The following is a 115,343-nucleotide window of genomic DNA, read 5'->3' as shown; positions in this document are numbered from 1 at the left end:
AGCGACATCGACCTTGGCCGGCCCTTGCTTCGCCCCTCAGCCCGGACCATGTGATTGAGGCCGCAGAAGAGGAGTGGGGTTGTTGCGTAAAGCCGCGAAGTACAGCAACCCGGGCGCCTGTCAATGATTCATTCAAGAACAAAAGGATTTTCCCACTACGAGTGGCGGGCACTCCAGCCCCGAAGTTCCACAGGCCGGAACAATCTTCATCCTCTCCTTACTTCCTATTTCCCGTCATGAGAGTCTTCCGGCCAGTCATCACGAACCTTCTGAACGATATCTCGGCATTTCGTGATGTTTTTAAAGAGGCTCGTTACATAGCTGCTTGGATACACGTCATCGACATGTTTCACGAGAGAGGAGACGGCTCTTTCCGTGAGTGCTGGCACTTTTCTCAGCTCCGACGACCAGTCGAATTCGGCGTCATCGATTCGCTGCAAGTCGAGTTCTCGGAAAACCAAGTGAAGTACGAGTCGATTACCCTGGAGGCAGACTGACCGCGGGCGTCCATCGAGTTTATTCTTCAGGTCTGACAATGTGAGGTCCACATGGCGCATGACCTCTACACATCTCCAAACACGATACGGCCCCACGGTTGGATTGAAGAGCGTACGGTATGGGGGCTTTTCTGTTGACTCCCAAAGACTTCCAACCTTACTCTTTGCAAGGACTGCCAAACTTAGTTCTCGGTTCGCGCATGCCAAGGCAACGGTGGCATCGACCACTGTGCAGCCATTCTCAGGGCTGGGTACAGGTTCACCACGTTTGATCGCATACGTCTTCTTCAGTGAAAGGACCAATTCGGTTCGCAAGCGATCCTGTTGCGGGTCCAAGGCGACGAAATCTCGTGTCTCTACGCTGTTTTGCGTATTTGTTGCCCTCGTGACTGCCGTCGCAAAGCCCTCCGGGCAGGCCTCTAGATTAATGAATCGAACCCACACCATTGCACCGTCTAAAGAACTCCCACTTCTCTGCCACGCCTTATGGATGCTGGCCACGGTTTGAGCGCCGTTCACCACGCTAACTCCGGTCAGTGAAAAATCGCCGAAAGTCCGCGTTGCCGCGCCACGTGGCGTCTTCTTGATGCTCTCGCAGAGCGCCGTCACCCCATTATTGAAGTACCAAAAATGTTGAGGAGAGCCCAGAATGGTATTCGCTAACGCCTCGTTCACGCTGGTGTTGCCAAGAGCCTTGCGGATGTTCTGCGAGAATAGGCGGTCGCCAAAATGTTCATACCATTCAGCAACATTCGAAGCCGTTACAACACCGTAGTATGCTTCATACGGCTCGCTTACGGTTCCCCAATTCTCTAATTGTGCGTGAAAATCAATACGGGAGCCACCCAGCCTCTCGGCGACAAATGAATGAAACTCGGCCAAACCCAGCATCTCTACTGAAACTAGCTGCTGAGTTTCATTCATCTCATCGCGCACGTCCTGAAAAACCGCAGTAGAGGGTTTCGCCAACTCTGTTCGACCGGTCGTGGCCACGACAAGGACGAATGTCACATCAACATCGTCTAGCGCTGCTGTGATCTCCGCCTCGCGAATTCTCAATCGCGGGGTGAAACGATCAAACTTCGTGTCGAGAAGGTCCTTGAATCCTGCAATGAAGTTCCTTGAATCGCCCAGTCCAAGACTGCCATCTCCTGAGCCGTCCCACTTGGACTGTACAAGAATTACCCTGTGCTGCGTAGCATCAATCGCAATGGCATCAATTCCATTGTCATGACTTCCATCCACAACGGTAGCAGCCGCTTGCTCCGATGAAAGTTCGATAAATCTCTGAACCGCGAGGGCCGCGAGGGACCTACTGAGAAACGCCTTCTCGCGGATAGAGGGGCTAGCCTTCTCGTAATCACTCATGTCGATGTGATCCGCGAAACCTGTGTGCAGTGCGTCCTTGATGTGCCTGACCCATAGTTTCTTCATGCCGCCCCCGCACTCCAAGATCAGCAGGCTCGTACCTGGAAGGAGCACCGTATCGATAGCACACGGTGATAGGGAAGAGTCAGAATGTAATCGCCTGTCGATGGTGGCGTACCCGACCTGAGCTACTACAAGGTAGGTGTACTCGCCTGCGCCCTCTCGGCTCGGACGCGCGCGTGCGGCTGGCACCTGGACCACACAGGGCCTTACTCATCCGGTTCTACGCAACCTTGCTGTTGCGACGCGGGCCGGCAGCGCGATCTCGCGAGTGGCTGACGGCGTTAACTCCAGACGCACTTGGCCCGAGCCATCGGCCCCGGTACTGGCGCGGAGTTGGGCGCCCGTCGTATCGATGCCTGCTGATGGCAGCACGTCGGTCAGTTCTGCCAGGGCTTGGGATGCGTCCCGCCAGCCGGCCAGGTAGTTCACGCCGCGAACCCACAGCACCGCGTCAGGGTCCAGGTCGTCCGCGTCGACCCCGGTGCTGTTCATGCCCGCAAGTCCCTCTCCCTGCAGCCTGGCTGACTCCCAGCTCGCCGTACGTCGGCCTACGGTCGCTCTCCTCGATCAAGTGCCAGTACGTCACCGGGTGACCATTGACGACCACCGGTTGCTCCAGATCATCCAGAACCTGCGTCGCCGGAAAGCCCTCACGGGCCAGCCAGCGGGACACGGCGACCTCACCTCGGGCGGATTCCAGATACTCGGTCGACCGAGCGATCCGGACCACCACCGGATGCGCCTCCAGGCGAAACAGAGCGTTCTCACCGAGGCGGAATAAGACGGGCCCCATCACCATCGAGCCCCGCCTGCCGGCACGCCTCAGCCGCCACCCGCGTAGCGACAGCCGAGGTGAAGCCTTTTCCCGGGCTCCGGTCAGCACCAGACAGCATGCCCCGACCAACTCCCTCAGATCCTGCCGACCTGCCATGCGGACCACCGGCAACAGTGGTCGGCAGCAGCCACCAGGGCGACCGTACCCACCGGCGGCGAAGACAGGCGAGACCACGGTGTGACGTGCAGCCGTACACGGGGAATCGGTCGCCTGGACGTCGCCATGTCCACCCGTCCTGATCACGCTGAACAAACGGACCACGAATACGACTTGACGCACCTCTGCGCTAACTCCGTTGGGCAACCCTTGCCAAGTCTGAATCATAGAGCTGTGACGAAGTGGACGAACGAATCAGCTCCGGTCGAACGGTCAGCTCTTGAGCCAGAGCTCTCCGCGTACCAAAAGGCATTGCGGGAACGGCTCCTCATGGCTCCTGTGGTGCCTGCCCCGGAACCCTGGCGGCCCGTCTTCGAGTACGAGTACGGCGTCCCTGTGGGTGGGCTCCTCGGGATCGGTTTCGCGTCTCATCCCGAGGACGGCCGCGATCTGGTGATGGTCGTCTCCGGCGGCGGTCACGGCCTCTTCGACGCTGTCACCGGGGAGAAGATTGCCAGGGACCGCGACCCGGACCCAGACGACAGCACTCCCGACGCGGTCGCCGATCTGTCGTGCCCCGGACTGGGGCCGATCAGCGGTACCCGCGTGCGCATCGCAGGGCTTTTCGGCGGAGGGTTCCACACGACCACCGAGGACAGTTGGACTTTGGAGGTCGTTACCCCGGCCTGGCCGAATGACCGTGTCCTGCTCTCCCGCGACGGCGGCCTGCCCCACTCCGGTCCCCACGGAGAACGGTGGTGGCACGTTTTTCACTCCCACTACTCGGAACTTCGAGCCTTCGGCTTCTCTCCCTCAGGTGAGACCATCGCCGTCGCGACGAGCAGTGATGTATCTCTGTGGACCCGCCGCCCCGAGCAAAACAACGGCAGCGTCGTCCAATGCTGACCAACCTGCGACGCGGGTCGTAACCACACGAGACAAAGGACCATGAAAGCGACGTGGCATGGAGATCATCACGCCGGCCTTCACGAACTCCCGCGCGTCGGCCCGTCCTGTGTTGCGACATGCCACTGACGCCTGAGACGCAGCCGCGCGGGATGCCGGAGGCGAGGGGCCGTTCCGGAGGTCGCCGGTCAGCGCCTCTGCTGCACCTCGATGCTCGACAATAGCTACGTCGAGCCGGGCTGCCCGCGAGAGGTCTCCCTCTGGTCTTGGGAGCCGACCGCGGGGCCGGACCGTACGTCGTCATCTCGCATCCGACGAACTCCACCACCCGACCGTGATCAACCACTACGACCTCGACGCCTCACCGCTTACATGCACGAACTCATCAGGCGCGCCGTGGCGGGGCGTAATGCCGGTTACGATCACGCGGCGGAAGGTCCGGTTTCCATTTCCAGATGGACTGACCGAAGCGGCGGCAGAGATCACGATGGAGACGCAACCTCGTGATCCAACGCAGTCCTTTGCTGGAAGCGTCATGCACATACAGCGGGGTGGCTACCACCAGGCGTGGGTTGAACTCATCGCCGGTGAAGCTAAGGTCCACACGTGCCAACCCTTGTACGCGAGCACGTTGGACAGGTGCATGATGCCGCGCGATCATGCGAAATACCCACCGGGCCACCTGCTTCGGTCGGTTGACTCGGGGTACTGCCAGCGCCTGCTCCGTCAACTCTTCTGGGATCTCTGTGTGGGCACATGCGTCAAGATCGTTGATCTTGAGGATCAGACTGTAGAGCCACTCAGTTCCAGAACCTCATGGGTCGTACCCCAGCCCATGTTGAGATCGAAGTAGATCCATTCACCGGTACTCAATCCAGGCGCGTAGAAGTGGGATGCATTGCGCTCGATCTCTCGCCGTACCTGACGCAGCCTGTGCAGCTCCTCATCAGTCGGGCTTCGCGAAGCTGGAGAGCCAAGCTCCACTGATGCGACCTGAAGATCGACTCCCACGTTCATTGTTGGCACACGTCTTGGCGGGCGCTCCGGGAAGAACGCCTCCAGCCGCCGACGAGAAAAGTAGATCATGTTGTTGAGTCGCGTGCCTGCCCCTGCTTGAAGGTCGTCGACCATGATGCACGACCCTGCAAGTCGCATCTGGAAAGGACTACGACGCGACTTGACATGGATCTTCTCTCCACCAACTCGGAGGATCTGAAGGGCTGGTGAGTGAGGTTGGGGGGACGAGGTGGAGTCGTCTCCGGGAAGCGCTCAGCAATCCCAGCCATCGCTGCTGTCGACTCCTCCGTGCAGTCCCCACTCATCAAGGCCGGAGTAGATCAACGCAGTGCGGGCCCTGGGAAAGGAGAGAGACACTGCTTCCCCTGAGTAGACCGCCACCAATGAGTCAGTCCCCCGCCACCAAGCGTCAGCCAGCCCCATCACCTCTCGCACCGGCTCGTAGTCGTCCAACGCGATGCGATCGACGTCGTCACCGGTGACCTTGGTGATCTGCTTCGCCCACATGGATGCGTGGTGGGTCAGTGCGAGCGACTCCACCCATCCCTCGACGGACGCGTGGAGGGGCGTCCACCGCCCTGCATGGATGCCGAACTCCCCGCCCGGTCCGATCATGAATGAGAAGGGGACTGCGGTTCGCTGCATCCCTGCTTCGAACCACCAGCCCTCCGAGAATGACCCTTCGGGCGAGTCAGGATCAAGGAATTTGGGACCTCCGTCGTACTGCGATGCGGGCGGCAAGAGCAAGCCTCCCCATCGCTGTTGATACGCCGCCATTCGGTCGATTACTGCCGCCGGGATGTGCCGCTCAAGCCACCACTGCCTGTACTCCTCGACCGGTCGGATGTCGACTTTGATGCCGTGCGCGCTGACGAAGGACTGGGCTCTGCGAGTCAGCCCCTCGGGCACATCGTTGATGAGGTGAAGTTTCACCACAGAGAAGTTACTTGGCAGCAGTGCCGAGAGGCCGGCGGAGGAGGGCGCAGGCGCTCAGTTGTACGACCCTCAGTCGTAGTTGGTTGAGCTGTCCAGGGCGTTCCACCACAACTACTCGAGCGGGGGCGACGGGGCTGCGTTCCACGCAGTGTTCCCGGCGGGTGTGAGTCCGACGGGGATGCTGGCCAGACATGTCGAGGGGTTGGCCCACCACTCCAGGTGGGCCAGTACCGCGGCAGAGGTGATCATCGGGTTCCGCTCGTTGTCGCCCGGACGTAGCCTGGCCGAACGCTACAACGAGGCGTATGCCGTTAGCCACGCTGGATCACTTCGTCGGCCGACTCCCCTGGTGCGCACCAAGTAGTTGCCCCTCAGTGGGTGGAAAGGACTATGAGCGCGACTTGACGTGGATCAAGCCATCCTTCCTCTGGATGATGTATCGCTGCGGCTGGGGCCTGAAAGAGGGGCAGGAGACGGTTCTGGCCGTCGAGATCAGCCGTGCGGGCTTCGAGTGGGCGCTGCGGCACGCCTGTCTGTCGCACTACGACGCGGACGTGCACCCCGATCGGGCCTCGTGGCGGCGGGAGTTGAAGCGGAGTCCCGCGCGGGTCCAGTGGGATCCGGAGCGTGATGTGCGGCTGGAGGCGCTGCCGTACCGGTCGTTGCAGCTCGGGCTGGCGGGGGAGGCGGCGCGGCGGTACGCCGATGAGTGGATCGTCTCCGTCAGGGACGTCACGCCGTTGGCGCGTCGGGTGCATGGGCTCGTACGGGACGGTGAACTGGCCGTCGCGGAAGGGCTGCTGCCCGTCGAGACGCCCTATCCGGCCGAGGCCGGCGGGGAGTTGCTGGGGCACCTGTGTCCGTGAGCCGCCTCCGCCCCGAAGGGGTTCCCTTCGTGTACCGCGTGACCAAGTACGACCCCGCCGACCGCGACGAGCGAGGCCGGTACACCGGGACGGAAGACGTGGTCAGCGATCACGGGCCCGTCGAGGCGGCCTACTTGGAGGCGGTGTCCGCGTTCGCCGAGGAGACCGGCGTGCGGTCGCTGTCCGTTCGTGAGCCTCAGATCGGGCCCGGCTTCACGCACTTCGGGCCGGAGCCGCCGGTCGACGGAGACGGGCTGGCGGGACTCTTCCCGCGCGACCTGACCGGTTTCCACGATGGGGCGGAGGTGTCTGTTCCGCTCGCCCTGGAGCTGGTGCGGGTCATGCTCAGGGGTGACGGCGCGTGGTGCCGGCTGGAGGCCGAGGGGGCGTTCGCCGTGCATGTCGGGTGGGACCTGTACGTCTACGTGGGCAGCGAAGTGCCCTGCGAGGCGGCCGTGGCCCGTACCCGCGAACTGGGGCTGTTCGCGGAGCGGGTGGACGTCTCGCCGTACGACGTGGACCACGGCGCGGACTACGACGAGCCCGGGGAGCAGCGGCCCGCCGACGACCTCTTCTGGGAGCGGCTGTCCTGGTGCGTGGCGACGCGGTGGGCCGGGCTGCTGGAGGAGAATCACGTCGACAACGGCACCCGCTGGCACCAGCTCGGCGACGGCTCCACGATCGACGCGGTGCGCGCCCGGCTCGCCCCGCGCGCCCAACTGAGCGTCTGGCCGGGCCTCTCCACCGACATCGATGCCGTCCTCGCCGCCCTTCCGGAGGAAGGGCTGGTCGAACTCGTGTGGGAGGACGACGAGGGCCGGGTCGCCGGCGTTGTCGCCGACGAGAGCCGGTTCGCGGAACTCGCCGGGCTCGTCGCCGGCGCCCGCGCCGCGACCGTCCTGCCGATGTATGCCGACGAACGCCGTCCGCTGTTCACCGCCGTGCTGCCCGACAGCGACGGTGTCCTGCGCGCTCGCTGGCGGACCGAGCCGACGCGGAGCGACCACGACTGGACCTTTCTCAAGACGTTGCGCCGGGGGCAGGTCGTCACCGGCACCGTCAGCGTGATCGCCGACTTCGGTGTCACCTTCGTGGACATCGGCGGGTTCACCGCGATGATCAACATTCCCGAGGTGTCCTGGCGGCACATCGACTTCGCCTCCGACGTCCTCACCGTCGGGCAGGAGGTCACCGCCCGGATCCTGGACGTCGACCGGGTCCGCGAACGGGTGTCGCTGTCGCTCAAGGCACTTCAGGAGGATCCGCTGCCGGCGCTCGCCGACCGCGTGGGCGAGGTCGTCACCGGTCCGGTCACGCGGATCGAACCCTTCGGCGCCTTCGTCCGTGTCGAGGAACGGGATCACGGGTTCGAAGGAGTCCTGCCCGCATCCGAGTTGGCCCCGGACGCCGCCCGCGTCGGTGACCCGCTCACGGTGCGGATCGCCGAGGTCGACCCCACGTCACGCCGGATCCTGCTGGCTCGTGAACGTACCCGGGCGACCGACTGAGTGCCCCGCGACCCCGTCGCGAAACAGGCGCGCCGGACGCGTCGAGTTCTCGCCATGCTATGGGCGCAAGGCGGGAGGAGCGGCAGTATGGAAGGCATGACGGACATGGTGAATTCAGCCCAGGCCGAGGCGTGGAACGGCTACGAGGGCAGGCACTGGGCGGAACACCAGGATCGGTACGACCATCTGAACGACGCCGCCAATGCCCCGCTGCTCGAGGCGGCGGGCATAAAGGAGGGTGACCGGCTTCTCGACATCGGGTGTGGGAACGGACGGGTCACCCGGCTCGCCGCGCGTCGTGGGGCTCGGGCCGTCGGGATCGATCTGTCGGCCCCGATGCTGGCGCGGGCCCGGGAGTCCGCCGTGGCGGAGGAGGTCGAGAACGTCACGTTCGTACAGGGCGACGCACAGGTGCACGACTTCGAGGAAGGGGCCTTCGACATCGCCGTGAGCCGCTTCGGGGTGATGTTCTTCGCCGATCCCGCCGCCGCGTTCCGCAACATCGGACGGGCGTTACGGCCCGGCGGGCGACTCGCCTTCGTCTGCCCGCAGTCGTTCAGCCTCATGGACCAGGCGGTGATCTTCGCGGCGATCGGCACCCAGGTCACGCTCCCCGCCCTCAACGAGGACAGCAAGCACCAGCCCGCCTCCTTCGCGGACCCCGCACACACCGAGCGCGTGCTGAGCGAGGCGGGCTTCAAAGGAATCGGTCTGCGTGCCCTGGCGCTGGCCCAGCACTGGGGCAAGGACGCCTCCGACGCCTCCGCCTTCCTGATGGGATGGGGTCCCCTCCAACACTGGCTGGCCCTGGCCGACGCCGACGAGCGGACCCGTACACGCGCGCACGACGCGGCCACCGAAGCCTTCCACGCCTTTGAGACCCGGCAGGGCGTACGGCTGACCAGCCGCCTGTGGCTCGTCACCGCCGAACGCCCCTGAACAGGGGCACTCCGTACGGTCCAGGAGTCCGGTCCATGAGCCCGGTCCAGGCGTCCCGTCTAGGCGTTCGGGAACTCCCAGGTCCGCATGGCGAAGCGGCCCTCGTCACGCGCCCCGGCCGCACGGTACGTCGCCAGTGCCGGTTCGTTGTCGGTGTCCACGCCCACCCACATGTCGTAGCAGCCGCGCTCACGCGCGATCCCCGCGAGGGCCTCGGTCAGGGCCCGCCCGATGCCCCGCCGACGGTACGGCTCGTCCACGGACAGCTCGTACAGACACATCTCGACGCCTTTGTCCGGATGCAGCATCTCGATGCCGGAGACAAATCCGGCCGGGACGCCTTCGGCATAGGCGATCAGCAGCAGATGACCCGGCGCGGTGAGAAAGCGCTCCGCCCACTCCGGCCGGGCCGGTTTGTCGTACAGATGCTGGGCGGCGACGAGTTCGCCGACCGTCGTCGCTCGGCGGATCTCCATGCCGGTCATGTCGCTCGTCTCTCCTCGCGCGCCTTTGCCGGGGGCCCGTCGCCGTACCACGGCTGGTGTACGGCGACGCTACCCCGTAGTCCTCAAGGAGGCCCTTGAGTTCCGACCGGTGTCAGCGAGGGCGGCTCGCGGGGCCGTTTAGGGTTCAAGGATGGAGATCCCAACCCCCCGACGGCCACGGCTGCGCAAACGATGGCTCGCGGGCGTGGCCGCGGCCGCCGTGCTCGTCGGCGCCGGCACCTGGACCGCCGTCGCCTCGGACGGCACCCCCACCGTGCACCGAGCCGACCAGACGATGGAGATGCCCGGCGCCCGGATCGACACCTCGTACTTCACCGCCGGTGACGACGGCGACAAGCGCAGGCCCGCCGTCCTGCTCGGCCACGGCTTCGGCGGCAGCAAGAACGACGTACGGGCCCAGGCCGAGAAGCTCGCGCGCGACGGGTATGCCGTGCTGACCTGGTCGGCACGGGGGTTCGGCGAGTCCACCGGCAAGATCGGACTCAACGACCCCGCCTACGAGGTCAAAGACGTCTCCCGGATGATCGACTGGCTCGCCGGGCGCCCCGAGGTCCAGCTCGACGCCGACGGCGACCCACGCGTCGGCATGAGCGGAGCCTCCTACGGAGGAGCCATCTCGTTGCTCGGCGCGGGCTACGACCCGCGCGTCGACGCGATCGCGCCCGTGATCACCTACTGGAATCTCGCCGACTCGCTCTTCCCCGACGGCGTCTTCAAGAAGCTCTGGGCCGGGATCTTCTTCTCCACCGGCGGTGGCTGCGACACCTTCGAGAAGCAGCTCTGCGAGATGTACGACCGCGTCGCCGTCGCCGGGAAGCCCGACGCGGCGGCGGGTGAACTCCTCACGGAGCGTAGCCCGTCCGCGATCGGCGACCGCATCAAGGTGCCCTCGCTGATCATCCAGGGCCAGACCGACTCCCTCTTCCCGCTCGGCCAGTCGGACGTCATGGCGAAGACGATCAAGGCCAACGGCGCACCCGTCTCCGTCGACTGGATGGCCGGCGGCCACGACGGCGGGAACGCCGAGACCGGCCGTATCGAGAGCCGTATCTCCTCCTGGTTCGACCGCTACCTCAAGAAGGACACCGGCGCCGACACCGGGCCCGCTTTCCGCGTCAGCCGGACCGGCGGCGTGGACTCCTCCGACGGCCAGGCGCTGTTGAGGGGGGCGAGCAGCGACACCTATCCGGGTCTGCGGAGCGGCATAACGAACGTCCCGCTCTCCGGCCGCGCGCAGTCGTTCGACAATCCCGCCGGTGCCAGCCCGCCCGCCATCTCCACGGTGCCAGGTCTCGGCAGCGGACTGTCCCAACTGTCCTCGTTCGGCATGGGGCTCGCCCTCGACTTCCCCGGACAGTTCGCCCGCTTCGACTCCCGGCCGCTCGACAAGTCGCTCCAGGTGACCGGCTCACCGACCGTCCGGGTCACCGTGAAGGCCGACACCGACGACGCCGTGCTCTTCGGCAAGGTCTACGACGTCGGGCCCGACGGCGGCCAGCAAGTACTGCCCTCACAACTCGTCTCCCCGATCCGTGTCGAAGGCGTCAAGGCCGGCAACGGCAAGACCGTCGAACTGACACTGCCGGCCATCGACCACAAGGTGGAGGCCGGGCACCGGCTGCGCGTCGTCCTCGCCGCGACCGACCTCGCCTACGCCTCACCCGCCGCCCCCGCCACGTACACCGTCACGCTGGACGGCGACCTGTCCGTACCCACGGCACCCGCCCTCACCACCGCCGCGCCGACCCTCGCCTGGTGGGTCTGGGGCATGCCGTTGGCGGGCGTGCTCATCGCCGCCGCGCTGCTGCTCACCGCGCGCCGTCGCGTCAGCGCACCGGCTCCCGATCCGGAACTGGCCGACGTGCCCCTCCAGATCACGGACCTGTCGAAGCGCTATGCCAGGTCCGCCGACCGCTATGCCGTACGGGATCTCTCCTTCCGTGTCGAGAAGGGGCAGGTGCTCGGGCTCCTCGGGCCGAACGGCGCGGGCAAGACCACGACCCTGCGCATGCTGATGGGACTCATCACCCCCGACGCCGGAGACATCCGGGTCTTCGGGCACTCCATCAGGCCCGGCGCACCGGTCCTGTCCCACGTCGGATCCTTCGTCGAGGGTGCGGGCTTCCTGCCGCACCTGTCCGGGCGGGACAACCTGGAGCTGTACTGGCGGGCCACCGGCCGCCCCGTCGAGGACTCGCACATCGAAGAGGCCCTGAAGATCGCCGGACTCGGCGACGCCCTCGCCCGCGCCGTGCGCACCTACTCGCAGGGCATGCGGCAGCGGCTCGCGATCGCGCAGGCCATGCTCGGTCTGCCGGACCTCCTCATCCTGGACGAGCCGACCAACGGCCTCGACCCGCCGCAGATCCGCGAGATGCGCGACGTGATGATCCGCTACGCGGCCAACGGCCGGACCGTCATCGTCTCCAGCCATCTCCTCTCCGAGGTCGAACAGACCTGTACGCATCTGGTGGTCATGGACCGGGGCCGGCTCGTCCAGGCCGGTCCCGTCGCCGAGATCACCGGCTCCGGCGACACCGTGCTCGTCACCACGGCCGGACAGGTGCCCGAGCCGGTCGTCGACAAGATCGCCGCGCTGGCCGGGATCGCATCCGCGATCCGTACGGACGACGGGCTGCTCGTACGGCTCGACGGGGCCAGCACCAACACCCTGGTCACCGAACTCATCCGGATGGACGTGGCACTGACCGGCGTCGGACCGCACCGCCGCCTGGAGGACGCCTTCCTCACTCTCATCTCAGGAGCCTCCGCATGAGCGCGCTGACCGAATCGGCTCCGGGCTACCGGGCGGGCCGCACCCTCCCGCTCCGTGTCGAACTCGTACGACAGCTCAAGCGCAGGCGGACGATGGCGATGGGCGGGGTGCTCGCGATCCTGCCCTTCGTACTGATCGTGGCCTTCGCCATCGGTGGGACACCGGGAGCCGACGAGGACGGCGGCGGGGGTGGCAGCCGGCTGAACCTGATGGACACCGCGACCTCCTCCGGGGCCAACTTCGCCGCCGTCTGCCTCTTCGTCTCGGCGGGCTTCCTGCTGGTCGTGCCCGTCGCGCTGTTCTGCGGGGACACCGTGGCCTCCGAGGCGAGCTGGTCCTCCCTGCGCTATCTGCTCGCCGCGCCGGTGCCGCGCGCCCGGCTGCTGTGGAGCAAGCTGGCGGTGGCGCTCTCCATGAGCCTGGCGGCGATGGTGCTGCTGCCGGTCGTCGGACTGGCCGCGGGCACGGCCGCCTACGGTTGGGGGCCGCTGGAGCTGCCCACCGGAGGGTCCCTCGCGACCGCCGAGACCGTGCCGCGGCTGGCGCTCGTGATCGGCTTCATCTTCGTCTCCCAACTGGTCACGGCCGGGCTCGCGTTCTGGCTCTCCACGAAGACCGACGCCCCGCTGGGCGCGGTCGGCGGCGCGGTCGGGCTGACGATCATCGGCAATGTGCTGGACCAGGTCACGGCGCTCGGGAGCTGGCGGGACTTCTTGCCCGCGCACTGGCAGTTCGCCTGGGCGGACGCGCTCCAGCCCCAGTTGGAGTGGAGCGGCATGCTGAAGGGCTCGGCGATCTCGGTGACCTACGCCCTGGTGCTCTTCGCGCTCGCGTTCCGGAACTTCTCCCGCAAGGACATTGTGAGTTGAGCCCCTGACGGTGGTCACCGTCACCGTCACATTCGCGGTCACAGCCAGCCCCGACGAGCCGCTTCCGCCCCCGCGCGGAAGCGGCTCGTCGTGCCGAGGGCGGTGAGCAGCTCGCCGACCCGTCTGCTGTAGGTGCGGGGTGACATGCCGAGGCGCGCCGCCGCCGCCTCGTCGGTGAGTCCGCACAGCATGGCTTCGAGCACGGGACGTAAGTGATGGGGGAGGATGCCCGCCTCGGGACCGGCCGGGGCTCTGGTGCCGGTGCCGGTTTCCGTGTGGCCCGGTGCCGGGCCCGTCGCCGGGCCACACGGCGCACCACCCGATGGGTCCCCCTTGACGGGGAACTCCTCGCCGCTGTCCCACCAGTGCTGATGGATCCGGACCAGGGCCCCGACGACGACAGGATCCTGGATCAACAGCAGCCCGTTGAAGTGGAGATCCAGGTCAAGGGGGAGCGCGGCCGTCGTACGGTCCACGAGGACCATCTTGAACGGGATCGACTCCGTCTGCCGTGCCCCACGGGCGAGGGCCCGCAGCTCGTACGGCAGCGCCGCCAGGCCCCGGCGCGGCACGATCCGGCGGACCGTGAGCGCGCCCGCGGGCAGGGGAGCGGTCCCGGCGTCGGCCCCCGCGCCGGAGCCGGCTCCAGGGCCACCGCCTGAGCCACCGCCTGAGCCACCGCCTGAGCCGGTGCCCGCGCCCGTTCGCGTCCCCGGTCGCGCGTCGGGGGCTCCCCGTTCCGCGACCGCGCGTACGCACGCGGTCGCGAACTCCAGGAACGGCAACGGCAGGCCCTTCCCGAGGGAATTGCCCGGATCGTCGAACGTCAGCAGTTCGTGACGCGCGGAACGGACGAGCGCCGCCAGCGTGGCGGCCACCTGATGGGTGCCGCGGACCGGCCGACCCGCCGGTCGGAGAGTCTCCACCGCGTCCCCCCGCAGTGTGCTTCTCGGTAGCGCCGACCTGTTGAGTACGGAGCCCGGAACATGTGCCACGGCTGACCACCCCCGCCATCCCCTCGGAGCCGTACGCAACTCCATGTACTCATGAGACTGCACACCGTGACAAGTGCAGTTCAGGGAGTGGCGACTCCATGCCAATGGAGTCGACTCACGCATCAACGGCACCGGTTGGCGCACAACTTCACGCGACGACGGCGGAAGCCGGGTGCGGTGGCGGGCAACTCTCCTGGTCTCTTGGCCCGTTGCCGCATTGAGATTCATCCGCAACCTCCCGTGCAGGTCCCGCCGACCGTCTCGAACGTCACATTCGCAAGTGCCGAAAACGATTCCAGGGGGGACCGTGACGAAGCTCCACACGAAGATGAAGCTCCACGCGAGGACGTATCGAGGTGCGTTGGTCGCGTTGCTGGCGGGCGGCCTGCTGCTCACCGGCTGCTCGGCCGAGGGTACGAGCGACACGAGCCGGAAGGCCGACGGGCCAGGTCGCGGGAGCGCGTTCGGCGACGGGGCGGGCTCCGGGTCCGCGGGGTCGGGGGCCGCCGGTCCCGCCGACGGTGTCGAACAGGGCGAGGGGGAGCGGGACGGCGACCAGAAACGGCAGGACAAAGAACCGGAGGGTGAGTTCGCGCCGGAACCGGACTACCTGTCGACCTTCGCCCTGGATGTGGACACCGCCTCCTACGGATACGCGCTCCGCACCCTCGGCGACGGACGGCTGCCGGATCCCGGAACCGTACGGCCCGAGGAGTTCGTCAACAGCTTCCGCCAGGACTACGAACGCCCCGAGGGCGACGGCTTCTCCGTCACGGTGGACGGCGCCGCGGCGCCGGGTGCGGACGACGACTGGTCCCTCCTGCGTGTCGGCCTCGCCACCCGCCAGGCCGACCACGGAGGTGAACGCCCGCCGGCCGCGCTGACGTTCGTGATCGACATCTCGGGCTCCATGGCCGAGCGCGGCCGCCTCGACCTCGTCAAGGAATCACTCGGCATCCTTACGGACGAGCTGCGCGGGGACGACTCGATCGCCCTGGTCACCTTCAGCTCCGTGGCCGAGAGCAGGCTGCCGATGACCCGTGTCGGCGACAACCGCTCCCGGATCCACGACGTGATCGAGGAGCTGGAACCGGCCGCGTCGACCAACCTCGGGGCGGGCGTCGAGACCGGCTACGAAGAGGCCGTCGACGGCCTCAGGAGCGGCGCGACCAACCGGGTCGTCCTGCTGTCGGACGCGCTGGCCAACACCGGCGAGACACAGGCGGACGCGATCCTCGAACGCATCGCGGACGCGCGTACCGAACACGGCATCACCCTCTTCGGCGTCGGTGTCGGAAGCGACTACGGCGACGCCCTGATGGAACAGCTGGCCGACAAGGGCGACGGTCACACGACGTACGTCTCCGACCGGAAACAGGCGCGGAAGGTCTTCGTCGACCAGCTCCCCATGAATGTCGAACTGCGCGCCAGGGACGCCAAGGCGCAGGTCGCGTTCGACAGCGACGCGGTCGAGCGGTTCCGGCTGATCGGCTACGAGAACAGGGCCGTCGCGGACGAGGACTTCCGGGACGACCGGGTCGACGGCGGCGAGGTCGGGCCGGGGCACACCGTGACGGCGCTGTACGCCGTCAAGCTGCGGCCCGGCGCGAGCGGCGAGGTGGCGAAGGCGACGGTGCGCTGGCTGGACCCCGAGACCCGGGCGCCGCGCGAGCGGTCGGGTTCGGTCGGCGCGAGCGCGGTGGACTCCCGGCTCTGGGGCGACGCGAAGCCGCGGCTTCAGGTCACGGCCGTCGCCGCGTACTTCGCCGAGGCGCTGCGCGGCGAGTCGGCGGACGACGACGGCACGTCCTACGGAGTTCCGCCCGGCGCGCCCGACCTCGGTGAACTGGAGAAGCGGGCGCGGACGTTGGCCGACTCCACGGAGGACGGATCGGTGAAGGAGCTGGCGGAGGCGATCGGTCAGGCGAGCCGCGCGAGGGGCTGATCGCGCGGCCGGGTCCGGTCCGGGAGTGGTCCCGGGCCGGTCCGGCGGCGGTCCCCGAGCGGTCCCGGACCGGTCTCGGACCGGACCCGGGGAGGCCGTGGGGCGGTGTGGAGGGTCTTCGGAGGGCCACCGGTGAAAACGGTGCTGCGCCGCCCCGTCCCACGGGCCATGATGTGCGGCATGGCCACTGTCCTGCTCGCGCTCGCTGTCGTCTTCACCGGTCTGTACGCCGGCATCATGCTCATCTTCCTGACCGGGATCATGCCCGCGCTGGCCCGGCTCACGGACGGGCAGTTCGTGACGGCCATGCGCCGCCTCAACGAGCAAGTGCCGCGCGGGCTGTTCCTGCTCGTGTTCCTCGCCGAGGTGGCCTTCCCGGTCGCCGCGCTCGCCGTCTCCGTCGACGACCGTTCGGACACCCAGTGGTCGCTGTTGCTGGCGGGTCTGATCTGCGTGGTCGTCAACCACCTCGTCACCGTCGCGGGCAACATCCCGCTCAACAACGCCCTGGCGTCGTCGGAGGCCTCGCCCCAGGCGAACCCCGACAGCGCCGTCCGCGCGGCTTTCGAGAGCCGCTGGAACCGCTTCCACGCCGTCCGTACGTTCTTCGCCGTCGCGGGGTTCGCGCTGATCGTCAGCGCCTCGCTGTCGTGACGGTGAACAGCCCCACGGACTCCCGCCGGCTCGTGACCTCCGTGAACCCGGCCTGACCGGCCCACTGTTCAGCTTGCTCCACGGGACGGCACTTCATCTCCCACAGGATGCCGTCGCGGTTCGGCAGCACGTTCGCGATGAACTCCAACTGAGGGTGGTGGGTCTGGGTCGTGAAGACCAGCGCTCCGCCCGGTGCGAGCATTCCGCGCAGCCGGGCGACGGACGTGGCGATGACGGCGTCGTCCAGCAGCAGTTCGTAGAGCCCCGACACGACGATGATGTCGGGCGCGGGGGAGGAGCGCGCGGGCTCCAGGGCGTCTCCGTACGCGTACGAGATCCCCGTCAGCCCTCGCTCGGCCGCCTGGCGCTCGCCCTGCGCGAGACCTGCGCGGTCCAGGTCGCGGCACTCGACGTGGAGGGTGCCCGGCGCGTACTCCGCGAGCAGGTCCTGGAGATACCGTCCGGGCCCCGACGCCACGTCCAGGACGCGCACACCACCACGATCGCCGTCGGCGCCGCCCGCACCGCCGTGACGCGCGATCTCCTTACGGAGGACGTCTTTCAGCAGCTCGCGGCGGGCCCGGATGGCGCGCCATCCGACGGCGTTCAGATACACGCGGTCGATGACGTGCCCCACGACAGGGAAGCCGCCGGCCTTGTTGACGTACACGTAGTCCAGCATCGAGCCGCTGTCGAAGCCGTGCCGGTATCCGATGCGGATCCCCGCGCTCGCGCGGCCGACGGTGCCGAGGAGGGCGCGCATCGCCGCCCAGCGCGCGCGGTTCAGCGGACCGGTCCGGTTCGGGGTGTTCCGAGTCCGGGATCGTTGGGTCGTGCTCGTCTTCGTCATGCGCATCAGCGTCGGCCCGGAGCGCGGCCCTCGGTATCCGCGCGGCTACTCGGACGGCGGGTGAGTAGTTCTGCGTACGCGCTCCCGTGGGACGTGACGGGAGGGCGAAATCGTGGAGGGTACGGTGCGACGGTGGCCGCTCCCGTGACCGGCGGCGACACCGACCAGTTCCGGAGGACAGGGAAGCCATGCCTGAAGCGGACGACGCGCCCGTGATCGTGAGCAGCGCACCTGGTTCGTTCGCGCGGAGCGTGCTGGCCGAGCGCCATCCCGCCCTCATCCAGCAGGTACGGGACGCGTTCCCGTGGTCCCCGGAACGGCACCGGGCGCTTGACGCGCTGCTCCGCTCCTCTACAGAGGGCGTCGTCGAACCGTTGGATCCGGACGCGCACGACCGTGAGCAGTGGGACGCGTGGGGCGGGGAGTACTTCGGCCGGTCGTGGTTCGACGTGCCGTTCCTCTGGTCCGAGAGCTACTTCTACCGCCGACTCCTCCAAGCGGTCGGGTACTTCGGGCCCGGACCCTGGCAGGGCATCGACCCGTTCGCGCCCTTCAAGCGGGCCGAGTTGAGCGGCTCGCTCGTCGACGACGAACTCGCGGCGCTCGACGCGCTCGCCCAACGGCCGGTCGAGGAGCGGGCCGCCGCGTACCTCCAGGGCTCGCTCTGGGGCAACCGCGCGGACCTCGGCTTCTCGGTCGGTTCGCACGGCTCCGGGGGCCCGGCAGACGGCTCCGCCGGTGAGGAGCCGCCGGAGCCGCCGCCCCTCGTCGCGGACGACAGCGAGGTGCTGTGGTCGCTGCTGCCCGCCGGCCGGTCGCCCGGCGCCGCGCGGACCGTCCACGTCATCGCCGACAACTCCGGCCGTGAGCTGATCCCCGACCTGGTCCTCATCGACCACCTCCTTACTACGGGCCGGGCGGATGACGTGGTCCTGCACGTGAAGCCGTATCCGTATTACGTCTCCGACGCGACCATGGCCGACGTCGTCGACTGCGCGCGCCGTATCGCCCAGGCGTCCGGCAGCGCGGGCGAGGCCGGGAAGCGGCTCTGGGCCGCGATGGGCGACGGGCGGCTCGTCGTTCGGGCGCACGGTTTCTACTGCGCGCCGTTCCCGTACAGCGAGATGCCCACCGAGCTGCGGCAGGAATTCGCGGGTGCCGCCCTCACGATCGTGAAGGGCGACCTCAACTACCGCCGCCTCGTGGGTGATCGACTCTGGTCGCCGACCACGTCGTTCGCCGGGCGGACGGCGCACTTCCCGGGGCCGGTGGCCGCCTTGCGTACCCTGAAGTCCGATGTGATCGTCGGCCTCGACCCGCGCACCGTGGCGCGACTCGAAGACACGGGCGGCGACGGTACCGACCAGGCATGGCGTACGAGCGGGACCCACGGGCTCGTGCAGGTCAAGCTCTGAAAGAACGCGACACGCACACGGGCACACGGACGAACGCACGCACCAACGAACGTCGGAGGCAGGCGGCATGGCGCTCCAGATCAGCGCGACCAACCCGGAGCAGCCGGCCGTGCTCCTCGACCTGCCCTGGGGTGTTCCGCTCGAAGAGTGGCCGGACGACTGCCTGGTGGCGCTCCCGCGCGGTATCTCGCGCCATGTGGTGCGCTTTGCGGACGCCGGCTCCGAGGTGCTCGCGGTCAAGGAGATCGCCGAGCGTCCGGCGGTGCGCGAGTTCGGGCTGCTCAGGGACCTGCATAGGCTGGGCATACCGGCGGTCGACCCGGTCGCGGTGGTGACGGGGCGGGTCGACGCGGACGGCAGGCCGCTGGAGTCCGCGCTGATCACCCGGCACCTCAAAGGCTCGCTGCCCTACCGCTCGATGTTCGAGTCGACCATGCGCCCGAGCACGGTGAAGCGCCTCATGGACGCGCTCGCCGTCCTCCTGGTGAGGTTGCATCTGACCGGCTTCGCGTGGGGCGACTGCTCGTTGTCGAACGCCCTCTTCAGGCGCGACGCGGGCGCCTACGCCGCGTATCTGGTGGACGCCGAGACGGGCCAGATCCAGCCGACGCTCAGCCGTGGCCAGCGCGACTACGACATAGAGCTGGCGCGCGTGAACATCGCCGGGGAGCTGATGGACCTGGAGGCCTCCGGCTCCCTCCATCCGTCGGTGGACCCGGTGCCGTTCGGGGCGGCGATCGTACGGCGCTACGAAGACCTGTGGCACGAGCTGACGCGGGAGTCCGTCTACCCGGTCGACAAGCGGCACTACATCGACCGCCGGATCCGCCGGCTGAACGAACTGGGTTTCGATGTCGCGGAGATGCAGATAGAGCGGTCGCCGATGGGCGACACGGTCACCTTCCTGCCGAAGGTGGTGGACGCGGGCCACCACCAGCGCCAACTGCTGCGGCTCACCGGTCTGGACGCGGAGGAGAACCAGGCGCGACGCCTGCTCAACGACCTGGAGAGCTGGATGGCGGGCCAGGACGACTACGCGCCGGACGATCCGCTGGGCGCACGCCCGGAGGTCCTGGCACACCGCTGGGTGCGCGATGTGTTCCGGCCGACCGTAAGGGCCGTACCGCTGGAACTGCGGCGCAGGACGGACGCGGCGCAGATCTACCACGAGGTGCTGGAACACCGGTGGTACCTGTCCGAGAACGCCGGGAACGACGTGGGGCTGGACGCGACCATCGAGGACTACATCGCCAACATATTGCCGCGCACGCAGAACCCGTCCGTACCGATTCCCCTCGCGGAGGAGCCGCTGGAACCGAAAGAGCCGGTGGACCCGCTGGAACCGGAGGAGCCGGTGGACCTGCTGGAGCCGCTGGAGCCGGTGGACGGGACAGGAATCCACGAGACATGACCGAGCTCGTGACAGAGCGCCTGCTGCTCCATCCGCTGAGCCCTTCGGAGGCTGTCCGCCTGGTCACGGGCGACCGGACGAGTGGCTCCCACTGGGCGCCCGGATACCCGGACGAGGGCGACGTCTCCGGCGCCACGCGCTTCCTGACGACGTGCGAGGGCATCGGTGACCCCCGGCCGTTCGGCACGTACGAGATCCGTGTCAAGGAGACCGGCCAGGCGGTCGGCGGTGTGGACTTCCACGGCCCGCCGGACGAGACCGGCTCCGTGACCATCGGCTACGGCCTCGTCCCCGCGGCGCGGGGCAAGGGTTACGCCTCCGAGGCGCTGCGCGGCCTCCTGCTCTTCGCACGGGCCGTCGGTGTCACCTCCGTAAGAGGCGACACCGACCACGACAACGTCGGGTCCCAGCACGTCATGGCGGCGGCAGGTATGCGACTGATCGCCGACGACGGCCGGCTGAAGTTCTACGAGATCGCCTGGCCCGGCCCGGAGCCCGGCCGGGACACTGCTCGGAACACGTGAACGGCCCCGCCGCGACGGGGGAAACGCGGCGGGACCTGGAGAGCGAATGCCCTGCGCTCCGCCGGTTACACATAAGACTTCATGTGGCGTGGACCACCTGGCTTGACTCCCCTTCGATCACTCTCCGTGATCTCTGAGTGCCGAGTGTGCATGGCGCAATGAAACAGGGGAAAATGCCGGTCTATGAATGAAAGAGGCGATTCCTCAGATTCCGGTGCTTCTGTCCGTGCGGCGGGCGCGCCGAATCAGACGGTGGCCCTCGCGGCCATGCTGTTCGCCGTCTCGATGACGTTCATCGACCAGACGATCGTCTCCATCGCCGCGCCGGACATCATCGACGAGCTGGGGCTCTCGTCCTCCGGGATGCAGTGGGTGATCAACGCCTATCTGCTGACCCTGGCGGCGTTCTTCGCTCTCGGCGGGCGGCTGGCCGACATCGTGGGGCATCGCCGGATCATGGTGATCGGCACCCTCGTCTTCGTGATCTCCTCCGTGCTGTGCGGGTGTGTGCCGACCGGGAGCGTCGCGCAGACCTGGCTCATCACCTTCCGGGCCTTCCAGGGCCTCGGCGCCGCGCTGATGTTTCCGGCGGCGCTCGCCGTGGTCATCGCCGTGTTCCCCGTCGAGCGGCGTGGCCGGGCCCTGGCGCTGTTCTTCGGGCTCTCCGGTGCTCTCACCGCCGTGGGCCCGCTGCTCGGTGGCTGGCTCACCGGCTGGACCTGGCGGGCGATCTTCTGGGTCAACGTCCCTGTCGCCGTGATCGCCCTCGTACTGACGGCCATGGCGCACATCAAGAACACCTCGCGCCGCGACCGGCTCGACGTGCCCGGCGCCGTGCTGGTGGCCGTCGGGATGGGGCTGAGTGTGCTCGGCTTCCAGCAGGCGTCCACGTGGGGCTGGGACAGCGTGGCCACCTGGGCCTGCATCGTGGGCGGCGTGCTCGTCCTGGTCTTCTTCTGCCTCTTCGAACTCCGCGTCCGGGATCCGCTCGTCAAGCTCCAGGTCTTCAAGGACAGGGCCTTCGCCGTGGACTCCGCGGTGCTGTTCTTCGCCATGCTCGCGTTCGTCCCGGTGTTCTTCTTCGCGTCGGTCTACGCACAGGTCTCGTTGGGCTCGTCGCCGAACCAGGCCGCGCTCTTCCTGCTGTACTTCTTCGTGGGCTTCGCCATCGCGTCGCAGTGGGGCGGTCGCATCCTGGACAAGCGGGGCGCCAGACCGGCGCTCAGGCTCGGGACCGCGATCGGGGCGGTCGGATTCGCCTTGTGGGCGTCCAAGTTGACGGATCTCGCCATGCACGACCAGTGGCCGTACGTGGCGTTGGCCGGCGCGGGTATCGGTCTGCTGCTCTCCCCGGCCTCCACCGACGCGGTCAACCGCGCGATCGGCGCCTCCTACGGAGAGGTCACCGGTATCACCCAGACCATCCGTAACTTCGCGGCGAGCGTGGGACTGGCGGTGTTCGGCACCGTACTCACGCATGTCACCACCGACCGGGTCGTCGAGACCCTTCGCTCGAAGGGCGTGCCGGCCGGTGAGGCGCGGGACGCCGCCCGGAGCGTCGCGGAGGCCGTGTCCGGGCAGGCGGACACCCGGCAACCCTCCGGCGGCGGTGACATCGCGCGGACCATGCGGGACTCGATGGACGCGATCCGGATGGACTTCGCGGAGGCCAACCGGTGGGTGTTCTACGGGATGGCCATCGCGCTCGGGCTGGCGTTCATCTGCTCGCTGTTCCATCCGGGGACGCGGGTGACGGGCACGACGACGCCGTCCGCCGAGCCGGGAAAGCCTGGGGATCCGGGGAGACCGGGGGAGCCCGCGCCGTCCGCCGAGCCCGCCGAACCGAAGGGGTCGGCGGGCGGATCGAGGCCGTAGCCGCGCTACGGCCTCGGCCCGTTGTCGTACCCCTGTGGCAAGGTGTTTTCAGGTGCCGAACGACACGCACCGCTCTACCCGTTGACCCCTTGCCGCAGAAGGAGCACACCCATGTCCGGTCCCGGCCCCGGTCCCGCCGACGGCGGAGTCCTCTCGTCCCTGACAGCCGTCGCGTCACTGCTGGCGCCCGACCAGCCGACCGTCGCCGAACAGGTGCGGCACGCCTACGAGGACCCCGAGGGTTATGTGCGTACGTGGGCGATCCGGCTGGAGGACCGTGGCATATACGAGCCGTTTCCGGGACTGACCTGGATAGCCCTGGTCGACGCGCTCCACGAGCGGAAGCTCCTCGCGGAGCTCGACTGGAAGGAGGGCGCGGACGAGATCCGGTGGCGGCTGGGAGGGCTGGCCTCACGTCCGGCCGTCGATCCCTGGGTGCTGTTCGACGACGCCGAGATGGAGCTGACCACCCATGACTTCCTCCAGGCGTGCGGCCGGCACTACCGCGAGGTCGGCACCGCCCTGGTGATCCTCGACATCGAGTCGGACTGCTATCCGATGGCGTGCCTGAGCCCCCGGCGTGTGGACGAACTGATATCGCTCGCGAAGAGCGCGGGCTTCGCGGTCTGGCCGCTCGGCGTCTAAGGGCTGTCGTTCGTAGACCCGTCGTTCGTAGACCTGTCGTTCGTACGGAGGCCGGATCGGGGAGCGGCGTCCAGTGCGTGCCGCAGTCGGTCGAGTGACGGGCGCGCGCTGCCGCCGCCGTCCGTTTCTGGCCGCTGCCGGGCGGTCCTCAGGTCGACCAGGCGTGCCAGGGTGCCCATGACCACATGGAGCGGCGGCCCGCTGGTCGTCAGATCGGCCGCCTCGGACTCCTGCTCCTCCCCCTGCTCCTGCGGCGCGCGGGCGGCGGGAGCCTGGAGGAAGGGGACGACGAGCCGGTGGTGGTGGAAAGCCGACGCGGCGCCGTGCAGTCGGCAGACGGTGAGGAACAGCTCGGCGTTGTCGCGCAGTTGGGGCGTGAGCGGACCGGCCGCCGTCTCCCGGAGGAAGGCGTCGAGCAGCGGCTCGGCCGTCATGGTGGCCCGCAGCAGCGCCTGGTCCTCCGGCGGCACGTACGGGTACTTCTCCGTCAACAGGGCCTGGTAGAAGGGGTCGTACGGCGAACAGAGGCCGAGCAGCACGTCGATCGAGTTGATCGCGGCGAAGTCGCCCCCGTTCACGCCCCGGTACTCCACGCCGCCGACGCGATGCGCTTTGAAGTACGGCCTGATGTTCAGGAAGAACCGGTCGACGTCGAGTGTCTTGCTCAGCGTCCTGCCCAGGTCCAGTACGTCTTCGAGTCCCGACCGCGCCTCCCGCAGCAGATACGCCGTCAGCGGGCTGGAGACGCCGAGCGTCGGGACGCGGCGCAGCGCGGCGGCCGTGCGCTGGTACGCCAGCATCGAAAGGCCGTTGTAGAGGAGGAAGACGCGTTCGTCGTCGAGCGCCGTGAACGTACGGAAGGTGTCCCCGACCGCCCGGTTGTACAGAACCTGGTGGGCGAAGACGAACCGCGGTACGACGCCGAGCGACGACCCCAGCAGTTGGGCGAGTGGCCAGGCCGCGGACTGCGGCCCCTCGATCTCATGACGGCGGCAGGCACCGAGGTAGAACCCGACCGAGCCGAGGAGTTCGTACCGCTCGTCGTCACCCGTGGGCAGCGAGCGCGGCGCACCGCCTTCCGTGATCCGCCCGACCAGTTCGGCGCCTTCGCGGCCGATCCGTCGCTTGACCGTCTCAAGTTCCGCCCGGCCGTGCAGAATCTGCGCCTCGGCCGCGAAGTACGCCTCCTCCAGCCGCGTATTGAGAGCGACGAAGTCGTTCCTGATCCACCGGTCGAAGTCGTCGGAGGCGCTGGCGGTGGTCACGGCGTGGGTTCTCCAGAATCGGGTCGGGGAAGCGGGTGCGCTCTCCTCATCCGACCGTCCGGACGGCCCGGTCACCAGGACCAATGGTGACCTCTTATAGAGGTCCAATCGGCCTCACCGCGGTCTCACTGCCACCTCACCGCGCCTTACCGCGCCTCACCCGGCCTGGTCGAGGTGGTCGCACTGGTCCTGGGTGAGCCGCACGTCCAGCGCGTCCAGGGACTCGTCGAGTTGGGCGAGTCCGCTGGCGCCGATGACGGGGATGATCTGCGGATCTCCGCCGAGCAGCCAGGCCAGCACGACCTGTCCGGCGGTGGCGCCGGTCTCCCGCGCGACCTCGCGCAGCGCGGCGAGTTGCGCGGTGGCGCCCGGGTGGTCGAACTGCGCCGGGAGAGGCTTGGCCGGGTTCGTATAGGCACCGCTGAGGAGCGGGGTGTACGCGAGCAGGGTGAGGTCGGCCTTCTCGGTGCGCGCGTAGTCGAGGAGCTCCGGGGTGACGTGCTCGCCCGTACCGAAGGTGGCGCCGGGCCTGGGCCGTAGATAGGTGTACTGCTGCTGGACGCACGTGTACCCGGCCAGACCGCGTGCGCGGGCGAGGGAGCGGGCGCGCTCGATGCGCCAGGTCGCCTGGTTGCTGGCCCCCACGATGCCGACGGTGCCGTCGGCGACGAGTGCGCCGAACCCCTCGACGGTGTCGGTCTGCGGGGTCGCGCGGTCCTCGATGTGCCCGAAGAGGACGTCGACCCGGTCGGTGCCGAGTCGGCGCAGGCTGCCCTCGACGCCGGCGCGCAGGGCTTGGGCGGACAGCCCTTCGGCGTTCGCGGGCCAGACTCCCGGCCCCGCCGGGCGGGCGCCGGCCTTGGTGGCGAGCACGATCTCGTCCCGATTCCCGCGTGCCGCCAGCCAGCGCCCGATCACTTCTTCGCTGTCGCCGCCGTGGGCGCCTTCCTCCCAGAACGAGTAGCAGTTGGCGGTGTCGATGAACGTGCCTCCCCGCTCCACGAAACGGTCCAGGATCGCGAAGCAGGTGGCTTCGTCGACACGGGTTCCGAACGGCATGGTGCCCAGGCAGAGGGTGCTGACGCGGGGGCCGGGGGTGGCGTCGTGACGGCGGCCGAGAGTACGAAAACGCATGAGTGCTCCGCGAGTTGGAGAGGGGGTGGGGGGTGCGTCGCGAACTCTCTCGGTTGATGTGCACTTCAAGTCAAGGCTCGTCAACGGCTTCCCGCTGGACCGGCAAGCGACGGACGCGGCGAGAGCTCCCCGCGTTTAATGCCGAGTGCGGTGCGGGCCGTGCTGGTTAGGGTGGCCGATGTGATCGATGCGATGTTCCGGACTCTGCTGCGCGCCGGCCACGACGGCGGCGTATGGGAGCCCGTCACGGACGGCGAGTCCGAGGCCAGTGTCTTTCGGTCCGAGGACGGCTCGCGGTACGCCAAGTGTGTGCCCGCCGACTCCGCGACCTCCTTGGAAGAAGAACGTGATCGCGTCGACTGGCTCGGTGGGCAGGGCGTCCCGGGTCCGCGCGTACTCGACTGGCGTGTCACCCCCGATGCCGTCTGCCTGCTGACGAGCGCCGTCGCGGGAGTCCCCGCCGATCGGGTCGCCGCTCCGGAGCTGCGGGCGGCGTGGGAGCGGATCGCCGACGCCGTACGCCACTTGCACGACGTACCGGTGGCGAAGTGCCCGTTCAGTCGCGACCTCTCGCGGATGTTCGCGACCGCCCGCGACGTCGTCGCGCGAGGCGCGGTCAATCCGGAATTCCTCCCCGAGGACCAGCAACTGACGCCCGCCGACGAACTGCTCGCGCGCCTCGTCCCGCAGCTCGAACAGCGGCTCGCCCAGGAGGCCGTCGAGAGTGTCGTCTGTCACGGGGATCTGTGCCTGCCCAACATCGTCCTCGATCCGGAGACCATGGACGTGGCGGGCTTCATCGATCTCGGCCGCCTGGGTCGGGCCGACCCGTACGCCGACATCGCTCTCCTTCTCGCCAACTCCCGGGAGACATGGGCCGACGAACGGCAGGCGAACTCCGCCGACGAGGCGTTCGCCACGCGGTACGGCAGCGCGCTCGACCGTGACCGGGAGAGGTTCTATCTCCATCTCGATCCGCTCACCTGGGGGTAGCGCTTCCCCCGTCCCGGTTCGGTTCGATCCGTCAACTCGGCGCCCTGTCGGCCTCGGCGTGCGGTGCGGGGCCCGTGTGCGGTGCGTTGCCGCAGAGGGTGGAGGCGGCGCACAGGTCCGCCTTGGGCCGGATGGGGACGCCGTTGGAGCGCAGTACCTTCCGGACGTCGAGGATCAGCGGGAAGACCTCTTGGTTCCAGTCCGAGCCCTGTTCGTCCCAGGCCCGCTGCTCCGACTCCACCGCCATCCGGTCCTCCGCGAACACCCGCTCGGTGAAGCGCCGGATCAACGGCCAGGCGAGGCGGAGCGCGCCGGGGACGGGCGGCTTCTTGATCATGAGCAGGCCGTAGACGTGATTGGTGCGCTGCTCGGCATCTTCCGGTACGTACGCCACCCACAGTGAGAACGCCGGGAGTTCGGCCTTCTCGGGGAGCGCCTGAAGAGTCTGGTACGGGTACTGCGTACGGACGGTGATGACGTCCGGCGACTTGCCGCCGCCGATGCCTTCGGCGGAGAGCAGACCCGCACCGCGGTCCTTCTTCCCGCCGGCGGGAGTGAACAGGTACCGGGCTTCCACCGAGTGCGGACCGGTGTCGTAGCCGAGCAGTTCCGGCTGGATCCGGCCGAGGACGCCCCGGTGCAGGAACTGATGGTTCATGTCGAGCAGGTTCTCGTGCATGAACGAGTAGTGGCACTGCACCGTGCGCGAGAACGTCATGGTCCTGTGCTCGGCCGAGGCGTACGTGGGCAGTTCGGGAAATGGTGTCTCGGCAGCCTTCTCCGGGTCGCCGGGGAACACGAAGACCAGCCCGTACGCCTCGCGGACCGGGTAGGCCCGTACGCCTCGCGGCGGCCGGTCCACGCCCTTGGGCAGATAGGGGATCTGTGAGATGCGGCCGTTGCCCCGGTAGGCCCAGGCGTGATAGCAGCACCGCAGGGACTCGCCCTCCACGACACCCATGCTCAGCGGCACCTGGCGGTGCGCACACCGGTCCTCCAGGGCGTAGACGGTGCCGCTCCCACCCCGGTACAGCGCGATCCGCTCACCCGCGAAGCCGGCGGCGAAAGCGCTGTTCTTCCGTACGCTCCCGGATACGGCGACCGGATACCAGAAGTCGGGATTGATTCCGGTACGGCGAAGGTCGGCCACAGCGGGGGAGGGGGAGCGTACGACGTGTCGCTCGTTCCCCGTTCCGGTCTCGCCGGTCCCGCCGGTGCCGTCCTGTGCGCGCTGCGTCTCGGTCATACGGTTCCACCTCGCCCGCAGGTCGTTCCAGTGGTTGGCCGTGCTCCGGACCACGACACGATCGCGGATTTCACGGACCGGCGATCGCGGGCAGCCCGTCTCATACAAAGCGCGTCCGGCGGGAACAGCACCTTTTGCGCGTCCGGTGGAATTACCGCGGAGGGGCAGAGGCGGCGGGCGTAAGGGCCTGTCCTTCGGGTGGCGGGTGGCGGGTGGTGTCAGCGGGTCGCGTCCGTGCTTGCGAAGCTGGGCTCGCGGTCCGCGGGGGCGGGCGTGTGGGTGGTGAGCTTCTCGCCTTCGATGTCGACGTCGGGCAGGATGCGGTCGATCCATCCGGGCAGGGACCAGGCGTGTTTGCCGAGGAGGGCGAGAGCGGCGGGCACGATCGTCATGCGGACGATGAAGGCGTCGAAGGCGACAGCGACCGCGAGGCCGAATCCGAGTGACTTGAGCATGGCGTCGTGCGAGCCGACGAAGCCGGCGAACACGCAGATCATGATGAGGGCCGCGGCTGTGACGACGGTGGCGCTGTGCTTGAAACCTGATTCGATCGCGGTACGGGCGTCGGCGCCGTGGACGTACGCCTCGCGCATGCGGGTGACCAGGAACACCTGGTAGTCCATAGCCAGGCCGAATACGACGCCCACCATGAGGATGGGCATCAGGCTCATGATCGGCCCCGTCTGCTCCAGGCCGATCAGGTCCTTCAGCCAGCCCCACTGGAAGACGGCGACGAGTGCTCCTAGGGAGGCGAGCACCGACAGGAGGAAGCCGAGGGCCGCCTTGACGGGTACGAGGATCGAACGGAAGACCAGGATCAGTACGAGGAAGGCCAGGCCGACGACGAGGGCCAGGTAGGGCACGATCGCCGCGCTGAACTTGGCCGAGGTGTCGATGTTGAGCGCCGTCGTACCGGTCACCAGGGAGCGTGCCCCCGTGTCCGACTTGAGGTCGGTGCTCAGCGAGCGGATGTCCTCGACAAGGCCCTTGGTGGCTTCGCTGCCGGGTGTGCTCTTGGGAATGACGGTGATGATGGCGGTGTCGCCGGCCTCGTTGAAGGCGGCCGGGGTCACGGCGGCCACGTCCGGCAGGCCGGCGAGGGACTTGCCGAGGTCCGTGGCGCTGCTGCGGGCGACGGTGGGGTCCTGGTCGTCGACGGTCACCGTGAGGGGACCGTTGAAGCCGGGCCCGAAGGACTGCGCCAGCATGTCGTACGCCTGGCGCTGGGTGGACGAGGTGGCCTTGGAGCCGTCGTCCGGCAGTCCCAGTTCGAGTTTCGAGACAGGCAGAGCGATCACACCGAGGGTGACCACGCTCAGCAGCAGGACCCTCACGGGCCTGCGAAGGACGTAGGAGATCCACCGCTGCGCGAGTCCTACCTTGGCCGGGCCGGCAGCGCCGGCCGTCGTGTTCGTATCGGCCGTCCTGTTCGTCTCGGCCCTGCTGTTCGTCTCGGCCGTCGTACGGGCAGCGGTCCGCCTGCCCGCCTTGCCGCGGACGCGTTCACCCGCGAAGCCCAGGAGCGCGGGGATCAGTGTGGTGGCGACGAGAACAGCGATGACGACCGCACCGGCGGCGGCGAGACCCATCGCGGTGAGGACGGGCAGGTTCACGACCAACAGACCCGCGAGGGCGATGACCACGGTCAGTCCGGCGAAGACCACGGCGGAGCCGGCCGTACCGTTGGCGCGGGCGGCGGCCTCGCGCGCGTCGTAACCGTCGGCGCGCTCCGAACGGTAGCGGGAGACGATGAACAGCGCGTAGTCGATTCCCACGGCGATACCGAGCATCGTCGCCAACGCCGAGGCGTTGCTGGTGAGGTCGAGCGGACCGCTGATCGCGGTGATGGCGGCGGCACTCACGCCGACCCCGACCACAGCGGTGAGCAGCGGGAGACCGGCGGCGATCAGCGAGCCGAAGGTGATGACGAGGATGACGGCGGCCAGGGCGAAGCCGATGGCCTCGGCCATGAAGCTCTCCGTCGGGGCAGCCAGCGCGTTGCCGGACGCCTCCACCGTCAGCCCCTCGTCGCGGCCCGACTCCAGCGCCTTCTCCAGACCGGTGTGATCACCTTCGGTCAGGTCCGCGTCCTTCGCGGAATAGGTGACCTGCGCGTAGGCAGTCGTACCGTCGGCGCTGACGGTGCGCGTCGCGAACGGGTCGCTGACCTGGGCCACCCGCGGGGATGATTCCTTCACCTCGGCCAGGGTCACTTCGAGCGCGGCCTTGTTCGCGGCGCTGCCGACCTTCTCCCCGCCGGGAGCCCGCACGACGATGCGGGCGGTGGCCCCGTCGGCGTTGGCCGCCGGGAACTTCTCCCCCAGCAGGTCGTACGCCCGCTGGGCCTCGGTGCCGGGCAGGGTGGTGCCTGAGTTGACGGGGCCCGAACCGCCGGCGGCGCCGATGCCGACCACGCCCAGGACGAGTGCCCACAGGAGGACGACGAGCCAGCGTCGCCGGAAGGCGAATCTGCCGATCCGGTGAAGGAAGGTAGCCATGGAGGGTCTCCAATCGAGGTGCTTTTCATGCTTTTGGGCGTGCGGTGCCATGAGCCCGGCACGCGACGGGCGCGCGAGGCCTCGAAGGCATGCGGAAATAGGGAGGCGGCGCTCAGGCCGTTCTTCGGAGGATGCGGAATTCGCAGACAGCGACAGACGGCGACAGACGGCGCGGCCAGGGGGACCGGCCTCCGGCGCGAGCGGGCCGTCGTTCCGGGAATCAGGTCACAGGGAGGCGGCGGCCCGCGGTGCCAGCGCGGGCAGGAGAACCGTGTCGAGAATGGTCTCCATCAGCTCCTCGTCGGCATGAGTGCCGTAGAGGATGTCCTGCGCGAGCCAGGGGCCGAGCAGAATCTGGGGCGTCAGCCCGATGACCGGGTTGCCGGCCGCGATCTCACCTCTGGCCACCGCGCGGTCGAGCAACTGGGTCAGATTCTCCAGGATTGGATGGATCAGAATCTCGCGGACGACCTCCATCAGCCCCTCGTTCTCCGCGATGGCGGCGGACACCGACGCGAACATGTGATTGGCCGGGTCTCCGGCCGTCAGAGTGCTCACCACTCCCCGCAGATCTCCACGCAGACTGCCCGTGTCGAGCTGCCCCATGTCACCACCGCGCTCGCTCTCATGAGCCCTCCACGCCGAGACCACCAGCCGCGGCTTGCTCTCCCACTGCCGGTAGAGCGTCGCCGTGCTGCACTTGGCCCGCCGCGCGATCGCAGCCATGGTCACCTGGTCGTACCCGACCTCGCCGACCAGTTCCGCCGTCACCCGCAGCAGCTCACGCTCACGCTCCGGAGTGAGTTTGCGGCGGCCCGACGCCGCCAGTACCTCCGCCATGGCCGCACCCCATCATCCGTGACTGACATCCCTAGCTGACATCAGAACTGTAGGCATCCGCTCATCGAAAATCAAGTTTTCGAAAACACGGTTTCCGATGATCTCCGTACGGGCCGTGTCAGGGGTGGGCGGCCAGTACGTGGACACCCGCCGCCACGCACTTCTCGGCCTCGGTGTGAACGCGCATCGGAGCCATCAGAGCCGTCAGAGCACCTCGTCCCAGGTGACCGGGAGGGCGGTGGGGCCGGTGACCACGGTGTCGGTCTTGAATTCGATCTCCGTGAACGGAACGGCCAGGCGCAGGCTGGGGATTCGGCGCAGCAGTGTTTCGAGTACGACCTGCAGTTCGAGCCTGGCGAGTTGCTGACCGACGCACTGGTGCGGGCCGTGGCCGAAACCGATGTGCCTGGTGGGGTCGCGCGTCACGTCGAGCCGGTGCGCGTCCGGGAACTGGAGTGGGTCGTGGTTCGCGGACTGGATGGCGGCGACGACGAAATCGCCTGCGGGGATCGGCCGCCCGCCGATCTCGGTGTCGCGGGTGACCTCCCGCATGATGCCCACCCCGACGCCGAGGAACCGCACCAACTCCTCCGCCGCGCCCGGTACCAGTCCGGGGTTGTCCCGCAGGGTGGTGAACTGGTCGGAGTGGTGCAGGAGTGCCAGTACGCCGTAACTGATCATGCTGGCGGTGGTGTCGAAGCCCGCGATGAGCAGGCCGGCCGCCGCCATGACCAACTCGGTGTCGGTGAACGGCTGGTCGCTGCGGTCGCCGCGTGCGATGAGGTTGCTGAGGACGTCGCCGCCGGGCTCGTGTCGCCGCTGCTGTACGAGGGGGCGCAGGTAGTCGAAGAGCGCTTCGTACGCGGCGGCCTTCTGCCCCGGGTCGGTGGTCCCGGTGAAGAGCGCGGCCCCCGCGTTCTGGAACAGCGTGTGTTCGGCGGCGGGGACTCCGAGCAGGTCGGCGATGACGGTGGAGGTGAGCGGTACGGCGAACCGCTGGTAGAGGTCGACCGGCGGGGCCGAGGCGCCGAGCGCGTCCAGCCGCTCGTCCACGAGCCGTTGCACCGTGGGGCGGAGCCGTTCGATGCGCTTGACCGAGGAGAGTTCGGGCCCCAGGATCCGGCGGAACCGCAGATGCTCGGCCCCGTCCATCCGTGCGAACGACCCCTCCGTCACAGGTGCGTCGGGCGGCGGGTCGGCCAGGATGTGCGGCGTCTGTCCTGAACGGTTGCTGAATCGCTCGGGATCGCCGAGCACTTCGCGTACGTCGGCATAGCGGGTCACCAGCCACGCCTCGACGCCGGTGGGGCCGACAACCCGCGCCACCGGAAGGTCCGCCCTGAGCCGGGCGACCTCGGGCGCCGGGAGGAAGGGGCATTCCCGTTCGCGTGGAACCGGCAGTGGAAGCGGAGACCCGGCGTCGGAGAGGGTGCTGCGGGCGGTAACGGCCATGGCATTCCCGTCAGTTGGGGGATTTATGCATGACGTGCAAAATGTCTTCGGCTGTCAAATTAGCACTCGTGATGATGCTCCGCGCCCAACTGCCCATAGGCGACCGACCTGTTCGAGCGCAAGGGCTTCCACGCGACATCCCTGGAGGACATCGCCGCGGTGGTGAACGTCTCGCCCCGCACCCTCCCCCGCTACTTCGGCTCGAAGGAAGGCGTGATCCTCGGGTACGAGGACGACAACAACGCCGCCCTGCTGCGTGAACTCGTCGCACGTCCGGACATGGAATCCCCGCTGGAGGCACTGCGGGCCGCCACCCTCGCCGTGATCGACGGCGGTTCCGGGGAGGACGGCGAGCGCTACCTGAGAGTCCAGCGCCTGATCATGGCCAACCCGCCCCTGCTGGCCAAAAGCCTGGAGCGGACCACGGAACACGGCCACGTGCTGGCGGGGGTGCTCGCCGTGCGCATGGGAGTGGACCCCGACGCCGACATGTACCCGCGCCTGGCCGTCGGAGTGGTAGGGGCCGCGGTGCAGACCGCGAAGGAACGCTGGCTGCGCGCCCAGGACGAGCCGGCGGAGAGACTGATGGAACTGATCCAGGAGGCCCTCGACCTTCTGAAGTCGTGGCCCGCTCCGCCGGCGACGCGTTGAACGCCCGCGGAATCCTTTGTTGTTGGCGGCGGGCGGCGGGCGGCGGGCGGTGGGCAACGGGCGGCGTGGCCTCGTAAGCCCACGTGGAGACCGGCCCGGCCTGCAAGAACGTCGCCCAATTGACGCTACGTCAGTGGCGCCCCCGGCAGGACTCGAACCTGCGGCCAAGCGCTTAGAAGGCGCCTGCTCTATCCACTGAGCTACGGGGGCCGATACCTGGCCTCGGGGGCCCGGAGTGCCGGTGAGGCAGTTCCGCGCGGTCCGTGACCTGTGCCGGGACAAGGATAGGGCTCCGTTCACCCTGGCCCGGTTGCTTCACCTGCGTGGCACGATGTGGAGGTTCAGTGAAGCGAACCGATAATCGCAGGCAGGTGCGATTCCTGCAGTGCTTTTCGCGCCTGAAGCTACGGGTGTTGTGCACTCGTTATGCCTGTGCCCCACTCGTCCCGTCTGTCCCCCGCGCCTGACCGGCGCGCAGGAGATGTCTATACGCTTCAAAAAGGCGCCAAAATTGGGCATTCTTCGCATGTGGTGACCTTGGACGTACGGCCTCAGCTGATCGACGCACTTTCCGCGCTGCGCGACCGTGTCGCCGCCGTGCGTCTTCCACTCCCTCTCGACGGGGCTCCGCGTGCCCGGCAGACCAGGGAGGAACTGCTCGCACAGCTCGACGACTATCTGGTGCCGCGCCTGCGGGACCCCGAAGCGCCGCTGCTCGCCGTGGTGGGCGGATCCACCGGGGCCGGGAAGTCGACGCTCGTCAACTCCCTTGTGGGGCGGCGGGTCAGCGAAGCGGGCGTGCTGCGGCCCACCACCCGTACACCCGTACTGGTGTGCCATCCCGACGACTGCCACTGGTTCGACGGCGTACGGGTCCTTCCGCAGCTGTCGCGCGTCTGGCTGACCCAGCAGGAGGAGGACGGCGGGGCCGGGGCCTGGAGCGGGGACGACGAGAACGCGCTGCGCATCGACACCGCCGTGGCGCTGCCCCGCGGCCTCGCCCTGCTGGACGCGCCCGACATCGACTCGCTCGTCGTACGGAACCGCGTTCTCGCCGCCGAGTTGATCTGCGCGGCCGACGTGTGGGTGATGGTGACCACCGCGTCCCGGTACGCCGACGCGGTGCCCTGGCATCTGCTCCGCACGGCGAAGGAGTACGACGCCTCGCTCGTGACCGTCCTGGACCGGGTGCCGCACCAGGTGATTGACGAGGTGTCACGTCAGTACGCGGCGCTGCTCACCAAGGCGGGTCTGGGCGACGTACCCCGCTTCACCATCCCCGAACTGCCCGAGTCGGCGGGCGGCGGCAGCGGGCTGCTGCCCACCACCGCCGTCGCGCCGCTGCTCGCCTGGCTGACGCACCGGGTGCGGGACCCGGCGGCCCGTCAGCAGGCCGTCGTCCGTACGGCCGCGGGCGTCATCGGTTCGCTCAACGTGCGGATGCCGGAGCTCGCGGGGGCCGTCGCGGCGCAGTACGCCGCCGCCGTACGCCTCACGGGCGCCGTCGAGGAGGCGTACGCCTCCGAGCGTGAGCGGGTACGCAGGCGGCTCAAGGCCGGTGCCGTGCTCGCCGGGGACGCGCGGACCCGCTGGCGCGGCTATCCGAGGGACAGCTCGGCGCGTGAACTGCTCGACTCGCTGGTCGAGAGCCTGGCCGCGCTGCTCCAGTGCGCCGTCGCCGCCGCCGACGAGCAGGTCACCGAGGCATGGCGGCGCGAGCCGGCGTCGGCGGGGGTCCTGACACCCGGGCCGGACAGGGAGGTGTCCGAACGGATCGGGATGGCCGTACGGCGCTGGCGGCGGGTCGTGGAGGAGCTGGCCGAGGAGGAGGTACGGCTCCTCGAACGCAATGCCGCGCCCGACGCCGAGACGGTCGCCGCCCTCCTGGCCGCCGCCCTCCTGGGCGGGCACCGCACCCGGGTCGCGGGGGAGCGGCTCGCCGAGCGGATCGGGGCGCAGGGCGCGCTGCGGCTGCGCGACAAGGGCGGTGACCTGGTGGCGACGTACATCGACGACGTACTGCACGGCGAACGGGACCGGCGGCTGGCTCCGCTCGACGCGCTCGAAGTGGCGCCGGAGCCGCAGGCGGAACTCATCGCCGCGCTTTCCGTACTGCAGAAGGAGATGTGACCGAGATGGCGGACGTGACGGACGTGACGACGTTGACGGACGGGCCCGGTGAGATCGGGGCCGGGCTCGGGGCGGGTGTGACGGACGCGGGCGGCGCCGCGGGCGGCGCGGGGCGGCGCTGGGACGACGGGCTGATCGCCCGGCACGCGGCCGGACGCAAGGCCACGGGTGGCTCGGGCGTCACCGTCGGAGTGGAGGCGGTCGAGAGGGACGACGTTACGGCGGCGGCCCCGGCCGATCTCCACCAGCCCATCGGGGGCGCCTACGAGGGACCGCTGCGCGTACGGCTCGACGCCCTGCGCGAGTTGGTGGGCCTGTCGCGGACCCGTATCGAGGGGACCACGCTCGCCGAGGCCGGACGCGTGCTGGACGAGGCGTCCACGCGGCAGCGGCTCTCGTCGCGGCACACCGTCGTGGCCATCGCGGGTGCCACCGGCAGCGGCAAGTCGACGCTGTTCAACGCGCTGGCGGAAGTACCGATCTCCGAGACGGGGCTGCGCAGGCCGACCACGTCCGCGCCCATCGCCTGCGTCTGGTCCGAGGGCGCCGCCGGGCTGCTCGACCGGCTCGCCATCCCAGGGAGGCTGCGTCGCAGGCCGCTCGCGGGCGGCGACGGGGACGAGGAACTGGAGGGTCTCGTCCTCGTCGACCTCCCCGACCACGACTCCGCCGTCGTGGCGCACCGGGACCAGGTCGACCGGGTACTGGCACTGGTCGACGCGGTCATCTGGGTGGTCGACCCGGAGAAGTACGCGGACGCCGCGCTCCACGAGCGCTATCTGCGGCCGCTCGCCGGCCACGCGGAGATCACCTTCGTCGTGCTGAACCAGATCGACCGGCTGCCCGGCGAGGCCGCCGACCAGGTCCTGGACGATCTGCGCAGGCTGCTGGACGAGGACGGCATGGCGCTCGGCGAGCACGGCGAGCCGGGAGCCACCGTGCTGCCGATCTCCGCGCTCACCGGTCAGGGCGTGGGCGAACTGCGCGAGCTGGTCGGCCGTTTCGTCCAGGAGCGCAGCGCCGCCGCCCGGCGGCTGTCGGCCGATGTGGACGCGGCCGCGAGGCGGCTGCGCTCGGTGTACGTCGCCGACGGGCGCACGGGGCTCGGCGAGCGCTCCCGCGAGGAGTTCGCCGACCGGCTCGCGTGGGCGGTCGGCGCGGTGGCCACGGGCGAGGCGGCCGAGCGCGAGTGGCGCAGGAACGCGGGTCGCGCGTGCGGGACGCCGTGGCTGCGGCTGTGGCGCTGGTACGAGCGCACCCGGACGCCCGGCGGCACCGCGCCGCGCGCCGAGGTGATCGTGGAGGACGAACTCACCGCCAGGCAGCGGGTCGAGCAGGCCGTCCGTACGGTCGCGGAGGACGCGGCGGCCGGGCTGCCGAGGCCGTGGGCGCAGGCCGTGCGCGAGGCGGCGGTCCGCGGCGCCGTCGGGCTGCCGGAGGCGCTGGACGAACTGGCCGTGACGGCGGGGCCGCCGAGCGGGCGCCCCGCGCGCCCCGCGTGGTGGCCGGCGGCGGTGCTCGCGCAGGCGTCCATGACGCTGCTTCAGATCTTCGGCGGGCTGTGGCTGGTCGGCCAGATCATCGGCGTGCTCCAGCCCGGCATCGTCCCGCCGGTGCTGGTGATGCTGGCCGGGATCATCGGCGGGCCGCTGGTGGAGTGGGCGTGCGCGGCGGCGGCGCGGGGGCCGGCCAGGCGGTACGGGCAGGACGCCGAGCGGCGGCTGCGGGAGGCGGCGGCCGGGTGCGGGCGGGCCAAGGTGCTCGATCCGATCGCGGCGGAGCTGATGCGGTACCGGGAGGTGCGGGAGCAGTACTCGACGGTGTCGGGCGTGACGAGGTAGCCGCGTCCCCGTCCACTCCTTGTCCGCCTCTCATGTGCCCTCTCGTCCGCCTGGCGTCCGTGTCTCGTGCGCCTGGCGTCGGGGCGCGACCACGTACGGGTGACGGAGATATTCAGAACTGGCGAGTTATCCACAGGCGTCAGCAGGAATTTCCCATCCGGTCCAGCATGAGGTGGTCGGTCGACGGGGCCGGAGAGACGGCGCACCGGGGAGCCGGGAAGCCGGAGAAGAGGGGGGCTGCCATGAACGACACCGTGGTGACGCTGGTGGGGAACGCCGCGACGGGGGTGGAGTATCGGGAAACGCCGACGGGTGGGGTGGCGCGGTTCAGATTCGCGGTGACTCCGCGCCGCTGGGACCGCCGGAATTCGGTCTGGACGGACGGGAGTACGAGCTTCTACACCGTCTGCGCGTGGCGGAATCTCGGGGCGAATCTCACCGCGTCGGTCAATGTCGGTGACCCGCTGGTCGTGCACGGCAGGCTGCGTGTGCGGGACGAGGCGAAGGACGGGCAGCGCAGGACGTTCGTGGACATCGACGCGCTGTCGATCGGTCACGATCTGACGTGGGGGACCTCGGCGTTCAAGCGGGTGGCGCGGGCGAATCCGGCGCTGACGGAGCGTCCGGCGGATGTGGCGGCGGCGAGTTCCGCCGCGCACGCGGCCGCTGCCGACTCCGGCACCGGCGCGGTCGGCAAACCGGTGCGTACGCAACTGTGGCCGTCCGAACACGACGAGTCGCCGGCGCCGGTCGGGGCGGTCGCGGCGCCGATCGGACCGCTCTGACCGGGGAGTTGTGGAGATTTGTCGAGAGTCGATCGACTTCGAAGGTGCGAGCGATAACGATTCCGATTCGGAACGGTTATCGGAACGCATGAACGGGCATCGGCCGACTCCTCCATCCATAGGATTCCCGAGTACTCATGGGGCACTTGAGGCTGCTGGTGAGGAAATCCCCCCACGCGTCCCACGCGGAGGACCTCGCCCGGAGGGAAAAATCTGTGTTGTCTGCGCTGTCTGTGTTGTCTGCGTTCCTCGCTCCAACCGCTCGTAGGCGGGGCGCCGCCCGTCTCGCCGCCTCGATGGCCGTCTCGGGCCTTGTCGTGGTGGGCTCCATGGTCGGCGCGGGTGCGGCCGTGGCTGACGACGCGCTTCAGCACCGCGGCGGCGCCGCAGCCACGCTCGACGGCCTCATGACGTTCGACAAGGCCGTGCTCACCTCGGACGGCCAGAAGCACGAACTGCCCGCCGGCCTCTTCGAGATGACCGTCGACGGCGGCGGCAAGCTCAAGACGTACTGCATCGACATCCACAACCCCACCCAGGACCAGGCGAAGTATCTGGAGACGCCCTGGGCGCAGACCTCGCTCGGCGCGAACAAGAACGCCGGGAAGATCCGCTGGATCCTGCAGAACTCCTACCCCCAGGTCGACGACCTCGCGGCGCTCGCCGACGACGCGGGCACCGGGCCGCTCACCGCGCAGACCGCCGCCGCCGGTACGCAGGTCGCCATCTGGCGCCACTCCGACGACGCGGACGTCGACGCCGTCGACCCGCAGGCCGAGAAGCTGGCCGACTGGCTGGAGCGCAGCGCCGACAATCTCGGTGAGCCCAAGGCCTCGCTCACCCTGGAGCCCGGCGCGGTCTCCGGCCGGAGCGGCGAGCGTATCGGGCCGGTCACCGTCCGTACCGACGCGGACAGTGTCGCGGTGTCCCCGCCCGCCGACGCCGCCGCGATGGGCATCAAGATCACCGACAAGGACGGCAAGCCCGTCGCCGAGGCGGCCGACGGCGCGCGGCTCTACTTCGACGTCCCCGAGGACGCGGCCGACGGCACGGCCACGCTGAGCGTGCAGGCGAGCACGTCGGTGCCGGTGGGCAGGGCGTTCGCCGGGGTCACCAAGAGCCAGACGCAGATCCTGGCCGGCTCCAGCGAGTCCACGGTCTCGGCGACGGCCGCCGCCACGTGGGCCGCGAAGGGCGCGATACCGGCGATCACCGCCGAGAAGAACTGCGCGGAGGGCGGTGTGGACGTCACGGCGGCCAACAAGGGCGACGAGCCGTTCGCCTTCACACTCGCCGGTGAGGAGTACGCGGTCGAGGCGGGCAAGTCCAGGACGGTCACCGTGCCGGTCGCCGAGGACCAGGCGTACGACTTCACGATCACCGGGCCCGGGGGCTTCACCAAGAACTTCCAGGGCGTGCTCGACTGCCGGACCAGCGGGAACCCCGGCCCGCCGGCCGACGAGACCACCACTCAGCTGGCCCCGGCCACGACGGGCGGCGTCGCCGGTACGGACGGGCTCGACCTGGCCGAGACGGGCACTTCCAACGCCACCCCGATGATCGCGGGCGTAGCGATCGGGCTGGTCCTGATCGGCGGCGCGGCGGTCTTCTTCGTCCGTAAGAGGAACGACCCCTCCACCGAGGACTGACCCGTCCCCGACCCGACCTGACCTGACCCGCCCCGAGCGGCACGGCACCCGGCCGCCCCCTGACAGCGGCTCCGACGCGCAGACGAATCCGGTCGCGCGCCGGAGCCGCGCGCCGGAGCGGCTGTCAGGGCCGTGTGCCGTCGGCCGCCACGTCATCGCCCCCGGCCGCCCGGGGCGTCCCCGCGCCGACCGCAGGTCGGGACGGGGTGTCCGAGGCCTGGACACGCGGTTTCTCCCCAGGGAGGGACGTGCGGCAAGATGGCTTCATCTGCCCTCACGCGGTGGAGCCGCACATTGGCCCTTCTCGATCTGCCGGACGGTTTCTCTTGGCTGAGTACATCTACACGATGCGCAAGACGCGCAAGGCGCACGGCGACAAGGTCATCCTCGATGACGTGACGCAGAGCTTCCTGCCCGGCGCGAAGATCGGTGTGGTCGGCCCCAACGGCGCCGGTAAGTCCACCGTGCTGAAGATCATGGCCGGGCTGGAGCAGCCGTCCAACGGCGAGGCATTCCTGTCGCCCGGATACTCGGTCGGGATGCTCCTCCAGGAGCCGCCGCTGGACGAGAACAAGACGGTGCTGGAGAACGTCCAGGACGGCGCCGCCGAGATCATGGGCAAGCTGAAGAGGTTCAACGAGGTCGCCGAGCTGATGGCGACCGACTACTCCGAAGCCCTGATGGACGAGATGGGCAAGCTCCAGGAGGACCTGGACCACGCCAACGCGTGGGACCTGGACACCCAGCTGGAGCAGGCCATGGACGCGCTGGGCTGCCCGCCCGGCGACTGGGCCGTCACCAACCTCTCCGGCGGTGAGCGCCGCCGTGTCGCGCTCTGCAAGCTGCTGCTGGAGGCGCCCGACCTGCTGCTGCTGGACGAGCCCACCAACCACCTGGACGCCGAGTCCGTGCAGTGGCTGGAGCAGCACCTCGCCAAGTACCCGGGCGCCGTCGTCGCCGTCACTCACGACCGGTACTTCCTCGACAACGTCGCCGGGTGGATCTGCGAGGTCGACCGCGGCCGGCTGCACGGCTACGAGGGCAACTACTCCAAGTACCTGGAGACCAAGCAGGCACGTCTCAAGGTCGAGGGCCAGAAGGACGTCAAGCGCGCCAAGCGGCTCAAGGACGAACTCGAATGGGTCCGCTCCAACGCGAAGGGGCGCCAGGCCAAGTCCAAGGCCAGGCTGGCACGTTACGAGGAGATGGCCGCCGAGGCCGACAAGATGCGGAAGCTGGACTTCGAGGAGATCCAGATCCCGCCGGGCCCGCGGCTCGGCAGCGTCGTGGTCGAGGTCGAGAACCTGAGCAAGGCGTTCGGCGACAAGGTCCTCATCGACAACCTCTCCTTCACGCTGCCGCGCAACGGCATCGTCGGGGTCATCGGCCCGAACGGCGCAGGCAAGACCACGCTCTTCAAGATGATCCAGGGCTTCGAGGAGCCGGACTCCGGCAGCATCAAGGTCGGCGACACGGTCAACATCAGCTACGTCGACCAGGGCCGCGGCAACATCGACCCGAAGAAGTCGCTGTGGGCCGTCGTCTCCGACGAGCTGGACTACATCAACGTCGGTCATGTCGAGATGCCCTCGCGGGCGTACGTCTCCGCGTTCGGCTTCAAGGGCCCGGACCAGCAGAAGCCGGCAGGCGTCCTGTCCGGCGGTGAGCGCAACCGCCTCAACCTGGCGCTGACCCTCAAGCAGGGCGGCAACCTGCTGCTCCTCGACGAACCGACCAACGACCTCGACGTCGAGACCCTGTCGTCCCTGGAGAACGCGCTGCTGGAGTTCTCCGGCGCGGCCGTGATCATCTCTCACGACCGGTGGTTCCTCGACCGCGTCGCCACGCACATCCTGGCGTACGAGGGCGAGTCCAAGTGGTTCTGGTTCGAGGGCAACTTCGAGGCGTACGAGAAGAACAAGGTGGAGCGGCTCGGTGCCGACGCGGCCCGGCCGCACCGCGCCACGTACAAGAAGCTGACCCGAGGCTGACATGGCCCGCCACCATTACAGCTGCCCCATGCGCTGGTCGGACATGGACGCCTTCGGGCACGTCAACAACGTCGTCTTCCTCCGCTATCTGGAGGAAGCGCGTATCGACTTCATGTTCCGGCTGGCGCAGGGGGACGGCTCGCCGTCCTTCTCGGGCGGGTCCGTCGTGGCCCGGCACGAGATCGACTACAAGCTGCCGCTGGTGCACCGGTACGAGCCGGTGGCCATCGAGCTGTGGGTGACGAAGATCGGGGCGGCGACGCTCACGATCGCGTACGAGATCAAGGACGAGGACCAGGTGTACGTGCGGGCCTCGACGGTCATCGTGCCGTACGACCTCCAGGCGGGCCGGCCGCGGCGGATCACCGCCGAGGAGAAGTCCTTCCTCCTGAAGTACCTGGACGACGCGGAGGCGCTCGCGGCATGACGGCGACGACCGTGCGGGCCCTGCGGCTCGCCGACACGGCGGAGGCGGCGGATCTCGCCGCCTTCCTCGGCCGGCTGATCCGTTACGACCGGGCGGCCGCGGTACGCCTCCAGGTGGGCGGCGGGGCCGTGGCGGTGTTCGGGCGGCCCCCGGCGTTCGAGGTCCTGGCGATCCGTACGGCGCGGCTGCGTGACGAGCCGTCGGAGGCCGTGCCCGCGGCTGCGGCGGAGCTGGACGTCACCGTCTCCGCCGGTGAACTCCTCGAAGCGATCGACGAGTTGACGGGCGGCTTCGCGCTGCCCGCCGCCGTCACCGGGCCTCCGTGGACCGGGGTGCTGCCACCGCGCGGCGGCTGGCAGCTGGTACCGGGCCTGCCGGGACCCGCCGCGCTGCGCCAGGCGGTCGCGGCGGCGGTCGCCGAATTCCGTACGCGCGACGAGGCGTTGCCCGCCGCGCACCGCGACCGCGCCGAACGCGACAGGATCGGCCACGAGATCTGGTCCCGGACGGTCGAGGACACGGGCCTGCCGCTGCGCGCCGTCCACGCGGCGCAGTCGGTGGGCTTCCTGCGCCCGATGCCCGAGAACGCGCCGGTGGCGCTGCTCAGGACCGGCACATGGGCGCGGCTGCGGACACCGTACGGCTCGATCGCCGTACGGACGGGCGGTATCGGCGGCGGAGCCGGCGGCATCGGTGGCATCGGCGGGCTGAGCGTCACTCCGACGTAGGACGCAGGACGTTGGACTTCCCGGTGGGCGGGGTGGGTCCTCAATCGCCGGACGGGCTTGGTGTGTCCGGCCAGACGCCGATGTGGTCCTGTTCCAGTTCCAGCATCACGCGGTGTTCCATGCCCAGCGCCTTCGTGTACTCGGCGGGCAGTTGGAGGCGGCCCGCGCGGTCGAGCATCGCGTACTCCCGTGCCACCACCGACTCCTGGCCCGTCGTCGCGTCGACCTCCGTGCGGCGCAGGACCTCCGACGAGGTGCGGCCGTCGCGGATGGCGACCGTGCGGCGTACCTCGTCCGCGACCTCCTGGTCGTGGGTGACGATCACGATCGTCGTGCCCAGCTCCTCGTTCGCCCGGCGGAACGCGGCGAACACCTGCTCCCCGGTCGCCGAGTCCAGCTCGCCCGTCGGCTCGTCGGCCAGCAGCACGGAAGGGGAGTTGGCGAGGGCGACGGCTATCGCGACGCGCTGCTGCTGGCCGCCGGACATCTGGTGCGGGCGGCGGTCGCGGCAGTCCGCCACGTCCAGCATCGTCAGCAGCGATTCGGCCCGCGCCGCGCGCTCGGCGCGACGACGGCCGCCACCCCGGCCACTCCGCCCACCCCGGCCGCTCAACTGCATCGGCAGTGCCACGTTCTGACCGGCCGTCATGTACGGCAGCAGATTCCGGCCGGTCTCCTGCCAGACGAAGCCCACCGCCTCGCGCCGGTAGCGCAGCCGCGCCTTCGCGTCCATGCCCAGCAGATCCCGGCCCGCCACCTTCGCGGCGCCGGCCGTCGGGACGTCCAGGCCCGCCAGGATGTTCATCAGCGTCGACTTGCCGCTGCCGGACGCGCCCACGAGTGCCATCAACTCGCCCTCGGCGACCAGCAGATCGAGACCCTGGAGGGCTTGCACCTCCACCCCGTCGGCGGTGAAGATCCGCACCAGCCGGTCGCAGGCGATGAGCGCGTCGTGCCCGTACGAGGGCCGGTCGCGGTGGGTGCCCGCGCGTCGCTCCAACTGCTCCAGGGTCGTCACCGCGGAGCCGCCCTCCACTGCCCCTGAGCCGCTCGCCCCGGACTCGGTCGACGATGTCATCGGCTGTCTCCTGCCCTGAGTTCGTTGATCGATCCCCGCCGTCCCGCCCACCACGCCTGCACCACCGACACCGCCGCGGCGAGCGCCAGCACCCCCACGGCCGGCAGCACCAGCGACCACGGATCGGCCTGGAGCGGCGCCCCGTCCAGCGTCACGTCCGACGTCGCGGTGAGCGCCAGTCGTACGAGATCCACCCCCGGCGCCAGCAGCACGATGGTCGCCCAGCCGACGAACGCCCCGCCCACGGCGGCGAGCAGCGCCTGCGGAAGGACCTCCAGGCCCAGGAGCTGGCGGCCCTGACGCGTCGTGAGGCCCATGGTGCGCAGCCGCGCCAGCAGGGTGAGGCGCTCCGGGGCCGTCTGCGACAGCGAGAGCAGCAGGGCCAGCAGGGCGTAGCCCGCGCCCGCCGCTATCGCCGCCGCGTAGATCCGCTCGGCGCCCTCCTGCATGGGCGTGTTGACGAACGTCTTCCGCTCCTCGGCGCGCAGCGTCATGACGAAGGGGGTACGGGTCTTCTCGCCGAATCCGGTGACCGTACGGCGCAGCGCCCCGCCGTCCAGCTTCGCGCCCGTGACCAGCAGGGTGGTCGGCGCCCGCTGGGTCAGGTCGGCGGAGTTCACCAGGAGGTAGTCGGCGCCGGGCGCCGCCGGGGTGTTGGAGCGTATCTGCGCCACCCGCACCTTGAAGTCCCCGGCGGGCGACTGGATGTCGCGCGGCCCGTCGCCGAGCCGTTCGGCGACGGCGGGCGAGGCGATCGCGGGCAGCACCCGGCCCTTGTCCGACCCGCCGTCGCGCACGCCGCCCCCGCCCACGGACTTCAGCGCCCCGGCCGGGAACTCCCCGAGCCCGGTCTGCCGGGCCAGCCGCGCGTACGCCCGTGGCTCCACGCCGATCATGGTCACGCCGAGTGCCGTCCGGAAGCCCTTGGCGTCGGACGGGAGCGGTACCCCGTACTCGACCCGTACCGCGGTCACTTCCCCGACCCCGGCGCTGTCCCGCACCAGCTCCGCCAGCCCGTCGGGCAGCACCGCCGACGAGCCGAGGACGCTGATCCGGGCGTCGGCGCCCGTCGCGAGCACGGCGGCGCGCTCCCTGGCGCCGTCGATCCCGGCGAGCACGGAGCCGCCGAAGGCCGCCGTCGTCAGCGCGACGAGCAGGGCGAGCAGCGGCAGCGCGCCCGACGACGCCGCACGGCCCGCGCGGGCCAGCGAGAGGAAACCGACGGCGCCGCGCAGCCGCCCGGCGGGGCGGCCGACGAGCCGCAGCGGCAGCGGATAGAGCCGTACGAGAACCAGCGCGGCGATCAGCCCGACCAGCACCGGCGCGGAGCTGACCAGATAGTCCACGTCCCCGATCCCGCCGTCGCCGCCGGGGTCGGCCGCCCCGCCCGTGCCCCGCCGGCGCAGCGCGAAGACCGCGCCGATCCCCAGGGCAAGCAGGGTCAGTTCGGCCATCGTGCGGCGGCGGGAGGGCCGGGCCCGTACGAGATCCTCGCGGCCTCCGTGCGGCCGTGGTCTGCGGTGCCGTACGACGGCCCGGACCGGGAGCGCGGCGCACGCCAGCAGGGCGGCGGCGCCCGCCGCGGCCACGGCGGGCAGCAACCGGGCCTCCGGGACGGTCAGTACGGCCAGCAGCAGGCCGACGGCCGCCGCCGGTACGGCGATCACCGCCGTCTCGGCGAGGAGCCGGCCGCCGATCCCGCGCAGCGATCCGCCGCGTGAGCGCAGCAGGGCGAGTTCGGCCTGCCGCCGTACGGCGACGAGGCTGCCCGCCATCACCAGTACGACGGCGGCCACGGCCCCGATGCCCAGTGCCGCGACGGTGACGACCGGAGCGATGGCCGATCGCATGGAGCGGTGATCGGCGACGATCTGGTCAAGTCCCGTCGCCACCACGGCGGCGGGCCCGACGACGGTCGGGGCGCGCAGTTCGGTCAGCTCGGGGCCGTTCTCCAAGGAGGCCACGGCGGAGGCGAGCCGGGGCGCGTCGCGTGCGGTGAGCGCCGTGGCGTCGGGGGCGATCCGCCAGTACGTCTGGGGCTCACCGGTCGTGCCGAGCAGCGCGGGCGCGGCGTCGGGTGCCAGCAGGAGGGAGGCGCGCCAGTAGCGGGGCGGGGGGACGTCGCTGGTCGGTTTGGTGACGAGGACGGGGGCGCCGAGCGTGGTCTCGAAGGCCCAGTAGCTGTTCTCCGGGTCCCGTGGTGTGACGATTCCGGTGATCCGTACGCCCAGCTCGTCCCGGTCCACGCCCGGCACGTGCACCACCGAACCAACCTTGATCCGCAGCGACTTGGCGGTCTCGGCGGTGACCGCGGCCTCCACCTCCCCGGTGCGCTCCGTCACCGTGCCGTCGGCGCGCGGGAGCCGCCCCTCGCGGAGGGTGGAGTGGCGGTCGAGACCGGCCTGGGCGGCGAGGGTGAACATCGGCGGCAGCTTGTCCGGTGCGGGCAGCCAGGCGTCCGTGCCCTCGACCGGCTCGGAGGTCCGTACGCCGTACGCCGAACCGCCCTCGTCGGCGCGCACCGGCGCCGGCAGACTCCGGGTGATCTTCCGCTGCGCCTGCGCCACCCGGCCGCCGCGCAGGACCTCCTCGCGCTCCGCCTGCGGTACGCCGAGGCCGGGCGCGGCCGCGCTGACCTCCAGGACGCTCTCGCCGGCCGTGGCCGTACGGATGCCGTGGCGCAGGCCGTTCGTCTCGTAGGTGTCGACGGAACGGGGGAACGCGGCGGCGAGATAGGCGGTGAGTACGACGAGCACGGCCATCGCCGCGGCGGCCCCCGGCGCGGTCCGCAACCGCGTCCGTATCCACGGCGCGACGACCCGCACCGGGCGGCCGGACGCGCGGGACGAGCCGGCCCCGCCGGACCCGTCGGATCCGTCGGACCCGCCAGGTGCGACGGCCGTTTCCGTGGACGGGTCACGACGGCCGGGCGAAGGTGCGCTCATCTCAGTTGCCTCCCCGTTCGCGCAGGGTGACCGCCGGGTCGGTACGGCGCAGGGTGAGATACGCGATCAGCAGCAGGGGCAGCACGGACACCCCCGCCAGCAGCGCGGCGACCTGGCCGGTGGGCAGGGCGACATGGACGGCGGGCACCGGCTGCGTGGCCTGGCCCGTCAGGACGACCAGGGGCACGACCGCCCTGGTGAGTACGGCGCCGAGGGCGAGGCCGACCAGGAGCGCGACCGTGAGCAGCAGGCCCTGCTCGGTGGCTATCAGCCGGGCGAGTTGCCGGCGCGGGGTGCCCAGCGCCCGCAACAGGGCGAATTCGGCGCCCCGTTCACGCAGCGACCCCACGGCGCTCACCGCGAAGCCGACGGCCGCCAGCGCCGCCGCCGCGATGGCGGCGGCCAGCAGCGCGGACTGCGGACCGACGCCCAGTGGATCGCTCAGCAGCTCGTCCGCGATCTCGTCGCGCACCATCACCTGCGCCGGGTCGAGGTCGGACCGTTTCCGCAGCGTGTCCGCGATCTGCTGGGTGCGGCCCGGTGCCGCGCTCAGCCACCACTCGGTGGGGGCCAGCGACGCCTCCCGCCGGTCGGCGAGCACCTGATTGACGGCGCGCAGATCGAGCAGGAGCCCGCCGCCGTCGCCCCGGCGCCCGCCGTCCGCGGTCTCGGTCGCGGCCTGCGCGCTCAGGGCGCCGGGGCCGGTGGTGGGCAGTTGGGCGACGGAGCGGACGATCCTGACCCGGAGCCGGTCGCCCGCGACCTCGACGTCCACGTTCTGCCCGGTCTTCGCCCCGGCGGCCCGCAGGAAGGTGTCGGTGGCTATCGCGGGCAGCGCGGCGGGCGGTTCGGGGCGCGGTACGCCCACCTGGACGCTGAGGCTCCGCGTCGGGTCCAGATAGGGCCCGGCCTGCGGGCTGACCCCCGTCTCGTACGAGAGGACCAGCGGTGCCGTCGCCGAGACGGCCGGCTTCAGCGGCAGGTCCGGGTCGGCCTCGCCGTCCAGCGACGCGAGGAGCGTCGCCCGCCAGTCGAAGCCCGCGGGGACGTCCACCGGCCGCGCGGCGCCGTCGGCGTCCAGGGACTTGAGCGCGTCGACGGTGAGCCGGTGCGTCTCGCTCCTGCCCTGCGGGGCGCTCGACTCCAGCTCCAGACCGGTCAGGGTCAGCGGCTGCGCCGGGGTGAGCGGCGTGCTCGCCGCCCCGGGACCGCGCGCGGAGTCCCCTGCGCCGGTCAGATCGAGTGTGAGGGTGTGCGGGCGGCCGTCGACGGGCACGTCGCCCGCGGGCAGCCGGTAGGCGATGCCGTAACGGTCCTCGACCAGGACCGTGGTGAACGGAGCGCTGCCGGACGGCGACACCCCGTTCGCCGCCGAGGTGGCGGTGAGCCGCAGCGTGATCCGGAGTTGTCGGCTGTCCTCGGGCAGTGGGACGCCCGGTTGTGCCGTCTTCGGTGGCTTCACCGCGTCGAGCAGCCGGGCCGCCCCGTCGTCGCCGGACAGCCCCGACAGATCGTCGCGCAGCAGCATCCGCTCGTCGGCCTGCCCGGTGTCCAGCGCGAGGACGGTCGCCGTCCGGTCCGCCGACAGCTCGGAGGTGGCCCGGTGCGCGGGGGCCGCCGCGCGTACCCCCGGCAGCTCGGCGTAGATCCCCGCCTGCCCCGGATCCCCGGGCCGGTTGGCCGGCACCCGCAGCGACGCGCCGGTCCGGAAGTCCGCCTGGTCCTCCTGCGAACGGTCCCACGACGCGCTCTGCCCGATCGCCAGCATCCCCATCGCGACGGCGAGCACCAACAGCAGCACCGGACCCGCGCCGCGCAGCGGTCGGCGGCTGAACTGCCAGCCGGCCAGCGCCGACGACAGGCCCGCCCCGCTCGCCGCGCGCCGTTCGGCGAGGCGCGCCACGGGCGGCAGCAGGCGCAGGGTCAGTACGGTGCCCGCGAGCAGCGCCAGCGCCGGGGCGGCGACCAGCAGCGGATCGACACCCAGGTCGCCCCGGCTGTCACCGCTGAGCGCGCCGCCGGAGGCGGCCGTCTGCCGGTCCAGCTGCCAGTACGCCACGGCGGCGACCACCAGCAGCCCCACGTCGGCGCCCGCCCGCATCGGGCCGGGCAGCGCCCCCGCCCTGCCGCGCCGCAGCCGGGTCACGCCGGCCGAGGCGAGGGCGGGCGCCACGACGGCGGCGGCGCACGCCAGCGCGACCCCGACACCGGTCAGCCACACCTGCGTGGTGGAGGTGTCACCGAGCCGCAGCCCGATCCCGTCGAGCGGCCCGCGGTCGACGAGCAGCCTGGTCAGCGGCCCCGCGAGCAGCGGCGCGCAGAGCGCGGCGGGCAGTGCCAGCAGCAGGGCCTCGACGGTGGCGAGCCAGGCGATCCGGCGCCGTGAACCGCCGCGCGCCCGCAGCAGATCGCTCTCGCCGGTCCGCTCGGTGCTCAGCAGCCGTGCGACCAGCAACAGGGCGCAGGCCGCGAGCAGTACGAGCTGGACGGCGACGATCAGCAGGGTGGAGCGGGACACGAGCAGCGCGCGTTCGGTCCGGTCGAGAACGCTCGGCAGCGTGGTCCGCGCGGTCACACCGTCGGCGAACACCGGCTGCGCGGCGAGGGACTTGGGCCCGCGCCCGGCGGCGGTGCGCAACGCGTCGATACGGCCGGTGGTGACGGACCGGAAGTCGGCGGCGGCCAGCCAGGACAGGTCGCCCGCCTGGAGCCGCCCGGAGTCGAACAGGGCGGGGTCGGTGAGCATCGGGCCGTAGGTGGTGAAGGTGACCGTCTGGACGCCCTGGCCGCCGAGGGTGTCCAACTTCCAGTACGGGTCGGTGAGATCGGCCGGCCGGTAGATGCCCGTGACACGGATCGTGAGGGGTTTGTCGCCCAGCCGGTCGATGAGGGTGAGCCGCGTCCCGGCCTTCAGCCCGAGCTGGGTCGCGGCCTCCTCGGGGAACGCCACCGGTACGGGGTCGGCGGCGGAAGCACCGCCGGCCGCCGGCCAGGTGCCCGTCACCAGCCGTACGCGCGAACGGTCGAGCGTCGCGAAGTGCGTGAGATCGGGATCGCCCCCGCGGGCGTCGGGCGGCTGAAGGGCACGGGGGAGCGCGTACGACCCCGAACGCTCCAGCTTCCGTACGGTGACCGGCAGCCCGTCGAACGACTCCCGCGCGACCTTCGTCGCCGCCTCGTTCGCGGCCCGCCGGTCGCTTGCCGGGACCTGCGCGGTGATCACGAGCGCGGCGGCGGCCGCGTCGCGGCCCTGGAGGGTGTGGCGGAGCGCGGCGTCGCCGATGGAGCCGGAGAAGGCGGTGAGGGCGGAGAGGACCGAGGTGGTCAGGAGTACGGCCAGGAGAGCCGCGGCGAGCAGCAGCCGGTGCGCGCGGACGCGCAGGAACACGAACCCCGTCACCCGTCGCCCCGCCGATCCCTCGCCCGCCCCGGAGCTTCGGATACTTTCAGAGGGCACCCGCCCGTGGAAACCGCTTACGGGCGGACTTTGATCGGATCGTGACCGTTGTCCGGAACGGGAGGTCCGCATTCCGGGGCGTGGAATGCCCGGCGCGCGGTCTGCGGCTCGCGGCCCGCGCGCGAAGGCTCAGCCGTGACTCAGCTGTTCACCATCGACGCGGCGGCGTACGTCATGTAGTTCCAGAGCTGCGCCTCGTGCTCCTCGGAGAGCCCCAGCTCGTCGATCGCCACCCGCATGTGCCGCAGCCACGCGTCGTGCGCGGCCCGGTCGACGGTGAACGGCGCGTGGCGCATCCGCAGCCGGGGATGGCCCCGGTTGTCGCTGTAGGTGCGCGGACCGCCCCAGTACTGGATCAGGAACAGCGTGAACCGCTCCTCGGCCGGACCCAGATCCTCCTCCGGATACATCGGCCGGAGCAGCGGATCCTCGGCGACCCCCTGGTAGAACCGGTGCACCAGGCGCCGGAAGGTCTCCTCGCCGCCGACCTGCTCGTAGAAGGTCTGCTCCGAAAGCGTGCCGCGCGGAATCTCGTTCACCCCTCCATGGTCTCAGACGCCCTGGCCGAGTACCTGAGGTCTAGGACCTGCCCGACGGGCAGGGCCCCGGACTGCCCTGGACTGCTCGCTTCTGCGCCCGCGACACAGGACAGTGGAGTCATGGGCGTTCACCGCGAGCAGCGCGAGGCGTACGGGCCGGGCGACGACGAAGCCGGCGTCGCCGCCGAGGCGCGCGCCGCCATGGTGCGGGGCATGGCGGACGACGGGGCGCTGGACGACCCGGCCTGGCGGGCGGCGTTCGAGGAGGTGCCGCGCCATCTGTTCGTCCCGTACTACTTCGTCAGCAGACCCGGCGGCCACGACCGGCTGTGGTGCGACGACCCGGACCCGGCCAGACGGCTGCGCTGGCTGCGCGGCGCGTACGCGGACGGGGCGCTGGCCACCCGCGTACGGGACGGTGAACTGATCTCCTCCAGCAGCCAGCCCTCCTTGATGGCCCGGATGCTCGCGGAGCTGGACGTACGCGACGGGCACACCGTCCTGGAGATCGGCGCGGGCACCGGCTACAACGCGGGGCTGCTCTCGCACCGGCTGGGCGACGCGCGCGTGACGACCGTCGATCTGGATCCGGAGATCACGGAGTCCGCCCGCAGGCACCTCGCGGCCGCCGGCTACCGGCCCGCGGTCGTCACGGGCGACGGCGCGATCGGCTGTCTGCGACGGGCGCCGTTCGACCGGATCATCGCGACCTGCACGCTGCCCGCGGTGCCGTCCGGCTGGCTGGCGCAGTGCGCGGACGGGGCGCGGATCCTGGCGCCGCTGGCGACCGGGCTGATCGCGCTCGATGTCGGCGAGGACCCTCACGGCCGTTACGCGGAAGGGCACTTCCTGCACACGTCGGCCTTCTTCGTCCCGCTGCGCGGCGGTGTGGTGGAGCCCGGACTGCCTGTCCTCCAGCGGATCGGCGGGCTGCCCCGACGGGCGCTGGAGAACGATCTGTTCCGCTTCATGCTCTCGCTGACGGCGGGCAGCCTGGACCCGCACGAGGCCCTCTCCCTCTGGGAGCGCGAGGGGCGCCCGCAGCGGGAGAGGTTCGGTATCACGGTCGGCCAGGACCGGCAGTGGGCCTGGCTGGACGATCCCTCGGGGCCGTACGTCTGGTCGCTCGGCCCCGGCGGATCGTGATCCCTCGTTCTGTCAGCCCCGGCGGATCGTGATCGTCGTCCAGGCACCGACGTGCACGCGGTCACCGTCCTTGAGCGGGACGGGGACGTACGGCTGGATCGGGTCCTCGGCGCCGTTCAGCGTCGTGCCGTTGGTGGAGTTCTGATCGACCACCGCCCAGCTGCCGTCGGGCTGCTGGACCAGGACGGCGTGCTGGTGCGAGACGCCCGGGTCCTCCGGCGGGACGGACAGGTCGACATCGGGAGACTCGCCGGTGGAGTGGCGCCTGCGGCCGATGGTGATCTGGTTCCCGGTCATCGGAAGGTGCTGTTCCGGTGAGTACGCGGGCAGGTTGAGGCCCGTCGCCTCGGGGCCGCTGCGCTGCATCATCGCCATGAAGTAGTCACGGTCCGGTGCGACGACCGCGGTCCAGTTGCCGGGCGGCTGGTACTGGTGCGGCGGCTGCTGGTGCTGTGGCTGCTGGTGCTGCTGCGGCGGCGGACCCTGCTGGAACTGCTGCGGGGGCGGGGGCGGCTGCGCGTGCGAGGGCGGCGGCAGCACCCAGTCGTCGCCGGTCTGCTGCGGCGGGGCCGGCGGCCCCGACTGCTGGAACGAGGGCGGCGACGGCGGACCCTGCTGCTGGTACGGCGGGGGCGGCGGCGGCCCCTGCTGGCTGTGCGGTCCGGGCGGTCCCGGAGGACCGGGGTGGCCGGGCGGCCCGGGAGGTCCGCCCTGCGGGCCGAACCCGCCCGGCTGACCCTGCTGGTCCGGGGACAGCGGTTCGGCGGGCCGGTTCAGCTGGGAGGGGCGCGAGCCCTGGTAGTCGTACGGATCCGGCGGCCGGGGCGGCGACTGCTGGGCCTGGAAGCCCGGCGGCAGGTTCAGTCCGGGCGGCGGCGGTCCACCGGGGCCACCCGGCCCGCCCGGTCCACCGGGCTGCTGGTGCTGCGGAGCCAGCGGCGTGTACGAGGTCGCCGTGTTCGTGAGGAAGTTCCACCGGCACTCCTCGCAGAACAGGGCGTTGCCCTCACGCGGAGTGCGGCACTGCGGGCACAGCTCGGCCTGCGCCGTCGCGTTCGGATCCTGCGGATAGCCGTAACCGGGCGCGGGCGGTGGTGGGGGAGGCGGCGGCACCGAACCGGCGGGAGCGCCGGCTCCGGCCATGCGATGGCCACAGACCTCGCACCAGTCGTCGGAACCCGACTGGTGTCCGTTCGGGCAAGTCGGCATGTCGGCGCTTCCCCCTCTCCTCGTCCGGCCCGAAGGCCGCTGCTGATCGCTTCTTGCTGCTGTTCGCTATTTCTTGACGCGAACGGTCTTGGTCGAGCGAGTTTCCAGTGTCATCTCGTCCGCGTCCGCGACCTTTGCTTTCAGTCGCACAGTACCTGTCGCCGCGTCGACCACGTCCACCACCTTCGAAAGCAGTTTCGCCGTATCCGCGTTCCCGGAGTCCGACGCGAGCTGTACCGCGCGGCCCAGTTTGGCGGTCGCGCCGTCGAAGTCCCCCGACTTACGGGCCTCCAGGCCCTGTTGGATCACCTGGGCCAGTTCGGCCTGGCCCGTGTAGTGCGCGACCTGCGGATTGATGGAGGTCGACGCCACCATGTCGTCGGTCCACACCGCCCGTACCAGCCCTTGGGACAGCACCTGCGACGTGCCGTCGGCGGCGGGGAGGATCAGCGAGACCCGGGCCGCCAGCATCTCCTGGCCGACGCCCGCCTCCGGGACCTGGACACATACGTGGTAGTCACGGGACTCGTCGCCCCAGGAGCCGGTCGGATAGTCCCCGGCACGGGTGTTGGCCTCCGTACGCCGCTCGGTCAGCTCCTCGACCGTCGGCGCCACCTGCTTGACGAACTTGATCTCCACACCGACGGGCGTCCAGAGCCGCAGGGCGACGTCCGCGACCTCCTTGCCCATCGCGTTCTCCATCATCTCGGTGAAGTCGGCGGCCAGGCCCGCGGGATCGGCGACGATGTCCGACGTGCCGAGCATCGCCGAGGCGATGCCTGTGACTTCTTTCACCACCCAGTCCGTGCCGACACCGCGGGCGTCGCAGGTGAAGCGGCCCGCGCAGGCGTCGAGCGAGGCCCGCAGATCCTCCGGGGTCTCGTGCTCGTTACGGCCGTCGGTGAGCAGGATGCCGTGCCTGATCGACACGTCGGCCGAGGACAGCAGCCGGTCCGTGAGGCGCAGCCAGGTGCCGATGGCCGTACCGCCGCCGGCGCTCAGTTTGCGCAGGGCGTTCTTGGCCTCCGCGCGGGTGGCGGTGTCGGCGACCGCGAGCCCGCCGTTGCCCGGATAGACCTCCTTGGCCACATGCGTACCGGCCACCACGGCGAAGGCGACACCGTCGCGCAGCGTGTCGATGGCGGCGGACGTGGCATCGCGCGCGTTGCGCATCTTCGTCGGCGGGTAGTCCATCGACCCCGAGCAGTCGACCATGATCACCACGGCCGCGTTCGGGCCCTGGCCCGGCAGCGCGGCGGGCGTGGCGGACGCTGCCGCGAGCGGCACCCGGCCGGTCGTACCGCCCCCGGTGGACGTGACCGTCACGATCGCGTTGACCTCGCGCCCGCCCTCCGGCAGGTACTCGTTCTGGTACACCTCGACGGAGAACTGCGGCACGGTCGACTTGGAGAAGTTCGCCATCTGTATCGGCTCCTTGACGCTCCACTGGCAAAAAACAGAAGACTTGAGAGATCGGCGGGACAACGGGCCGGTGTGCTCCCGGGGTTGGACCGGGCACCGGTCCGGGCCGGGGGTCCGGCCGGGGGTCCGGGCAGTGGGGTGCTCAGGCCGGTTTGTAGGCGGATCCTGCCCCTTGCTGCGGCACGGCGAACGGCAGCAGGGCCACTGTTACGTTGTCGTGGCCCCCACCGTCGAGCGCGTGGCCGACCAGTACCTGGGCGCTGCGCAGCGGCCGTCCGGCGGCGTCCGGCGGAAGGGCCCTTGCCATTTCCTGGGGGCTCTCCGCGTAGTTCCACAGGCCGTCCGTGCAGACCACCACCACACCGGGGCGGTCCGGTTTGAAGGACGCCGTGTGCGGTTCGAGTTCGTAGGCGTCGGCGCCGAGCCAGCCGGTGATGGCGTGGGCGCGTTCGTCCGCGTACGCCTCCGCCTCGTTCATCAGGCCCGCGGCGACCATCTGGGCGGCCCAGGAGTCGTCCTCGGTGAGCCGGGCCGGTGGTCCCGTGCGGTCGTCGGGCACCCAGTAGGCGCGGCTGTCGCCGACCCAGCCGATGACCAGCAGCCCGCTCGCCACGACCGCGCCGACGATCGTGCACGCGGGCGCGTTCTGCGCGCGGTGCGCAGCCTCCTCGCCGGCCCGGCCCGGCCGGTCGGCAAGGACGTTGACGGCCTCGGCTGCGGCCACGATCGCCTCGTGCATCGCCTGCTGCGGGTGCGTGCCGCGCGGCAGGGCCGTCAGCAGCACCTCGTTGGCGGCCGCCGAAGCGGCTGCCGACGCCTCGTCGGGGCGGGTCGCCGACGACACGCCGTCGCAGACGATCGCGATGACGGCCGGCGAACCGTCCGGCAGGGCGGCCGACGACACGGCGAACGCGTCCTCGTTGCGGTGGTGGCGCAGCCCGCGGTCGCTGACCGCCGCCACGGCGTCCAACTCCTGCTCCACGTGGTCGCGTTCGCGCGGCTGGGCGTGACCGCAGTTCTCGCAGTAGCCGTCGGTGTCGACATGGCCCGCGCGGCAGGCCACGCAGAGCTTCGTGCCCGCCGGGGCGGCGGGCGCCGCCGTACGCGGGTCGGCGGGGTCGGCCGGGAGGTCGGTCACATGGGGCACCGACAGCGGAGCCCCGGCCGCCGCCGGTGCGGGCGCGGGCAGTTCGAAGTCACCCGCGGGGATCGGCGCGACGGGCGGTGCGGCAGGTGGCGCGAGGGGCGGTGCGGCAGGCGGTGCGACGGTGGGCACGGCCGACGGCGCGGGCCGGTGCCCCGCCGCCGGGTGGCCCGCCGTCGGACGCCCTGCCCCGGTGTGCCCGGACAGCGGCACCCCGGTCGAGTCGATTCCCGGCAGCTCGCCGGGCACATGCACCGGCGCGGGCGTGGCCGTGCTGTCCGTCTGGGCGGCGGACGGCCAGTCGACGGCGCCCGAAGGACCCGCCCCCGGTGCGCCGTTCATGACGATCGTGGGGTGGTCGTCCGGAGGCGGCGGTACGGCCGACAGGTCGTACCCGCACGCACCACAGAACAGGTCGCCCGACTCCAGCGGCTCCTCGCAACTGGGACACCTCGAAAGGGCCGTCGGCTCGTGCATCTGCGACATCAATCACACCCACGTCCGGGGGCGGAAGCGGTTGGCCCGCTCCACCAGGTCGATCCTCTCCTCGCCACGTTGAGCGAGCCGGGCAAGCACCCGGTACGAGCGTTCCAGTCCCAAGCGCAGACCGCGCTCGTTCAGTTCGCTGCCGAGCAGCGAGGTCTGTCCGGGCCGATTCCCTGGACCACCGGAGAGTACCCAGTCCAGAGCCGTGCCCAGAACCTCCGTCGACAACTGCTCGCGACGCATCGAGTCCAGACCGAACTGGCCCAGGCGCGAAACCTGGTCGGCCGCCGCTCTCAGATCGTCGATCAGCGGTGTGTCCGCCGTGGCTCCCTGCGGGGCGAGCGGCGACAGCTCGCGCAGGTCACGGCGGCGCAGCCGGGACCGTACGGCCGCGATCCTGGCCGCCGTGTAGTGGATCGACGCCTCGGGGACCGACTCCAGGGTCCGTACGGCTCCGGTCCGGTCGCCCGCCGCGTTCTGCACCCGGGCGAGGCCGAAGGCGGCGCTGACATAGCTCGGGTCCGTCATCCATACGAGGCGGTAGTACTCGGCCGCGTTGTCGAGCTGGCCGAGCAACTCGGCGCAGACTCCGAGCGCCAGCTTCGGCGCGGCCTCGCCCGGGAAGGCGTCGTAGATCGCGTCGAAGGAGAGCGCGGCGATCTCGTTCTCACCCGCCACGAGTGAGGCGACGCCCCGGTACCAGACGACCCGCCAGTCGTCGGCGTGGCGCGCTTCCAGCTCGCTCAACGCCCCGGAGGCCGTGACCAGTTCACCCATCTCCAGCCGGGCGCGCAGCTCGCGCAGCCGGCGCTCCAGGGAGTCGGCGGGCGCCGCCGCGAGCGCGGAGATCAGCTCGGCGGGGGCGGACGCCATCAGACCGGCCAGGAAGCCGGCGTTGGGGTCGTTCGCGTCGACCCGTGGCACCGGCAGCGCCAGCGCGGTGGCGCGCGAGTCGATACGCGCGAGCGGGGCGCCGGTCTCCAGGGCTTCGGCTGCCAGGACGGCGGGGACGGAGCCACCCGGTCCGCCACCGTTCGGTCCGGCTCCGGGGCCTACGCCGGGGCCTACGCCGGGTCCCGCGCCGGGTCCCGCGCCGGGTGCCGCGCCCGGTCCGGTCCGAGGCGCCGGGACGCCGCCCTGCGGGGCGCCGGGCGGGAGCCCAGGGGGTGCCCCGAAGGGCGGCGGGGGCGGCTGGATCGCCGGGTGGCCGGGCAGCGGCGCCGGCACGCCCGTACCCGGGTGGTGGCCGCCGCCCGGGGGCAGCGCGGCCGCGCCGACGGTGCCGATCACGGCCCCGTCGGAGGGACGGTTCGAGGCGTCGTTCACGCTCCCCGCGGCCTTGTCGCGGCGACCGAACAGCCCTGTCCGCTCCGGCTCGGGGCGCAGCCCCAGCCGTGACACGTCCTGCCCGGTGTCGGCGAACAACTGGGTGTCCGTGACGCGCAGTTCCGTGCCGAACAGCGTCGACAGGGCCGGCCGCGGCCGGCCCGTCTGGAGCGCCACGACCTCGCGCAGCACACCCGTCAGCTGCTCGGCCATCTCCTGCGCCGAGGCGAACCGCCGCGCCGGGTCGGGATCCGTCGCACGCACCAGCAGCCGGTAGAACGACTCGTACGTCCGGAACACGTCGATGTTGTCCGGGTCGGGCAGCGAGTCCACGAACACGTTCGTGTAGCCCTGGAAGTCGAACGTCAGCACCGCCAGCGTGCGCGCCACCGTGTACAGGTCGGAGGCCACCGACGGACCGACCTCGGCGACCTCCGGTGCCTGGTAGCCGACGGTGCCGTAGATCGCCGACTCGTCGTCGTCCATCCTGCGGACCGCGCCCATGTCGATGAGCTTGAGCTGGTCCTCGGACTGGATCGCGTTGTCGACCTTGAAGTCGCAGTAGAGCAGATTGCGGCTGTGCAGATGCCCGAGGGCCTCCAGCGCCTCGATGCCGTACGCGCACGCCTGCTCGACCGGCAGCGGGTCGCGCTTGCCGTCGGGGCCGCGCCGCTCGTTGGCGATCTCCTTGAGCGCCTTGCCGCCCACGTACTCCATGACGATGTAGCCGTCCATGGAGCCGGTCCGCTGGTCGAGATGTTCCACGAAGTTGTAGATGCGGACGATGTTGGAGTGCTCGATCTCGGCGAGGAAGCGCCGCTCGGAGATCGCCGCCTCCATGGCGTCCTGGTCACCCGTGTCGAGCAGGCCCTTGAGGACCACCCAGCGGTCGGAGACCGCGCGGTCGACGGCGAGATAGATCCAGCCCAGACCGCCGTGCGCCAGACAGCCCGCGACCTCGTACTGCCCGTGGACGATGTCGCCCTCGCGCAGCTTCGGCATGAACGAGTACGGGTGGCCGCACTTGGTGCAGAACCCCTCCGTACGCCCCGGCCGCTCACCGCGCGAACGGCCCACCGGCGCCCCGCAGTCGGAACGCGAGCAGTACCGCTTGCGCTCCGGGACCTCGGCGCTCGTCATCACGGCCGACCGCGGATCGGGCCTCGGCACGTCCGGTACGGAGACGAGGCCCGCGCCCAGCCGGTTGCGCCCCGACGTGCCGGTGGCGGCGCCGGAACTGCGCACCGACACCGACCGGTTGGAGAGCCGGCCGGACAGCGAACGCGACAGCCGCCCCGAGACCGAACGCCGTGACGTCGACGACCGCGAGGAGGCCCGCGACGACGCGCGGGACGAGCCGCTGCGCGCCGAACCGCTGCCTCGGCCGCTGCCCTTGCCGCTGGCCTTGCTGTCCCTGCCGCCACCGGTGATCCCGGTGGGCGGGGACGACACCATGCCGGTCGGCGAGACGACCGGGGCCAGACCGCAGGTGTCGCAGTACAGCTCACCGCCGCCCATGTCCTCGTACGACCCCTCGCAACCGGGGCGCTGGCATTTCCTCGTCCCGCTCATCGGTCCCCCCGTTCGCTCAAGCCGTCCAGTACGTTCCGCACTGTCCGTACGTGTGATCCGTGCCGTTCGCCCGGATCCCCGCCCCGTGCTCCGCCGACGCTCACGCGGTCCCCCCGCGGTCGGTGGGCCCGGACTGCCGCTGGGCCAGTGCCTCGGCCGCCGCCTGCTGGTAGCGCAGCACCGCCTGCTCGGCGACGCGCAGATCGCAGGGCGCGCTCCACAGCATCCGGCGGGCGGCGTCGTAGCGCTCGGTCAGCACCATGTCCTCGGCGAGCCCGTGCCGGGCCACCTTCGCCTTGTACGCGTCGAGCCTGCCGCGCAGCTCGGCCCGGACCGCGAGCGGTGCCGTGACGGCCGTCAACGACTCGCGCGCCCGGTGCAGTTCGTCCTCGGCCTCGCGCTCCAGGGACTCCAGCAGCGGGGAGAGACGATGCCACTGCGCGTGCCTGCGGTACTCGGCGGCCGTGGACAGCCGCTCCTGGAGCGCCGTCGACGGGCCGCTCACCGCGGGCACCTCGGAGGCGGCGATCTTCGCCAGCACCTCGCCGCGGGCCGACCGGGCCTCGGTGAGCGTACGGTCGGCGCGCGACAGCACGTCCCGCAGCCGCAGCAGCCGCGCCTCCGAGTCCTGACGGACCGTCAGGACGGCGTCGATCTCCCGGCGTACGTCCTCCAGGGCGCGGGCCGCCCGGTCGTAGCGCTCGGTGTCGGGCCTGCCGCCGCCGGGCGCCGAACTGCCGTGCAGCGGCTGCCAGAAGGCCAGCGGATCGGAGATCACCTGGGCGCGCAGCGTGGTCAGCTCGTCGGTGATCGCCTCCAGGTCGTCACCCGCCGGGTGCTCCCCGGGCCGTACCCCGGCGGAGTGCGCCAGCGAACGGGTGCGGTTCAGCTCGGCGGCGAGGAGGTCTATCCGGGCGGGCAGCGCCGACCAGACGGAGTCCGACGCCACGACCATGTCCAGCGACTGCGCGTACAACTCGTTCATCCGCGCGACCAGTTCGGCGAGGGTGAACTGCTCGGAGAGTTTGGCCGGTCCCGTGAGGGACGGGGCCGGGTTGGCCGAGCCCGCGACCGTGACGCTGCGGCCCCGCAGTTTCTCGGTCAGGTCCACCAGATCCTGCTGGTTGAGCCACCGCAGCCGGGCGCGGGCCTCACGGGCGCCGCGCAGGGCGGCGGAGTAGGCGTCGAAGTAGCTCCACAGCAGGGTGATCGCCCGGTCGGTGGTGGCCCAGCGGTCCTTGGTGACTCCGCTGAGGCCGGCCCCTTCGAGCAGCCGCCGTCCCGCGTGGTCCTGGAGGGCGAGCAGGGACGTCTCGATCGCCTCGTGCTCGGCGCCGAGGCGCGCGAGGGCACGATCCGCCTCGTCCCGGTCCATGGCAGGACCGGCCGGCTTCCCCGTCGAGCCGGGGAAGGAGCCCGCGTCGCCCATCGATCACCTCTCCGCTCTGCCCTGACCGCCTCCGTCACCGGTGCGCGGTCCTCGGTCCTGGTCTTCGCGTCCCTCGGTCTCGCTACCCGCTCCTCAGTCCTTGTACTTCGCCTCCGGCGGCGCCTTTATGCCGGGCAGTCCGGCCTCCAGCCACTGCTCGTACGACTTCATCCAGGGGCTGTCGGCACCGCCCGCGCGGTACTCCTCCAGCACGTGGTTGACCCGGCGCACCAGGTCGTCGTTGCCGAGCTTGGCCGCGACGCCGTAGTACTCCTCGGTGAACGGCTCGCCCACCAGCTCGATCGCCGGGTCCTGGGCGGCCTGGCCGGCCGCGAGCGCGTTGTCCGTGACGATCGCGTCGACCTCGCCCATCTGGAGCCGCACCAGGCAGTCCAGTTGGTTCGGCACCGTCAGCTTGTCCTCGTCCTGAGGTGTCCCGTCGTGCTCGTCCTTGTAGATCGCACCGAACGAGTTCTTCACCAACTCGTCGTACGCCGTCGTACTGTCCGCCGAGCAGACACGTTTGCCGGAGAGCGACTCGTCGTACCCCGTGATGTCGGAGTCCTCCTTGGGCGCGAGCACCTGCTGGCCGGCCTGGAAGTAGGCGGTGGAGAAGGCGACCTGCAAACTGCGCGCACAGTTGATCGTCATGGTCCGTACGACCAGGTCGACCCCGCTGTCCGTGGTGGTGTTCAGGGCGTCGACCCGCTGGTTGGTGGGAATGGCGCGGAAGACGATGTCGTCCGGGGAGCCGAGGATGTCCTTGGCGATGGCCCGCGCGAGGTCGATGTCGAAGCCCTGGATGGTCTTGGTGGCGGGGTTGCGGTAGCCCCAGCGGTAGCTGCTCTGGTCGATGCCGACGATCAGATGACCGCGCGCCTTGATCTTGTCGATGGTCGGCCCCTCGTCGGGCTGGGACGACGGCCGCAGACTCCGCTCCGGCTCGACGCACTCCGCGGTCTCGGCGGCGGGCGCGGCTTCGGCGGCGACCTTCCGCGGTTCCCGGCCGTCGTCGGCCCGGTCGGCACGGGACAGGGGCAGCAGGGCGAGCGTCGCGGTCAGCGCGACGACGGCGGCGACGGTGACTCCCGTACGACGGCCCGTCGGCCGGCCGTCGGTCCCCGGCGAACCGTCCGGCTCGCGCGCGTCGTCCGTGTCCGTGGCGGCTTTCATTCCTCCCCCTGTCACCGGTACTCCGAAAGCCTGCGGTTGATACCCAGAATGGCGCAGACCGCACCCAGCAGACCCAGCGCCAGGGCCCCGATCGCCAGGCCGAACAGCGCCCCGCGGCCGGACTTCGCGGCGTCGGTGAACTCCGCCTGCTCGTGGGTGATCGCCTTCTCCAGCTCGCTGTCCACGAGGCCGAACGTCTCGCCCGTCGAGTCCTTCTCGGCGATGACCTTCTCCACGGCGGCGTCGTACTCACCGGCCTTGTCGGTGTCGTTCGCCGACTTGTGCCGTTTCTGCCACTCGGTGGCCTCCTCGCGGGCCTTGGCGACCGGCAGGCGCCCCGCGTCGTCGTCGGCGAGCTTCTTCGCCTTCGCCAGCGCGTCGCCGAGGTTCTTCATATGGGTCTGGTGGTCCACCTCGTACTGGTCCTTCTGCGGCTCGTCGCCCTTCTTCTCGGTGAGGACGGCGCCGCGCGCGACCAGTGTCAGATTCTCGCTCGCGCGGGCCTTCAGCGAGCTGATCCGGGCGTCGTTGAGGACCTTCAGCGACGCCTGCCCGTCCGCGCTCGCGTTGTTCAGCTCGACGCGCGCCACCGTGTGGCCCACCGCCAGCCACAGCAGCACCACGGTGGCGGCGGCCGTCGCCGCCAGCAGACCGTGGTTGAACACCCTGTTCGTCCGAAGGTAGTTGCGGCGCTGCGCCCAGGCGAGGACACCCAGGGCGACGACACCGGCGGCGAGGGCCAGGAACGGCCACACCCGCGCGTCCTCGTGGTCCCGGTCGAGCCGGGCCGTCTCCGACGCGTACAGCTTCTCGGCCGCCGGCAGGATCTCCTTCGTCATCAACTGGTTGGCGTAGCGCAGATAGGCGCCGCCCAGCGGCAGTCCCTGCCGGTTGTTGGCCCGCGCGCGCTCGATCAGGCCGGTGTAGCGCGGCAGTTGCTCGTTGATGGTGGCGATCTGGCGGCCGGAGTCGCTGGAGCTGTCCGTGCTTGTCGCGGCGTCGATCAGCAGCTCGGACGCCGTCCTGATGTCGTCCCGGTACACCTTCTGCACCGTCGCCGGCTCCTGCGCGCCCGCCAGGAAGCCGCTCGACGCGGCCGTGTCGGCGGAGGCCAGCGAGCCGTAGATCTTCGCCGCGACCGCGCTGAGCGGCTGGCTGCGTTCGACGACGTCGTCGGCGGAGGAGTACCGGTCGGAGACCTCGAAAGCCGTCACCGCCCCGAACACCACGACCAGCAGGGCCAGGAGCGCCCCGATGATCTGGAGCCGCCCCGGCTCCGTCGTCGCCGCGGCGCGCAGGCGCTCCCTCCCCTCGGCCCACGCGCCACGCGGCGCGGGTGGCGGCACGGGCGGTGGAGCTGACGGCGCGGGCGCGTGCGTCGGCGCCGGAACAGGCGCTGTGCGCACATTCGGCGGGTATGTCACTTGACCTCCCCCTCGGTCACTGACGACGGCGTCGCGCCCCTCGGCGGACGGAGGGACAAGTCCCGGCCAGCAGTATGGCCGCAGGGACCGCCATCCACACAAGCCTTGACGTGATCTTGTGCGGACGAAGCCCGGCCTTGTGCGGACGAAGCCGGACGATGGAGCACGATCCCCCCACCGTGCTCCCCCCATTCAATACGCCACGGACCCGTGATCGGTTCCCATTCGGAAGGGTCCGATCACGGGTCTCGGAACGTTACGCGCCCGGTGCGCGCCCGGCGTTGGGCGCTCGGGCGCTCGGGCGCTCGCGTCCCCCTCAGGCGTCAGGCGTCGTAGTGCGCCCGCAGCCTGGCGTGCGCCTCCGCGGCGGCGCCGGTGTGGTCCAGCCCCAGCAGCCCGGCACCCAGCACCGGCGGAGCCGCCACCACCCCCACCACGGCCTTCGGCGCGCGCGCCGCCAGCAACTCCCGGATCCCGTCGTCCAGTTGCGGATGCCGGGCCGCCAGCACACTGCCGCCCAGCAGCACCGGCACCTCCTCGTCCAGCAGTCCCAGCCGCTCCAGCGCCACCCCGGCCAGCGCCACCACCTCGGCGGCGAGCCGGTCGACCAGCGACCTGGCCACCGCGTCGCCCGCCGCGCTGGTGGCGAAGAGGACCGGTGCCAGCTCGTGCCTGCGGGCGTACGGGAGATGACCCAGGTGCAGCGCCTCGATCAGCGCGTACACCGAGCCGAGGCCGAAGTGCCCCGGCACCGTACGCACCAGCTCCGTCGGCTCACCCCGCCCGTCCTCGGCGCGCGCCGCGAACCAGAGCGCCTCCTCGGACAGCCCGGAACCGCCGCCCCAGTCGCCGGAGATCCGGCCGATGGCGGGGAAGCGCGCCGTACGGCCGTCCGGCAGCATGCCCACGCAGTTGATACCCGCGCCGCACACGACGGCGACTCCGCGCGGTTCGGCGCCGCCGGGCAGCCCGGCACGCAGTATCGCGAACGTGTCGTTGCGCACCTCGGTGGTACGGCCCCAGCCGCGCCGCTGCACCGCCGCCGCCAACTCCCGCTCCTCCACCGGAAGATCGGCGTTGGCCAGACACGCGGAGACATGCCCGACGATCCCCTCCGTACGGAGGCCCGCGTCGGCCGCCGCGTCGGCGACGATCGCGGCCAGCCGGTCGATCGCCGGCTCCACGCCGATGACCGGCGGCTGGAAGCCGCCGCCGCGCGCCGCGCCGAGCACATACCCGTCGGCACCGATCACGGTCACATCGGTCTTGCTGTTCCCGGCGTCGACGGCCAGGACGCTGCCGCGCCCCGCCGCCGGCCCGGTCCGGCTCATGCCCACGCGAGATGCTCCCGGTTGTGCGCGATCAGGCGGTCGGTGAGGCCCTCGGCGTACTCGTACTGACCGATCAACGGGTGGGACAGCAGCGCCTTGTAGACGCGGTCGCGCCCACCGTGCAGCGCGGCCTGGAGCGCCAGGTCCTCGTACGCGGTGACATTGGCGATCAGCCCCGCGAACAGCGGGTCGACCGCGGGCACGGCCAGCGGCGTCGCCCCCGAGGCGTCGACCCTGGCCTGCACCTCGATCACCGCGTCGTCGGCGAGGAACGGCAGCGTGCCGTTGTTGTACGTGTTGACGACCTGGATGGGGCTGCCGCCGCTGCCCGCGTCGCCCAGCAGCGACGCGGCGAGATCGACCGCGGCCTCGCTGTAGAAGGCGCCGCCGCGCTTGGCCAGCAGCTCGGGCTTCTCGTCCAGCGCCGGGTCGCCGTACATGGCGAGCAACTGCGCCTCCATCTCGGCCACTTCAGCGGCCCGCGACGGCTTGGTGCCCAGCTCCCGGACGACCTCGTCGTGCGCGTAGAAGTAGCGCAGGTAGTAGGAGGGCACCACGCCGAGGGTGTCGAGCACCCGGCGCGGCAGCCGCAGGTCGGCCGCGATCGCGTCGCCGTGCTCGGCGATCAGCTTCGGCAGCACGTCCTCGCCGTCGGGGCCGCCGAGCCGTACGCTCCGCTCCCAGGTCAGATGGTTCAGCCCGATGTGCTCCAGATGGACGGCCGACGGGGCGACGTCCAGCAGCTTCGCGAACTTCCGCTGGAAGCCGATCGCGACGTTGCACAGCCCGATTGCCTTGTGCCCGGCCTGGAGCAGGGCGCGCGTCACGATGCCCACCGGGTTGGTGAAGTCGATGATCCACGCGTCCGGGTTGGCGCGCCGTACCCGCTCGGCGATGTCCAGGACGACCGGCACCGTACGCAGCGCCTTGGCGAGACCGCCCGCGCCCGTCGTCTCCTGGCCGACGCAGCCGCACTCCAGCGGCCATGTCTCGTCCTGCTGCCGCGCGGCCTGTCCGCCGACGCGCAGTTGGAGCAGGACGGCGTCGGCGCCGGCCACGCCCGCGTCCAGGTCGGACGTCGTGACGATCTTTCCGGGGTGCCCCTGCTTGGCGAAGATCCGCCGGGCGAGACCGCCCACCAGCTCCAGACGGTCGGCCGCCGGGTCGACGAGCACGAGTTCACTGATCGGGAGCGTGTCCCTCAACCGGGCGAAGCCGTCGATCAACTCAGGTGTATAGGTGGACCCGCCACCCACTACTGCGAGCTTCATTGTTCTTCTAGCCCTTCACTCCGGTCAGTGTGACGCCCTCGACGAAAGCCTTCTGTGCGAAGAAGAAGACGAGGATCACGGGGGCCATGACCAGTACGGTCGCGGCCATGGTCAGATTCCAGTCGGTGTGGTGCGCGCCCTTGAAGGATTCCAGCCCGTAACTGAGCGTCCACGCGGCCGGGTTCTCCGACGCGTAGATCTGCGGGCCGAAGTAGTCGTTCCACGCGTAGAAGAACTGGAACAGCGCCACGGCGGCGATGCCCGGCTTCGCCATCGGCAGGACGACCCTGAGCAGCGTACGGAACTCACCGCAGCCGTCGACGCGGGCCGCGTCCAGGTACTCGTTGGGGATCGTGAGCAGGAACTGCCTCAGCAGGAAGATGGAGAACGCGTCGCCGAACGCCATCGGGATGATCAGCGGCCAGAGCGTGCCCGACAGGTCGAACTGCTTCGCCCAGAAGAGATACATCGGAATGATGATCACCTGGGGCGGCAGCATCATCATCGAGATGACCAGCATCAGCGACAACTGCCGCCCGCGGAAGCGGAACTTGGCCAGCGCGTACGCCACCGGGATCGAGGAGGCCACCGACAGCAGGGTCCCGAGCCCCGCGTACAGCAGGGTGTTCTTCCACCAGGTCAGAAAGCCCGGCGTGTCGAAGACCTTGGCGTAGTTGCCCCACTCCCAGCTGTTCGGGGTGAGGTCGCGGGTGAGTGCCTGCTGGTCGCTCATCACCGAGGTGAGGAAGAGGAAGACGAACGGCAGGACGAAGAACAGCGCCGCCGCGACACCGAGCGAGTGCACGGCGATCCAGTGCAGCACCGCCTTGCGGCGCGCGGTACGCGCCGCCGGTGTCAGTCCGTCCGACTGCTTCAGCGGCCGGTCGGGCGCGTGAGTGAGTTGCTGGGACATGGTCAGTCACCCGTTCCGATCAGTCCGCCGCGACGCCGCATCAGGAACGCGGTGAAGACCATGGCCAGGGCGAACAGGACGAGCGCGACGACGCAGGCGGCGCCGTAGTCGAAGCGCTGGAAGCCGAGGTTGTAGACGAGCTGCGGCAGGGTCAGCGTCGACTTGTCCGGGTAGCCGGGCTCGAACTGCTGGCCCGAGCCGCCGATCACGCCGGAGGCGACCTTGCCGGCGACCAGTGGCTGTGTGTAGTACTGCATCGCCTGGATCACGCCCGTGACCACGGCGAACAGCACGATCGGCGAGATGTTCGGCAGCGTCACGAAGCGGAAGCGCTGCCACGCCGACGTGCCGTCCAGCTCGGCCGCCTCGTACTGCTCCTTCGGTACGTCGAGCAGCGCGGCCATGAAGATGACCATCAGGTCGCCGATGCCCCAGACGGCCAGCGCCGTGAGCGCCGGCTTGGACCAGGAGGCGTCGTTGAACCAGCCCGGCGTGGGCAGCCCCAGGTCGCCGAGGATCGTGTTGACCGGCCCCGTACCGGGGTTGAGGAGGAACACGAAGGCCAGCGTGGCCGCGACGGGCGGCGCCAGGTACGGCAGGTAGAACAGGGTCCGGAAGACCCCGGTGCCCGTCTTGATCTTGGTGATCAGCATGCCGACGCCGAGACCGAACACGACCCGGCAGGTGACCATCACCAGGACCAGCCACAGGGTGTTGCGCAGCGACGGCCAGAACATCGGGTAGTCGCTGAAGACGTACGACCAGTTCCCGAGCCCGTTCCAGACGGGGGAGTTGAAACCGTCGTACTTCATGAAGGAGAAGTACACGGTCGAGACGAGCGGATAGGCGAAGAAGACCGTGAACCCGATCAACCAGGGCGACATGAACGCCACCGTCCGAAGGGCGCTCCTGCGCCGCTTCGAACGCAGCGTGTTGCTGGACATCAGCGGACCTCCTCGGCCTGCTACTTGGCCTGCTCGATGTCGCGGTCGATCTGCTTCGCCGTCTTCTCCAGGCCCTCCTGGAGGTCCTTCACGGAGCCCTTCTCGTACTGGAAGCCGAAGTCCTGGAGCGTCTGCTGGTACGTCGCGCCGTTGATCGCGCCGTCGGGGGTGTTGGACTTCGGGTGCTGCGCGATGTCGAGGAACGTCTTGAAGCGCGGGTCGAACTTCAGGTCGGGCGACTTGAGCGCGGCGAGCGTGGAGGGCACGTTGTTGATGCCGTTGGCGAACTCCACGACCGCCTTGGTGTCGGTGGTCATGTACTTCACCAGCTCCCACGCGGCGTTCTGCTTCTTGCTCTGCGGCGCGATGCCCATGATCGTGCCGGAGAGGAAGCCCTTGCCGTAGCTGTCGGCCTCGTCGTCGGCGACGGGCATCGGGGCCACACCGATCTCGAAGTCGACGCCCGCGTCCTCGGCCATGCCGAGCCGCCACTCGCCGTCCAGCTGCATCGCGACCTGACCGGTGTGGAAGGGGTGCTTGGCGCCCCACTCGTCACCGAAGGTGCTGCGGTACTTCTCCAGCTTGTTGAAGCCGCCCAGGTCCTCGACGAGCTTCTTCTGGTACGTGAACATCTTGGCGAAGGCCGGGTCCTTGGCGATGTTGGACTTGCCGTCCTTGTCGAAGTACGCGTGGTCCCAGCTCGACATGTAGTGGTCGACGACCGTCTCGTAGCCGTGGTACGTCGGCATCATGCCGACCTGCTCGTAGGTGTCGCCCTTGGGCTTGGTGAGCTTCTTGGCGACCTCGGCCAGCTCGGACATCGTCTTCGGCGGGGCCGTGATGCCCGCCTCCTTGAAGGCGTCCTTGTTGTAGTACAGCCCGTACGCGTCGCTGAGCAGCGGCAGCGCGCAGCGGTCGCCCTCGAACTCGGTGTACTGGAGCAGCACCTTCGGGAACGTCTTCTCCAGGTCGATCTTGTCCTTCTTTATGAAGGGCTCAAGATCGGCGAAGGCGCCGGACGAGCAGAACTTGCCGACGTTGGAGGTGGTGAAGGACGACACGACGTCCGGGCCCTTCGAACCGCCCGCGCGCAGCGCCTGGTTGAGCTTGTCGTCGTTGATGTTGCCGACGACGTTGACCTTGATGTTCGGGTGGGCGTCCTCGAACCGGTCGATGTTCTCCTTGATCGCCTTGACCTCGGAGGGCGCGCTCCAGCCGTGCCAGAAGGTGATCGTGGTCTTGGCGTTCGGGTCGTCCGAGGCGGAGTCGCCGGACTGCCCCGTACACGCGGCGGTGAGGACGGACAGTGCGGCGACCGCGACGGCGGAAGCGGTCAGACGGCGGTTTCTGGGCATGACGGAACTCCCGGTGTCGGTCGGGTCCTGAAAGGGATGTGGTGGGGTCGTGAGGGGGCTTGGGGTCTGGGGGCCCGGAGGCCGGGGGCGGGTCAGCGGGAGGTGTCGAAGACCTCGTCGCGGGTGGTCGCCAGCGCGCTCTCCAGCGCGCCGCGCAACACGGGATCCCGCTGTACCTCGCCGATGAGCAGCCGGGGTCTGGAGGCGGCCAGTTCGGCGAGTTCCGCCTGGACGAGGGCGCGCAGCGGTTCTCCGCCGGCGGCGGTCACCCCGCCCGCGAGGACGATGAGTTCGGGGTCGAGCACCGCGGTCACGGACGCGAGGCCGGTGGCGAGCCGCTGCGCGAACAGCCGCAGCAGCTCGGCCAGCCGCGGGTCCTCCTCGTGTCCGGCGGCGGCCTTCGTAAGGAGGGCGGCGGCGACGTCCGCGTACGGCTGCTCCGGCGTCTCGATGCCGAGACTGCGGGCGAGACGGGGTACGGACTGGGCGCCCGCCAGTTCCTGGAAGCCGCCGCTGTTGGCCTTGACCACCTGGCGTACGAGGGGAGTGCCCGGCACCGGCAGGAAGCCGACCTCGCCGGCGCCGCCGGTGAAGCCGCGGTGCAGCCGGCCGTTGATGACGAGGGCGGCGCCGAGACCTTCCTCGTTCCACAGGAGGACGAAGTCGTCGTTGCCGCGGGCCGCGCCCAGGCGCTGTTCGGCGACCGCCGCGAGGTTCACGTCGTTCTCGTACTCGACGGGCATCGGCAGGGCGGCGGCCAGTTCGTCGAGCAGCGTGGGGGAGTGCCAGCCGGGCAGGTGCGAGGCGTACCGCAGCCGCCCGGTGGACGGGTCGAAGGCGCCCGGCGTACCGATCACGACGCGGTGCACGTCGCCGCGCGCCAGACCGGCGGCCTTGACGGCGCCCTCCAGCGCGTCGGTCACCCGTGTCACGACGCTGTCGCCGGGCCGGCGCCCCGGCGTGGGCAGTTCGAACCGGCCGACGGTGGCGCCGGTGATGTCCGCGACGGCGGCGAGGACGCGCTGCGGGTTCACGTCGAGCCCGGCGGCGTGGGCGGCGCCCGCGTTCACCGCGTACAGCTGGGCGTTGGGGCCCGGACGGCCCTCGGTGGTGCCGGTGGCGACGACGAGACCGGCCGCCTCCAGGCGGGCCAGCAACTGGGACGCCGTGGGCTTGGAGAGACCGGTCAGTTTGCCGATCCGGGTACGGGAGAGGGTGCCGTGCGCCAGCAGCAGGTCGAGCGCGGCACGGTCGTTCATCGCACGCAGGACGCGTGGTGTGCCCGGGGACGGCGTGGACGGATCGCTCACGGCGTGTGCACCTGCCCTTCGGCGACTGCTCTCCCTGTGTCGTGTTCGCGACACTGTTAGGAAAGTTTCCTATTTGATGGGAGGAAAGTAGGCCGGGCGTCAGGGAGCAGTCAATACCCGCAGAACGTGCAGCACCCCGCGGCAACCAAAGCGTTACCTGCGGGGTGCGTGTTCGACTACTTCGACAGGTTGGGATTGGCGCCGGGGCCGGCGGCCTGCTGCGGCGGTATCGGCGACGCCGCGAGGGACTGCGGCGACGTGGGGCTCGCCAGCGCCGACGGCGCGGCCACACCGGCCGACGGGTCGGCCGTGGCCGCCTCCGTGCCCGCCAGGGGCAGTCCGCCGACGATCTGGATGCCGGCCTCGTCGAAGGCCTGCTTGATCCGCCAGCGCAGCTCGCGCTCCACACCCAGCGCCTTGCCCGGCATCGTCTTGGCGGTCACCCGAATCGTCATCGATTCGAGCAGGACGGAGTCCAGGCCCAGGATCTCGACCGGGCCCCACAGCCGCTCCGCCCAGGGATCCTCCTTCGCCATCTTCTCCGCGACCGCGGTGATGACGTCGCGGACCTTGTCCAGATCCTCGGTCGGCCGGACCGTCACATCGACACCGGCCGTGGCCCAGCCCTGGCTCAGGTTGCCGATCCGCTTCACCTCGCCGTTGCGGACGTACCAGATCTCGCCGTCGTCGCCGCGCAGCTTGGTCACCCGCAGCCCGACCTCGATGACCTCGCCGGACGCGACGCCCGCGTCGATGGTGTCGCCCACGCCGTACTGGTCCTCCAGGATCATGAAGACGCCGGAGAGGAAGTCGGTGACGAGATTGCGCGCGCCGAAGCCCAGGGCCACACCGGCGACCCCCGCCGATGCCAGCAGCGGGGCCAGATTGATGTTCAGCGCCCCGAGCGCCATCAGCGCGGCCGTGCCCAGGATTGTGAACGACGTCACCGACCGGAGCACGGAGCCGATGGCCTCGGAGCGCTGTCGGCGCCGTTCCGCGTTGACCAGGAGGCCGCCGAGGGCCGTGCCCTCGACCGCCGTGGCGCTGCGGTTCATCCGCGCTATCAGCTTGGTGATGGTGCGCCGCAGGACATGGCGCAGGACGAGCGCGATGACCATGATCAGCAGGATGCGCAGGCCGATACTCAGCCAGGTGGACCAGTTCTGCTCCACCCAGCCCGCGGCGTCGTTGGCCCGTTCCGCGGCCTCGTCGAGTGTGGCGGGCCCGGACGAGGGGTCCGGGGCCGGCGGGGCGGACAGGGACACGGCGGGAACCTCCTGGAAACACGGGCGGGACCAACCACACTAACGGGGCATCGCGTGTGGGCCGTCGCCGTGCGGGAGGGAGAGACACTCCTCACCCGCCGGCACCGGGCGAAGTCCCAGGAAGGCGCGGGGGCGGGGACACGCCAGGTCAGGGGTCGTGGGGGGCGTGTGGGCGAAAACACTCCGAGCCCGTTACCAAGACGTGGTGGCGTTTCGACCAGGCATGAGGAGAGACTGAGACAGATCGTCCCGGCGCGAGCCACGCGCCGCCGGCGTAACTGGAGGCACCGTGCCACATGTCCTGGTCCTCAACGCGTCGTACGAGCCGCTCGGCGTCGTACCGCTCCGTCGCGCGCTCGTCCTCGTTCTGGAGAACAAGGCCATCTGCCTCGAGGAATCCGGCGCCTTCCTGCACAGCGAGACCCAGGTGCTGCCCGCACCCAGTGTCGTACGGCTCAAACGGTTCGTACGGGTCCCCTACCGGGGGCCCGTTCCGCTGACCCGTCGTGCGCTCTTCGCCAGGGACGGCGGGCGCTGTATGTACTGCGGCAGCGTCGCCACCAGCGTCGACCACGTCATCCCGCGCAGCCGGGGCGGGAAGCACGTGTGGGACAACGTGGTGGCCGCGTGCCGCCGCTGCAACCACGTCAAGGCGGACCGGCATCTGCGCGAGCTGGGGTGGAGACTGCGGCACCAGCCCGCGCCGCCGTCCGGGCTCGCCTGGCGGATCATCGGGACCGGACACCGGGATCCGCGCTGGATGCCGTATCTGCAACCCTTCGGCGCCGAGGACGCGGTGGCCCGGATCGACGGCATTTCTGCCTAGGATCCGGGCCTTCGTCGTGTCCGGGCCTCCGTCGTGCCGGGGCGTGGTGCGGTGCCGCCCGGTGGCCGGTCTGTACGCCGGTCCGACCTCGACCGGCGCACCGGCTCACTTCGGCGGCGCCGGCTCCGTCACCGCGTACGCCTCCACCGACCACAGCGAGTAACCGAACTCCGTCCCTCGCCGCTCGCCCTGGATCCGGATGAAGCGGGTGTCCTTCGCGTCCATCCGGACCGATTCGGTTCCGCCCCTGCCGTCCGCCACCCGCGCCGCGTCACGCCACACACGCCCGTCGGCCGACACCTGGATCCGGTAGGCGCTCGCGTAGGCGTCCTGCCAGTTCAGGATCACCCGGCCCACCCGGGCCGGCTCCGCCAGCTCCACCTGCCACCACGCGCCGTCCTCGACCGGTGACGACCAGCGCGTCGCCGGGTCCCCGTCGGCCGCCGCGGCGGCCGGGAACGCGGGCGTCTCGTCGCCCGACGAGGAGACCGTCGCCGTCGGTGTCCTCAGGAGGTCGGGTCCGCCGGTACGCGGCGAGGCCCGCACGGTCAGGGTGCGCTCCTCACCGCCGAACGACAGCGGGACGCGGTAGCTCCCCGCGGGGGTGCCCTCGGGAACGGTGATCCGGACCGGGACGGTCGTACGGACGCCGCGCGGCACCGTCACCCGCTTCGGCAGCGTGATCTCTATGCCGTCCGGGGCCTTCGCCGTCAGCGGGCCGCTGATCGCGCCGGGGCGCTGCGCCTCCAGCTCCGCCTCGACCGTCTCCGTCTTCCCGCCGATCTCGGCGTCCGTCACGCTCCGGGCGAGATCGAGCCGTACGCGCGGCTCGTCGGTGTACCACGGCACGACCCGCCGCACCGCCGGCGCCGTCGTACCCGGTACGCGGGGCCAGCTGATCCGTACGGCGTCGGCGCGCAGCCCCTTCGCGTCCGTCTGCGTCCAGCCCGACTGCGACACGGGGCCGAGCCGCTTCCAGCCCTCGCCCGGGACATGCGCCTCCACCGAGGCGCCGTCGCCCGTGCCCGGCTCCGTCATGGTCGTGATCACGCCGACGGGGCGGGTGCGGCCGACCCCGACGGTGTACGCGTCGGTGCTCCGGCTGGCGCGGGCCTCCGGGCCGGCCGAGCGGTCGGCGCCCGTCCAGGCCGCCGACTCCTTGGCCGCGCGGTCGAGGAACGGGTCGAGCACGCCCTCGCCGACGGTGACCGTGCTCCGGTCGGCCGCCTCCCGCAGCGGTTCGAGGGCGAGCGACGCCTGCCAGGCGGCGTCGCCGTCACCGCGCGACTGCGCCTGGAGCATGTCGACCGACAGCTCACCGGCCCGCCCGTAGCGCGCCAACTGCTCGCTCCACGGCCGTACTTCGTCGTCCAGCCGGCCCTCGGCCGTGCGGGACAGCCGCTCCGGCGTCTCCCGCATCACGGAGAAGGCCGCCCGCAGGCGCTTCGCCGCCGCGTCCCTGGCCGCCGGGTCCTTCGCGGCCTCCGCGTCCGTACGGCTGCGCCAGAACTCCTTCAACAGAGGCCGCAGATACGCCGACTCCGTCGGACTCAGGATCGACGAGGACTCGTTCCCGGCGAGCGCGCCGATCGCCTCGCGCGCCTCGGGATCGCCGTCCGCGAGATCGTCCATCGCCGCCTGCCAGGACTCCTGCGGCCGGTAACCGCGCGGGTTCCAGGCGTAGTCGGCGGCCGTGAACAGCGGGATACGGGCCGCGGACGGCTGCTCCATCGCGTTGGCGAGCAGCGCGGCCGAGCCGGAGGCGACGGCGGGCTCGCGGCCCGTGTAGGGGCCGAGGAAGATGCGTCCCTGCTCGTAGTCGTTGACCGGGTAGTTGTCCATCGTCACCAGCGGGTGCTTGAACGCCTCGCGCGCACCGGCCAGTTCACCTCCGGTGATGGTGCGCGGCACGACCCCGACACCCGTCCACGCGACCTGGACCCGGCCGTCGAGGTCACCGGCGAGCGCCGTGCGGTACTCGGTGGTGCCGTCCTGGAAGTACTCCGTCGGCATCACGGTCAGCGGCTCGCCGCCCGGGTGCCGCCGCGCGAGATGCCCGGCCACCGCGTTCGCGACGCGCGCCTGCGCCTTCGCGGCGGCGCCGGGACCCGAACCGAAGGTGTCCCGGTCCTCCTCGCAGTGCCACTCGCTGTAACTCACGTCCTGGAACTGGAGCTGGAAGGCGCGCACACCCAGCGCCCACATGGCGTCGACCTTGCGGTTGAGCGCCTTGACGTCGTCCTGGGACGTCATGCACATGGCCTGCGCCGGGGCCACGGCCCATGCGAGCGTCACATGGTTGCGTCCCGCGCGCTCGGCCAGGTCGCGGAACTCGGCCCGCTGCCCGGCCGGGTAGGGCTCGCGCCAGCGCGCCTGGCGGAAGGCGTCGTCACCCGGCGCGTAGAGGTAGCGGTTCTGCTTGGTCCGCCCCATGAAGTCCAGCTGCGCCAGCCGCTCCTGATGGCCCCAGGGTTCCCCGTAGAAACCCTCGGTCATGCCGCGTACGGCCGTGCCCGGCCAGTCGCGCACCAGGACGCCGGGGACCGTCGCCCGGTCCGGTGCGCCGCCGATCAGCTGGCGAAGGGTCTGGGCGGCGTGGAAGAGGCCGTCGTCGCCGACCCCGTCGAGCGCGATCGTCCCGCGGCCCGCGACGGTGCCCACGGCGATCCGGTAGCCGCCGGAGGGGAGATCGGTCCGCTCGGGTGCCCGCAGGGCCCTGAGGGCGCTCCGGGCGCCGCTGCCGCCCGCGAGAACGACCGGGCCGCCGCCCGGCGGCGGCGCGGCGGGAGGGCGGCCGGAGACGGGCGGGGCGGTGGTGCGCACCGTACGGACCCCGGCCTCGCGCAGCGCGTCCCTCAGGGCGTCGAGGGCGTACTGATCCGTGTCCTCGGCCGCGACGACGGTGACCTCGTCACCGAGGGTGACGGCGTTGCCCGCCGCCTTGAGCGACTGGGGACGGGGCCAGACGGCGGGCAGTTCCGCCTCGCCCTCCCCGTCGGGTGTGCTGGCGGCGGGGGAACCCGGGTCGGCGGGTGCCGCCGTCGCGCCGGGTGCCGTGCCGAGAAGTCCGCCGATCACGGCGACGGCGACAGCTGTCGCCGTCCGTTGTCTGCGCCCGAGTTGCACGCCCCTGCTCCCCTCGTGGCTCCCTGAATTCCCGTCCGTCCGGCCGATCGGCGTCGAGCCCACCACCCTGGGGTGAAGGTGTCAATGCGCGTGGCCGCTATGCCGTTTTTCACCCGTTGTGATAGGCAGGGGGATCAACTCCCGCTCGGGGAACGCAGCGTGACCGGGGCACGTTTACCGGACCAGTACGTCTGCGGCCGTGCCGACTGGGTAGGGCTGCTGTGTCCCGTTGATCCGAGTCGTCCTTGGAGGCGCCACCATGGCCGCATCCGCACAGCTGCTTCTCTCCGCCCTTTCCAAACAGGCGGTTCCTGGTGACCCGATCGGTGAGGAACCCCTCGCCGTCACCCTGCCCGGACCGCTGACCGGCGACGTCCCGGGCCCGCTCACCAGCGAACCGCCCCTCGCCGACGCCGCACCGCTCACCAGCGAGCCCCCGCTCGCCGACGCCGCACCACTCACCAGCGAGCCGACCGCGCCCGGTACGGCCGGTGGCACGGAGTTCTCAGGAGTCTGAATGGGCCGCCTGGCCACGCTCGCGGCGCTGCACGGTGTCGCCACCGTCCACTCACCCGGCCCCGACGTCGCCGTCCCGGTCCCCGACGAGACGGTCGTCGCGGTGCTCGCCGCGCTGGGCGTCGACGCGTCCACGGACGAGGCCGTCCAGGACGCGCTGACCCGCGCCGAGTCCGCGGCCGCGAGCCGCCTGCTGCCGCCCACCGTGGTCGTGTGGACCACTCCGGACCCCGGAACCTCCGGGGCCGTCCTGCCGCCCGCGCTTCCGCGGGCGCTGGCCGATCTGCCGCCGGGCACGGGGCTGCGGGTCGAGACGGAGCGGGGCGACACGGTCGAGTGGCCGTCGCTCGACGCGCCGCCTACGGACGCGGCCGCCCCGGGCCCCGTGTCCGCCGCCCCCGAGGGCCGCTCCTGGCCCGATCTGCCGCTCGGGGTGCACCGGCTCGCCGCCGTCGCCGCCGACGGCCGTACGGCGGGCGCCGTGCTCGTCGTCGCCCCGCGCGAGGTGCCGCAGCCCCCGCCCCGTACGCACGGCTTCCTCGTCCAGCTCTACTCCCTGCTGTCCACCCGCTCCTGGGGCATGGGCGACCTCGGCGACCTCGCCGAACTCGCCACCTGGTCCGGCCGCGAGCTGGGCGCCGGATTCGTCCAGATCAACCCGTTGCACGCCGCCGTCCCCGGCGACCCGACCGACCCCTCGCCGTACCGCCCCTCCTCGCGCCGCTTCCCCGACCCCGTCCATCTGCGGGTCGAGGCCGTCCCCGAGTACGCGTACGTCACCGGCCAGGGGATCGCGCTGCTCGACGGGCTGCTGGAGCGGGCCGCCGGTCTGCGCGCCGCGGTCCTCGACAAGGGCGCGCTGATCGACCGCGACGCCGTGTGGCAGCTCAAGCGTGAAGCCCTGGAGATCGTGCGCGAGGTCCCGCTCGGCCCCGGCCGCCGCGCCGCCTACCACCACTTCCTGGCCGAGCAGGGCCAGGCCCTGGAGGACCACGCGACCTGGTGCGCCCTCGCCGAGGTGCACGGCTCCGAATGGCGCGCCTGGCCGTCGGGGCTGCGCGACCCGCGCTCCGCCGAGACCGGCCGGGCACGGCACGAACTGATCGACCGCGTCGACTTCCACAGCTGGCTGGCCTGGCTCACCGACGAACAGCTCGCGGCGGCCGGCCGCGCCGCGAGGGACGCGGGCATGGCCGTCGGCATCGTCCACGACCTCGCGGTCGGTGTGCATCCCGACGGCGCCGACGCCTGGGCGCAGCGCGACGCGTTCGCCGAGGGCATGTCCGTGGGCGCCCCGCCGGACGCCTTCAACGCCAACGGCCAGGACTGGGGGCTGCCGCCCTGGCGCCCCGACGTCCTCGCCGCCTCCGGCTTCGCTCCGTACCGAGGACTGCTCCGCGGTCTGCTGACCCACGCGGGCGCCCTGCGGATCGACCATGTGATGGGCCTGTTCCGGCTCTGGTGGGTCCCGGCCGGCGCGGATCCCACCCGGGGCACATATGTGCGGTACGACGCCGAGGCGATGCTCGCCGTCCTCGTCCTGGAGGCGTACCGCGCGGGCGCCGTCGTCATAGGGGAGGACCTCGGCACGGTCGAGCCCGGCGTACGGGAGGAGCTGCACCGCCGCGGGGTGCTCGGCACCTCCGTGCTCTGGTTCGAGCGCGACTGGGAGGGCACGGGCCGCCCGTTGGCCCCCGAGAGCTGGCGCGAGGACTGCGTCGCCACCGCCACCACCCACGACCTGCCGTCCACCGCCGCGCGCCTCACCGGTGAACACGTGGAGCTGCGGCACCGGCTGGGGCTGCTCGGCCGCCCGCTGGCGGAGGAGCAGCGCGAGGAGTCCGCCGAGGTCGCCGACTGGCTCGGCACGCTCACCCGGCTCGGCCTGCTGCCGGCCGACGGGGGCGACGAGGAGGAGCAGATCCGCGCGGTCTACCGCTTCCTGCTGCGCACACCGGCCCGCATGGTCGGTGTCTGGCTGCCGGACGCGGTGGGTGACCGCAGGCCGCAGAATCTGCCGGGCACCTGGGACCAGTATCCGAACTGGCGGCTGCCGGTCGCCGATGCGGAGGGCCGGCCGATGACGCTGGAGGAGCTGGCCGCCTCGCCCCGACTGCACGGCCTGATGAGCGTATTGCGGCCCTCTGTAGTGAATTGACACCTTGTACGGGACCCCCGGGCGCACGCACGCCCCACGCGTTCGCTACGTTGGCACCGTGGACAAGAAGAACGCCCTGCGCGCCGGCGCTGTCATGGCCGGAACGACGCTGATGATGCTGCTCATGTCGTCTCCCGTGCTCGCCGCCAACCGCGACGACGGCGACGACCCGGGACCGGGCCTGAGCGTCGGGGAGACCCTCGGTCTGTACGTGGCGGCGCCGCTGGTGCTGTTCGCGGTGATCGCCGGTCTGGTGATGGTCCTCGACAAGTCCAAGAAGGAGCACCGGGTCTGACGACCCCTCTCCTTGGGAGGCGCCGCGTGGCACAGGTGTGCCGTGCGGCGCCTTTCTGTCTGCCCCGAATGTTCAGCCCCGCTGAATGAATTCACCCCGACCTTTCGATCGGCGGGGCTCTCGGCGTGGCAGGGTGGCGGGCATGACCGAGTGGGACGTCAAGAAGCTCCAGATCCTCAGGACGCTGCGCGAGCGCGGCACCGTCACCGCGACGGCCGAGGCGCTGCTGATGACCCCGTCGGCGGTGTCCCAGCAGCTCTCCAACCTGGCCAGGCAGCTCGGCGTACCGCTCCTCCAGGCGCAGGGCCGGCGCGTACGGCTGACCGACGCCGCGCACCTGGTGCTGCGGCACGCGGAGGTGGTCTTCGCCGAACTGGAACGCGCGGACGCGGAGTTGGCCGGCTATCTGCGCGGTGAGGCGGGCGAGGTGCGGGTCGGCGCGTTCTCGACGGCCGTGCCCGCGCTCGTCGTCCCGGCCGTGGAGCATCTGCGCGCGGTGGCCCCGGGGCTCGCGGTGCGGGTCAGGGAGGCGGAGGCGGCGCAGGCGTACGAGCTGCTGTCCGCCGGCGCGGTGGATCTGGCGCTGTCGCTGGCCGCCCACGCGCCGACCGCCCGCGACCCCCGGTTCACCCAGCTCCCGCTGCTCGTCGACCCGCTGGACGTCGCGCTGCCCGCCGGACACCGTCTCGCGGACGCGCCGGGACTGCGGCTGGCCGACCTGGCCCGCGAGCCGTGGATCTTCGGCGGCAGCGGCCCCTGGTCCGAGATCACGCTCGCCGCGTGCGAGGCGGCCGGGTTCGTGCCCGAACAGGCGCACAGCGCGGCCGGGTGGACCGCGATCCTCGCGATGGTCGACGCGGGCATGGGCGTCGCCCTCGTACCGAGGATGGCGGCGGCGGAGCAGCGCCGCGACGGGGTGGTGACCCGGGTCCTGAGCGCGGACCAGCCGCGTCGCCACGTGGTGGCGGCGGTACGGCGCGGGGCGGAGGGCGGCCCGGCGGTGGCGCGGGTGCTGGCGGCGCTGCGGGAGGCGGCGGAGGCGCGTACAACTGTTCAGCCCAAGTGAACGTACCTGTCGAAAACATTCGATGGACCGGGATGGTGGGCCGGGGTGACAGTCGGGACATGACTCCAGAAGCGCACCCGAACCCGAACACCCCGCACGACACCCACGAGGATCTGCACGAGGACCCGCACGCCAACGACGCCGCGCCGTACGGCGGAGGCGACCCGTACGCGGACTACCGCACCGGCGACTTCCCCTTCACCGAGCTGGTCGACCTCGCCGACCGGCGTCTGGGCGCCGGAGTCGTGGCCGCCAACGACGAGTTCTTCGCGCAGCGCGAGAACCTCCTCGTCCGCGAGCGCGCCGTCTTCGACCCCGAGCGCTTCGGCCACAAGGGCAAGATCATGGACGGCTGGGAGACCCGTCGCCGCCGCGGCGCGGACGCCGGCCACCCCTTCCCGGCCGCCGACGACCACGACTGGGCGATCGTCCGCCTCGGCGCGCCCGGCGTCGTGCGCGGGATCGTCGTCGACACGGCGCACTTCCGGGGGAACTACCCGCAGCGGATCTCCGTCCAGGCGACGTCGCTCGACGGCTCGCCGAGCCCCGAGGCGCTGCTCGCTCCCGGCGTGACCTGGGAGGAGCTGGTGCCGCCCACCCCCGTACGCGGACACGCGGCCAACGGCTTCACCGTCACGTCCGGCCGCCGCCACACCCATCTCCGCCTCCGGCTGCACCCCGACGGCGGCGTGGCGCGCCTGCGCGTCCACGGCGAGGTCGTGCCGGACCCCGAATGGCTCGAACTCCTGGGCACGATCGACCTGTTGTCGGTACTCAACGGCGGTACGTGCGACGACGCCTCCGACCGCTTCTACTCCTCGCCCACGCAGATCATCCTCCCGGGCACGTCCCGCAAGATGGACGACGGCTGGGAGAACCGGCGCAGGCGCGTGCGCGACACGAACGACTGGGTGCGGTTCCGGCTCGCCGCGCAGGGCCTGGTGCGCGCGGTGGAGATCGACACGGCGTATCTGAAGGGCAACTCGGCGGGCTGGATCGCGCTGCACGGCCGCGACGGCGAGAGCGGTGAGAGCGGTGAGAACGGGGAGTGGACGGAGCTGATTCCCCGCACCCGCCTCCAGCCGGACACCCCGCACCGGTTTGTCCTCCCGGCCCCGGCGGTGGTGACGCACGTCCGCCTGGACGCGTTCCCGGACGGCGGCGTCGCGCGGATGCGGCTGCACGGCTCACTGACGGAGGCGGGGGCGGCGGAGCTGCGCTCGCGCTACGAGAACGGGACGGCGTAACGGCGAAGTAGGCCGGGCCCGGAGTGAGCCGGGGCTCGGGGTGGACTCGGCGCCGAATGAGCCGGGGGCGGCCCCGAAGAGAGCCGCCCCCCCCAACTCCGTCATCTCACCTCAGCGCGTTGTCAGCCCGCCGCCGCGTCCGCCGCCTGGGCGCGCAGCGCGCGGTCCACGCCCGCCCGGGACTCCGACATCAGGCGGCGCAGCGCCGCGTTCGGGGAGGCCGAGGCCAGCCACGCGTCCGTCGCGTCCAGGGTCGGCTGCCCGACCTGGAGCGCGGGGTACAGACCCAGCGCGATCTGCTGCGCCATCTCGTGGCTGCGCGAGTCCCACACGCCCTTGACCGCGGCGAAGTACTTGTCCGTGTACGGCGCCAGCAGTTCCAGCTGGTCCGTCTGGACGAAGCCGCCGATGACCGCTTCCTGGAGGGCGTTCGGGAGCTTGTCGGACTCCACGACCGACGCCCACGCCTCGGCCTTCGCCTCCTCGGTCGGCCGCGCCGAGCGGGCCGCCGCGGCGTGCCGCTCGCCCGCCGCCGTACGGTCGCGCTCGTACTCCGCGGCGATCTCCTCCTCGTCGTACACCCCGACCGCCGCCAGCCGCTGGACGAACGCCCAGCGCAGCTCGGTGTCCACGGCGAGGCCCTCGACCGACTCCGTACCGTCCAACAGCCCCTGGAGCAGGTCCAGTTGCTGCGGCGTACGGGCGGTCGCCGCGAAGGCGCGGGCCCAGGCCAGCTGATGGTCGCTGCCCGCGTCCGCCGTCCGCAGATGCGCCAGCGTCGCCTCCGTCCACCGCGCGAGCCCCGCCTCGCGCCACTCCGGCGCCGCGTACAGGTCCAGCGCGAGCTTCACCTGGCGGTGCAGCGACTGCACGACACCGATGTCCGACTCCTTGGCGATGCCCGACAGGACCAGTGCCAGGTAGTCACGCGTGGCGAGTTCGCCGTCGCGCGTCATGTCCCACGCCGACGCCCAGCTCAGCGCGCGCGGCAGCGACTCCGTGAAGTCCCCCAGGTGCGCGGTGACGACCCGCAGCGACTCCTCGTCGAGGCGGACCTTCGCGTAGCTCAGGTCGTCGTCGTTGAGCAGGATGACCGCGGGGCGCGGTGTGTTCGCCGGGAACGGCACCCGCGTCAGTTCGCCGTCGACGTCCAGCTCGATCCGGCTCGTGCGGACCAGCTTGCCGTCCGTGTCCAGGTCGTAGCAGCCGATCGCGATGCGGTGCGGGCGCAGCACCGGCGTGCCCTTCGCGCCCGGGGGCAGCGCGGGCGCCTCCTGCCGTACGGCGAGGGAGGCCACGTGCCCCGCCTCGTCCAGCTCGATCTCCGGCCGCAGCACATTGATGCCGGCCGTCTCCAGCCACGCCTTCGACCAGGTCTTCAGATCACGCCCGGAGGTCTCCTCCAGCGCGCCCAGCAGATCGGAGAGGCGCGTGTTACCGAAGGCGTGCGCCTTGAAGTACGCCTGCACTCCCCGGAAGAACTCGTCCTGACCGACGTACGCGACGAGCTGCTTGAGGACGGAGGCGCCCTTCGCGTACGTGATCCCGTCGAAGTTGACGAGCACGTCGTCCAGGTCGGTGATCTCCGCCATGATCGGGTGCGTCGACGGGAGCTGGTCCTGCCGGTACGCCCAGGTCTTCATGGAGTTGGCGAACGTCGTCCACGACTGCGGCCACCGCGACTCCGGCGCGTGCGCGAGGCACGCGATCGAGGTGTACGTCGCGAACGACTCGTTCAGCCACAGGTCGTTCCACCACTCCATGGTGACCAGGTCGCCGAACCACATGTGCGCCAGCTCGTGCAGGATCGTCTCGGCGCGCGTCTCGTACGCCGCGTCCGTCACCTTCGAGCGGAAGACGTACTGGTCGCGGATGGTGACGGCGCCCGCGTTCTCCATCGCGCCCGCGTTGAACTCGGGCACGAACAGCTGGTCGTACTTGGCGAACGGGTACGCGTAGTCGAACTTCTCCTGGAACCAGTCGAAGCCGAGCCGCGTGACCTCGAAGATCGCGTCCGCGTCCAGGTACTCGGCGAGCGAGGGCCGGCAGTAGACGCCGAGCGGCACCGACTGGCCGTCCTTCTCGTACGTGCTGTGCACCGAGTGGTACGGACCGACGATCAGCGCGGTGATGTACGTCGAGATCCGCGGCGTGGGCTCGAAGCGCCACACGTTCGACTCGGGCTCCGGCGTGGGGGAGTTCGAGACGACGGTCCAGCCCTCGGGGGCCGTCACGGTGAACCGGAACGTCGCCTTGAGGTCCGGCTGCTCGAACGAGGCGAACACGCGCCGCGCGTCCGGCACCTCGAACTGCGTGTACAGATAAGCCTGTTGGTCGACCGGGTCGACGAACCGGTGCAGACCCTCGCCGGTGTTGGTGTACTCGCAGTCCGCGACCACCGTCAGCTCGTTCGCGCCCTGCCGCAGATGGGACAGCGCGATGCGCGAGTCCCGGAAGACCGCGGCCACGTCCAGGGGCTTGCCGTTCAGCACCACCTGGTGCACGGCGGGCGCCACCAGGTCGATGAAGGTCTCCGCCCCGGCTTCCGTGCTCTCGAAGCGCACGGTCGTGGCGGACCGGTAGGTCCCGCCCTCCTGCGCGCCGCTGAGATCGAGGTCGATCTCGTACGAGTCAACGGTGAGGAGGCGCGCCCGCTGCTGCGCCTCTTCACGGGTCAGATTTGTGCCAGGCACCCGGTCATCTCCTCGGATCGGTACGTTTTCGCCCATCCTTCCATGCGGACCCGGTCGGCCGCCCGGCAGTAATCAGGCTGCCCGGAGCCATCGCCGGAGCCGTCGCCCGAGCCTCCCCGGGCCGTACCGCGACGTCCGAAAACCGCCGGTCGGCGCGGCCCGACGGCGTGATGCTCGTGCCATGACGCATCACATCGCACAGCACGTCGCACGTCCCATCGAGCCCGCCGCCCTCAAGGAACTCCGCGACACCGACGACGCGGGCGCCACCCGCACCCCGTTCACCGACACCGAGGGCGGCCACCCGCTGCGCTGCTGCCTGCGCCCCAGCCGCGTGGGCGAGCGGATCACGCTCGTGACATACGCGCCGCTGCGCCGCTGGGCCGCCGAGACCTGGGCCAAGCCCGGCGCGTACGACGAGCAGGGCCCCGTCTTCATCCACGCCGAGGAGTGCGAGGGCCCGGCCGCGGACGCGGCCGGCTACCCCTTCGCCAGATCCGGCGCGCTGCGCACCGTGCGCCGTTACGACTCCGAGGGGCGCATCGTCGGCGGCCGGCTGCTGGAGATCCCCGAGGCGGCGGACGAGGGCTTCGACGGGGCGTTCGCGGAGGCCTTCGCGGACCCGGAGGTGGCGCTCGTCCACGTACGGGCGGTGGAGTACGGCTGCTTCCACTTCGAGGTACGCCGCTGACGCCTCAGGTGCCGGACGGGTTTCGGGCCCGTCCGGCGCCTCGGGACCGAAAGTCCTAGCCGCGCGGCTCCGCCGCGACCAGTTCCGCGATCTGCACCGCGTTCAGCGCGGCGCCCTTGCGCAGGTTGTCGTTCGAGACGAACAGCGCCAGGCCGTTCTCCACCGTCTCGTCGTCGCGGATGCGTCCTACGTAGGAGGCGTCCTTGCCCGCGGCCTGGAGCGGTGTCGGGATCTCGGACAGTTCGACCCCGGGGGCGTCCTTCAGCAGCTCGTACGCCCGCTCCACGCTGATCGGGCGCTCGAAGCGGACATTGACCTGGAGGGAGTGGCCGGAGAAGACCGGCACCCGCACACAGGTCCCGGAGACCTTCAGCTCCGGGATCTCCAGGATCTTGCGGGACTCGTTGCGGAGCTTCTGCTCCTCGTCCGTCTCGAAGGAGCCGTCGTCCACGATCGAGCCCGCGAGCGGCAGCACGTTGAAGGCGATCGGGCGCTTGTAGACCGTCGGCTCGGGGAATTCCACGGCGTCGCCGTCGAAGGTCAGCCGGTCGGCGTTCTCGACGACCTTGCGGGCCTGGTCGTGCAGTTCGGCGACGCCCGCGAGCCCGGAGCCGGACACGGCCTGGTAGGTGGTGGCGACGAGCGCGGTGAGACCGGCCTCGTCGTGCAGCGGGCGCAGCACGGGCATCGCGGCCATCGTGGTGCAGTTCGGGTTGGCGATGATGCCCTTGGGGCGGTTGGCGACCGCGTGCGGGTTGACCTCCGAGACCACCAGCGGGACCTCGGGGTGGCCGCGCCAGGCGGACGAGTTGTCGATCACGACGGGGCCCTGGGACGCCACCTTCTCGGCGAGCGCCCTGGACGTGGCGCCGCCCGCGGAGAAGAGCACGATGTCCAGGCCGGTGTAGTCGGCGGTGGACGCGTCCTCGACGGTGATCGGCTTGCCCTGCCACTCGATGGTGGATCCCGCGGAGCGGGCGGAGGCGAACAGCCGCAGCTCGTCGGCCGGGAAGTTCCGCTCGGCCAGGATGGTGCGCATGACTGTGCCGACCTGACCGGTGGCTCCGACGATTCCGACCTTCACAGGGATTCCTCCGTACGTACATGCGGCCCGGGTGCCGCGTCCATGATGCGTCTCCCCGAGCCCGCCTTGTCCAATCCATTCCGCTGGTCGGGACGGTGCGGCGTCGGTCACAGGGCAGGCGACGTACGTAAGGGGCGGGCGCCCGTCCGGACGCCCGCCCCTCTTCCTACGTGACCACCGTTACGGCGTGACCGTTACGGCAGGACCTTCTCGATCACGACGCTGCCGGTGCCCGCGGCCGTACCGCGCGCGTTCAGCAGCTGGACCTCGCCGAAGAACTGCCGGCCCTCCGGAGCCGCGCCGGCCACCGTCACCTCGGCGGAGACCTCCGCCGACGCGCCGTTGGCGAGCTTCACCGGAGTGTCGCCGACCGTGACCTTGCCGAGCGTCGCGGAGTAGAAGACGTCCCGGTAGTCGTACTCGGTGGTCCCGGCCGGGACCGAGTAGCCGTCCACCACGAAGGTGTACTCACCGGCTGCCGGCGCGATCAGGCTGACGGCCTCCTCGGAGTCGCCGTCGGCGGCCTGGCCGACGAGCACGCCGTCCCGGTAGACCGAGAGGTCCAGGTCCGCCGAGTTGTCCGAGGTGCCGCCGATGGCCACGTCGAGCCGCTCGACGCCCGCACCGAGGGTGACGGTCGTCTCCTTCTGCTCGCCCTGGGCGATCGAAGGCCGGTCGACCTTCGCCGAGCCGAGCGAGCCGCCCGCGAGCTTGCCGTCGATGGCGGCGAACCCGTTGGTGACGGTCCACGCGACCGGGGCCGGCGTACCGATCTTGGCCTCGGGGAGCGTGGTGACCGCCGGGTCGAACGAGGCACCCAGCACGGTGACGTCCAGCTTGTACGGGTTGTTCAGCAGCGGCGACGTACGACGCGACTCGACCTCGATCTCCCAGACGCCCGGCGTCGGGTCCGCGTATGAACGCAGATCCGGACGGCAGGTGTTGGCCGGGTTCACATAGTTCGGGTAGCAGAAGATCGTCGAGCTGTCCTCCATCTGCACGCCCTGCGGGTGCAGGCTGATGAAGCGCGTCTGGCTGCCCGCCGCGAGTCCGCCGAGCGCGACCTCAAGGGTCTTGGCGCCCTCGGGAACGGTGACGAAGTACGACTCGGTGCCGTTGCGCTCGACCGAGCCCAGCGACGAGTACGTGAACGAGGGCTTCGCCAGCTTCTTGGAGACGACCACCGTGGTGAGGATCTGCTTGTCCACGCCCGTGCTGGAACGGTCGTCCAGTTCGAGGATGGCGCTGTGCGCACCGGCCTGGTCGGCCTTGGCCTGCACGGTGACGGTGACCGGCTTGTTCTTCGGCAGCTTGACGTTCTTGCCGCTCAGCAGCTTGAAGGTGCCGTCGTTGTACTTCCAGTTGAGCTGGTGCGCCACCAGGCCCTGGGGACCGGTGGTGCGGGTGATGGTGACGTCGTACGTCCGGCTCTTGCCGGCCTGGAGGCCGCCCTCGCGGTCGTACAGACCCGTGCCGAAGCCCGGGGTCTTGAGCGCGAAGTCGATCGAGGTGTCGACCGGGGCCTTGACGCTGTACTCGTTGGCCTTGGCACCGTCCTTGATCGCGTCCCACGCGCCGACGACGTCGATGAGGCCCGCGCCCTGCTCGTGCGCCTTCTTGCCGGCGATCTTGGTGGCGGTGGAGGTGAGAGCGGTGCGCAGCTTCGCGGGGGTCAGTTCGATCCCCTTCTGCTTGGCCGCCGAGAGCAGCAGCGCGCTCGCGCCGGTCGCCTGCGGCGAGGCCATCGAGGTGCCCTGGAGCATCGAGTAGCCGGGCGGCAGCGAGTAGCCGGCCTCGGCGACGGGGCCGCCGGGGTACCAGGTCTGCGTGGTGTTGATGGCGGCGCCGGGGGCCGTGATGATCGGCGCGAAGCCACCGTCCTCACGCGGACCGCGGGCGGAGAACGGCATCATGTCGTAGTCGGTCGTGACGACCGAGCCGTAGTTCGCCGCCCAGGTGTCCTTGGAGATGGAGGCGCCGACCGAGATGACCTTGTCCGCGACGGCGGGGTCGCTGATGGTGTTGGTGCCGGGGCCGTCGTTGCCCGCGGAGATCACCAGCTGGACGCCGTAGGTGTCGATGAGCCGGTTGTACAGCTCGGCCCGCGCGTTGTTGCCGTCGTTCAGACCGGGCAGTCCGCCGATGGACATGTTGACGATGTCCACGCCGCGCTCGATGACGAGGTCGGCCATGCCCTCGGTGAGGGCGATGTTGGTGCAGCCGCCGCTCCAGGTGCAGGCGCGCGAGGAGACCAGCTGGGCGCCGGGCGCCGCGCCGTTCATCTTGCCGCCGAACAGGCTGTTGGCCGCGGTGATACCGGCGACGTGCGTGCCGTGCGAGCCCTCGATGACACCGATGTTGACGTAGTCGGACTTGACGCCCGCGTTGTTGACGACGTCCTCGCGGACCTCGATGACGAACGGGATGCGCTCGACGATCTCGGTCTTCGGGTTGTCCTCGCCGAAGTAGCCGATCTGGAAGCCGTTCTTGTACGGCTTCATGATCGTGTCGTTGCCGAACTTGGCGTCGTTGTTGAGGTCGACACGCACGGTGCGGGTGCCCGCGTCGTACAGCAGCGCCCAGACGTCGGTGGTGTCGCCGTCCCGGTTCAGGTCACCGGCCATGTCGCCGCCGCGCGTGGCGGATTCGGCGAACAGGTTGAACTTGTAGCTCCCGGCCGGGGCCGAGTACGTCCGGCCGTTGACCGTGAACGACGGGCCCTTGACGTCGAGCTGCATCGGACGCCACGTGCCGTCACCGTCGTTGACCGGGTCCGTCGCGGTGACCCAGTCGACGATCTTGCGCTCGCCGGTGCTGGTCTTCTGCAGCGACGGGTGACCCAGGTCGACGCCCGAGTCGAGGATGCCGATGGTGACCCCGCGGCCGTCGGCCTTCGGGTTCTGCTTGACGAAGTCCACCGCACCGGTCTCGAAGGACGGGTTGTACGGGTTCTTCGCCGGGGTGTTCGCGCCGGGCGCCGTCGCGGCCTTGGCGCCCTTGGCCTTCGCCGCGCCCTTCACCGTGTCGGCGGCGGGCGTCGGGTCGTCCAGCTCGATCTCGTGCTTGAGGTCGATGCCGTGGACGGAGGAGAGCTTCTGAGCCGCCTTGAGCGCGGCCTCGGCCTTGCCCGTGGGCAGGGTGGCCCGTACGTAACCGAGCTGGTCGTACGTCTTGCCGACCACCGCGCCGGACACGGCGTCGAACTGGTCGGAGACCTGCTCGGTCTGGCCCGGCGCCGTGGCCACCATGACGGTGACGTTCTTGTCGCCCTCGGCGACGGCCTTGTCGAGCAGGTCGACGTCGGACGAACCGAGCTTCTCGGAGGCGGACTTGGCGGGTTTCACAGGTGCGGAGGCGGCCGGGTCGTCGGCAGCCGGAGCGGCGAAGACAGGCAGCGCGCCGGTGGCTATCAGCGCGGCGGCCAGGCCCGTGGCGGCGGCGACCCGAGCCACGCGTCTCGGACCGGATATGGAGCTCTCGGATTCGGAGGTCATCAGCATCCCTGGTTGTGAAAGAGACAGTCCGGAATTCGGTACCGGATGACCGCTCAGCTTTGCGTAAATGACCAGGGTTTGTGGAGAGCTGTCGGTGTCGGGAAGTGGCGGTGGCGTACATCCGCCACCGGGCGCCGTCCGCCATCGAGGATCAACCGCCCTATATCCGGGCTTCTTACCGCCCGGCCGTTGTCGCCGGTCCTCACCGCGGCAGTACGACCACGCGTGCCGGGGGCTCCCGGTCGGCCGCCGCGAGCAGGGCCGTACGGACCACCGTCGACTGCAGCTCCATCGAGTCACGCAGCTTCCTGGGCGTCAGATGGACGACGGTGACGCCGAGCCGCTCCAGGTGCTCGCGCTTGCGGGCGGACTCCGACCACTCGACGTCGTCCTGCGGCGTCCCGCCGTGGCGCGGCGCGCGGGTGTCCAGCTCCACGGCGACCGCGTGGTCGGGCCAGTAGGCGTCGACGCCGCCGAGGTGCGGGCCGCCCGGCAGGCGCAGGTCGACGTTCCAGACCGGCTCGGGGAGCCCGTACGTGCGCACCATCTCGTAGAGCCGGTCCTCGGCGATCGCCCGGCCGGCGGCGAGCAGCGAGTCGACGGCGTCCACGACATGCGGCCGGGACAGCAGCCGGGCCTGGCTCAACTCCCGTACAACCGCCGCCGGTTCACAGTGCGCGTCCCGCACGGCCTCGGTGAGCAGCAGGCGTACGGCCGCCGCGTCGGTGAGTCCGGCGACCGCGTCGGCCAGGGCGCGCGCGACAGGCGCGACGGGGAGGCCGGTGACCCGCTCGGCGGCGGGCAGCGCGTGGGCGCGCACGATGCGGACGCAGCCCGTGGAGCGCAGTCGGCGGGTGCGGGGGACGAGTACGTCGATATGGGTCAGGGCGGTCAGTGCGGGGGCCGAGGAGAGGCCGTGCAGGGTGAGGGCGGCGAGGCCGGTGATCATGGCGGTGTCACGGCGGGCGCCGGCACCGGTGCCGGCGGGCTGCGCCGGGACGTCGCCGCGCGCCGTGCCGCCGGCCGGGCGGCGTTCCGCGTACAACAGGGCGCCGCGCAGGCGTTCTTCGCCGGTGGGCGGGCCCTGGTGGAGCAGGAACACCCCCGGCAGCAACTGCTGCCAGGGGCCCCCGGGCGCGCAGCGCGCGGCGGCGCGCGCGGCACTGACACCGTGCTCGCGCAGCTGCGCGGCGGACAGGACGCGCCGCCGCGTGCCGTCGAGGTGGCTGAGCGGGCGGGGGGAGAGCGGGGAGGGGGTTTCGCCGCCGCAGGAGGTGGAGGAGTTGTTCATGTCCGGGGCTTCCCCGCGAACGGACCACCTGCTAACCGCCGTTACGAGCCCGTCGACAAATCCGGACAAGCTCGTCCTAAAGTACGGACGTTCGATTGCCGATCAGACGGGGCGCTTTCGGAGTGGGCGGGCGCTTCCGGGTCAGGTGGGGCGCTTTCGGACACGCCCCACCCACGACCCGCGCGCCCGCTCAGGCCGACGCCGCCGCGCCCGCCGCCGCGTCGCACGCCTGGGCGGCCAGCGCGCGCGCCAGGTCGTCCCGCGCCTCAAGTACGAGTCGGCGCAGGGCCGGTGGCGCGTCCGGGTGCGCGGTGAGCCAGGCGTCCGTGTCGCGCACCGTCTCCGGGCGGTCCTGCAGGCTCGGGTACAGCCCCCGCACCACATCCATGCCGATCTGGATCGAGCGCTCGGCCCACACCTCTTCGATCACCTCGAAGTACTTCTCCGCGTACGGCGCGGTCAACGCCCGCTGCCCCGGCTGCGCGAAGCCCGCGATCGTCGCCTCCACCAGCGCGTTCGACAGGGCGTCGGAGTCGACGACGTCCGACCACGCGGTCGCCTTGACCTCCTCCGAGGGCCGCGCGGCCAGGCAGCGGACCTGATGGCGCTTGCCCGACGCCGTGTCGTCGCGGGCCAGTTCCGCCGCGATCACGGACTCGTCGGCCAGGCCGTGCGAGGCCAGCGGACGCAGGAAGCTCCAGCGCAGCTCCTGGTCGACATCGAGACCGTCGACCTTCGCCGTGTTCCCCAACAGGCCCCGCAGCAGCTGGAAATCGGCGTCCGAGGTCGCGGTCGACGCGAAGAACCGCGCCCAGGTCAGCTGGTGCTGACTGCCCGGCTCGGCCAGCCGCAGCTCGCCCAGCGCGCCCTCCGCCAGCGCCGCCGCGCCCTCCTCGCGCCAGGCGGGCGCCGCGTAGTGGATCAACGCGCCCTGCGCCCAGGCGTGCAGCATCTGGAGCACGCCGATGTCCGATTCGCGCCCGGCGAAGCGCAGCACCAGAGCGATGAAGTCCCGGGCCGGCATCAGCCCGTCACGCGTCAGATTCCACAGCGCCGACCAGCACAGCGCCCGCGCCAGCGGGTCGGTCAGTTCGCCGAGGTGCTCGCGCAGCGTCTCCAGCGAGCCCTCGTCGAACCGGATCTTGCAGTACGTCAGGTCGTCGTCGTTGACCAGGATCAGGTCGGGCCGCTCGGCCCCGGCCAGCTCCGTGACGACCGTACGCGGCCCCTCGACGTCGACCTCGGCGCGCGCGTACCTGACCAGCTCGGCGTCCACGCTCTCGCGCCGGTACAGCCCCACGGCCACCCGGTGCGGGCGCAGTTCGGGGTGCGACTCGGGGGCCTCCTGGAGCACGGCCAGCTCCGTCAGCCGCCCGGAGGCGTCGTAAGTGACCACCGGGGTGAGGGAGTTGACGCCCGCCGTCTCCAGCCAGGAGCGTGACCACGACGTCATGTCGCGCCCCGACGTCTCCTCCAGCACCGACAGCAGGTCGCCCAGCCGGGTGTTCCCGTACGCGTGCCGCTTGAAGTAGCGCCGCGCGCCCTCCAGGAACGCCTCGCGCCCGACGTACGCGACGAGTTGCTTCAGCACCGAAGCGCCCTTGGCGTAGGTGATGCCGTCGAAGTTGAGCTTGGCGTCCTCCAGATCACGGATGTCGGCCGTGATCGGATGCGTGGACGGCAGCTGGTCGGCGCGGTACGCCCACGACTTGCGGCTGTTGGCGAAGGTCACCCACGCGTTGGTGAAGCGGGTCGCCTCCGCCTGCGACAGCGCGCCCATGAAGTCGGCGAACGACTCCTTGAGCCACAGGTCGTCCCACCACAGCATCGTCACGAGGTCGCCGAACCACATGTGCGCCATCTCGTGCAGGATGACGCTCGCGCGGCGCTCGTACGACGCCTCGGTGACCCGGCCCCGGAAGACGTAGTCCTCGCGGAAGGTCACACAGCCGGGATTCTCCATCGCGCCGATGTTGTACTCCGGCACGAACGCCTGGTCGTACTTCCCGAAGGGATACGGGTAGTCGAAGTTGTCGTGGAAGAAGTCCAGGCCCTGCTTGGTCACCAGGAAGATGTCGTCGGCGTCGAAGTGCCGGGCGAGACCCTTGCGGCAGAGCGCGCCGAGCGGGATCTCCAGGGTGGAGCCGTCGGGCAGCGCGCGCCGGTACATGTCGGTGACATGGTGGTACGGCCCGGCCACGACGGCCGTGATGTACGTCGCGATCGGCCTGGTCTCGGCGAACGTCCACACACCGGTGCCGGTGCCGGCGCCGGACCCGGTCGCCGCGCCGTTGCTCCAGACCGTCCAGCCCTCCGGCGCGGTCACCTCGAAGCTGAACGGCGCCTTCAGATCCGGCTGTTCGAAGTTGGCGAAGACACGGCGCGCGTCGGCCGGTTCGTACTGCGTGTAGAGATAGACCTCGCCGTCCTCCGGGTCGACGAAGCGGTGCATGCCCTCGCCCGTACGGCTGTACGCGCACTGCGCGTCCACGACCAGCACGTTCTCGGAGGCCAGGCCGAACAGCGCGATCCGCGCGCCGTCGAACACGACGGACGGGTCCAGCGGGCGCCCGTTCAGCGTCACCGACGTCACGCTCGGCGCCACCAGATCGACGAAGGTGGCGATGCCCGGCTGCGCCGAGCGGAAGCGGATCGTCGTCAGTGAGCGGAAGGTGCGTGCCGCGCCGCCCCCCGGCGAGTTGTCCGGCGCCTCACCGACCGCCGAACGCAGGTCGAGGGCGACCTCGTACCCGTCGACGGACAGCAGCTCGGCCCGCTCGCGGGCCTCGTCGCGGGACAGATTCTCACCGGGCACGGGCACTCCTTCGTGTGCGTGTTTTTGCCTACAACGGTTCGAATTCTCCCACGGGCCATCTGCCGGGAGCGTTCCGGGAATGACCGCGGCGGCCCGTGGCGTTGCCGGATACGTTGCCCATCGCTGGACCTGACCCGTTCTTTTCCGAGGAGAGACGCGCCCATGAGTGAGACGAAGACCAAGACGCCGGTCGACTTCTGGTTCGACCCGCTCTGTCCGTGGGCGTGGATGACGTCCCGCTGGATGCTGGAGGTCGAGAAGGTCAGGGACGTCGAGGTCCACTGGCACGTCATGAGCCTCGCCGTACTGAACGAGCCGAAGCTCGACGAGCTTCCCGAGCAGTACCGGGAGGGCATGAAGGCCGCGTGGGGCCCGGTCCGCGTCGTGATCGCCGCCCAGCAGCTGCACGGCGACGAGGTCGTCGGCAAGCTCTACACCGCGCTCGGCACCCGCTTCCACAACCTCGGTGAGGGCAACAGCCTGGAGTCCGTCTCCGCCGCGCTGGCGGACGTCGGCCTGCCGGCGGACCTCATCGAGTACGCGGAGAAGGACACGTACGACACCGAGCTGCGTGCCTCCCACAAGGAGGGCATCGACAAGGTCGGCCAGGAGGTCGGCACCCCGGTGATCGCGGTGCCCGGCTCGGACGGCGAGCAGATCGCCTTCTTCGGCCCGGTCGTCACCCCCGCGCCCAAGGGCGAGGAGGCCGCCAAGCTGTGGGACGGCACGCTGATGGTCGCCTCGATTCCCGGCTTCTACGAGATCAAGCGCACCCGTACGCAGGGGCCGATCTTCGACTGAGCCGTCTCAGTCACGGCGTCACGGCCCGCGCCGTCGCGCGCGGGCCGCGATCCCCTCGACGAACACGTCCAGGGAGAACTCGAAGAGGGTGTCCGGCGAGTCAATCTCCAGCTCGCCGGCCCCGCCGAGGTGTGCCAACTCCACCTCGGCCACCGATTCCCCCGCTTCCGCGCGCAGCCACGGCGGCGGCGACTGCCCCAGCTCCGCCGGGTCGAGATGGGCGGGCGGTCGGTCGTGGAGTGAGTCCGTGAACTCCACGAAGCCCACGACCAGCCTGATCGACTCCATGCACGCGCGATAGGCGTCCTGCGGCGTGAGCCCGGCCGCCGCGAAGAACCCGATCAGCGCGTCCACGTTCCGCAGCATCACCGGATGCCGGGCCATGGTGATGTTCTCGCTCAGCGCCAGTGTGGTCATGCCGGGATGCGCCCGGTGATGCGCCCGCAGGTCGCGGCAGAACGCGCGCAGCGACTCCCGCCAGCCGCCCGGCGCCGGGTCCAGCTCCGGCGGTCGCCACGCCGCCTCGAAGATCTCGGCCGCGACGGTGATCAGGTCGCGCCGGTCCTCGACGTAGTTGTAGAGCGCCCGTGGCGACACCCCGAGTTCGGCGGCCAGTGACCGCATCGTCAGCTCGGCGGCCCCGTGCTCCCCGAGGAAGTCCAGCGCCGCCCGCCCCACGGATTCCCGGGTGAGGGTGGCGCGCCCCTTGCGGTGGGTGGGCCGGCGCCGGGCCGACGAATGGTCGCTGCTCATCAGGGCCCGAGGCTAACAATCGGGCGGACCCCGCGCTGAACTTCACACATGTTGACTTTAAGCTCCCAGCCGTCCAAGGTTGCTCAGGCAAGGCTCACCTAACCCCTCGCCCAGCCCCTTCCTGGAGTCGTACATGCGCCTGGCCGGCCTCGTCATGGATGTCACCCCGCTCCGCGAGAACCGCGACTTCCGGCTGCTCTACGCGGGCTTCGTCGGAGCGCTGTTCGGCACGCTGATGACGAGCGTCGCCGTCGCCGTACAGATCTACGACCTCACGGGCTCACCGCTCCAGATCGGCCTCGTCAGCCTCGCCCGCGCACTGCCGCTGGTGGTGGGCGTCCTCGTCGGCGGTGTGCTCGCCGACCGCGCGGACCGCCGGAAGCTGATGCTCGTCACCCGGCTGCCGCTGACGCTCGTCGCCGCCGCCCTCGCGGTCAACGCCCTCCAGCCCGAGCCCCGGCTCTGGGTCATCTACGTCGCGACCGGGTGCACCGGACTCCTCGCCGGGCTCGGCGGCCCCGCGATGCTGGCCGCCATCCCCGCGCTCGTCGGCACCGAACGCCTCGCGGCGGCGGGCGCGTTGACCGCCGCGTCCACGCAGTTCGCCGCCCTGCTGGGACCGGCCGCCGGCGGGCTGCTCATCGCAGGGCCCGGCCTCGCCGCCTGCTACGCCGTCGACGCCGTGGGATTCCTGGTCTTCTCGGTGGCGCTGCTCTTCGTACGGCCGCTGCCGCCCGCGCCGGGCGACGCCGGGGCCCGCACCAAGGGCGTACGGCAGGCGTTCGCGGCGGTCGGCGACGGGGTGCGCTACATCCGGGGCCACCGCCTCATCGTCGGGCTCCTGCTCATCGACGCGGCGGCGATGGTCTTCACGATGCCGCAGGCCCTCTACCCGGTGCTGGCCGACGAGCAGTTCGGCGGCGGCCCCGGCGTTGTCGGCCTGCTGTACGCCGCACCCGCGCTCGGCGCCCTCGTCGGCGCCGCGACCAGCGGCTGGACCGCCCGCGCCGGCGGCCACGCGCTGATCGGAGCCGTACTCCTGTGGGGCGTCTCGCTGACCGGCTTCGGGCTCACCTCGCTGCTGCCGCTCGCACTGGTCCTGCTCGCCCTCGCCGGGCTCGGCGACCTCATATCCGAGACGCTGCGCTCGGCGCTCCTCCAGCACGGCACACCGGACGGTCTGCGGGGCCGGGTCAGCAGCCTCTGGATGGTCCAGGCGACGGTCTCACCGGCGCTCGGCAACGCGGCGGTCGGGTTCCTCGCGGAGCTGACGAGCGCGTCCGCCGCCGTCGTGACCGGGGGAGTGGTCTGCGTGGTGGCCGCGCTCGCGGTCGCCGCCGCGTTCCCGGCGCTCCGCCGGGCCACGCTGGGGTGACCGAGAGCCCGGCCTGATCGGCAAGACACCCCCTAGCGCTTGTCGACGACGAGTTCGCCGTTCAGGATCACCATGCCGAGGTCGCGGAGGCTGCCGATGTCCGCGGTGGGATCGGCGTTCAGTACGAGCAGGTCGGCGCGCCTGCCGGGGGCCACCGCGCCGAGGTCGGGGCGGACGCACTGCCGCGCCGCGCCGCTGGTGCCCGCGGCCAGCACCTGGGTGGGCGTCATCCCGGCCGCCACCATGAGTTCGGCCTCGTCCAGGGTGTTGGCTCCGAACAGCCCCCGGCCGCTGAAGGTGTCGCTGCCCAGCGCGATGGGCACGCCGGCCTCGGCGACCTTCTTGAGGTTGCCACGGGCGTCCGGGTGGGCATCGTCGATCCAGAGCGTGGGCGTGTAGGTGATGCCGTGTTCGAGCATCAGGTCGATGAGCGAGTGGTCGGTGAGGGGCTCGACGGTGACACCGTGCTCCAGGCCGTCCGCCCCGGCCTCGATCGCCTCGCGTGCCGCGGCCTGCTGGGTGGTGTGGACGGTGACCCGCAGACCCCGCTCATGCCCGGTCTCGATACCGGCCCGAAGGAGATCGGGGGGAAGCCGTTCCAGCTCGACACCACCCGGAAAGGCAGGATTCTGCCAGAGGTACTTCGGCCCGCCGGCGTGTGCGCACGCGCCTTCCGACAGGAGTTTGATCGCGTCCACCTTGCGGTCGGCGAGGTGGTGCACCAGGTCGCGGATCTGCCGCACGCTGTCGACCTCCCCCGTGAAGTGCTGGCGCGCCCAGGGGTTTTCGCTGAAGACAGTGGCGGCGGGATGCCCGTCGCGTCCGGTGATACCGCAACCGGTCGCCAGCAGCCGCGGGCCCCGCAGCGCGCCCGAGGCGATTCTCGCCCGCGTGTCCAGGATGCCGCCCGTCGGATCGCCCACCGACTTGATGGTGGTGATCCCGTGGTCGAGGAACAGCCCGAGCCTTCCGGGAAGCTCGCTCTCCTCGAAGGCCCGCATGGAATCCGGATCGGCGACCGCGCGCACGTCGTAGAAGTGGATATGAGTGTCGATCAGGCCCGGTACGACCCATCCCTCGGCCGCGTCCAGCTCCTGTCTGCCCCTGAGCGGTTCGGCCGAGACGGAGGCGATCTCCCCGCCGTTGATGGCGATGTCATACAGACCGGCGAGCGCCTGGCGGCCGTCGAAGACATGGGCGCGACCGATCACGAGGTCGTAGGTCGCGGGGCCATGAGCCCCCGTGCTCCCGGTCGCTTCGGATTCCTGGGGCATCGCTCTCATTCCTGGTGCGTTCCGGGGAGAAAAACTGCAACCAAACCGGTTGCAGTCAGGTCGTGCGTCAAGACGCGAGGTGGACGTGTGTCAGCGCCTGGTCAGTGATTCCTCATCAGTGATTCCCCGGTTCGCTGTCGGAGGCCAGTATCTGACGCAGCAGGCCGGCGATCGTCGTCCTGCCGAGCCGCTCCTCCAGGGCTCGTTCCGCGCTCTGGAACTCGGCGTCGAGCAGATCGCCGATGTTGCGTCCGACCTCGCACGCCCCGCTGGGCGGACGGGTGTGCCGCGAGAAGATCTGCCCCTCCTCGACGGCGGCGTACGCGTCATGGAGCGTGATGTCCCGCGGGTCACGGGCGAGGGACCAGCCGCCGCCCCGGCCTTCGGCGGACCGCACCAGGTCGGCGTCTCGCAGGCGGCCGAGAATGCGCCGCACGAGGACCGGATTGCTCTCCAGGCTGTCCGCGATCTCCGCGGACGTCAACGAGCCCCCACGCCGGTGCGCCAGCATCGCCAGCGCGTGAATCGCGACCGCGCTCCTGCTGCTGAGCCCCGCCATCTCCTGCTCCTTGCCGTCACCGGTTAACTGCAACCACAGTAGTTGCGGTTTGATCGGCAATCAACCGAGCCGCCTCGAAGCCCCCGCGTCGACCCGGTCGCACCCTCCCCGCTCGCGGCGCCGGGCCGTCGACCTCCGGTGGCGCATGGAAGGACCCCCGCGAGTGTGGAAGGACCCCCGCGAGTCATGTCCTCGCGAGGGTCCTTCGTCATTCCGTCCGCAGGTGAAGGTTGAGAAGACGATCACGAGCAGGACGCCTGTGGGGGCGGTGCGGGCGCCGCGTCAGGGGGCCAGGAGCAGGACGTTGTCCCGCTCCTTCGCCGCCGCGTAACGCTTCGCCACGTCCTGCCAGTTGACGACGCGCCACATCGCCTCGATGAAGTCCACCTTCTGGTTCTTGTACTGAAGGTAGAACGCGTGCTCCCAGGCGTCGAAGACCAGGACCGGCACGGATCCCTGCCCGACGTTGCCCTGGTGGTCGTAGACCTGCTCCACGATCAGCCTGCCGCTGACCGGCTCGTACGCCAGGACGCCCCAGCCGGAGCCCTGCGTCGTCGCCGCGGCCTTCGTCAGCTGGGCCTTGAAGCCGGTGAACGAGCCGAACGACTCGGTGATCGCGGCGGCCAGGTCACCGACACCGTCGGCCGCCAGCGGCTCGCCGCCGCCGTTGTCGCCCGTCATGTTGTGCCAGTAGATCGAGTGGAGGATGTGCCCGGAGAGATGAAAGGCGAGGCTCTTCTGGAGGCCGTTGATCGCGCCCCAGGACTCCTTGTCGCGCGCCTCGTCCAGCTGCTCCAGGGTGTCGTTCGCACCCTTCACGTACGCGGCGTGGTGCTTGTCGTGGTGGAGCTCGACGATCTGGGGGTTGATGACCGGTTCGAGCGCCGCGTAGTCGTAGGGAAGTTCGGGGAGTGTGTAGATGGCCATGGCCGAGCCCTCTCGCTGCTTATTGCACATCCTATGCAACTGCACGCTAACAGCAAGAGGGCCCCGAGTTGATCAGGCGCCGGCCCTAGGTCCGGTCCGCCGCCGGGCCGGCGAGCGCGTCCCGCGCCATCGCCGCGATGTCCGGGTAGTCCGTCACCACGGCGTCGACCCCACGGCCGAAGTGCAGCGCGTACTCCGCGAAGGCGTCACCGAACTCGTTGGGATTCGTACCGCGCCGGAACTGCGCGGGCAGGTACTGGTTCTCCGCGCGGAAGGTGTACGCGCCCACCTTCAGACCCGCCCGGTGCGCGTCCGCCAGCAGGGTGAACGGCTCCACGACGGACGACTTGTCCGGGCCGATCCAGTCCGCGTACCGCGCGATCCTCCGCAGCCCCTCCGGCGTCATCATGTCCTTGTACGTCGTGGGGTCACCCGCCGCGACCAGGTCGTACGGCGCACCCGTCGTACCCAGCGCCTGCCAGAGCGGCAGCCGCAGCCGCTCCTCGGCGAACGCGGCGAGGCTGCTCGGCTCGAACGACTGGACCACGCACTCGTCGGCGTCCAGCCGGTAGCGCCGCACGATCCGCGCCAGCGCCGGCTCCAGGGGCAGCCCGATGGAGCGGAAGTAGGTGGGGTGCTTGGTCTCCGGGAAGACGGCGATCCGGCGGCGGTGGCGCCGGGACAGCTCGCGGGCCAGCTTCACGACCTCCTCGAAGGTCATGACCGGCTCGCGGCCGTCGAAGACGGTGTTGCGGTTACGGATCAACGGCAGCCGCTCGACGGCCCGCAGGGTCTTCAGCTCGGCCAGCGTGAAGTCCTCGGTGAACCAGCCGGTCACCGGCCGCCCGTCGACGGTCTTCGTCGTCCGCCGGTCGGCGAACTCCGGGTGCTTCGCGACGTCCGTCGTCCCCGCGATCTCGTTCTCGTGCCGCACGACCAGGACGTGGTCCTTGGTGGGGACGAGGTCGGGCTCGATCCAGTCGGCGCCGGTCTCCACGGCGTAGGTGTAGGCCGCCGCCGTGTGCTCGGGCCGCCAGCCGGCGGCGCCCCGGTGCCCGATGACGACGGGACGGCCGGAACCGCCGGGCCGCCCCGACGATCCCGCGGCGACCGCCGCCGTGGCGGGCAGCGCGGTGGCGGCGGTGGCGGCGCCGGCCGCGAGCAGTATCGAGCGGCGTCTGGGCTGTGCGGGCATACGGGTCTCCCTCGTGAGGCTCGTGAACGGTGGTCGGCGGCAGCACGATAGGCAGGTGGACAGGGCGAGTTGGCGCGATGCGCGGTGGATTCACCGGCTGTGCGACGGGTGGACATGCGGGGTTCACCGGAACCGCCGGACGTCCGCGGGCCGGGTGCCCGTGCCGGTCGTGCCGCCGGGGCCGTTCCGGCGTACGCACCTGTCCTGGTCCGCGTCCGCTGCCGGGTCGCCCCCGGTGGTCGCGGCTCGCCGGGGACCCGTGTCGGGGGGATCCGGGGGCCGTGACCGGTCGCACCGGGTGCGGTGCTGCGGAGGCGGTCGCGGCATTCGCCGGCGGGCGGATCCGCCTACGGATCGGGGGCCCACGGCCTGGGGCGGGCACGTCGTCCGGTGCCGGACAACAGCCCGCGTGTGGACGCGGACCGGCCCCTGGCGTGCCGTGCTCCGGTGGAACGCCCGCGTTCCGCGTGCCGTCCGGAGCCGCCGTCCGCCCGTCGGTGCGGTCATGCATGAGCCGTTCCGGCCTACGTCGCCGGGCACCCGTGCCCGGTGTGCGGTCCGCAGCCGTGGCCCCGCCCGGGGGTGCGTGCGGGGGGAGTGGAGCGGGGCGTACGACCCGGGGCACCCCGTTGCGCCGACGCCACCCGCGTACGGGCCCGGCCCGGCCCGGCCCCGGTATGCCGCGCTCGCCCCGCATGCAGCCGCACCCGCCCACCTCCTACGAACCGCCCCGCCCCCGCGCCGCCCCCAGCCGGGCCAGATGGTCCTCGTACCCCTTCGCGTAGTACGCCGCCCGCTCCGGATCCGGGTTCACCACCGCCGTCGGGGTCGTCCACGCCGCGACGTCCAGGGGGACCCCGTGGCGCGCGGCCGACGCGAGCACCGCGCCCCGGGCGCCCACCTCGCCCTCCACGATGCGCAGCGGGCGGCCCAGCACATCCGCGAACAGCCGCATCCACGCGGGGCTTCGCGTGCCGCCGCCGCACACCGCCAGGGTGCCCGTCAGGCCCGCCGCCTCCAGGCAGTGCCGGGCGGCGTAGGCGATGCCCTCGCAGGTGGCGCGGATCAGATCGGCCGTCGTCGACTCCAGGGAGACACCGGTCAGTTCGGCCCGTAGCGCCGGGTCGACGAACGGCGCGCGCTCGCCGGACGGCGCGAAGTAGGGGAGCACCCTGACCCCGCCCGCGCCCGGCTCCACCGTGTCGAGCAGCGCGTCCACCTCCGCGTGGTCCGTGCCGGTCGTCGTCAGCACCCAGTCGAGCGCGGCGGTCCCGACCATCGCGGGCATGGCGCGCAGCCAGTGCCCCGGCCGGTCCGTCGAGATGTGCAGCCCGCCCGGCTCGCCGTCCAGGTCGAGCGTGTCCGTCGCGACGAGCGAGGCCAGGCAGGTGCCGATGATGAGCAGCCCGTCGCCCGGCTCGGTGACCCCCGCGCCCAGCGCGCTGGCCGCCAGGTCGTACGGCCCGTTGGCGATCCGTACGCCCGAGGGCAGCTCACCGGTCGCGACCGGATCGCTGACCGGCGCCAGCAGCCCCGCCCGGTGCGAGAGCCCCAACTCCGCGAGCACATTGGGGGAGTACGCCCGCGTCCTCGGGTCCAGGAACGGCATCGACGCGTCCGAGACGTCCGTCGCCCGCACTCCGGTCAGCCGCTGGAAGACCATGTCCTTGCAGTACAGCGCCGTCGTCGCCGCGTCCAGCGCCGCAGGCTCATGACGGTCGAGCCAGGCCAGCACGGGACCCGGGCAGCCCGGGAACATCGCGCTGCCGCTGTGCCGGAACACCGACTCGAAGACGCCGGACGCCAGCCACGCGTCCACGAACTCGTGGGCCCTGCCGTCCATCCAGGAGATCGCGGGCCGCACCGGACGCCCCTCCGCGTCGACCAGCCAGACCCCGTCGCCCTGTCCGGTGAGCCCGGCCAGCTCGACCGGCTCGGGCAGGGCGGCGGTGAGCGTACCGAGGGCGTCGACGACCGCGCCGTACAACTCCTCCATGTCCTGCTCGACATGGCCGCCGTGGATGTCGAGGCGCACCGGGCGGGACTCGACGGCCAGGGCGTGACCGGCCGCGTCGAAGGCCGCGGCCTTCACCGTGGATGTGCCGACATCGATACCGACGTACATCACGCTCTCCTCAGACTCGTCAAGCGGTGGCGAACGGACTCACGTCAGGCAGTGCGCCAGCGGCTCGCCCTTGGCGTAGCGCGCCACCTCCGCCGACGCGATCCGCGCCGCCTTCCGCGCCACGGCCTTGCTCGCCCCGCCCAGATGCGGGGTCAGCACCAGATTCGGGGTGCCGCGCAGCCGCGAGCCGGCCGGCAGCGGCTCCTGCTCGTACGTGTCGAGCGCCGCCGTCGCGAGCTGTCCGCTGTCGAGCGCGTCGCACAGCGCGTCCGTGTCGAGCAGCCCGCCGCGCGCCACGTTCACCAGCGCCGATCCCCTTGGCATCAGGGCGAGTTCGGCCGCGCCGATCAGCCCCCGGGTCTCCGGGGTGAGCCGCGCGTGCAGCGTGACGACGCTCGACCGGGACAGCAGCGCCTGGAGCGAGGGGGACCGCATGCCGTGCACGTCGCCGCGTACGTACGGGTCGTACACCTCCACCTCGGCGCCGAACGCCGTCAGCACCCGGGCGACCCGGCTGCCGACCGCGCCGTAACCGATCAGCCCCACCGGGGTGTCCTCCAGCTCCGGACCGCAGCGCGAGTACGTGTAGTGGCCGGCGTCCCACTCCCCTTCCAGATAGAGGGAGTTGTGCGCCTCCGGGATGCGCCGCAGCGCCGCCAGCATCATCCCGATCGTGAACTCGGCGGTGGCCGCCGCGTTGCGCCCCGGCGCGAAGCACACCTTGACGCCGCGCGCGCGGGCCGCCTCGACGTTGACGTTGACCGGACCGCCCCGGCACACGGCGATCATCCGCAGCGCGGGCGACGCGGCCAGCACCCGCTCGGTGAAGGGACCCATCTGGGTCACACAGACCTCGACCCCGTCCAGCGCCTCGATCAGCGCGTCCTCGGAGTCGTTGGCCTCGTCGACCTCGGCGACCTTGCCGAAGGGTGTGAGCGGCCAGGGGAGGGTGAGTTCGGTGATCTCGGCCGGGGCGGCGACATCGTGCCGCAGGGCCTCGGTGATCAGGGAGTTGAGGACGAAGTGGTCACCCGCGGCGAGGATCTTCACGTCAGGGCATCTCCTGTCTCGGCGTCGAACACGTGCGTGTGCTGCGGGTCGGCGGTGACGCGCACGGTGTCGTCCCGGTCCAGGCGGATCTCCGGGCCGGTCTCCACGACGAGGGATTCCGCGACGCCGTCGAGCGTGAGCGTGGCGATTCCGGACTCCAGGAGCGGCTCATGGGCGCTGACCGTAGCCCGTACGGCGCCGTCCGGACCGTCGCCCCACGCGGTGTCCCCGGTCCCGGGCCCCGGCTCACCCTCCCGGGTCAGCCGCAGGTCCTCCGGACGGATGCCGAGCACCACCGCGCGGCCGACGGGTGGACCGGCGGGGCACGGGAACCGCACCGAAGCCCCGAGCCGTACCCACCCGCCGGCCTCCACGACGCCCGGCAGCAGATTGATCGCCGGCTCCCCCACGAAGTCGGCGACGAACACATTCGCCGGGGCGTCATAGATCTCGTACGGCGTGCCGAGCTGCTGGATCACACCGTCCTTCATCACCGCGATCCGGTCGGCGAGCGACAGCGCCTCCTCCTGGTCGTGCGTGACGAGGATCGTCGTATGGCCCAAGTCCCGCTGGATGCGCTTGAGTTCACGGCGGGTCGTGTCACGCTGCGCGGCGTCCAGATGGGACAGCGGCTCGTCCAGGAGCAGGACGTCGGGCTCCCGGATCAGCGCCCTCGCGAGCGCCACGCGCTGCTTCTGGCCGCTGGACAGACCGGCGGGCCGGGCGGCGAGGAGGTCGGTGAGACCGATCCGCTCCGCCATGTCGGCGACCCGCCGGGCCCGTTCCCTGCCCCCGTGCAGGCCGCGGGCGGCGAGCCCGAAGCCGAGATTCTCCGCGACGGTCAGCGGCGGGTAGAGCGCGTAGTTCTCGAAGGCCACCCCCATGTTGCGTTGCTGCGCCGGCAGACCGACGACGGAGTCGCCGCCGACCAGGATGTCGCCGCCGGTGACCTCCTCCAGACCGGCGATCATCCGCAGGGTGGTGGACTTGCCGCAGCCGGACGGGCCGAGCAGACCGAGCAGTTCGCCCGAGCGCAGCTCGATGTCGATGCCGCGCACCGCGTCGACGGCGGGACGGCCGCGCGCCACATAGGTCTTGCGCAGAGCGCGCAGGGAGAGGTCAGTCACCGCCCACCTCGCAGACTTGGTAGGGGACCTTGTGCTCGTCGAGGTCGCGCAGGGCATCGGCGGAGGCGCCGGCGTCGACGAGCACCAGGTCGAAGGCGGAGAGCGGGGCCAGCCGGTGCAGGGCGACCCGGCCCAGCTTGGAGTGGTCGAGCAGCAGGACGTTCCTGGCCGCCGAGCCGAGCATCGCCCGCTTCACGGAGACGATGTGCTGCTCCTGGTGGTAGGCGAAGCCGCCGGAGACGGCGGAGGTGGAGGTGAAACAGACGTCGACCTGGAGGGACTGCACGGCCTCGACGCAACTGACACCGAGGAAGGAGGAGTGCAGGGGGTCGTAGTCGCCGCCGAGCGCCATCAGATGGATGCCGCGCTCCCCGGACAGCAGGTTGATCGCCTCCAGGAAATTGGTGACGACGGTGAGCGGGGTGATGGAGCCGAGCCGGCGCGCTATCTCCAGGGTGGACGTCGAGTCGTCCAGCATCACCGCCATGCCGGGCTCGATGAGGGTCAGCGCGTGCCGCGCGACCGCCGCCTTCTCCTCGTGCATGGCCTTGAGCCGGAAGGCGACGTTCGACTCGAACACGCCGGACGGCTGGGCGGTCACGCCGCCCCTGAACTTCCTTACGATTCCCTGCCGTTCGAGTTCGTCCAGGTCCCGGTGGATGGTCATCAGGCTGACGTCGAAGCGTTCGGCCAGCTCGGCGGCGGTGCCCTCGCCCTGGGCGAGGACGTACTCGGCTATCGCCGCCTGGCGCGGGGCGGGGCCGCGTTGCTGCTGGGTGCTCATGCGCTGATCCTTCGTCCTGGACGCTCCGGCCGGTCGGCCTCGAACAGGAGCAGGTTCTCAGGCCGGACGGAGAGCCGCACAGGGTCGTCCACGCGCAGACCGGCCGCGGCGGCGCGCGGGGCGACGAGCGACAGCTGCCGGGAGCCGAGCCGGACGGTGACCTCGGTGGCGCGGCCGAGGACCTCGGTGATGTAGACGGTGCCGGTCAGCTCAAGCGCGCCGTTCTCCTCGCCCAGGGCGATGTCTCGGGGCCGTACGCCCAGCTGTACGGCGGTGCCCGGCGCCGCCGGCACGTCCACCGCCAGCTCGAAGCCGCCCTCCGCCGACCCGAAGTGCCCATCCGCCGTGACCGTCCCCGGCAGCAGATTGATCAATGGACGCCCGAAGGCGCCGGCGACGAACGTGTCGTACGGCCGGTGCCAGATGTCCTCCCGGGTCCCGGTCTGGACGATCCGCCCGTCCCTGATCACCCCGATCCGGTCACCGAGCGCCAGCGCCTCCACCGAGTCGTGCGTGACATACAGCGTGGTGGTGTGCCGGACGTCGCCGATGGCCTTCAGCTCGGCGCGCATCGCCTGGCGGAGTTTGGCGTCGAGGTGGGAGAGCGGTTCGTCGAGGAGGAACGCGCGGGCGGGCCGTACGAGCACCCGGCCGAGCGCCACCCGCTGCCGCTGCCCGTTCGACAGCGCGCCGACCGGCCGCTCCAACAGCTGCTCGATACCGAGGAGTTCGGCGATCTCATGGATCCGGACCCGGGCCTCGGCGGCCGGCAGCCGGTACTTGGGGGAGCGCAGCGGCGAGGCGAGGTTGTCGTAGGCGGAGCGGTGCGGATAGAGCGCGTACGACTCGAAGCACATGGCCACGCCCCGGTCGTACGGCTCGACGCCGGTCATGTCCCGGCCGCCCAGCTCGACGGCGCCGGAGTCGGGCTCCTCCAGACCGGCGACGGTCTTGAGCGTGGTCGTCTTGCCCGCGCCGGAAGGCCCGAGCAGACAGAAGAACTCGCCCTCGGCGACGTCCAGTTCGATGCCGTCGAGGGCGGTGGTGCGCCCGTACGACTTGTGTACACCGCGCAGCGCGATCGAGGCGGTGCCGGACGCGGCCGGGGTCATGACTTCACCGCCCCGAACGACAGCCCCCGCACCAGATACCGCTGGATCGTCAGCGCGAGGAGCAGCGGCGGGATCACCGACACCAGCGCGGCTGCGGCCGTCAGGTTGTACTTGGGCCGGTCGCCGCCGAGGAACGACAGCGCGCCCACGGTCACGGTCTGCGCCTCCGACGAGGTGAGGATCAGCGGGAAGACGAAGTTGTTCCACGCGAAGATGAAGGCCAGCAGCGACACGGCGGCGATGCCCGGCTTCACCAGCGGCAGCGCGACACGGAAGAACGCCTGTTTGCGGGTGTAGCCGTCGAGCAGCGCCGCCTGCTCCAACTCCGGTGACAGATCGGCGAAGTACGACCGCATGATCCACACGATCAGCGGCAGCGTGACCAGTTGCAGCACCCAGATCATGCCGACGTACGTGTCGAAGAGACCGAGCTGCTGGTAGAGCACGAACAGCGGGATGATCACGGTCAGTTCGGGCGCGAAGCGGAACGACAGCAGCGTGAACATCAGATTCTCCGAGCCGCGGAACCGCCAGCGCGCGGCGGCGTACGCGGCGGGCAGCCCGATCACCAGGGAGAGCCCGACCGCCCCCAGCGACACCACCAGGCTGTTGAGGAAGAACCGTACGAACGGCACGCCCTCGTCCTGGCCCGCGCCGAGCACCGTGCGGTAGGAGTCCAGGGTCGGGGTGAAGGAGAAGTAGGTGCTGAACAGTTCGTTCGCGGGCTTCAGGGAGAGGATGACCATCCAGGCGACGGGGAAGAGGGAGAAGAGGAAGTAGAGGATCAGGGCGCCGTCGGCGGCGATCCCCAACACCCGCCGTTTCCCCGCCCCGTTCGGTTTTCTGCGTGTCTGACGGCTGCTCACTTCGGCACCTCCGCGGCCCGGTTCTGAATCCGGCCCAGATAGCGCACCAGCACCATCGCCGCCAGATAGACCACCGCCCACAGCACGATCATGTAGCTCAGCCCGAACGAGTAGCGCTGGAAGCGGATCGCTTCCAGATACGCGCGGATCTGGAGCACCACGGTGGAGTCGCCGGGGCCGCCCTCCGTCAGGGCGTAGATGATGTCGAAGACCTTCAGCGAGTCCATGAACCGGAAGATCACGGCGACCAGGACGTACGGCCACAGCATCGGCATCGTCAGCTTGCGGAAGGTGAACCACCAGCCCGCGCCGTCGACCGCCGCCGCCTCGAACGGGGAGGTGGGCAGCGAGCGCAGCCCGGCGAGCGCCAGGATCGCGACGAACGGGGTGTAGACCCACACGTCCACGGCGATCGACGACAGCAGCGCGCCCGTCGGGGTGTCCGTCCACTGCACGCCGCCCAGGCCGAACGGCCGCAGCAGATAGTTCACGACACCGACCGACGGCTGGAGCATCAGCTTCCAGATGATCGCGGCGATCACCGGCGCGATCATCAGCGGCAGGATGAGGACCTTCTCCAGCACCCGCCCCACCAGCGTCGAGCGGTGCAGCAGCAAGGCCACGGCGACGCCGAGCACCGTCTCGACGGCGGCGGCGCCGACCGCGTACAGCACCGTCACCCACGCCGAGTCCCAGAAGGAGGAGTCGGTGAAGATCCGCCGGTAGTTCTCCAGGCCGACGAAGTCCGGCTGCGGCTTGCTCGCCGCGAAGTCGAACACCGTGTAGTACAGGCCGAGTCCGAAGGGGTAGAGGATCCCGCCGGTCAGGAGGAGGGCGGGCACGATGAGCAGATACGGCCGCAGGGTGCGCCGCCACCGGGGCACGCTCCGTCCCGCGCCGCCCGCCGCGCCCTGTTCCACGCCCTGTTCCGCGCCAAGCTCGGGCGGGGGAGCGCCCGAGCCCGGTCCCGCGGCCGACGCCTTTTCAGGGGCGCCGGCCACGGCCGCGTCGTCGGATGAGGCCGCCCCGTGATCGGCCTCCGTCGACGAGGACATGGGGTGTCACCCGACCTTCGAGGCCAGATCGTCCGCCAGGCCGTTCAGCACCGGCCCCGCGCTCTTGCCCCCGTAGATCTCCTGGAGTGCCGACGCCCAGCTCGTGGTCGCGTCGAAGAACTGCTCCTGCGGGGTGAACTGGATCCGTGTCTGGTCCTGGACGGCCTCGAACGTCTCGATGAAGCCCGGGAGTTCACTCATCTTGTCCCGGTACTCCGGGTCGTCGCTCACCGACTTCCGCACCGGATCGATGTGGTTGTACTCGATCGCGCCCTTGCGCAGATGCTCCTTGCCGGTGGCCCACTGGAGGAACAGCCAGGCGGCGCTCTTCTTCTTGCTCTTGGCGTTCATCCCGAGCGACCAGATCCACATGTTGGTCGCCAGCGATCCGTCCGGCCCCTTCGGCCCCGGGTGGAAGGCGATGTTCCCGGCGGCGGGCGAGGCGCCCTTCACCGCCTGGAAGTACGCGGCGGTGTCCGCGTCGAAGAGCATGCCCGCCTTCTTCGCGCCCAGGTCGCTGGAGCACTGGTACCAGGTGTACGAGGTCCACGAGGGCGGCCCGCCCTTCTTGACCATGTCCGCCCAGTCACGGGTGAAGGCGATGGCCTCGGGCGAGTTCATGGCGGGCTTCAGGCTCTCCCCGTCGACCGTGAAGTCCTTCAGCTTGTAGCGGGAGAACATCGTCATGAAGCCGGGATGGATCGTCGCCCAGCTCCGCGAGCCGCGCACCGCGACCCCGTACATCCCGTCGAAACCGGCGCCCGGCGCCTTGCGCTTGATGGTGCCCGCGAGTTCACGCAGCTCGTCGAAGGACTCCGCCGGCTTCAGCCCCAGCTTGTCGAAGACCTCCGTGTTGTACGCGACGACGTTGGCCTCCCAGCCCCACGGCAGCGCGTACTGCCCGCCCTGGCCAAGTGGCGTCCCGGCCTTCAGAGACCACTGGGTGCCTTCGAGCAGGCTCGGCAGGAAGTCGTCCTGGTCCCATTCGGCGCCGGTGGCCGACTCGTTGCGCATCCACGGACCGAGGTCCTCCAGCCAGCCCGGCGGGCCGTACTGCCACACCATGTAGGCGCCGAGCATGAAGATGTCGTACGACGCGCGGCCGCTGGAGAGGTCCACGGTCAGCTTGTCGAAGTAGTTGTCCTCGGGGAACACGTCGTACTCGACCTTGATGCCGGTCTTCGCGGTGAACGCCTTGAGATCGGCGATCAGCGCGTCCGTGTACGGGTGCTTGTTGAGCAGCGCCTTGACGGTCGTGCCCTTGTGCCGCTGCCAGTCGAAGGACCCGGTGACGTCGTCGGCCGCCGAACCGTCGCTCTTGCTGTCGTCACCGCCGAAACCGGCCCCGCAGGCGCTCAGCAGCGGGACGGACGACGCCGCCGCCGTGAGCGCGAGAAATCGCCGCCGGTCGTGCCCGAGGTGCCCGTGCATGTCCATCCGTGACCTCCACGGTCCGACCTGATAACGCGTTCCTTCGAGTGGTTAACAGAGCTTGGAACACCGGTAGTTGCGCGTCAATCCCTCGCGCATCGCAAACTCTCGGTGCAGAGTGAGAACTTCACAGAGGGAGCCGATATGTGGATGGGTATCGATCTCGGTACACAGAGCGTCCGTGCGGTGCTCGTCGGGGACGACGGGGCCATGCTCGGCAGCGGCGCGGCCCCGCTCGGCGGCAGCCGTGACGGGGTACGGCACGAGCAGTCGCCGGACGACTGGTGGGAGGCGGCGCGCACGGCGATCGGCGAAGCCCTGCGGGACCGTCCGGCCGGTCCGGTCGGCGCGCTCGCGGTGTGCGGCACCTCCGGCACGGTCCTGCTCACGGACGGCGCGGGCCGTCCGCTCACCCCCGGTCTGATGTACGACGACGGGCGCGCGACCGCCGAGACGGCGCTGGCGCGTGAGCGGGGGCTGGGCGTCCAGCCGACGTGGGCGCTGCCGAAGGCGATGTGGCTGCTGAAGGAGTTCGCCTCGACTTCGGACCTGCGCCTCACCCACCAGCCGGATCTCATCGTCTCCCGCCTGGTCGGCCGCCGTACCGCGACGGACTCCAGCCACGCGCTGAAGACGGGTTACGACCTGACGTCCGAGGCTTGGCCCCACGAGAAGCTGAGCGCTTTGGGTCTGGACCGGGACCTGCTCCCGGAGGTGGTACGCCCGGGTACGCGGCTCGGTGAGGTCGGCGCCGAGGGCGAGGCGGCCACCGGCATCCCCGCCGGCACCCCCGTGATCGCGGGGATGACCGACGGCTGCGCGGCCCAGATCGCCTCGGGCTCACTGGGCGTCGGCTCCTGGAACTCGGTGCTCGGCACCACGCTCGTCCTGAAGGGCGTCACCGCCTCCCCGGTCCACGACGACACCGGGGTGGTCTACAACCACCTTGCCCCGGAAGGCAGTTGGCTCCCCGGCGGCGCCTCCGGCGTCGGCGCGGGCGCGCTGTCCCGCGCCTTCCCTCACGCGGACCCGGCGCACCTCGACACTCTCGCGCCCGCGCACGAACCGTCGACCGCGCTTGCCTACCCCCTGGTCTCGCGGGGCGAAAGGTTCCCCTTCCTCGCCCCCGACGCCACACCCTTCCTGCTCGGCGAACCCCGCTCCGACGCCGACCACTGGGCGGCGCTCCTCCAGGGCGTCGGCCACACCGAACGGCTCTGCCTGGACTACCTGGACCACCTCGGCGCCCCGCAGCACGGCCCGCTGACCTTCACCGGCGGCGGCTCGCGGAGCGCGTACTGGAACCAACTCCGTACGGACATCCTCGGCCGCAGCGTCCACATCCCCCGCCACAGCGAACCGGCGCTCGGCATGGCGGTCCTCGCCGCGTACGGCGCCGGCGCCGCCCCCACCCTCGCGGACGCGGCCAAGCGCATGGTCGGCCTCAGCCACGTCCTGCGCCCCGACCCGGCGCGTACCGCGCGCTTCCTTCAGCCGTACCTGAGGATGGTGGACGAACTGGAACGTCGCGGCTGGCTCCCGGCACCCGTCGCCACCCACGCCCGCACCCGCGCCGACGCTTTGGAGACTCCGTGAGTACGACCCTGCTGCTGGCCCGCCACGGCCAGACGCTCTGGCACGCCGAGAACCGCTACGCGGGCGTGAGCGACGTCGGCCTCACCGACGAGGGCCGGGCCCAGGCGGCGCGGCTGGGGGAGTGGGCCGGGCGGCAGGGCTCGGCGATCGACGCGGTGTGGACATCGACGGTGCCCCGCGCGATCGTCACGGCCGAGCCGGCCTGCCGGGCACTCGGCCTCGTACCGCGACGCGAACACGACCTGCGCGAATGCGACTTCGGGGTGGTGGAGGGCCGCACGCTGGCGGAGTTCGAGTCGACGGACCCGACGGCGGCGGCGGCCTTCCGCGCCGACCCGGTGCTGAACCCTTTCCCGTCGGCGGAGGACCCCCGCGCCGCCGCCGGCCGAGGAACGTCCGCCCTGTGTCGTATCGCCTCGGCGCACGAGGGCGGCCGGGTCCTGGTCGTCGCCCACAACACCCTGCTGCGACTGGTGCTCTGCGACCTGCTGTCGATCCCGCTGAGCGACTACCGCCGGGTGTTCCCGGGTCTGCGGAACGCGGCGGTGACGGAGCTGCGGATGGCGGGTGGCCAGGCCGCCATTCTGTCGCTTAACGTACCCTGCTCGTAGCTCTGGGTATTATCTGCGCATGATTTCAAAAGGGCGACACCAAGCCGGGGACATCGCGGCTGCCCTCGAACGCGCGAAGAGGGCTGGTTGCAAAATCACGCCCGACAAGAATGGTCATCGGTGGGGATGGGTGGTGTGCTGCACCTGCGGAGATACTCACACCGTGCCCGGCACGCCCAAGAACCCCGGCAATGAGGCGAAGCGAATCGACCGGTTCGTCCGTGACCATCAGCACTGAGAGGAGTGCTTTCTGTGTCCGAGTGGAGTTTCATCCTTCGTCTCAACCAGCCTCTGACCGCTGAGCAGGCCAACGCCTTCGACCACTGCGACGCCTTCGCAGACGGATCTGTGTCGTACGTCCTCGGCCCTGAGGACCCGAGTCAGTTCGCGGTTCACACGGACCCCGCCGAACTGAGCGAGCTGTCCTGCGACATCGAGGCGCCCTCGCTCCTCGACGCGGTCGCCCAAGTGGCCCATGACATCCGGCTCATCCCGGGCCTGCGTGCCGTCGGCGTCCGCCACGACGACACGGTGACCCTGGGGGAGGCGGCGCAGCGCTGCGACCGTAGCGAGGAGTCACTCGCGGCACTGCCAGGATTCCCGGAGCCGCTGCCCGGTCCGCCGGGGGCGACGGTCTTCTACTCCTGGCGCGAGATCGCGCAGCACCTGCGCGGCCTCGGCGACACGATCCCCGAGACACCTCGCGAACTCGCCGTGGCGGACCAGGCGCTGCGCCTCGCCCACGAACTCGAAAGCCTCGAAGTGCCGCCCGGCGCCCTGCGCGCATTGGGCCTGCCGACTGCCTGAGCGGCCGTTCTCGTACCGATCACGGAACGGGCGGTGGCCGCTCCCGTCAGTCCAGTGCGCGCAGCCCGTCCAGCACGCGCTGCATGAGGGCGGTCTCGACCTGCTCCTTGGCCTTGCCGACGGGCACGCGGATGTGCGGCGGGACGCGAAGTGGCAGTACGCGCCTGGCGAGTGCGGGCTCGGCGGACAGGGCCAACTCGGCCCACACGATCTTGCCACCGGCGGGTGGCCGGTAGGTGCCCCATCGGGTGGCGAGTGTCTGGACGATGAGCAGTCCGCGCCCGCCTTCGTCGTCGAGGGTGGGTGCCCCGGCGGCGATGACTTCGCGGCCGCTGTCCCACACCTCGACGTACAGACTGAGCCCGTCGACGCGGAGCTGTACGCCGAGGATGTGTTGCGCGGTGACATCTGTCCACGTGGGCGTGGGAGTTCGTGGCCCGGTGGCTTTGACGGCGTTGGTGACCAGTTCGGAGACGACGAGCAGCGCGTCGTCCATGACGTGGGCGGCTCCCCACCAGCGCAGGGTGCACGCGGCGAACGCGCGGGCGCAGCTCACGGCGGTGGGCAGGGCGACGAGGGTCAGTCGGTCCCAGGCGCGGAGGAGCGGCACGGCGCTACGAGGCATCGAGGGTGTGCACGGTCGCGTGGAGACTGAACTCCAGGCGAGAGAGCAGCACGCGTTGCAGGGCGCCGCTCTGTCCGAGGTGGTCGAGCGACGGCACGAGCACGTCCCGCACACCGGTGCGCCGCAGGGTGTCGACCAGGGCGGTGAACGCGTCGAGCTTGCCGTACGCGAACTCGCGCTGGACGGCGACGAGTCGCAGGCCGTGTTCGTGCGCGAAGCGCTTCATGTCCTGCTCCAGCGCGGGTGCCTCGCGGTGGCCCGCGTCGGAGAAGGCGCGCAGGTATCCGTAGGCCGGCGCGGGCCGGTCGGTCGTCTCGTTCACGATGCTTCTCCGGTTCGGATGACGGCGGAGGCGAACCACACCTGCCCGCGGATGGCGTCCTGCAAGGTCTGCTGAGCGGCGGCGCTGAGGGAGTGCTGGGTGTTGAGGTGCTGCCAGGACGGCACGACCACGTTGCGGGTGCGGGTCCATCGGCAGGCGGTGACGAGTGCTTCCCAGGCGGAGACGCGGGTCCAGGTGTGCTCGGTGAAGACGTGCGGCGGCGCGAAGCCCTGGTGGTGGGCGAACGCGGCGATGTCCGCGCGTAACCGGTCGATGTCCTGGTTGCTCAGTCCGGGCAACGCCCGTACGTATCCGTAGATCAGCGGATTCAGCGGATTCACAGCGCACGCTCCCTCGCCGGGCCTGCGATCACGGAGGGTGGTCGCGGCGATCCCTTGGGTTAGCGAGTGAAGCACTGTAAAGGCCGGTTATGCAAGACTACATTTCTTGAGATTCGAACAGTATTCATCGAATGAATGTCTGACATTGCGGATCGAGGACTACGGGGCTTACGTTTCGGATGTAAGGGTGTTCCGTATTGAAGGAAGGTGGTGTGCGCGTGACCGTACAAACCACGGGCTCGACGGTGCCGCGTCGGCAACTCGGGCGACACCTGCGCGAGTTGCGCAACCAGGCGCGGTTCACGGTGAGGGCGGCGGCCAAGGAACTGGAGTGGTCGGAGCCGAAGATCTGGCGCATCGAGACAGGCCAGACGTCACTTCGCAGCCTCGACGTCGAAGCGATGTGCAAGGTGTACGGCGCGCCGCCGGAGCTGACCGAAGCGCTGATGGGTCTCGCCAAGGAGACGAAGGGGCGCGGTTGGTGGCACGCCTACGGCGATGTCATCCCGGAGAACTTCGATCTCTACATCGGGTTGGAAGAGGCGGCGACGCGCCTAAGCCAGTACAGCGCCGAGTTGGTGCCCGGTCTGCTCCAAACCGATGAATACGCCCGCACGTTGATCCGCGCGGACAACCCTGGCGATGACGACGAAGAGATCGAGCGGCGGGTCCACGTTCGAATTGAGCGGCAAACACTGCTGACCAGAGTCACAAGTCCGCCTACCTTGGAAGTAGTGCTCAACGAGGCGGTATTGCGGCGCCCGGTCGGTGGACAAGAAGTCATGGCTCGCCAGCTCGACCGGCTGACAGAGACCATGGATCTGCCCAACGTGTCGTTGCGGGTGGTGCCGTTCGTGGCGGGCCTGCATCACGGCGTCATGTCCGGAGCGTTCACCATGCTGCGCTTCCCGCTCAACGGCGACGGGCAGCCGACAGAGCCGCCCACGGTTTACGTGGGTGGTTTCACCGGAGACCTCTACCTCGACAAGGCCAACGAGATCGAACGCTACGACGGAGCGTTTCAAGCGATCTGGGGTGATTCCCTGGATCACGAGGAGACCAAGCGTCTCCTCCAGCAAGCGACAAGGGAGCTAAGGCAGTGAAGAGTTCTGACCTCACGGATGTGGTGTGGCGCAAGTCCAGCCGCTCGGCGGACAACGGCCAGTGCGTCGAGGTCGCGTTTCTCGGCGACGGCCGGGTGGCCATGCGCGACAGCAAGGACAGGGGCAACGGCCCCGCGCTGGTCTTCACCGCCGGCGAGTGGGCGGCATTTGAAGGCGGCGTGCAGGACGGCGAGTTCAAGTGAACAGTGCCGACCTGACGGATGCGGTGTGGCGTAAGTCCGGCCGCTCGGCGGACAACGGCCAGTGCGTCGAGGTCGCGTTTCTCGGCGACGGCCGGGTGGCCATGCGCGACAGCAAGGACAGGGGCAACGGCCCC

At 70.7% G+C, this 115,343-nt stretch carries 91 protein-coding genes and 1 tRNA gene; 38 read left to right on the top strand and 54 right to left on the bottom strand.

What is annotated here, in order from left to right; translation table 11 throughout:
* Window positions 1-224: 224 nt before the first annotated feature.
* Window positions 225-1,931: an AIPR family protein gene (locus tag ACFT9I_RS15620; RefSeq protein ID WP_382564473.1), complete on the bottom strand. Its 1,707-nt coding sequence runs from the start codon at window positions 1,929-1,931 to the stop codon at window positions 225-227.
* Between the two features lie 207 nt (window positions 1,932-2,138).
* The gene (locus tag ACFT9I_RS15615; RefSeq protein WP_382564472.1) at window positions 2,139-2,420 is read right to left on the bottom strand and encodes a hypothetical protein; all 282 of its coding nucleotides are present in this window, start codon (window positions 2,418-2,420) and stop codon (window positions 2,139-2,141) included.
* 673 nt (window positions 2,421-3,093) lie between these two features.
* Between ACFT9I_RS15615 and ACFT9I_RS15610 the strand changes: the two genes are divergently transcribed.
* Complete coding sequence (locus tag ACFT9I_RS15610) at window positions 3,094-3,765, top strand: hypothetical protein (RefSeq protein WP_382564470.1); 672 nt, start codon at window positions 3,094-3,096, stop codon at window positions 3,763-3,765.
* A 783-nt stretch (window positions 3,766-4,548) separates the two neighbouring features.
* Here ACFT9I_RS15610 and ACFT9I_RS15605 read toward each other — a convergent pair.
* Both ACFT9I_RS15605 and ACFT9I_RS15600 read right to left on the bottom strand, forming a co-directional pair.
* Complete coding sequence (locus ACFT9I_RS15605) at window positions 4,549-4,896, bottom strand: SAVMC3_10250 family protein (RefSeq protein ID WP_382564467.1); 348 nt, start codon at window positions 4,894-4,896, stop codon at window positions 4,549-4,551.
* A gap of 138 nt (window positions 4,897-5,034) precedes the next feature.
* The gene (locus ACFT9I_RS15600; RefSeq protein ID WP_382564465.1) at window positions 5,035-5,715 is read right to left on the bottom strand and encodes a hypothetical protein; all 681 of its coding nucleotides are present in this window, start codon (window positions 5,713-5,715) and stop codon (window positions 5,035-5,037) included.
* Window positions 5,716-6,023: 308 nt separating this feature from the next.
* On the opposite strand from ACFT9I_RS15600, the gene ACFT9I_RS15595 reads away from it, so the two are divergent.
* From ACFT9I_RS15595 to ACFT9I_RS15585, 3 genes are all read left to right on the top strand, one after another.
* On the top strand, window positions 6,024-6,584 hold the full coding sequence (locus ACFT9I_RS15595) for a DUF4291 domain-containing protein (protein WP_382564464.1): 561 nt from the start codon (window positions 6,024-6,026) through the stop codon (window positions 6,582-6,584).
* A gap of 29 nt (window positions 6,585-6,613) precedes the next feature.
* Window positions 6,614-8,092 carry a S1 RNA-binding domain-containing protein gene (locus ACFT9I_RS15590; protein ID WP_382564462.1) on the top strand — a complete coding sequence of 493 codons (1,479 nt, stop codon included), beginning with the start codon at window positions 6,614-6,616 and terminating at the stop codon, window positions 8,090-8,092.
* Window positions 8,093-8,188: 96 nt separating this feature from the next.
* Complete coding sequence (locus ACFT9I_RS15585; RefSeq protein ID WP_382564535.1) at window positions 8,189-9,031, top strand: class I SAM-dependent methyltransferase; 843 nt, start codon at window positions 8,189-8,191, stop codon at window positions 9,029-9,031.
* A 59-nt stretch (window positions 9,032-9,090) separates the two neighbouring features.
* Here ACFT9I_RS15585 and ACFT9I_RS15580 read toward each other — a convergent pair whose 3' ends face one another.
* Window positions 9,091-9,507 (bottom strand): GNAT family N-acetyltransferase, encoded by a 417-nt coding sequence (locus ACFT9I_RS15580; protein WP_382564534.1) that lies wholly within the window; start codon window positions 9,505-9,507, stop codon window positions 9,091-9,093.
* Between the two features lie 160 nt (window positions 9,508-9,667).
* Here ACFT9I_RS15580 and ACFT9I_RS15575 point away from each other — a divergent pair, with 160 nt between their 5' ends.
* Window positions 9,668-12,313 (top strand): alpha/beta fold hydrolase, encoded by a 2,646-nt coding sequence (locus tag ACFT9I_RS15575; RefSeq protein WP_382564461.1) that lies wholly within the window; start codon window positions 9,668-9,670, stop codon window positions 12,311-12,313.
* The gene (locus ACFT9I_RS15570; protein ID WP_382564460.1) at window positions 12,310-13,182 is read left to right on the top strand and encodes an ABC transporter permease; all 873 of its coding nucleotides are present in this window, start codon (window positions 12,310-12,312) and stop codon (window positions 13,180-13,182) included. The genes ACFT9I_RS15575 and ACFT9I_RS15570 overlap by 4 nt, the downstream gene beginning before the upstream one ends.
* Before the next feature lie 38 nt (window positions 13,183-13,220).
* Here ACFT9I_RS15570 and ACFT9I_RS15565 read toward each other — a convergent pair whose 3' ends face one another.
* Window positions 13,221-14,108, bottom strand: coding sequence for a DNA-binding response regulator (locus ACFT9I_RS15565; RefSeq protein ID WP_382564458.1), 888 nt, complete (start codon window positions 14,106-14,108; stop codon window positions 13,221-13,223).
* 397 nt (window positions 14,109-14,505) lie between these two features.
* On the opposite strand from ACFT9I_RS15565, the gene ACFT9I_RS15560 reads away from it, so the two are divergent.
* Together ACFT9I_RS15560 and ACFT9I_RS15555 are read left to right on the top strand one after the other, a co-directional pair.
* Window positions 14,506-16,122 carry a von Willebrand factor type A domain-containing protein gene (locus ACFT9I_RS15560; protein WP_382564532.1) on the top strand — a complete coding sequence of 539 codons (1,617 nt, stop codon included), beginning with the start codon at window positions 14,506-14,508 and terminating at the stop codon, window positions 16,120-16,122.
* Window positions 16,123-16,302: 180 nt separating this feature from the next.
* Window positions 16,303-16,776, top strand: coding sequence for a DUF1772 domain-containing protein (locus ACFT9I_RS15555; RefSeq protein WP_382564457.1), 474 nt, complete (start codon window positions 16,303-16,305; stop codon window positions 16,774-16,776).
* On the opposite strand, the gene ACFT9I_RS15550 is transcribed toward ACFT9I_RS15555, so the two are convergent.
* Entirely contained in the window at window positions 16,757-17,626 is an 870-nt protein-coding gene (locus tag ACFT9I_RS15550; protein WP_382564455.1) for a class I SAM-dependent methyltransferase family protein, read from the bottom strand. The two genes, ACFT9I_RS15555 and ACFT9I_RS15550, sit on opposite strands and share 20 nt — an antisense overlap.
* Before the next feature lie 188 nt (window positions 17,627-17,814).
* On the opposite strand from ACFT9I_RS15550, the gene ACFT9I_RS15545 reads away from it, so the two are divergent.
* The 5 genes from ACFT9I_RS15545 (at window position 17,815) to ACFT9I_RS15525 (ending at window position 23,496) form a co-directional block, all read left to right on the top strand.
* Window positions 17,815-19,041, top strand: a complete 1,227-nt coding sequence (locus ACFT9I_RS15545; RefSeq protein WP_382564453.1) for a damage-control phosphatase ARMT1 family protein — start codon at window positions 17,815-17,817, stop codon at window positions 19,039-19,041.
* Between the two features lie 67 nt (window positions 19,042-19,108).
* Window positions 19,109-20,452, top strand: a complete 1,344-nt coding sequence (locus ACFT9I_RS15540; protein WP_382564452.1) for a DUF4032 domain-containing protein — start codon at window positions 19,109-19,111, stop codon at window positions 20,450-20,452.
* The gene (locus tag ACFT9I_RS15535) at window positions 20,449-20,976 is read left to right on the top strand and encodes a GNAT family N-acetyltransferase (RefSeq protein WP_382564450.1); all 528 of its coding nucleotides are present in this window, start codon (window positions 20,449-20,451) and stop codon (window positions 20,974-20,976) included. Before ACFT9I_RS15540 ends, ACFT9I_RS15535 begins: the two co-directional genes overlap by 4 nt.
* Window positions 20,977-21,159: 183 nt before the next feature.
* Complete coding sequence (locus tag ACFT9I_RS15530) at window positions 21,160-22,851, top strand: MFS transporter (RefSeq protein ID WP_382564449.1); 1,692 nt, start codon at window positions 21,160-21,162, stop codon at window positions 22,849-22,851.
* A 111-nt stretch (window positions 22,852-22,962) separates the two neighbouring features.
* Window positions 22,963-23,496 carry a hypothetical protein gene (locus ACFT9I_RS15525; protein WP_382564447.1) on the top strand — a complete coding sequence of 178 codons (534 nt, stop codon included), beginning with the start codon at window positions 22,963-22,965 and terminating at the stop codon, window positions 23,494-23,496.
* Here ACFT9I_RS15525 and ACFT9I_RS15520 read toward each other — a convergent pair.
* The gene (locus tag ACFT9I_RS15520) at window positions 23,493-24,761 is read right to left on the bottom strand and encodes a monodechloroaminopyrrolnitrin synthase PrnB family protein (protein WP_382564445.1); all 1,269 of its coding nucleotides are present in this window, start codon (window positions 24,759-24,761) and stop codon (window positions 23,493-23,495) included. The two genes, ACFT9I_RS15525 and ACFT9I_RS15520, sit on opposite strands and share 4 nt — an antisense overlap.
* Window positions 24,762-24,917: 156 nt before the next feature.
* Window positions 24,918-25,895 carry an aldo/keto reductase gene (locus ACFT9I_RS15515; protein ID WP_382564443.1) on the bottom strand — a complete coding sequence of 326 codons (978 nt, stop codon included), beginning with the start codon at window positions 25,893-25,895 and terminating at the stop codon, window positions 24,918-24,920.
* A gap of 192 nt (window positions 25,896-26,087) precedes the next feature.
* On the opposite strand from ACFT9I_RS15515, the gene ACFT9I_RS15510 reads away from it, so the two are divergent.
* Window positions 26,088-26,888 carry an APH(3'') family aminoglycoside O-phosphotransferase gene (locus ACFT9I_RS15510; RefSeq protein WP_382564530.1) on the top strand — a complete coding sequence of 267 codons (801 nt, stop codon included), beginning with the start codon at window positions 26,088-26,090 and terminating at the stop codon, window positions 26,886-26,888.
* Window positions 26,889-26,919: 31 nt separating this feature from the next.
* Here ACFT9I_RS15510 and ACFT9I_RS15505 read toward each other — a convergent pair whose 3' ends face one another.
* From ACFT9I_RS15505 to ACFT9I_RS15490, 4 genes are all read right to left on the bottom strand, one after another.
* Complete coding sequence (locus tag ACFT9I_RS15505) at window positions 26,920-28,134, bottom strand: Rieske 2Fe-2S domain-containing protein (protein ID WP_382564441.1); 1,215 nt, start codon at window positions 28,132-28,134, stop codon at window positions 26,920-26,922.
* Between the two features lie 218 nt (window positions 28,135-28,352).
* A complete protein-coding gene (locus ACFT9I_RS15500; RefSeq protein ID WP_382564439.1) occupies window positions 28,353-30,632 on the bottom strand; it encodes an MMPL family transporter in 2,280 nt (759 codons plus the stop codon).
* Window positions 30,633-30,857: 225 nt separating this feature from the next.
* Window positions 30,858-31,472 (bottom strand): TetR/AcrR family transcriptional regulator, encoded by a 615-nt coding sequence (locus tag ACFT9I_RS15495; RefSeq protein WP_382564437.1) that lies wholly within the window; start codon window positions 31,470-31,472, stop codon window positions 30,858-30,860.
* A 204-nt stretch (window positions 31,473-31,676) separates the two neighbouring features.
* A complete protein-coding gene (locus ACFT9I_RS15490) occupies window positions 31,677-32,924 on the bottom strand; it encodes a cytochrome P450 (RefSeq protein ID WP_382564435.1) in 1,248 nt (415 codons plus the stop codon).
* Between the two features lie 108 nt (window positions 32,925-33,032).
* Between ACFT9I_RS15490 and ACFT9I_RS15485 the strand changes: the two genes are divergently transcribed.
* A complete protein-coding gene (locus ACFT9I_RS15485; RefSeq protein ID WP_382564528.1) occupies window positions 33,033-33,575 on the top strand; it encodes a TetR family transcriptional regulator in 543 nt (180 codons plus the stop codon).
* Window positions 33,576-33,709: 134 nt separating this feature from the next.
* Here ACFT9I_RS15485 and ACFT9I_RS15480 read toward each other — a convergent pair.
* Window positions 33,710-33,785, bottom strand: a tRNA-Arg gene (locus ACFT9I_RS15480).
* 327 nt (window positions 33,786-34,112) lie between these two features.
* On the opposite strand from ACFT9I_RS15480, the gene ACFT9I_RS15475 reads away from it, so the two are divergent.
* The 7 genes from ACFT9I_RS15475 (at window position 34,113) to ACFT9I_RS15445 (ending at window position 43,126) form a co-directional block, all read left to right on the top strand.
* The gene (locus ACFT9I_RS15475) at window positions 34,113-35,705 is read left to right on the top strand and encodes a dynamin family protein (RefSeq protein ID WP_382564526.1); all 1,593 of its coding nucleotides are present in this window, start codon (window positions 34,113-34,115) and stop codon (window positions 35,703-35,705) included.
* Window positions 35,706-35,710: 5 nt separating this feature from the next.
* The gene (locus ACFT9I_RS15470; RefSeq protein WP_382564433.1) at window positions 35,711-37,546 is read left to right on the top strand and encodes a GTPase; all 1,836 of its coding nucleotides are present in this window, start codon (window positions 35,711-35,713) and stop codon (window positions 37,544-37,546) included.
* 242 nt (window positions 37,547-37,788) lie between these two features.
* On the top strand, window positions 37,789-38,331 hold the full coding sequence (locus ACFT9I_RS15465) for a single-stranded DNA-binding protein (RefSeq protein ID WP_382564431.1): 543 nt from the start codon (window positions 37,789-37,791) through the stop codon (window positions 38,329-38,331).
* Window positions 38,332-38,546: 215 nt separating this feature from the next.
* Window positions 38,547-39,980, top strand: a complete 1,434-nt coding sequence (locus ACFT9I_RS15460; protein WP_382564429.1) for a Cys-Gln thioester bond-forming surface protein — start codon at window positions 38,547-38,549, stop codon at window positions 39,978-39,980.
* A gap of 326 nt (window positions 39,981-40,306) precedes the next feature.
* Window positions 40,307-41,971, top strand: coding sequence for an energy-dependent translational throttle protein EttA (gene ettA / locus ACFT9I_RS15455; protein ID WP_382564427.1), 1,665 nt, complete (start codon window positions 40,307-40,309; stop codon window positions 41,969-41,971).
* 1 nt (window position 41,972) lies between these two features.
* Window positions 41,973-42,398 carry an acyl-CoA thioesterase gene (locus tag ACFT9I_RS15450; RefSeq protein WP_382564425.1) on the top strand — a complete coding sequence of 142 codons (426 nt, stop codon included), beginning with the start codon at window positions 41,973-41,975 and terminating at the stop codon, window positions 42,396-42,398.
* Window positions 42,395-43,126 carry a hypothetical protein gene (locus tag ACFT9I_RS15445; protein WP_382564423.1) on the top strand — a complete coding sequence of 244 codons (732 nt, stop codon included), beginning with the start codon at window positions 42,395-42,397 and terminating at the stop codon, window positions 43,124-43,126. The genes ACFT9I_RS15450 and ACFT9I_RS15445 overlap by 4 nt, the downstream gene beginning before the upstream one ends.
* A gap of 40 nt (window positions 43,127-43,166) precedes the next feature.
* Here ACFT9I_RS15445 and ACFT9I_RS15440 read toward each other — a convergent pair whose 3' ends face one another.
* The 4 genes from ACFT9I_RS15440 to ACFT9I_RS15425 form a co-directional block, all read right to left on the bottom strand.
* A complete protein-coding gene (locus tag ACFT9I_RS15440) occupies window positions 43,167-44,204 on the bottom strand; it encodes an ABC transporter ATP-binding protein (RefSeq protein ID WP_382564422.1) in 1,038 nt (345 codons plus the stop codon).
* Window positions 44,201-47,149: an ABC transporter permease gene (locus ACFT9I_RS15435; protein ID WP_382564421.1), complete on the bottom strand. Its 2,949-nt coding sequence runs from the start codon at window positions 47,147-47,149 to the stop codon at window positions 44,201-44,203. Before ACFT9I_RS15435 ends, ACFT9I_RS15440 begins: the two co-directional genes overlap by 4 nt.
* Window position 47,150: 1 nt before the next feature.
* Window positions 47,151-50,549, bottom strand: coding sequence for an FtsX-like permease family protein (locus ACFT9I_RS15430; protein ID WP_382564419.1), 3,399 nt, complete (start codon window positions 50,547-50,549; stop codon window positions 47,151-47,153).
* A gap of 197 nt (window positions 50,550-50,746) precedes the next feature.
* Window positions 50,747-51,145, bottom strand: a complete 399-nt coding sequence (locus ACFT9I_RS15425; protein ID WP_382564418.1) for a globin — start codon at window positions 51,143-51,145, stop codon at window positions 50,747-50,749.
* Window positions 51,146-51,265: 120 nt separating this feature from the next.
* Here ACFT9I_RS15425 and ACFT9I_RS15420 point away from each other — a divergent pair, with 120 nt between their 5' ends.
* The gene (locus tag ACFT9I_RS15420) at window positions 51,266-52,291 is read left to right on the top strand and encodes a methyltransferase domain-containing protein (protein WP_382564416.1); all 1,026 of its coding nucleotides are present in this window, start codon (window positions 51,266-51,268) and stop codon (window positions 52,289-52,291) included.
* A gap of 12 nt (window positions 52,292-52,303) precedes the next feature.
* On the opposite strand, the gene ACFT9I_RS15415 is transcribed toward ACFT9I_RS15420, so the two are convergent.
* The 14 genes from ACFT9I_RS15415 to ACFT9I_RS15350 all read right to left on the bottom strand — a co-directional run bounded on the left by ACFT9I_RS15415 (window position 52,304) and on the right by ACFT9I_RS15350 (window position 71,865).
* Window positions 52,304-53,500, bottom strand: coding sequence for an FHA domain-containing protein (locus ACFT9I_RS15415; RefSeq protein WP_382564415.1), 1,197 nt, complete (start codon window positions 53,498-53,500; stop codon window positions 52,304-52,306).
* Window positions 53,501-53,566: 66 nt separating this feature from the next.
* Complete coding sequence (locus tag ACFT9I_RS15410; protein WP_382564414.1) at window positions 53,567-54,922, bottom strand: VWA domain-containing protein; 1,356 nt, start codon at window positions 54,920-54,922, stop codon at window positions 53,567-53,569.
* A gap of 142 nt (window positions 54,923-55,064) precedes the next feature.
* The gene (locus tag ACFT9I_RS15405; protein ID WP_382564412.1) at window positions 55,065-56,552 is read right to left on the bottom strand and encodes a PP2C family serine/threonine-protein phosphatase; all 1,488 of its coding nucleotides are present in this window, start codon (window positions 56,550-56,552) and stop codon (window positions 55,065-55,067) included.
* Between the two features lie 3 nt (window positions 56,553-56,555).
* Window positions 56,556-59,450 (bottom strand): tetratricopeptide repeat protein, encoded by a 2,895-nt coding sequence (locus ACFT9I_RS15400; protein WP_382564411.1) that lies wholly within the window; start codon window positions 59,448-59,450, stop codon window positions 56,556-56,558.
* 100 nt (window positions 59,451-59,550) lie between these two features.
* Window positions 59,551-60,879 carry a hypothetical protein gene (locus ACFT9I_RS15395; protein ID WP_382564409.1) on the bottom strand — a complete coding sequence of 443 codons (1,329 nt, stop codon included), beginning with the start codon at window positions 60,877-60,879 and terminating at the stop codon, window positions 59,551-59,553.
* A gap of 93 nt (window positions 60,880-60,972) precedes the next feature.
* Complete coding sequence (locus tag ACFT9I_RS15390) at window positions 60,973-62,052, bottom strand: glutamate ABC transporter substrate-binding protein (protein WP_382564407.1); 1,080 nt, start codon at window positions 62,050-62,052, stop codon at window positions 60,973-60,975.
* A gap of 11 nt (window positions 62,053-62,063) precedes the next feature.
* Window positions 62,064-63,476: a hypothetical protein gene (locus ACFT9I_RS15385; protein WP_382564405.1), complete on the bottom strand. Its 1,413-nt coding sequence runs from the start codon at window positions 63,474-63,476 to the stop codon at window positions 62,064-62,066.
* A 323-nt stretch (window positions 63,477-63,799) separates the two neighbouring features.
* Window positions 63,800-64,807, bottom strand: coding sequence for an N-acetylglucosamine kinase (locus ACFT9I_RS15380; RefSeq protein ID WP_382564403.1), 1,008 nt, complete (start codon window positions 64,805-64,807; stop codon window positions 63,800-63,802).
* Window positions 64,804-66,078 carry a 6-phospho-beta-glucosidase gene (locus tag ACFT9I_RS15375; protein WP_382564401.1) on the bottom strand — a complete coding sequence of 425 codons (1,275 nt, stop codon included), beginning with the start codon at window positions 66,076-66,078 and terminating at the stop codon, window positions 64,804-64,806. The genes ACFT9I_RS15380 and ACFT9I_RS15375 overlap by 4 nt, the downstream gene beginning before the upstream one ends.
* Window positions 66,079-66,085: 7 nt before the next feature.
* Window positions 66,086-66,991: a carbohydrate ABC transporter permease gene (locus ACFT9I_RS15370; protein WP_382564400.1), complete on the bottom strand. Its 906-nt coding sequence runs from the start codon at window positions 66,989-66,991 to the stop codon at window positions 66,086-66,088.
* A 2-nt stretch (window positions 66,992-66,993) separates the two neighbouring features.
* Window positions 66,994-67,935, bottom strand: a complete 942-nt coding sequence (locus ACFT9I_RS15365) for a carbohydrate ABC transporter permease (protein ID WP_382564399.1) — start codon at window positions 67,933-67,935, stop codon at window positions 66,994-66,996.
* A 20-nt stretch (window positions 67,936-67,955) separates the two neighbouring features.
* A complete protein-coding gene (locus tag ACFT9I_RS15360; protein ID WP_382564397.1) occupies window positions 67,956-69,290 on the bottom strand; it encodes an ABC transporter substrate-binding protein in 1,335 nt (444 codons plus the stop codon).
* A gap of 92 nt (window positions 69,291-69,382) precedes the next feature.
* Window positions 69,383-70,549 (bottom strand): ROK family protein, encoded by a 1,167-nt coding sequence (locus tag ACFT9I_RS15355; RefSeq protein WP_382564525.1) that lies wholly within the window; start codon window positions 70,547-70,549, stop codon window positions 69,383-69,385.
* Between the two features lie 227 nt (window positions 70,550-70,776).
* A complete protein-coding gene (locus tag ACFT9I_RS15350; protein WP_382564396.1) occupies window positions 70,777-71,865 on the bottom strand; it encodes a mechanosensitive ion channel family protein in 1,089 nt (362 codons plus the stop codon).
* Between the two features lie 289 nt (window positions 71,866-72,154).
* Between ACFT9I_RS15350 and ACFT9I_RS15345 the strand changes: the two genes are divergently transcribed.
* Window positions 72,155-72,691: an HNH endonuclease gene (locus tag ACFT9I_RS15345; RefSeq protein ID WP_382564395.1), complete on the top strand. Its 537-nt coding sequence runs from the start codon at window positions 72,155-72,157 to the stop codon at window positions 72,689-72,691.
* A gap of 105 nt (window positions 72,692-72,796) precedes the next feature.
* Here the strand turns inward: ACFT9I_RS15345 and ACFT9I_RS15340 are convergent, their stop codons facing one another.
* Window positions 72,797-75,817, bottom strand: a complete 3,021-nt coding sequence (locus ACFT9I_RS15340; RefSeq protein ID WP_382564393.1) for a beta-N-acetylglucosaminidase domain-containing protein — start codon at window positions 75,815-75,817, stop codon at window positions 72,797-72,799.
* Window positions 75,818-76,076: 259 nt separating this feature from the next.
* On the opposite strand from ACFT9I_RS15340, the gene ACFT9I_RS15335 reads away from it, so the two are divergent.
* The 5 genes from ACFT9I_RS15335 (at window position 76,077) to alc (ending at window position 81,099) form a co-directional block, all read left to right on the top strand.
* On the top strand, window positions 76,077-76,334 hold the full coding sequence (locus ACFT9I_RS15335; protein ID WP_382564391.1) for a hypothetical protein: 258 nt from the start codon (window positions 76,077-76,079) through the stop codon (window positions 76,332-76,334).
* Window positions 76,335-78,491 (top strand): 4-alpha-glucanotransferase, encoded by a 2,157-nt coding sequence (gene malQ / locus ACFT9I_RS15330; RefSeq protein ID WP_382564389.1) that lies wholly within the window; start codon window positions 76,335-76,337, stop codon window positions 78,489-78,491. It begins immediately after the preceding gene.
* Window positions 78,492-78,549: 58 nt separating this feature from the next.
* The gene (locus ACFT9I_RS15325; RefSeq protein WP_382564388.1) at window positions 78,550-78,786 is read left to right on the top strand and encodes a hypothetical protein; all 237 of its coding nucleotides are present in this window, start codon (window positions 78,550-78,552) and stop codon (window positions 78,784-78,786) included.
* A 142-nt stretch (window positions 78,787-78,928) separates the two neighbouring features.
* Entirely contained in the window at window positions 78,929-79,852 is a 924-nt protein-coding gene (locus ACFT9I_RS15320) for a LysR substrate-binding domain-containing protein (protein WP_382564386.1), read from the top strand.
* Between the two features lie 59 nt (window positions 79,853-79,911).
* Window positions 79,912-81,099: an allantoicase gene (gene alc / locus ACFT9I_RS15315; RefSeq protein ID WP_382564385.1), complete on the top strand. Its 1,188-nt coding sequence runs from the start codon at window positions 79,912-79,914 to the stop codon at window positions 81,097-81,099.
* A gap of 122 nt (window positions 81,100-81,221) precedes the next feature.
* Here alc and pepN (ACFT9I_RS15310) read toward each other — a convergent pair whose 3' ends face one another.
* A complete protein-coding gene (gene pepN / locus ACFT9I_RS15310; RefSeq protein WP_382564383.1) occupies window positions 81,222-83,792 on the bottom strand; it encodes an aminopeptidase N in 2,571 nt (856 codons plus the stop codon).
* A gap of 181 nt (window positions 83,793-83,973) precedes the next feature.
* On the opposite strand from pepN (ACFT9I_RS15310), the gene ACFT9I_RS15305 reads away from it, so the two are divergent.
* Entirely contained in the window at window positions 83,974-84,483 is a 510-nt protein-coding gene (locus ACFT9I_RS15305; protein ID WP_382564381.1) for a DUF1203 domain-containing protein, read from the top strand.
* A gap of 55 nt (window positions 84,484-84,538) precedes the next feature.
* Here the strand turns inward: ACFT9I_RS15305 and ACFT9I_RS15300 are convergent, their stop codons facing one another.
* The 4 genes from ACFT9I_RS15300 to pepN (ACFT9I_RS15285) all read right to left on the bottom strand — a co-directional run bounded on the left by ACFT9I_RS15300 (window position 84,539) and on the right by pepN (ACFT9I_RS15285) (window position 93,167).
* A complete protein-coding gene (locus ACFT9I_RS15300; RefSeq protein ID WP_382564379.1) occupies window positions 84,539-85,567 on the bottom strand; it encodes an aspartate-semialdehyde dehydrogenase in 1,029 nt (342 codons plus the stop codon).
* 194 nt (window positions 85,568-85,761) lie between these two features.
* Window positions 85,762-89,067 carry a S8 family serine peptidase gene (locus tag ACFT9I_RS15295; protein WP_382564378.1) on the bottom strand — a complete coding sequence of 1,102 codons (3,306 nt, stop codon included), beginning with the start codon at window positions 89,065-89,067 and terminating at the stop codon, window positions 85,762-85,764.
* 196 nt (window positions 89,068-89,263) lie between these two features.
* Complete coding sequence (locus ACFT9I_RS15290) at window positions 89,264-90,352, bottom strand: hypothetical protein (protein ID WP_382564376.1); 1,089 nt, start codon at window positions 90,350-90,352, stop codon at window positions 89,264-89,266.
* Between the two features lie 190 nt (window positions 90,353-90,542).
* Window positions 90,543-93,167, bottom strand: coding sequence for an aminopeptidase N (gene pepN, locus ACFT9I_RS15285; protein WP_382564375.1), 2,625 nt, complete (start codon window positions 93,165-93,167; stop codon window positions 90,543-90,545).
* Between the two features lie 162 nt (window positions 93,168-93,329).
* Here pepN (ACFT9I_RS15285) and ACFT9I_RS15280 point away from each other — a divergent pair, with 162 nt between their 5' ends.
* Window positions 93,330-93,968: a DsbA family protein gene (locus ACFT9I_RS15280; protein WP_382564373.1), complete on the top strand. Its 639-nt coding sequence runs from the start codon at window positions 93,330-93,332 to the stop codon at window positions 93,966-93,968.
* An 18-nt stretch (window positions 93,969-93,986) separates the two neighbouring features.
* On the opposite strand, the gene ACFT9I_RS15275 is transcribed toward ACFT9I_RS15280, so the two are convergent.
* Complete coding sequence (locus ACFT9I_RS15275; RefSeq protein WP_382564371.1) at window positions 93,987-94,721, bottom strand: TetR/AcrR family transcriptional regulator; 735 nt, start codon at window positions 94,719-94,721, stop codon at window positions 93,987-93,989.
* 133 nt (window positions 94,722-94,854) lie between these two features.
* Here ACFT9I_RS15275 and ACFT9I_RS15270 point away from each other — a divergent pair, with 133 nt between their 5' ends.
* Window positions 94,855-96,096, top strand: a complete 1,242-nt coding sequence (locus tag ACFT9I_RS15270) for an MFS transporter (protein ID WP_382564370.1) — start codon at window positions 94,855-94,857, stop codon at window positions 96,094-96,096.
* Between the two features lie 32 nt (window positions 96,097-96,128).
* Here ACFT9I_RS15270 and ACFT9I_RS15265 read toward each other — a convergent pair whose 3' ends face one another.
* The 12 genes from ACFT9I_RS15265 to ACFT9I_RS15210 all read right to left on the bottom strand — a co-directional run bounded on the left by ACFT9I_RS15265 (window position 96,129) and on the right by ACFT9I_RS15210 (window position 109,607).
* Window positions 96,129-97,370: an amidohydrolase family protein gene (locus ACFT9I_RS15265; protein ID WP_382564368.1), complete on the bottom strand. Its 1,242-nt coding sequence runs from the start codon at window positions 97,368-97,370 to the stop codon at window positions 96,129-96,131.
* A gap of 115 nt (window positions 97,371-97,485) precedes the next feature.
* Entirely contained in the window at window positions 97,486-97,929 is a 444-nt protein-coding gene (locus ACFT9I_RS15260) for an Rrf2 family transcriptional regulator (RefSeq protein ID WP_382564366.1), read from the bottom strand.
* Between the two features lie 282 nt (window positions 97,930-98,211).
* Entirely contained in the window at window positions 98,212-98,856 is a 645-nt protein-coding gene (locus ACFT9I_RS15255; protein WP_382564365.1) for a superoxide dismutase, read from the bottom strand.
* An 85-nt stretch (window positions 98,857-98,941) separates the two neighbouring features.
* On the bottom strand, window positions 98,942-100,051 hold the full coding sequence (locus ACFT9I_RS15250; RefSeq protein ID WP_382564363.1) for a glycerophosphodiester phosphodiesterase family protein: 1,110 nt from the start codon (window positions 100,049-100,051) through the stop codon (window positions 98,942-98,944).
* Between the two features lie 718 nt (window positions 100,052-100,769).
* The gene (locus tag ACFT9I_RS15245; RefSeq protein ID WP_382564360.1) at window positions 100,770-102,176 is read right to left on the bottom strand and encodes an FGGY family carbohydrate kinase; all 1,407 of its coding nucleotides are present in this window, start codon (window positions 102,174-102,176) and stop codon (window positions 100,770-100,772) included.
* A 39-nt stretch (window positions 102,177-102,215) separates the two neighbouring features.
* Entirely contained in the window at window positions 102,216-103,226 is a 1,011-nt protein-coding gene (locus ACFT9I_RS15240; protein WP_382564358.1) for a 2-hydroxyacid dehydrogenase, read from the bottom strand.
* The gene (locus ACFT9I_RS15235) at window positions 103,223-104,353 is read right to left on the bottom strand and encodes an ABC transporter ATP-binding protein (RefSeq protein ID WP_382564356.1); all 1,131 of its coding nucleotides are present in this window, start codon (window positions 104,351-104,353) and stop codon (window positions 103,223-103,225) included. The genes ACFT9I_RS15240 and ACFT9I_RS15235 overlap by 4 nt, the downstream gene beginning before the upstream one ends.
* The gene (locus ACFT9I_RS15230; RefSeq protein ID WP_382564354.1) at window positions 104,346-105,137 is read right to left on the bottom strand and encodes a DeoR/GlpR family DNA-binding transcription regulator; all 792 of its coding nucleotides are present in this window, start codon (window positions 105,135-105,137) and stop codon (window positions 104,346-104,348) included. Before ACFT9I_RS15230 ends, ACFT9I_RS15235 begins: the two co-directional genes overlap by 8 nt.
* Window positions 105,134-106,249 carry an ABC transporter ATP-binding protein gene (locus tag ACFT9I_RS15225; protein WP_382564352.1) on the bottom strand — a complete coding sequence of 372 codons (1,116 nt, stop codon included), beginning with the start codon at window positions 106,247-106,249 and terminating at the stop codon, window positions 105,134-105,136. The genes ACFT9I_RS15230 and ACFT9I_RS15225 overlap by 4 nt, the downstream gene beginning before the upstream one ends.
* Window positions 106,246-107,115, bottom strand: a complete 870-nt coding sequence (locus ACFT9I_RS15220; RefSeq protein WP_382564350.1) for a carbohydrate ABC transporter permease — start codon at window positions 107,113-107,115, stop codon at window positions 106,246-106,248. The genes ACFT9I_RS15225 and ACFT9I_RS15220 overlap by 4 nt, the downstream gene beginning before the upstream one ends.
* On the bottom strand, window positions 107,112-108,170 hold the full coding sequence (locus ACFT9I_RS15215; RefSeq protein WP_382564349.1) for a carbohydrate ABC transporter permease: 1,059 nt from the start codon (window positions 108,168-108,170) through the stop codon (window positions 107,112-107,114). Before ACFT9I_RS15215 ends, ACFT9I_RS15220 begins: the two co-directional genes overlap by 4 nt.
* Before the next feature lie 6 nt (window positions 108,171-108,176).
* The gene (locus ACFT9I_RS15210) at window positions 108,177-109,607 is read right to left on the bottom strand and encodes an ABC transporter substrate-binding protein (protein WP_382564347.1); all 1,431 of its coding nucleotides are present in this window, start codon (window positions 109,605-109,607) and stop codon (window positions 108,177-108,179) included.
* Between the two features lie 144 nt (window positions 109,608-109,751).
* Here ACFT9I_RS15210 and ACFT9I_RS15205 point away from each other — a divergent pair, with 144 nt between their 5' ends.
* From ACFT9I_RS15205 to ACFT9I_RS15195, 3 genes are all read left to right on the top strand, one after another.
* The gene (locus tag ACFT9I_RS15205) at window positions 109,752-111,197 is read left to right on the top strand and encodes an FGGY-family carbohydrate kinase (protein WP_382564345.1); all 1,446 of its coding nucleotides are present in this window, start codon (window positions 109,752-109,754) and stop codon (window positions 111,195-111,197) included.
* Window positions 111,194-111,808, top strand: coding sequence for a histidine phosphatase family protein (locus tag ACFT9I_RS15200; RefSeq protein ID WP_382564343.1), 615 nt, complete (start codon window positions 111,194-111,196; stop codon window positions 111,806-111,808). The genes ACFT9I_RS15205 and ACFT9I_RS15200 overlap by 4 nt, the downstream gene beginning before the upstream one ends.
* A 252-nt stretch (window positions 111,809-112,060) precedes the next feature.
* The gene (locus tag ACFT9I_RS15195) at window positions 112,061-112,615 is read left to right on the top strand and encodes a hypothetical protein (protein ID WP_382564341.1); all 555 of its coding nucleotides are present in this window, start codon (window positions 112,061-112,063) and stop codon (window positions 112,613-112,615) included.
* 46 nt (window positions 112,616-112,661) lie between these two features.
* On the opposite strand, the gene ACFT9I_RS15190 is transcribed toward ACFT9I_RS15195, so the two are convergent.
* The 3 genes from ACFT9I_RS15190 to ACFT9I_RS15180 are packed head-to-tail and all read right to left on the bottom strand — an operon-like array spanning window position 112,662 to window position 113,903.
* Window positions 112,662-113,240, bottom strand: coding sequence for an ATP-binding protein (locus tag ACFT9I_RS15190; protein WP_382564339.1), 579 nt, complete (start codon window positions 113,238-113,240; stop codon window positions 112,662-112,664).
* A complete protein-coding gene (locus tag ACFT9I_RS15185; protein ID WP_382564336.1) occupies window positions 113,230-113,562 on the bottom strand; it encodes a hypothetical protein in 333 nt (110 codons plus the stop codon). The genes ACFT9I_RS15190 and ACFT9I_RS15185 overlap by 11 nt, the downstream gene beginning before the upstream one ends.
* A complete protein-coding gene (locus ACFT9I_RS15180; protein ID WP_382564335.1) occupies window positions 113,559-113,903 on the bottom strand; it encodes a hypothetical protein in 345 nt (114 codons plus the stop codon). Before ACFT9I_RS15180 ends, ACFT9I_RS15185 begins: the two co-directional genes overlap by 4 nt.
* Window positions 113,904-114,121: 218 nt before the next feature.
* Between ACFT9I_RS15180 and ACFT9I_RS15175 the strand changes: the two genes are divergently transcribed.
* The 3 genes from ACFT9I_RS15175 to ACFT9I_RS15165 all read left to right on the top strand — a co-directional run.
* Window positions 114,122-115,006, top strand: a complete 885-nt coding sequence (locus tag ACFT9I_RS15175) for a helix-turn-helix domain-containing protein (RefSeq protein WP_382564333.1) — start codon at window positions 114,122-114,124, stop codon at window positions 115,004-115,006.
* Window positions 115,003-115,209, top strand: a complete 207-nt coding sequence (locus ACFT9I_RS15170; protein WP_382564331.1) for a DUF397 domain-containing protein — start codon at window positions 115,003-115,005, stop codon at window positions 115,207-115,209. Before ACFT9I_RS15175 ends, ACFT9I_RS15170 begins: the two co-directional genes overlap by 4 nt.
* Window positions 115,206-115,343 (top strand): DUF397 domain-containing protein (locus tag ACFT9I_RS15165; protein ID WP_382564523.1); only part of this gene is annotated, 138 nt, incomplete at its 3' end. The genes ACFT9I_RS15170 and ACFT9I_RS15165, both read left to right, overlap by 4 nt.

Source organism: Streptomyces sp. NPDC057137 (genome assembly GCF_042670825.1).
Taxonomy (GTDB): domain Bacteria; phylum Actinomycetota; class Actinomycetes; order Streptomycetales; family Streptomycetaceae; genus Streptomyces.
The sequence above is the reverse complement of the archived record's forward strand: the minus strand, read 5'-3'. Positions and strand labels throughout refer to the sequence as shown.

Excerpts from the sequence above, each read along its gene's own strand:
- ACFT9I_RS15620 (WP_382564473.1), bottom strand. The coding sequence starts at position 1,931 with ATGAAGAAACTATGGGTCAGGCACATCAAGGACGCACTGCACACAGGT.
- ACFT9I_RS15615 (WP_382564472.1), bottom strand. The coding sequence starts at position 2,420 with ATGAACAGCACCGGGGTCGACGCGGACGACCTGGACCCTGACGCGGTG.
- ACFT9I_RS15605 (WP_382564467.1), bottom strand. The coding sequence starts at position 4,896 with ATGGTCGACGACCTTCAAGCAGGGGCAGGCACGCGACTCAACAACATG.
- ACFT9I_RS15595 (WP_382564464.1), top strand. The coding sequence starts at position 6,024 with ATGCCGTTAGCCACGCTGGATCACTTCGTCGGCCGACTCCCCTGGTGC.
- ACFT9I_RS15585 (WP_382564535.1), top strand. The coding sequence starts at position 8,189 with ATGACGGACATGGTGAATTCAGCCCAGGCCGAGGCGTGGAACGGCTAC.
- ACFT9I_RS15580 (WP_382564534.1), bottom strand. The coding sequence starts at position 9,507 with ATGGAGATCCGCCGAGCGACGACGGTCGGCGAACTCGTCGCCGCCCAG.
- ACFT9I_RS15575 (WP_382564461.1), top strand. The coding sequence starts at position 9,668 with ATGGAGATCCCAACCCCCCGACGGCCACGGCTGCGCAAACGATGGCTC.
- ACFT9I_RS15570 (WP_382564460.1), top strand. The coding sequence starts at position 12,310 with ATGAGCGCGCTGACCGAATCGGCTCCGGGCTACCGGGCGGGCCGCACC.
- ACFT9I_RS15560 (WP_382564532.1), top strand. The coding sequence starts at position 14,506 with ATGAAGCTCCACGCGAGGACGTATCGAGGTGCGTTGGTCGCGTTGCTG.
- ACFT9I_RS15555 (WP_382564457.1), top strand. The coding sequence starts at position 16,303 with ATGGCCACTGTCCTGCTCGCGCTCGCTGTCGTCTTCACCGGTCTGTAC.
- ACFT9I_RS15550 (WP_382564455.1), bottom strand. The coding sequence starts at position 17,626 with ATGACGAAGACGAGCACGACCCAACGATCCCGGACTCGGAACACCCCG.
- ACFT9I_RS15545 (WP_382564453.1), top strand. The coding sequence starts at position 17,815 with ATGCCTGAAGCGGACGACGCGCCCGTGATCGTGAGCAGCGCACCTGGT.
- ACFT9I_RS15540 (WP_382564452.1), top strand. The coding sequence starts at position 19,109 with ATGGCGCTCCAGATCAGCGCGACCAACCCGGAGCAGCCGGCCGTGCTC.
- ACFT9I_RS15535 (WP_382564450.1), top strand. The coding sequence starts at position 20,449 with ATGACCGAGCTCGTGACAGAGCGCCTGCTGCTCCATCCGCTGAGCCCT.
- ACFT9I_RS15530 (WP_382564449.1), top strand. The coding sequence starts at position 21,160 with ATGAATGAAAGAGGCGATTCCTCAGATTCCGGTGCTTCTGTCCGTGCG.
- ACFT9I_RS15525 (WP_382564447.1), top strand. The coding sequence starts at position 22,963 with ATGTCCGGTCCCGGCCCCGGTCCCGCCGACGGCGGAGTCCTCTCGTCC.
- ACFT9I_RS15515 (WP_382564443.1), bottom strand. The coding sequence starts at position 25,895 with ATGCGTTTTCGTACTCTCGGCCGCCGTCACGACGCCACCCCCGGCCCC.
- ACFT9I_RS15510 (WP_382564530.1), top strand. The coding sequence starts at position 26,088 with ATGTTCCGGACTCTGCTGCGCGCCGGCCACGACGGCGGCGTATGGGAG.
- ACFT9I_RS15505 (WP_382564441.1), bottom strand. The coding sequence starts at position 28,134 with ATGACCGAGACGCAGCGCGCACAGGACGGCACCGGCGGGACCGGCGAG.
- ACFT9I_RS15500 (WP_382564439.1), bottom strand. The coding sequence starts at position 30,632 with ATGGCTACCTTCCTTCACCGGATCGGCAGATTCGCCTTCCGGCGACGC.
- ACFT9I_RS15495 (WP_382564437.1), bottom strand. The coding sequence starts at position 31,472 with ATGGCGGAGGTACTGGCGGCGTCGGGCCGCCGCAAACTCACTCCGGAG.
- ACFT9I_RS15490 (WP_382564435.1), bottom strand. The coding sequence starts at position 32,924 with ATGGCCGTTACCGCCCGCAGCACCCTCTCCGACGCCGGGTCTCCGCTT.
- ACFT9I_RS15470 (WP_382564433.1), top strand. The coding sequence starts at position 35,711 with ATGGCGGACGTGACGGACGTGACGACGTTGACGGACGGGCCCGGTGAG.
- ACFT9I_RS15465 (WP_382564431.1), top strand. The coding sequence starts at position 37,789 with ATGAACGACACCGTGGTGACGCTGGTGGGGAACGCCGCGACGGGGGTG.
- ACFT9I_RS15450 (WP_382564425.1), top strand. The coding sequence starts at position 41,973 with ATGGCCCGCCACCATTACAGCTGCCCCATGCGCTGGTCGGACATGGAC.
- ACFT9I_RS15445 (WP_382564423.1), top strand. The coding sequence starts at position 42,395 with ATGACGGCGACGACCGTGCGGGCCCTGCGGCTCGCCGACACGGCGGAG.
- ACFT9I_RS15440 (WP_382564422.1), bottom strand. The coding sequence starts at position 44,204 with ATGACATCGTCGACCGAGTCCGGGGCGAGCGGCTCAGGGGCAGTGGAG.
- ACFT9I_RS15435 (WP_382564421.1), bottom strand. The coding sequence starts at position 47,149 with ATGAGCGCACCTTCGCCCGGCCGTCGTGACCCGTCCACGGAAACGGCC.
- ACFT9I_RS15420 (WP_382564416.1), top strand. The coding sequence starts at position 51,266 with ATGGGCGTTCACCGCGAGCAGCGCGAGGCGTACGGGCCGGGCGACGAC.
- ACFT9I_RS15415 (WP_382564415.1), bottom strand. The coding sequence starts at position 53,500 with ATGCCGACTTGCCCGAACGGACACCAGTCGGGTTCCGACGACTGGTGC.
- ACFT9I_RS15410 (WP_382564414.1), bottom strand. The coding sequence starts at position 54,922 with ATGGCGAACTTCTCCAAGTCGACCGTGCCGCAGTTCTCCGTCGAGGTG.
- ACFT9I_RS15405 (WP_382564412.1), bottom strand. The coding sequence starts at position 56,552 with ATGTCGCAGATGCACGAGCCGACGGCCCTTTCGAGGTGTCCCAGTTGC.
- ACFT9I_RS15400 (WP_382564411.1), bottom strand. The coding sequence starts at position 59,450 with ATGAGCGGGACGAGGAAATGCCAGCGCCCCGGTTGCGAGGGGTCGTAC.
- ACFT9I_RS15395 (WP_382564409.1), bottom strand. The coding sequence starts at position 60,879 with ATGGGCGACGCGGGCTCCTTCCCCGGCTCGACGGGGAAGCCGGCCGGT.
- ACFT9I_RS15390 (WP_382564407.1), bottom strand. The coding sequence starts at position 62,052 with ATGAAAGCCGCCACGGACACGGACGACGCGCGCGAGCCGGACGGTTCG.
- ACFT9I_RS15380 (WP_382564403.1), bottom strand. The coding sequence starts at position 64,807 with ATGAGCCGGACCGGGCCGGCGGCGGGGCGCGGCAGCGTCCTGGCCGTC.
- ACFT9I_RS15375 (WP_382564401.1), bottom strand. The coding sequence starts at position 66,078 with ATGAAGCTCGCAGTAGTGGGTGGCGGGTCCACCTATACACCTGAGTTG.
- ACFT9I_RS15370 (WP_382564400.1), bottom strand. The coding sequence starts at position 66,991 with ATGTCCCAGCAACTCACTCACGCGCCCGACCGGCCGCTGAAGCAGTCG.
- ACFT9I_RS15365 (WP_382564399.1), bottom strand. The coding sequence starts at position 67,935 with ATGTCCAGCAACACGCTGCGTTCGAAGCGGCGCAGGAGCGCCCTTCGG.
- ACFT9I_RS15360 (WP_382564397.1), bottom strand. The coding sequence starts at position 69,290 with ATGCCCAGAAACCGCCGTCTGACCGCTTCCGCCGTCGCGGTCGCCGCA.
- ACFT9I_RS15355 (WP_382564525.1), bottom strand. The coding sequence starts at position 70,549 with ATGAACGACCGTGCCGCGCTCGACCTGCTGCTGGCGCACGGCACCCTC.
- ACFT9I_RS15335 (WP_382564391.1), top strand. The coding sequence starts at position 76,077 with ATGGCCGCATCCGCACAGCTGCTTCTCTCCGCCCTTTCCAAACAGGCG.
- malQ (WP_382564389.1), top strand. The coding sequence starts at position 76,335 with ATGGGCCGCCTGGCCACGCTCGCGGCGCTGCACGGTGTCGCCACCGTC.
- ACFT9I_RS15320 (WP_382564386.1), top strand. The coding sequence starts at position 78,929 with ATGACCGAGTGGGACGTCAAGAAGCTCCAGATCCTCAGGACGCTGCGC.
- alc (WP_382564385.1), top strand. The coding sequence starts at position 79,912 with ATGACTCCAGAAGCGCACCCGAACCCGAACACCCCGCACGACACCCAC.
- ACFT9I_RS15305 (WP_382564381.1), top strand. The coding sequence starts at position 83,974 with ATGACGCATCACATCGCACAGCACGTCGCACGTCCCATCGAGCCCGCC.
- ACFT9I_RS15295 (WP_382564378.1), bottom strand. The coding sequence starts at position 89,067 with ATGCTGATGACCTCCGAATCCGAGAGCTCCATATCCGGTCCGAGACGC.
- ACFT9I_RS15290 (WP_382564376.1), bottom strand. The coding sequence starts at position 90,352 with ATGAACAACTCCTCCACCTCCTGCGGCGGCGAAACCCCCTCCCCGCTC.
- ACFT9I_RS15280 (WP_382564373.1), top strand. The coding sequence starts at position 93,330 with ATGAGTGAGACGAAGACCAAGACGCCGGTCGACTTCTGGTTCGACCCG.
- ACFT9I_RS15275 (WP_382564371.1), bottom strand. The coding sequence starts at position 94,721 with ATGAGCAGCGACCATTCGTCGGCCCGGCGCCGGCCCACCCACCGCAAG.
- ACFT9I_RS15270 (WP_382564370.1), top strand. The coding sequence starts at position 94,855 with ATGCGCCTGGCCGGCCTCGTCATGGATGTCACCCCGCTCCGCGAGAAC.
- ACFT9I_RS15265 (WP_382564368.1), bottom strand. The coding sequence starts at position 97,370 with ATGCCCCAGGAATCCGAAGCGACCGGGAGCACGGGGGCTCATGGCCCC.
- ACFT9I_RS15260 (WP_382564366.1), bottom strand. The coding sequence starts at position 97,929 with ATGGCGGGGCTCAGCAGCAGGAGCGCGGTCGCGATTCACGCGCTGGCG.
- ACFT9I_RS15255 (WP_382564365.1), bottom strand. The coding sequence starts at position 98,856 with ATGGCCATCTACACACTCCCCGAACTTCCCTACGACTACGCGGCGCTC.
- ACFT9I_RS15250 (WP_382564363.1), bottom strand. The coding sequence starts at position 100,051 with ATGCCCGCACAGCCCAGACGCCGCTCGATACTGCTCGCGGCCGGCGCC.
- ACFT9I_RS15245 (WP_382564360.1), bottom strand. The coding sequence starts at position 102,176 with ATGTACGTCGGTATCGATGTCGGCACATCCACGGTGAAGGCCGCGGCC.
- ACFT9I_RS15230 (WP_382564354.1), bottom strand. The coding sequence starts at position 105,137 with ATGAGCACCCAGCAGCAACGCGGCCCCGCCCCGCGCCAGGCGGCGATA.
- ACFT9I_RS15225 (WP_382564352.1), bottom strand. The coding sequence starts at position 106,249 with ATGACCCCGGCCGCGTCCGGCACCGCCTCGATCGCGCTGCGCGGTGTA.
- ACFT9I_RS15215 (WP_382564349.1), bottom strand. The coding sequence starts at position 108,170 with ATGTCCTCGTCGACGGAGGCCGATCACGGGGCGGCCTCATCCGACGAC.
- ACFT9I_RS15210 (WP_382564347.1), bottom strand. The coding sequence starts at position 109,607 with ATGGACATGCACGGGCACCTCGGGCACGACCGGCGGCGATTTCTCGCG.
- ACFT9I_RS15205 (WP_382564345.1), top strand. The coding sequence starts at position 109,752 with ATGGGTATCGATCTCGGTACACAGAGCGTCCGTGCGGTGCTCGTCGGG.
- ACFT9I_RS15190 (WP_382564339.1), bottom strand. The coding sequence starts at position 113,240 with ATGCCTCGTAGCGCCGTGCCGCTCCTCCGCGCCTGGGACCGACTGACC.